Below are 112,289 nucleotides of genomic sequence, written 5' to 3' on the forward strand. Positions count from 1 at the left end.
GCAGCGGCGCCCTGACCAGCCTGGGTATGTGCTTCGAGCAGTGGATGTAAGCCTCTTCGACCTCGACCTCGACCCACATCTGGGGGCGGCGGCCGGGCAGCGGATCGACCGGCAGCCCAGGCCGGCTCCGGCGCATCGCCTCATCGGGGACCAGGCGGGCCCGGCCGTTGACGTGCAAGCCGATGCGATCCTCGGAGAAGTCGATCATCAGGAGGCCGACGTGCGGATTCTCCCGGATGTTGCCGAGCGAGGCCATGACGCCGTTCCCCCGGTACTCCGGGTAGGCGAGGGTCGTGTCATCGAGAACCTGGAGAAAGCCGGGCGGCCCGGCGCGGAACGTGCTGTCGCACTCGCCCCGAGTGTCCGACGTGGCGAGAAAGAACATCTCCTGGCGGGCGACGAACTCCCTCATCCTGGAGTTGAGCCGGTCCAGTACCTGTTCGTCGTAGAAGCGATCAGCGCGGCTGGTGGTACCCAACTCGCCCTGGATCTGGTGCTCTCCGTGGCTTCCGGGCCGGTCCGCCCGCGGATCCTGGTGCAACGGTCCTCCTGACAGGCGAACGAACGCCTGTGTCCGAGCCCTGCACCGGTGGTCCCTCGGCGCAGGTGTCTCTGCCGATCCCCTCGGAGGCCGAATAGTGCTCACCGGCCACGCACATGAGGGTAGAGCAGGCGCTTGCACGCTCCGGCGTGCACCCGGTGTTCGCGTGCTCAAGCGGCCGGTGTTCCAGGATCCCGCCCGCGTCACCGGGTGGGTCGCCTTCGCCGGTCACCTCACTTCCGCAGGTGCTCATCCGTGGCGCCGATACGCGCCGCCACGCCCCGGACGGTCGGATGCCGGTACAGGTCCCGCAGTCGCAGGGACGGCAGACCGCGGGCACGCAGGGCAGCGCCGATGCGGACGGCGGACAGGGAATTGCCGCCGAGTTCGAAGAAGTCGTCGTCGGGGCCGACGGACACGCCCAGCACGTCGCTCCAGATCGCCATCAGGCTTTCCGTGAGGTCGTCGGCGGCGCCGGCGCGCGGGGCTTCGCCCCGGCCCGACGAGCGCGGGGCGGCGGGCGCGGGGAGCTTCGCCGCGTCGAGCTTGCCGTTGGCCGTCAGTGGGAGGGCGTCCAGTGCGGTGACGGTGGCGGGGAGCATGTACGCGGGCAGGATCCCGGCGGCCCGGTCACGCACCCCGGCGGGGTCGTCGCCGCCGGAGAGGGTCACGTACGCGTCGATCCGGGCCGTGGCGGCGTCCGCCGGGTCGTCGCGGCGCACCAGGACGGCCGCGGAGCGCACGGCGGGGTCCTCCAGCAGGACGGAGCGGATCTCGTCGAGCTCGATCCGGAAGCCGCGGATCTTCACCTGGCTGTCCATCCGGCAGGTGATCGAGCCGCCCGTCGGGGCGCAGGCGCCCGAGGTCGCCGCTGCGGTACATCGGGCCGTCGAGTACGGGTCGGGGACGAACCGGCGGCCGGTCAGCTCCTCCTGATCCAGGTAGCCCAGCGCCACGCCGGCGCCGCCGACGCATACCTCGCCCACCGCTCCGGGCGGCAGCAGCCGTCCCGCCGGGTCCACCACGTACAGGTGCCAGCCGGGCAGGGCCCGCCCGACGGAGCGGGTGCCGGAGAGCGCCAGTCTCCGGGTGAGGGTCTGCTCGGTGACATGCACGGTGGTCTCCGTGATCCCGAACATGTTCACCACCCGGCAGGACCGCTCGGGGTGCAGGTCGAACCAGGGCAGCAGCATCCGCGTGTCCAGCGGCTCACCCCCGAAGACCACGAGGCGGACGGACACCTCGGCGTGGTCGACGTCCAGCAGCTGGGCGAAGGCGGACGGCGTCTGGCTGAGCACGGTGACCTACTCGGCGACGAGCAGATCACGGAATTGGTCCGGTTCCCGGGAGACGAAGTACGGCACCACGACCAACCGGCCGCCGGTCAGCAGACAGCCCCAGATCTCCCACACCGAGAAGTCCGGCGTCGGGGCGGAAGGCGAGCATCACCTGGAACAGCGGGTGCCGGGCCGGCGAGCGGGGCGGGTTGAGGGTCTCCATCAGGTACTCGAACGGGCCGTTCGACCTCCTCGTGGACGCCCTCAGCCCACAGCGCACCCTCGCCCGCCATCCGCTGTTTCGGGTGATGCCGTGTGCGACGGCGGCACGGCGGCCGGCTTCCTCCGACGGGTGATCGACGGCCTCGACTCCCCCGGCCCGCTGGGAAAACGAGCGGAGTGAGGACTCACTCATTGACGGAGTGAGTCCTCACTCCGTAGTCTGCGGGTCATGACGGCACCCAAGGAGAACCAGACCACCCGCCGCCGCGCCCCCAGCATGTCGCCGGAGCAGCGCCGCGAAATGATCATCCAGACCGCCATCCCGCTGATCGCCGAGTACGGGGCCGCGGTGACGACCGCGAAGATCGCCCGCGCGGCGGGCATCGGCGAGGGGACGATCTTCCGTGTCTTCGCCGACAAGGACGAGCTGCTGCAGGCCTGCGTGGCCGAGGCGCTCTCCCCCGAGCACGCGGTACGCGAACTCGACGCGATCGACGTGTCTCAGCCGTTGCCCGAGCGGCTCACGGAGGCCGCCGACGCGCTGCAGGCGCACTTGGCCAGGATGGGCGCGGTCATGGGCTCACTGGGGCATCGCGGCGGCAAGCACCCCGGCGCGGTGCGCGGCGCGGGCCGCGCCGAGTCGACGGCTCGCATCCGCGCGGCCCTCGTGGAGCTTCTGGAGCCCGACCAGGCCGCCCTGCGCCGGCCGCCGGAGCAGATCGCGGCCCTCTTCTTCGGGTTGCTCTTCGTGCAGCCGCGCACCGAGGACGAGCCCGACCTGACCCCCCAGGAGCTGGTGGAGGTGTTCCTGCACGGGGCGCTGGCAGGCGGGGCCGAGTGAGTACGCGGAGAAGGCGTTCGGGAGGGAGGGGGCAACGGCCGTGGCCGTACTGCCCCGTCGGCCTTGTCCGGCTGGTCGCGGACCCACACCGAGCAGGCCGCCGCACTCGCCTTCGAACCGTGCGCTGATCGCACAGACGCTGTTCGACGATGACGTGGATCACATCGACTGGACCTCAACCCCGCTTGAGGAAGCAGGCTGTCGGGCATCGCACAGGGCGCGCCGCGCAAAGGCAGCCCGATGATCCGCAGGAGAACTCCGATGGCCACGTTGCTTCACATCGACACCTCCCTCAACGGCGAGAACTCCCACTCCCGCGCGGTGACCGCCGCTTCCGGCGCGTGTGGGAGGACGAGAACCCGCAGGGCTCGGTGATCTACCGTGATCTCGACGCCGATCCGATCCCCCATCTACGTGCCGCCGCTTACTACGCCGGTTACACCGCCCCCGGCGACCAGTCCCCGGAAGAACGAGCCGCCTTCGCGCTGCGCGGCGAACTGATCGAAGAAGCCGAGACGGCGGACGCGATCCTCCTGAGCGCACCGATGTACAACTACTCGATCCCCTCCACGCTCAAGGCCTGGATCGACCACGTGTTCGCCGTGGGCCGCACCTCCATGACCGAACATCCCTCACTCGCGGGCAAGCCGGCGATCGTCGTGACCAGCCGCGGAGGCTCCTATCAGGAGGGAACCCCGCAGCACGGCAATGACTACGTGCAGAGCTATCTGCGGCAGGCCCTCGGCACCGGTCTCGGTCTGGAGGTCACTTTCATCGTCCCCGAACTGGCCCCGAGCGTTCCGGCCATGGCCGATCTCATCCCCCTCTTCGAGACGTCCCGCAGTGCTTCCCTCGCGGCGGCCGAATCCCATGCCAAGGCACTGGCCATGCGTCCGGCCGCATAGCCGTGGACAGCCGAGCGGGCACGGTCTAAAGGGTCGGCGGGCCTGCCTCGATGCGCCGGAGCACGGGCGGGAGCCGGTCCAGGTCCGGGCCGGTCTGGATCTGCCGCTCGTCCCACCAGGTGGCGCCGGCATCGCGCAGCGGAGCGATCACGTCCCTGGCCTTGGCCGCGCCGGGGGGCGTGGCGCCGCCGAGCACGAACTCGAAGGGGCGCTCGTCGCCGGCCGGCCGGTGCTCGCGTATGTAGCCCACCAGGGCCCGGACTTCGGACACATCGGGTACGCGACCGTGCCGGGCCGTTTCGAAGAGCGGTACGGCGCCGTCCCAACGGGCGGCTCGCCGCATGGGCGGGCGCCGAGGCCAGAATCCGCCGATCCACACCGGCGGACCGGGCTGCTGCACCGTGGCCGGGAGCAGCGTCACGTCCCGGACCTCGTAATGCGGGCCTCGGTGGCTCACCGGCCCGCCGGTCCAGAAACGTCTCAACAGCTCCAGCCCCTCGTCCAGTCGCCCGGCCAGCAGATTCGGCTCCGCGGTGTCGCCGAAGCTGCGGTATTCGTCGTCGATCGGACCGCCCAGTCCTGCGGCGAAGGTCACCCGGCCGCCGCTGAGCTGGTCCAACGTGGCCACCTGACGGGCGAGTTGCTGCGGACGGTAGCGAGGGACGGGCGTCAGCAGGGTGCCGAGCCGGATCCGCGAGGTCGCCAGGGCGGCTGCGGTCAGAAGCATCCAGGGGTCGGCGAACGGGCGCCCCTGGTGGTATCGATGCAGTACGTGATCCCAGACGAAGAGCCCGTCCCAGCCGGCCTGCTCGGCGGCGGCCGCGACGGTGGCGACGTTGCGCGGGTCCGCGAAGTCGCCGAAGTTGGGGATGTTGACGGAGAAGCGCATCCCAGCAGGATGTGCGCCGGACGGCGGGCGGTCCATCGGTTTTGCCGACTGGGGTTGCCCCCGTCGGGGCTGGGCCCAGGAAGCGGGGAATCGTGGACGAGACGTTCGACGCCGTTGGAGAAGAACTGTGTTGTGCCGCGACCATCCGGCTGGGCGGAGCCGTGCAGGTGCCGACCGAGCGATCCGGCCTGTTCGACCGTTACAGCGTGATCATGGCCGGAATCCGGAGCATCGCGGGGTTTCTTGACGGCCAACAGCTCGACGACGATCTCGTCGCCTCTGCGTTTGCCGAGAGCTGGGACCTGGACGCCAGATACCCGGCACCGCTCGTGGGCCATGCCTTCGTCAAAGACTGGACGTCGCTGGTCTTCGGCACGGTCGTGCTGACCCGGCCGAAGCAGCAGAACATCACGGCAGCGCAGACGCTGGACTTCGCATCGCGGGCGGCGGCAGCTTGGCCGTCCGCGTCACTCCCGCCCGGCCGACAGGGCGTACGCCTTCTGGCCGGCCTCGGCGGAGGTGGTGGGGCGGTGACGGAGGACCAGCGGCAACAGGGCTGCGGCCGCGCAGGCCGCACCCAGGGCCAGCCAGACGGGGTCGTAGCTGCCGAACGTGTCGCGGGCGACGCCTCCGAGGAAGGAGGCCGACGCGGCGCCGACCTGGTGTGCTGCGCTGGTCCAGCCGAAGACGATGGCGCTGTCCTCTCCGTAGAAGGTGCGGCACAGGGCGATGACCGGTGGCACGGTCGCCAGGTCGAGCAGGCCGAAGGCGACCACGAAGACCAGCATGGGCGCGCTGACCGTGGCGGTCAGCGTCAGTGGCAGGCTGACCATGAGCAGCCCCCGCAGCAGGAAGTAGACGGCGAGCAGCCGACGGGCGTCCATGCGGTCGGTGAGCCATCCCGAGGCGATCGTGCCGACCACGTTGAAGATGCCGATGAGCGCCAGCAGCGTCGAGGCGGTGGTGACAGGCATGCCGTGGTCGTGGGCCGCCGGGGTGAAGTGGGTCCACATGATGCCGTTGGTGGATGCGCCGCAGATGGCGAATGTGCCGGCGAGCAGCCAGAAAGGGACACTCCGGGCGGCGCGGTTCAGCACGGTCAGGGTGCGACGGGCGGCGCCGGGTACGGGCTCGGGCCGCGGGATGAAGGTGTCACTGCCGTAGGGGCGCCGTCCCAGGTCGGCGGGGTGGTCACGCAGGACGAGGTAGACCAGCGGGCTGATCACGACGGCCGCGAGCGCGAGGGTGACGAGGGCGGGCCGCCAGTCGTAGCGGGCGATGGTCCATGACAGGGCAGGCAGAAAGACCATCTGACCCAGGACGCTGCCGGAGGAGAGGATGCCCGTCACCAGGCCGCGACGGGTGGTGAACCAGCGGTTGGTGACGGTGGTGCCGAGGGTCATCGACAGTGACCCGGTGCCCAGGCCGACGAGAAGGCCCCAGAAGAGGGTGAACTGCCAGGCGGCGTTCATCACGGTGGTGAGCACCGCTCCCGCGGCCACGGTCCCGAGCGCGGCGACGACGACTCGGCGGATGCCGAACCGGTCCATCAGGGCGGCTGCGTAGGGGGCCATGAGTCCGTAGAGGATCATGTTGACGGAGGCGGCCAGGCCGATGGAGCCCCGGGACCAGTGGAACTCCTGCCGCAGCGGGTCCTGCAGAAGCCCCGGCATGGTGGAGAAGGCGCCGGCGACGATGATCGCCACCCCGGCGACGGCGGCTACCCACCAGGCGCGGCGCCCGGAATCCTTGGTGTGATGGCCGGTTGTCTCATACATGCCCTCATCGTCGAGCGCGACGGACACCCGAAACCACTGGCCGTTTGGACACGTAGTGAAAGAATCTGGTCATGATAGTCAGTGATGAAGGGGTGCACAGGGTCGTCGTCCTGGTTCGTTCCGGGCTGCTGCCCATGGAACTCGGGATCGTGCACCGGCTGTTCGGTACTGCGGTGGACGCCACCGGCCGGCCCCTGTACTCGGTGGTGACCTGCGCGGCGGAGCCGGGTGAGATCTCCACGGAGGCCGACTTCACCGTCAACGTGCCGCTGGGACCGCGTGCGTTGCGCCAGGCGGACACGGTCATCGTGCCTGCCGCCGTCGAGGACTACCGTCCCCAGCGGCGGGGGCTGCTGAGTCCGCCGGTACGAGCAGCCCTTGAGGAAGTGCCGGAAACAGCGCGTCTGGCTTCCATCTGCACCGGGTCGTTCGTGCTGGCCGCGGCCGGTTTCCTCGCCGGTCGCCGGGCGACGACACATTGGAAGTCCTGCCCGGAACTCGCAGCCCTGTACCCCGAGATCGAGGTGGACCCCGACGTGCTGTACACCGACGACCGCCGCGTTCTGACCTCCGCGGGAGTCGCTGCCGGGATCGATCTGTGCCTGCACATGATCCGCAGCGACCACGGCGCCGACATCGCCAACACCGTCGCCCGGGGCACGGTGGTCCCTCCGCACCGCGAAGGCGGCCAGGCCCAGTACATCGACCGTCCCGTGCCGGAATCCGACGACAGCTCCATCGCCAGGGTCCGTGCCTGGGCTCTGGAGCACCTCGGTGAGCCCATCGCCCTCGAGGATCTGGCAGGGCGGGCGGCGACGAGCGTACGCACGTTGTCGCGCAGGTTCCGTAAGGAGACCGGGGTGCCTCCGATGCAGTGGCTCGGTCAGCAGCGCCTGCAGTACGCCCGCAGGCTGCTGGAACGTACGGACGAGCCCGTGGACCGCATCGCGGCCGAGGCCGGTTTCGGGACGGGCACCGCGATGCGCCAGCACTTCCGGGAAGCGCTGGGCGTGTCACCGCGTGCGTACCGCAACACCTTCCGCGGAGGGAGTTGAGGGCACGCGCGGTGCCCCATCATCTGGGCTGCCCGCGTCGCGACGATGCTCAGCCCTCCTCGTGCCAGGGGAAGCCATCGGGGTGCGCGGCGGCACGGGTCCGGACCCGCTCATCGTCATGTCCGCGGATCCGGTCCAGGAACGGGAAGTCCTCCGGCTGCACGGCCAGCTTGGCGACAGGAGTCACCGGTACGGGACTTGCCCATTGGGCCGGCTGCACCGAAACCTCACCGACCTGTATCCGTGGCTGCAACTCGAAGGTGTCGACGGGCAGCAGGTAGACGGTCCCGGGACGCCAGGGCAGCTCCTTCAGCGCCTGCGCGGTGATGGAGAAGTAGTAGTGCGGCTCGCCGAGCCGTTCGTCGCCGTCGGCGAGGCGGACGCAGCCGTTGATCAACGACATCGGGTGGCGGTCCCGGTCCAGGATCGCGTAGTACATCGGCCAGAGTCCGTCGCCTGCGGCGAAGACCGCGCGCCGGTTGCCGAACTCGCTGCTGTCGTCCGGCTGCCGGGGTTCGAAGCGGCCGATCGCCGGGTCGCCCGAGCCGTGCAACAGCAGCGTGCCGCGGTCTGCGGCATGGCAGAGGAACTGCCACTTCGGCGCCTCGAGCCGGTAGTCGATGGGCTTGTCGGCGCCGTTCGCGAGCGCTTGCTGCAGCAGTCGGTCGAAGGATGCCGCCGTTGCGCGGTCCGGGGGCGGAGCGGGACGCGTCATCCAGTACGCAGGCAGGCTCATCGGAGCAACCTATCCAGTGCGCTCCTCAGGGCACCACGCATCCGGCCGGATGCGCCCCCCGGTGCCGGGGAGGGCGCATCCGCCGGGGCAACAGCCGGTCGGTCAGGACAGGATCTCGACGTAGCCGTCGCTTCCGTGCACCCGGATCCGCTGCCCGTCCCGGATCAGCCGGGTGGCCTGGTCCACGCCCACGACAGCCGGCAAGCCGTACTCGCGTGCGATCACCGCACCATGGGTCATGAGGCCGCCCACCTCTGTCACCAGGCCCGCGATCCCGACGAACAGGGGCGACCAACTGGGGTCCGTGAAGGCCGTGACCAGAATGTCGCCCGCCTCGAGATCGGCGTGCGCCATGTCGAGAATGACACGGGCCCGCCCCTCGACGGTCCCTCCGGAAACCGGCAGGCCGATCAGGGCGCCGGCCGGCACGTCGTCGCGCCGGTACGCCCCGTTGACGGTTTCGCCATCCGATGTGAGGACCCGGGGCGGTGTGAGCGCTTGGTACGTCCGGAACGCCTCCTTGCGCTGCCTGATGAGCTCGTCGTCCACGTGCTGCGAGCAGACGACGTCCTGGAGCTCCTGGAACGTGAGGTAGAAGATGTCCTCCGTGTCGGCGAGCACCTGGGCCCGCACGAGACGGTCGGCTTCTTCCAGCAGGGCCTGCTTGTAGACGAAGTACCTGCTGACGATGTTGTACTTCGGGTACTCGCGGTACCCGATGAAGGTGCGGACCCGGTCGATCATCCGCTTGGTCTCGTCGGCTTTGGCCTCCCCGTCGGGCAGGGCCCGCAGGCGTGACAGTACGTCCTGTTCCTTCTTCCACGCCTCCTGCCGGCCCTGCTCGAAGCGCCGTCGGGCGGCGCCCGGTTCGAAGTTCCTGACGTTGTCGAGGATCGCCGGCACGAGCGTGCCGGGGCGCTCTCGCCAGCGGGGCCTCGTGATGTCGATCTCTCCGGCGCAGCGCATGCCGTACCGGTCGAGGTAGGCCTCGACGGCGTCGCGCACTTCGGTGCCGCCCGGGAGTTTCGGCAACTCGTCCAGGAAGCCGTCGTCGGCGTTCTGCAGGAACTCCACGACCTGCGTATGGGGGCGGATCGCGTCCGCCACGTCGAGCAGCGCCAGTCCCATCTCGGACGTGATGTTGCCGGGGGCGGACAACGTCAGGGTGTCTGCCGCGTTCTTCTCCCCCAGCCACTCCCGCAGCTTGTCGTTGAGCCACCAGGTGGCCTCCATGCCCGCCATGATGGCCTGCATGCTCAGCGGATCGGCGAGCACGCGCTTGTGCTCCTCGAAGGCATCCCACAGGAAGTCGAACAGGGCCGGCCCCGTCTTCGTGCCGATGTCGCGCCGCAGGGCGGCGATGGACGCCTGGCTGCGCTCGATCAGTCCGGTGACGACGGCCGGATCGGTCTCGATCGGGGTGGGTGCGCCGCCACCGGCCCGCGGTCCGCCGGGGGCCGCGTTCGGGTCCGGGTCCGGGAGTGTGGGGACGAAGTCTTCGCGCTCGAGGACGGTTTCCAGCGCGTCCCTGGTCAGGGGATCGCCCCTTCCCACGAGGTCCAGGAGGCCTGCGCGGCTCGCGGGCGAGGACAGGGTACGGGTCGCGTCGACGAACAGCCGGCCGCCGGCGTCGGTCATCCGGGCCATGGCCGTCAGCTTCCACACGGAGAGGCCCAGGGGCTTCATGGGGTCGGTCATCATCTGCTGATGGCCGACGGAGACGTAGACGTGGTTGTCCTGATCGTCGGTCTCGGGGACGGGGAAGAGCGTCGTGATCGGCCGGCTCTGCACCACATGGAAACCGTCGTCGACGAGACACCATTCGATGTCCTGCGGGCGGCCGAAGTGCTCCTCGATGCGCCGCCCGAGCTGCACGAGCCGCACGACCTGCCCATCGGTCAGCGCGGGCTGCCGCTGCCGCTGCGCGTCGACCGTCACCTGCCGCGTGCCGCCGTCCGGCAGGGCGTGAACGGCTCGCTGTTTGGCGGCGATCGTCCTCTCGACGACATCGCCGTTGCGCACCTTGTAGACGTCCGGGTTCACCAGACCGGAGACCAGGGCCTCGCCGAGGCCGAAGCCCGCGTCCACGGTGGCGACCTTCCGGTTGCCCGTGACGGGGTCGGCCGTGAACAGGACGCCGGACGCATGCGGGAAGACCATCCGCTGCACGACCACGGCCATGTCGACCAAGCGGTGGTCGAGGTCGTTACGCTGACGGTAGGTCACGGCCCGCTCGGTGAAGAGCGATGCCCAGCACCGCCTGACGTGCTGGAGGACCGCCGTCGGCCCCACGACGTTGAGGTACGTGTCCTGCTGGCCGGCGAAGGAGGCCGTCGGCAGGTCCTCCGCCGTCGCGCTGGATCGGACGGCGCAGGCGGTTTGCTCACCGAGACGGGCGGCCGCCCGGGTGATCGCTTCCGCGAGATCGTCCGGGACGGCGATCTCCTCGATGGTCCGGCGGATCTGCGCGCTGAGCGTGCCGATCGCCTCCCGGTCGTCCGGGTTCGAGCGCGACAGCTTGTCGAGCAGGCCCTCGACCGACGGTGATTCCGCCATGATCCGCCGGAAGGCGTCCGTCGTCACGCAGAAGCCGCCCGGCACATTGATGCCCTCGATCCGCGCAAGCGCGCCCAAGTGGGCGCCTTTGCCGCCGACGACCGCGCGGTGCGTCTCGTCGACGTCGTGGAGATCCAGCACGTACCGCTCGGTCATCGCGACACCCCCTGCTCTGCCGAACCCCTGGTCGAGCACGTCCCAATCTCCGACACACACACCTCATGTCCCCGTTTCCGCAGGTAGTGACTTCGGTCGACGATTCTGCGACAGAACCGGGGCCTTGCCGCAAGCCCCCCGGTGCGCTATAACTTGGGAGAGGCAAGGAGAGATCTCCTTGCCTTCGTGCTTTTCCGGGCCCGCTGGAATTCGTCCGTCTCCGTCGAAAGCGGCTGTCACGCTGCGACGTCGACCTTCTCCCGCACGAGAGGGACCTGGACCGAGCCGTCGGGCACCTGCCGGTCGGCCGGCGTCGGCGTCTGACCCTGGCGCTGCTGGTGGCCCGCCCGCCTCACCTGCTGGTGCTCGACGAACCCACTCGCCGACTGCATTTGGAACCGGATCATGAGTGAGGTGCGAGGACCCGGGCGCCGAGCCGTGATGACGGTCACTCTTGGCCGACCCGACACCGCCTGAAGCGGTGACGCCTCCTGCCTTGCCGAGGTGTCACTACCGGGAGGCGACCACGCCGGAGTGAGCCCGGACCTACAGACCCAAGTCGAGCGCGAGGCACGCGTAGTACCTCCACGAGCCCTCGGGGTCGTAGGCGTTCACCCCGCCACGCGGCGCGGCCTCGACCTCTTCGGCCATGTCGGCGACGCGGATGCGCTCGGGGAGCTTGCCGTACCGCGCCTGCCGTGTGGCTGCGGCGCCGTCCCTGGTCGGTTCCCTGTCCATGACCGGTCTCCCCTCCGGAATCACACTGTCACCTTGGACGAACACCAGCATGCACTCCCACTCGTCACCGGTCAAGCAGGTGACGAATTGCTCCATGAATGCGTGCGCCATGAACGACGCGTGGCCGGAAAGGGCAACGCCCTTTCCGGCCACGCCGACGTGCAGGATCAACCGCGCCTGGGCAAACGCCAGTTCGGGCGCGGGAAGTGACAGGTGTACCCCTCCGGATAACGCTGGAGGTAGTCTTGGTGCTCCGGCTCGGCCTCCCAGAACGCACCGGCCGGCACGACCTCGGTCACCACCGGGCCCGGCCACAGGCCGGACGCCTCGACATCGGCGATGGTGTCCAGCGCGACGCGCTGCTGCTCGTCGTCGAGGTAGAAGATGGCGGACCGGTAGCTCTCACCGATGTCGTTGCCCTGCCGGTTCCGGGTGGTCGGGTCGTGGATCTGGAAGAAGTACTCCAGGATCGCGCGGTAGTCGGTGGCGGTCGGGTCGAAGACGATCTCGATCGACTCCGCATGCCTTCCGTGGTCACGGTAGGTGGCGTGGGGCTTGTCGTTGTCGCCGCTGTAACCGACCCGGGTACGGATCACTCCGGGAAGCGACCGGATCAGCTCCTGCATGCCCCAGAAGCAACCACCCGCCAGCAGCGCCCTCTCCTCGACATCACTCATGGCGCATCACCTTTCTTGCCCGTATTCGTCCATACTCGCCTGCAGTCACCATTTTGGCAGGTGACGACCCGAGCTGTCACCGCCATGCACCGCCAGGTCGAGAACGTCACCGCTCTCAGCCGCACCCGGCCGACTGACTTCGTCGGCGGCGCACAGGCCGGAAACCGGCGGATGGCCGAGAATCTCAGGACGAGCACGGGAGGGAAAGCGGTCCGGTCGATCCGATATGCGCCAATGTCATCTTCTCGCACCGGGAAAGCAACCCACGACGTCCGGCCCGCACCGCCACCCCGGCAAGCACCGACTGCCTGGGACAACGCGACCTCCATCACGCCTTCATATTTTCCACACGACTCCGTCACGTAACGAACACTTCCGGCCGCGTGACGAGCCGCGCCCTCCCGAGGGGGCAGACGGTGCGCCCGGCCCCTGCCTAGCCTCCCAGGCCATGCGATCACCCCTGATGAGACGTTTCGGCCTCGGCGCCGTCCTCGCCCTCGCCCTCGCCGTGTTCGGCCTGGCCCCCAGCGCGAGCGCGGCGGCAGCGCCGGCGGAGCTGACCTTCACCACCGACAGCACGACCACCACGCCCGGCGGCTCGGTCAAGCTGTCGATGACCCTCACCAACAACAACACCCAGGACGTCTGGTTCGTGTACCAGACGATCGAGCCGACGTGGCTGACCACGCAGCGCCCCGACCTCAAGTACAGCTTCTCCGGGTGCAGCCTCACCACCGCGAGCGGCCCCGCCGCCTGCTCCGGCACCGGCCCTGCCAACCTCGGCGGCAACTACGGCGCCACCATTCCGCCCGGCCAGAGCCGCACGGTCACCCTGACCCTGGACGTCGCCGCCGACTCCGGCTGCAACGGCAACATCGGCTTCTACTCGTACTTCTACACCGAGTTCAGCGACTCCACCAACGTCAGCGGCGGGCCGGTCTACACGCCCGTGACCCGAGTCCTCTGCGCCTGACGTTCCGTCCGGGAGCCGGCGGCCGTGACCTGAAAGTTTCGCTGTCCAGGTATCGGCGCCGGTCTGGACCACTGGCACTCCGACCGGCGGGTCCCACAGGCCCGCCGGTGCGCCGTACAGGGCCCGGACCAGCATGCCGGGCTCTCGCGCCCGCCGGGTCCGGACTCACCCGGCAGCACGGAACGGACCGTTTCGCTTTCGGAACCGCGCCGTCGGACACCTGCGCTTTTCCGTCATGTTCCGCAACATGACCGCGAAATCTCCACACAGACATCACTATGTGACGCGAACGGATGCGTGACGAACTGGCTTCTGAGGGGGACGCCGGCGGCGCGCAAGGGGGTGTCCGCTCCACAGGAGCCGTGCTCACCCCTGCCCGGGGAGGGGACCTCACCGCATGAAGCGGACCTTTCGCACCACCGTACTCACGGTGAGTGCGCTCATCGCCGCACTGGGCCTGCCGGCCGGCGCGGCGCACGCCGACACCACGCCCCGCATCGATCTGCGGGTGCTGGTGGTGAGCGACGGCGGCCCGTCGACCGACGCGATAGCCGCCGAACTGGCGGCGGCCGGAACGCCGTACACCCGGATCGACCTCACCCAGGCCGGCCGGGCCGTGATCGACCCCGATTTCCTCGCGGACACCGTCGACGGCAGGCCGCGCGCCAAGTTCCAGGCCGTGGTGCTGCCCAACGACAACCCGTTCCCGGCCGGCTCCGCCGAGATGGCGGCGCTCGCGGCGTACGAGCGGACGTACGGCGTTCCCCAGGTCGACGCCTACACCTACGCGCGTCCGGAAGCCGGTCTGCAGTACCCGGTTCTCGGGGGTTACTCCGGCAGCATGGACGGCAAGCGGGCGGAGGTGACGGCCGCCGGCAAGGCCGGCCCCTTCGGCTACCTCGACGGGGCGGTGCCCTTCGAGGACAACGACCCGGCCATCGGCGAGAGTTACGCCTACCTGTCCAAGCCCGTGGCGGGGGCCGACTTCACCCCGCTCGTCGAGGCGACGATTCCCGGGCGGACGGCCAAGGGCACACTGGTGGGTGAGTACCGGCACGACGGGCGGCGCGAGCTGGTCGTCACCTTCGTCTACAACCAGTACCAGCAGCAGTTCAGGCTTCTGGCCCGCGGCATCGTGGAGTGGATGACCGGCGGGGTGCACCTAGGCGCCTCACGGAACTACTTCTCCGTCCACGTGGACGACGTGTTCGCCGCCGACGACCGCTGGAACAGCCAGCTCAACTGCACCCCCGGCGACGTCGACTGCCAGGACCCCGACGCGACGCCCGACCCGATCCGGATGACGCCCGCCGACGTCGACCGCGCCGTCGACTGGCAGAAGGACGAGAACTTCACCCTCGACTTCGCCTACAACGGCGCCGGCAGCGCCGACCATCGCGAGGACAACAACGGTGCCGACCCGCTCGCCGACCGGCTGATCGCACGGCGGGGTGAGTTCCGCTGGATCAACCACACCTACTCGCACCCCTTCCTCGGCTGTGTGCAGGACACCACGGTGGTGCCGTGGAAGTGCGCGACCAATGCCGACGGCAGCACCCGGTGGATGAGCCGCAACGACATCTCCGACGAGATCGCCGGCAACCGGGTCTGGGGCGAGAGAGCCGGACTTCCGCTGGTGCACGACGAGTTGGTCACCGGCGAACACTCGGGCATGAAGGTGCTGCCGCAGCAGCCACAGGACAACCCCAACCTGGCGCTCGCCCTTGACGACAACGACATCGCCTGGCTCGGCTCCGACAACTCCCGTGAGCCCGACCAGCGTCAGGTCGGTCCGGCCACGACCGTGCCCCGCTATCCGATGAACGTCTTCTACAACGCCGGCCGGGCGGCCGAGCAGGTCGACGAGTACAACTGGATCTACACCAGCCGCGCCCAGGGCGGCAGCGGCATTTGCGAGGACAACCCGGCCACCACCACCTGTCTGCCGGCGCCGCTGAACCCGGCCACCGGTTACGCCGACCACATCGTCCCGCTGGAGACCCGGATCGCCCTCGGGCACGTCCTGGCCAACGACCCCAAGCCCCACTTCATCCACCAGTCGAACCTTGCCGAGGACCGCATCGCCTACCCGGTGCTCAACGGCGTCCTGGACGGCTACGAGGCACTGTTCGCCGAGAACACGCCCGTGGTGAACCCGCGGATGAAGGACATCGGCGTCGAGCTCCGGCGCCGGGCCGACTGGCAGGGCGCACTCCGGGCAGGGGAGATCACCGCCTACCGCATCGGTACCACGGTGACCGTCGACGCGCCGAACGGGCTGGCGGTCACCGCGACCCTGCCCACCGGCACGACGCTGTCGGGGACCGCGTTCGGCGAGGCGTACGCCGGGGCCGTTTCCGGATGGACGCCCGCCACGGGTACACCGCTCGCCCTCACTCTGCCGGCGTCCGCCGCGGCTCCGGCCACCGGCAACGCGGCAAAGCCCGCCCCGGCCACCGGCACCGCACCGCGAACCCGTGTCCCCGCGGGCGTCACCGACCCCGTGGGTCACACCACAGACGGCTGAACGGCGCATCCACCCCAGACCGACCGAAGGTCCTGGCCGCTCCGCGGCGGCCGGGACCGGCCCGAACCACCCCACTCCTCGGCCGTGGAGCACATCGATGCCCGTTCCCCAGGGCGCGCGACCTACCGGAGCGACGCGCGTCACCCTGCTCACCGAAGGCACCTATCCGCACAGCCACGGAGGCGTCAGCGTCTGGTGCGACCAGCTCGTCCAGGGCATGCCCGACCTCGCCTTCGACGTCATCGCCGTCACCGGCACCGGACGTGAGCCGGTCGTATGGGACCTGCCCGCACACGTCTCCCATGTGCTGTCCGTCCCCATGTGGGGCGCACCGCCCGAGGGCCGCCCGCCCCGGGGCAGGTCCCGCAACCGACTCGCCGCCGCCTACGAGCGGTTCCTGACCGCGCTGCTCGATCCGCGCGCCGAGGAGGGGTTCGCGCCCGCCCTCTACGTGCTGGCACGGGCCGCGTCGGACGGGACGCTGAGCCCCTTCCTGCGCGGAGATGGGGCGATCGCGATCCTCACCGCGCTGTGGGCCCGTCCCGGTCTCGCCGTACGCGAGGCACAGCCCACCCTGCACGACGCACTCACCGCGACCGCCCTGCTGGAGCACGCCCTGCGCCCGCTGGCCGCCCCGGCTCCCGAGACGGGGGTCGCACACGCGGTCAGCGGCGGCGTCGCCGTCCTGCCCGGACTCGCCGCCCTCGAACGCCACGGCGTCCCGCTGCTGCTGACCGAACACGGGGTCTACCTCCGGGAGCGCTACCTCGGCTACCGCACCGCGCCCTACCGCTGGCCGGTGAAGGCCGTGATCCTCGGGTTCTTCCGGCTGCTCGCCCACGAGAGCTACCGCCGGGCCGCCCTGATCACGCCCGGCAACCGCTACAACCGGCTGTGGGAGGAGGAGGGCGGCGCCGACCCGGAGTCGATCCGCACGGTCTACAACGGCGTCGATCCCGCCGCGTTCCCGGCGGCCGGGCCCGAGCCGGACGTCCCCACCCTCAGCTGGGCGGGCCGCGTCGACCCCATCAAGGACCTGGAGACTCTCATCCGGGCCTTCGCCCTGGTCCGTGCCGAACTCCCGCAGGCGCGACTGCGGTTGTTCGGCGGGACGCCTCGGGGCGGAGAGGCCTACCGCGAACGCTGCGAAGCTCTGGCCGCCGAACTGGGACACGCCGACGCCGTCACCTTCGAAGGCCGCGTCGACGACATCAAGGACGCCTACGCCGCCGGGAACGTCGTGATGCTCTCCAGCATCAGCGAAGGCTTCCCCTTCACCCTGATCGAGGCCATGTCCTGCGGCCGGGCGACCGTCTCCACCGACGTGGGCGGGGTACGCGAAGCCGTCGGGGACACCGGCCTCGTGGTGCCTCCGCGCGATCCGCAGGCGATGGCGACGGCAGCGCTGGAGCTGCTGGGCGACGCCGGGCGGCGCAGGGCCATGGGTGAGGCGGCCCGGCTGCGGGTCATCGAGCAGTTCACCCTCCGGCAGACCATTGACACGTTTCGGTCCGTCTATCTGGAACTGGCCCACCCCGAACAGGAGCCGACGGCCATGACCACCAAGGTCAGGATCTCCGCCCCCGCCGTCCACGGCACCGGAAGCCTCGCCCTGTGAGCGGGCCGATATCCCTCGAACCCGGAGGCTCCGAACAGGACACGCTGGCCATCCGGCTGGCCGGCACCCGCCCGCCCCGCCGCCGGCCACGCTGGGCACTGGACGACGCCACGCTCGCCATCCGGCTCCCCCGCAGCGGGCCCGACGAGCAGGCGGTCAGTGAGCTCGCCGCCGAGCTCGCCGACCGCATAGGGCCCGCCGTCCATCCCTACGAGGTCGCCGCGCTGCTGGAGGCGGAGGGACTGTCCGCCTCCCTGATCAACGAACGCTACGGTCACCCGAATCTGTTCTCCCTCGCCTCCGCCCTCTACGAGCGGGTGCCCCGCACGTTCCCCGAACCCGCCCCGGCGGCCGACCCCTGGCGCCCCGACACCGTGCGCTGTCTGCTGCGGGGCGTGCTGTTCGCCCTGCCGGGGCTCGCCTACCTGCTGGCCGCACCCCTGTGGGACGCCGGCGGGTACGCCCCCGCCCTCATCGTGGCCGGACTCGTGTCCTGGGCATGGGGCCAGGCACTCGGGCACCGCGCGCACCTGCGGATGACGGCCGGACTCCGGGAGGCCGGCCGAACCCTCCTGGCAGGCGCGCCCGTGGGGGCGGCCGTGGCCACGGCGGTCGCCGCGCTGCCCGCCGGCGGCGGACCGGTGACCCTGGTGGCCGCCGCGCAGTCAGCGTATCTGGCGGCCGCCGGTGTCCTGCTGGTGCTGGGCCGGGAACGGCTGCTGCTGGGCGCGCTCAGCCCGCTGCTCGCCGGTGCGGCCGCCCTGCCGTGGTGGGAGCCCGGCCCCGTACTCCGGGCCGGGCTGCCCCTGCTGGCGCTGCTCGCCACCCTCGCCGTCACCGGGTGGGTCCTGCGGGGCGCCCTCGCCGTCCCGGCCGCCGTCGGCGCGACCCGGCCGCGTCTGCTGTGGTCACTGCCGTACGGCCTGTTCGGCCTGGCCGCCGGGGTGCTGGTGCTGCTGGAGGGGCGGGAGGAGCCGTACGCGGTGATCGTACTGACGCTGAGCATGGGGCCGGCGGAGTGGCTGCTGTACCGCTACCGGGGGCTGTCGGTCGCCGCGCTGCGCGCCACCGCCACACCCACCGGGTTCCTGCTGCGTTCGGCCGGCATCCTCGGCCTCTGCCTGCTCGTGTATCTCGCGCCGCTGCTGCCCGCGGCCCTGCTCACGGGGGCCGATCCGGTCGCCCTGCTGCTGCTCGCGGCCGTCCTGTGGACGGCACTGCTGCTCCAGGCGTTCGGGGCGGCCTGGCCGTCGGCCGGCATCTGCCTGGCGGCGGCCGGTGGTGCGGGAGCGGTCGTTCTGTTCCATCTGCCACCGGGCGCCACCCTGGCCCTGCCGCTCGGCTGCGGCGCCGCCGCCCTGTGCCTGTCGGCGTGCGCACTGTGGCTGCTCGGCCGGCCCGCACCGCACGCCTGAGTCCTGCGTCCCACTTCCCGCCTCACATCCCACCCATCCGAAGGGACACCGCAGTTGACCTCCGCACCGCTCGCCGCCGTCACCGGAGCCGAGGGCTTCATCGGCTCGCACCTCACCGAGGCGCTGGTCGCCTCCGGACACCGGGTCCGGGCCATGGCCCAGTACAACTCCTTCTCCTCCTACGGCTGGCTGGAGACCCTGCACCCGGACGTCCTGGACCAGGTGGAGATCGTCCTCGGGGACGTCCGCGACCCCGGCTCCGTCCGCGGCCTCCTCGAGGGCGCCGGCACCGCCTACCACCTGGCCGCCCTGATCGCGATCCCGTACTCCTACCAGGCCCCGCACAGCTACGTGGACACCAACGTCACCGGCACCCTCAACGTGCTGGAGGCCGTGCGCGCCCTCGGCACGCCCCGGCTGGTGCACACCTCCACCAGCGAGACGTACGGCACCGCGCAAACCGTGCCCATCACCGAGGACCATCCCATCAACACCCAGTCGCCGTACGCCGCTTCGAAGGCGGGCGGGGACCGGCTGGCCGACAGCTACCACGCCAGTTTCGACACCCCGGTCGTCACGCTGCGGCCCTTCAACACCTTCGGGCCGCGCCAGTCGATGCGCGCGGTCATCCCCACCGTCATCGGGCAGGTCGCGGCGGGAGAACGCACGATCACCCTGGGCGATCTGCGCCCCACCCGGGACTTCACCTTCGTCAAGGACACCGCGCAGGCCTTCCTCGCCGTCGGCACCGCGCCCGCCGAGCGGGTCGTGGGCCGTACCTTCAACGCCGGAACCGGCGGGGAGATCTCGGTCGGCGACCTGGTCGCGCTGATCGGCAAGGTGATGGACACCGCCCTCGACGTCCGCGAGGACACCGCCCGCATCCGCCCCGCCAACTCCGAGGTGATGCGGCTGGTCGCGGACGCGAGCCGGCTCGGGGCGGCGACCGGCTGGCAGCCCGCGCACTCCCTGGAGGAAGGCCTCGCGTCCACCGTGGAGTTCTTCCGCGACCCGGCCAACCTCGCCCGGTACAAGACCGGCATCTACAACATCTGACACCGCACAGCGGATCTCGTCCGTCACGTCTGGCACGTCCACGAAGCGTTCACGAAGGAGGAGCCCCATGCACGCAGTGATCCTGGCGGGAGGCAAGGGCGTCCGGCTGCGGCCCTACACCACCGCACTGCCCAAGCCGCTCGTGCCCATCGGCGACCAGCACGCCATCCTGGAGATCGTGCTGCGCCAGCTGTCCACGGCCGGCTTCACCAGCTGCACCATCGCCATCGGCCACCTCGGCCAGATCATCCGCGCCTACGTCGGCGACGGCTCCCAGTGGGGCCTGACCGTCGACTACGCCACCGAGGACAGCCCGCTGGGCACCATGGGACCGCTGCTCAACCTGCGCCACCGGCTGCCCGAGACGTTCCTGGTGATGAACGGCGACGTCCTCACCGACCTCGATTACGCCGACGTCCTGCGCCGGCACCGCGCGTCCGGGGCCCCGCTGACCATCGCCACGTACGCTCGCAAGGTGCACATCGACTTCGGGGTGCTGACCACCGACTCCAGCAAGGTCGTCGCGTTCACCGAGAAGCCGAGCATGGACTACCGCGTCTCCATGGGCGTCTACGGCCTGTCCCGCAGCACCCTGGACGGCTACACGGCCGGACTCCCCCTGGGCTTCGACGAGTTGGTGCTCGACCTGCTCAAGACCGACAACCAGCCGCACGCCTACGACTTCGACGGGTACTGGCTGGACATCGGACGCCCGGACGACTACGACCGGGCCAACGCCGAGTTCACCACCCGCAAGTCGCTGCTGCTCAAGGGAGCCTGAGCACGTCATGCGCATTCTCGTCCTGGGCTTCACCGGCTATCTCGGCGCTCATGTCGTCGAGCGGCTGCGCGCCCTGCCGGGCGCGCTGGTGATCGGCGGTGGCCGGTCGGCGGGCGCCGACTTCGACGTCGATCTCGCCCGTGTCCGTCCGGAGCGGCTGGCCAAGACCCTCGCGTCGGCCGCGCCCGACACCGTCGTCAACTGCGCGGGCGCGACCGGCGGTGACGCCGTCACCCTCGCCGAGGTCAACGCCCGCGGTCCCGCGGTGCTGTGTGCCGCCCTGCGCGAGGCGGCGCCCGCGGCCCGCGTGGTACATCTCGGCTCGGCCGCCGAGTACGGTCCGGGCACGCCCGACGTCCCGGTGACGGAGTCGGCGCCCACCCGCCCGGTCGGTCCGTACGGTGCGACCAAGCTCGCGGGCACGGCCGCGGTGACCGCTTCGGGCCTGGACGCCGTGGTGCTGCGGGTGGGCAATCCGGTGGGGCCCGGAGCTCCGCCCACCGGACTGCCCGGGCGGATCGCCGCACTGCTGCGCGAGGCGGGCTCCGGTCCGGAGGCGGTGCTGCGGCTCGGCGATCTGTCCGCCCACCGCGACTTCGTCGACGTACGCGATGTGGCGCGGGCGGTGGTGCTCGCCGCCACGGCGCCGGGCCCCTTGCCGCCCGTGCTGAACATCGGCGGGGGTGGTGCCGTCCCGGTGCGCGACCTGGTCCGGCGTCTGGCCGGGCTGGCCGGCTTCCGGGGCCGTATCGAAGAGGGCGCGGCAAGCACGGCGGGTTCGGGCCGCTCGGCGCAGGTGTCGTGGCAGTGCAGCGACATCACCGCGGCCGAGCAGGCCCTCGGCTGGCGTCCGGCGCACTCCCTCGGCGACGCGCTGACCGCGCTGTGGGAAGGCGGCCGCACGCCGTGAGTCTGCTGATTCCGCTGTACGTCCATCCGTCCGAGGACCCGGGAGCCTGGCACCGCCTGATCACCGCCGCGGCCCACACCTACGGTGTCGTACTCAATCCGGCGAGCGGGCCGGGCGACGTGCCAGACCCGGCGTTCACCGCGGCGGCGGGTGCGCTGCGCGCCGCGGGGGCGCGGCTGCTGGGCTACGTCGACACCGACTACGGGGTGCGCGAGCCCGCGGACGTCGCCGAGGACGTGCGCCGGCACCGGGAGTGGTACGCGGCGGACGGCTGTTTCCTGGACCGGGTGACGGCGACCGCGGACGGGCTGCCCGCCTGCCGCAGACTGGTGCGGGCGGTGCGCAGGCTGGGTGCGGGGACGGTCGTCCTCAACCCCGGGGTCCATCCGGCGCCGGGGTACGCCCGTCTCGCCGACCTGACCGTCACCTTCGAGGGCCACTGGTCGACGTACGTCTCGGCCTTCAGCCGGCCGGCGTGGACCGCGCGGCACCCACCCGAGCGGCTGTGCCACCTCGTCTACGGCGTGCCCGAGGCCCTCGTTCCCCTCGCCGTGCGCACCGCGCACGAGCGCGGAGCGGCGGTCTGCGGTCCGGTGACCGGCGAACCGCCCAACCCCTGGAACCGGTTGACACCCGCGCTCACCGGGGCGGGGCGATGAGCAGACCGGCGGTGTGGTGCGCGGCTCTGCTGACCGCGGTGGCGGCCGCGGCGCTGACGAGCTGTTCCGCAAGCGCCGAGCGGCCCGCCGACGGGCACGGGACGCCGTCACCCGCTCGGGCCGTGTGGAAGCCCCGTCCGGGCCTCGCCTGGCAGTGGCAGCTCGACGGCAAGGTGGACGCGTCGGCTGATGTGCCGGTCTACGACATCGACGGCTTCGAGAACTCCGCAGCGGACGTGGCCCGGCTGCACCGCGCGGGAAGGAAGGTCATCTGTTATGTCAACGTCGGCGCGTGGGAGGACTTCCGGCCGGACCGGGGCGCTTTCCCGCGCTCGGTGCTCGGCAAGCCCAACGGGTGGTCGGGCGAGCGGTGGCTGGACATCCGGCGGCTGACCGTTCTGCGACCGATCATGGAACGCCGTTTCGACATGTGCCGAGACAAGGGCTTCGACGCGGTGGAACCCGATCTGGTGGAGGGCTACGGAAATGACACCGGTTTTCCGCTGACCGCACGCGACCAGCTCAGGTACAACAAGATGATCGCGGCCATCGCTCATGAGCGGGGGCTGTCGGTGGGGCTGAAGAACGACCTCCCTCAAATTCCGCAGCTGGTGGGCGATTTCGACTTCGCGGTCAACGAGGAGTGCGCGCAGTACGACGAGTGCGGCGAACTCTCCCCGTTCATCGCGGCGGGCAAGGCGGTGTTCCATGTGGAGTACGCGGAGCCGCGGAGCGCCTTCTGTGCCGAGTCCCGCCGACTGGGGTTTTCGTCGATGCGGAAGAAGCCGGAACTCGGGGTGTGGCGGAGCTCCTGCTGAGCGTGTTGCATGATCAGAGCATGTCGAATCCCGCAGCATTCCGTGATCAGTCGAACTGGTCCGGCGGTTACTACGAACTGGCCATCGAGGTCGGATCGACCGCTGACGCCGACATACAGGCGCTTTTGAGCGCTGTGTGGTCGGCGGCGGATGTGCGGGGCTCGTTCGCGTTCACCGATCGTGAGCCCGAGGAGCAGGAGCCGGTGCCGTGCACGGTTGCCTCCCTCACGGAGTACGGCCACCTTCACGGAAGGGTCCGCCTGCCCACGGGCCAACTGGTCGTGTGCGGTTGCGTCGCGATCCGCGGGGGTGACGACAGCAGCGACTGGCTGGACTTCTACATCCCCGACGGCGCACTGGACAACGCGGGGATCGCCCACTGGGACGGCCGGCCGTTCTTCAGGTCTGCGGTCATGGACGACTGGCTCGCGGCCATCGGGACGGGGGTCTTCGCTCGGGTGCCGTTCAGCCTCGGCGTGATCGGCTGGGAGGTCTCCGGATGCACCGATGCGGCAACACTGGCGGGCAGGCTGCCGAAGGAGCGCTCGATCGGATACCTGCTTCCGCGCGAGGGAGGCCTGCAGTACGGGGCGGCCAACGGCTGAGCAAAGCCTGACGGCTCCTCCCTCGTGAGAGAGAGGAGCCGTCGGAATGTGTTCAGAGGCGTTCGCCCTTTACGGGGTCAGGCGTGCCGATGCGAGTGCCGGTTGCCGGTGACGACGCGGTAGAGGGCGAGCAGGATGAGGGAGCCGACGATCGCGGCGATCCATGTGGAGAGTTCGAAGAACCCGTCGATGGAGTCCACTCCGAAGATGACCTTGCCGAGCCAGCCGCCGAGCAGACCGCCGACGATACCGATGAGCATCGTGACGATGATGCCACCGGGGTCCTTGCCCGGCATCAGAGCCTTGGCGATAGCGCCGGCGAGCAGCCCGATGATGATCCAAGCAATGATGCCCATGGTGCGTCTCCGCTTCGTCGTATAAGGATTCTGTTAAGTCATCGGGTACGCCGATCCCGCGTGGCCAAACCTCTCCTTCCGATAACGGCTCTCCCGGCCCTCGTGCGAGGCGAGTTGCCGGGCGGCTCGGCGAGAGCGGGAAGGATCGAAGGCGGCCACTTCGCGAACGGCGTCGACGAGCACGGTGAGTTGGGCGGCGTCGCGGCCCCGGTGAGCTCAGGTGAGGGCGGCGACCAGCAGGGCGAAGGCGGCGACGATGACGGCGACGCGGACGTAGTGGAAGCGGTCCCAGCGGTTCATCTGCTCCTTCCAGTCGGCGGGCCGGTTGTCAGGGGTCCACGTCTTGCCCTGATTGTTGATCGGGACGAGCAGCAGAAGCGACATGATCACGCTGAGGATCAGCAGCGCGCCGGCGGCGACGACGAGGCCGGCGCCCTGGTGGTGCCATCCGGCGACGGCCCAGATGCCGACGAGGACGAGTGAACCGATGTACCAGACCGGCATCACGGCGCCGAGCATCCGGCCCCCGTGGGCGCGGCCGAGTTGGCCGCTGTCCTCCGGGAGGGCGTCGAGGATCCGGTTGATGACGAAGGCGACGGAGAACTCCACCCCCACCATCAGGCCGACGGCCACGGTGGTGAAGACCTCGAGTGCGTTGAGCATGATGACCCCTCCTGGCATCTAGCATTGCTAGCTGATGAGGCAACGCTAGACCTACTGTCGCTCGATTGTCTAGCGATGCTAGGATTCGGACCATGTCCGTACAGGAACGCAAGCAGCGCGAACGGGCGGAGCGCGAGCGCCTCATCGTGGCGACAGCCCGCGAACTGGCCGAGCAGCAGGGATGGGACGCGGTAACCACCCGTCGGCTCGCCGAGCGCATCGAATACAGCCAGCCCGTCCTCTACAGCCACTTCCGCGGCAAACGCGAGATCATCGGCGCCGTCGCCCTCGAGGGCGCCGCCGAGATGGCCGCGGCGATGCGTGCCGCGGCCCTCGGAGCGAACAGCCCGCGCGAGCGGGTCGCCGCTCTCGCCCGCGCCTACCTCGACTTCGCCACACACAACCCGGCCGTCTACGACGCCCTGTTCCAACTAGACGGTGGCCTGGCCTTCGCGCAGGAGGACACCCCGGAGCCGTTGAAGGACGCCTTCGCCGCGCTGCTGGAGAGCCTGGGCGAGGTCGCCGGGGACGGCGTGGACCCGGGACTCTTCACCGAAGTGTTCTGGGCGTCCCTGCACGGCATGGCGACCCTGACCCGGGCGGGACGGCTGCCGCCGGAGATCATCGAGCCGAGGGTGGAGCTGCTGGTGGACCGGCTCGCCGTGCTCTGACACACCACCCCGGACGCGGTTGCGGCCACGGGGCTCGACGCTCGGGACGCCTCGTCGTAGGGGTCCAGGGCCGCTGTTCCGTACCCTGACGGCATGCGCATGCGTCCCACCCTGAGCTGGACCCCTGCGGAGGACCTGCCGCCGGGCAGCACGGATCCCGAGCCGGTCGTCGAAGCGCTGCGCAGCGGCGGGGTGCTGGTGCTCAGCGGCGCGGGCATCTCCACGGAGTCGGGCATCCCCGACTACCGGGGCGAGGGAGGGAGCCTGAGCCGGCACACTCCGATGACCTACCAGGACTTCACCGCGGCCGCCCAGGCCCGGCGCCGGTACTGGGCACGCAGCCACCTCGGCTGGCGGACCTTCGGCCGGGCTCGCCCCAATGCCGGGCACCGGGCCGTCGCGGCCTTCGGACGGCGCGGCCTCCTCTCAGGGGTCGTCACCCAGAATGTGGACGGCCTCCACCAGGCCGCCGGCAGCGAGGACGTCGTGGAACTGCACGGGTCCCTGGCCCGGGTCGTCTGTCTCTCCTGCGGCGCCCACAGCCAGCGCCGCGAACTCGCCGTGCGGCTCGAGGAGGCCAACCCGGGGTTCGAGCCCGTGGCCGCCGGAATCAACCCCGACGGGGACGCCGACCTCACGGACGACCAGGTCGCGGGCTTCCGCGTGGTTCCCTGCGCGGCATGCGGTGGCATCCTCAAACCGGACGTCGTGTTCTTCGGCGAAGCCGTTCCGCCGCAGCGGGTCGAGCACTGCCGCGAGTTGGTCCGTGCGGCGACCTCGCTGCTGGTCCTGGGCTCCTCCCTGACCGTGATGTCCGGACTCCGCTTCGTCCGCCAGGCGGCCCGGTCCGGGAAGCCGGTACTGATCGTCAACCGGGATCAGACCCGCGGCGACCAGCACGCCCTCACCAGGGTCTCACTCCCTTTGGGCTCGGCTCTGAGCTCCGTCTCGCTGCGGCTGGGCATCCCCGTCGACTGAGTGGAGACCGTGGGGGGCGCCCCCGTGACCGGGCTTGATCGCACGTGCTGCGGCGTCAGCCGAGCCGGCGCCGGAGGGCCGCGGCCAGGGCCGGCCCGCTGCCGCCGCCCTGCCTGAGGCGTCCTCCTACGCCGTCGGAGTGCGGGAACCACCCGTTCGGCTGCGGGCCGGCTCCACGAGAAGCGTCTCCTTCTCCCACGCCTGTCGCAGGGCGTCCTCGGCGGAGGCGCCCCGGGACCAGGCCGCCTCGTACTCCTCCGGTTCCAGTGATGCGCGGACCCGCCTCTCGGCGGCGCGGTGCGCCTCGTGGAACGGGCGCAGGCCGGTCAACGCCACGCCCGTGTCCCGACGCATGCGGTGGGCGGCGACCAGGAGCCACGCCGCCCGGGCGCAGTCGCCGGTGGCCGCCACCGCCCAGGCCCGCGAGCCTCAGTGCGAGCCCGACGACGTGCTCCATCATGTGCTCGGAGTTGTCCAGGACGAGCAGGAGACGGCAGTCCCGCAGATGGCTGACCATGGCGTCCACGGCAGGGCGCGCCGACTGGTCGCGCAGTCCGAGCACCTCCGACACGGTCCGGTCGAGGAGGTCCGCGTCGCTCAGTGGAGCGAGGTCGGCGAGCCGGATCCCGTCGGCGAAGGACGGGGCCGCCTCGGTGGCGACCCGCAGGGCAAGCCGCGTCTTGCCGACCCCGCCCACACCGGTGAGGGTGACGAGCCGGGCCGTCCCCAGCAGGCGCCGCGCATCGGCCACTTGTGTCTCGCGCCTACGAACGACGTCATCTCCACCGGCAGATCGACGTCCCTGGACGGTGAGGCCGTCGGCACCGCCCTTGCCTCGATCAGGTCCGGGGTGGCTGTCAGCAGCCGCCGGTGGACCCGCCGCAGCCCGGCCCCGGGCGCGACGCCCAGCTCGTCGGCGAGCAACGCGGTGACGTCGCGGTAGCTCTCCAGCGCCTCCCCCTGCCGTGCGCAGTGGAAGAGCGCCAGCATCCGCTGGGCCCAGAAGTTCTCGCGCAGCGGGTACTCCTGGATGAGGCCCCGCAGTTCCGGCAGTACGTCGGCGGCCCTGCCGAGGGCCAGGTCGGCGTCGATCCGCAACTCCAGTGCGTCCAGGCGCTGTTCGTCGAGTGCCGTGCCGCCACGACGCCCTGGAGAAGGTGCGCGGACAGGTCGGACAGCGGGTCCCCCCGCCACAGCCGAGGGCCTCTCCCAGCAGAGGTGCCGCGCGTGCCGCCACACTCTCTTCGAGAGCCGTGCGGCCCTGCCGGACCAGGGCGGTTAAACGGTGCAGGTCCAGGGCATCCGGCGCGGTCTCGATCACGTAGCCGTGGGGGCGGGTGAGCACGGCTGCACCGCCCGCCGGGCAACCCAGGGCTCGGCGCAGACGCAGGACGTAGGACGAGAACGGCACCCCGGTCGTCACAGCGCCCCACGAGCTGGTCCGGCTCGCGCTTCCCCGAAGGACGTACGGCCTCAGCCACCTGAACCATGTCGGTGACGTCCTGGCTGCCACGGTCGAGGACAAGGAGCGGATCCCGGGCTACCGCCTGATCGAACAGCCCGCGCTTCTGCGCCACTTCCGCTGCAAGCTGGAGCCCGTCCCGTCGTGAGCGCGGAAGCTCGCCTTCCCCTTCGACGGTGTGCGCCGTGTCACACCCTTCAAAAGCCGCCTAAGTTGTCTCCATCACAGCGGAAATGTCCAAATAGCGTCCATGCTCGAACCGGACGTCGACTCCCGAAGTGGGGCGCATCCACATCCTCTTGGGCACGCAGTCCAAAGTGACCCATGACACAGCACGCGTGACATTCTCCCCCTCGGAAGGTGCCCCATCATGGCCGCATACCTCTGCCCGCCAGCCGTGATTCACGGCGAGCACGCCGTGAAGACCAGCGAGATCGTGGCGGAGGTGAGCGACCGGCACCGGGGTGCGGCGTGGGCGCCGCGGATCGACGGCATCGCCGCCAGTACGGGCATCGAGACCCGCGGCTGGATGCTGCCGCTGGAAACCGCCGTCGCGTCCGGCAAGGGCAGTGGTCTGCACGCCGTCGGCATCGAAGCGGCCCAAGAGGCGCTCGCACGCGACGGGTTCGCACAGCAGGACGTGGACCGCGTGATCTCCGCCCTCGAGTCCATACCCGCCCCGCAGACCGTCCAGGAGCGCACGGAGCCCGCCTGGGAGGCCGTGCAGTCCTACGGGGAGCGTGCGGCGCGCGGGGCCCTGCAGACAGCCGGGCTGGATGCCGCGGACGTCGACTGCCTGATCACCAGTCACTCCACCACCCCGGCGCTGCCGGGCCTGGACGTCGCCCTGGCCAACAGGCTGTCGCTGCGCAGCGACGCGATGCTGCTGCCGGCCACACAGTGGGCGTGCATCGCGGGGACACGCTCCCTGGCACTGGCGGCGGAGCTGGTCGCCGCGGACCCCGACCGGGTGGTGCTGGTCGTCGTCTCGGAGGCGCTGAGCACGACCTACCAGCCCGGGGACGACACGCTCGAGTCCTTGATCGTCCGGCTGCTGTTCGCGGACACGGCGGTCGCCGCGGTGGTCACGGGCCGCCGGCGGCCCGAGTCGGTGCTGCGGCTGGACGCGGCCTGGCACCACACGCTGCCCGGCACCCAGGATCTGCACCGTCTGGAGACCCGCGCGGACGGCACCCACTTCGTGATGGACCGGCGTGGGCCGCGTGCCGTACAGGAGACGGTCACCGCGATGTGGGAGTGGCTGCGCACCCGGTACCAGGACGACCCCGACTCCTGGCACCCCGACGTACTGCTCGCGCACCCCGGAGGGACCCGCGTGCTGGAGTACATGGAGCAGACGATGCCCGACGGGTGGCCGTCGGGGCTGCTGGACTACAGCCGGGAGAGCTACACCAGCGGCAACCGCGGAGGCGCGGCGGTGTTCGACATCCTGCGGCGGGCCCATGACGCGGGCCGGCTGAAGGAGGGGCACCGCGCCGTTCTGTACGCGGCGGCACCGGGACTCACCGCGACCGCCCTGGAAGGGCAGTGGCTGTAGGGCACCGGCGGGGGCCGTCCCCTCCGGCGGCGGCCCGGGCGCACGCCCGTCGTGCCCTCGCCGCACTCCCCCGGACCGGCCGCGTCACCTCGCGACTTCCGCCCAGACGACCTTCCCGGTGTCCGTCCACCGCACCCCCCACCGGGTGGTCAGCCGGTGCACGATGCTCAGGCCGCGGCCACCGTTGTCGAGCAGGTCGCCGCGCCTCAGGCGTGGCCTGCCGTTGCCGGTGTCACCCACCTCGCACAGCAGGCCGTGCCCGGACCTGATCAGCCGTACCGTCACCGGTCCGGTGGCGAAGCGCACCGCGTTCGTGACCAGCTCGCTGACCAGCAGCAGCGTCTTGTCCCTGGTGTCGTCCCTGGTACCCCACTGCCTCAGCAGCGCGGCGACCCGCTCGCGGGCGTGGGCGGGGGCATCGCTGCGGGCGGGCAGCCGCCAGGTCGCCGTGTCCCCTTTGCGGTAGCCGATCATCCGTGCGAGCAGCAGGGTCACGTCGTCGCGCTGGGGCGCGGGCGCCAGTGCGGAGACGACGTCCCGTGCCGTCTGCTGCAGGGTGTCCCAGGGGTGGACCGTGGAGACGACGTCCGCCAGCCGGTCGATGCCCTCGTCGATCGAGAGGGCGGGGTCCTCCACCAGCCCGTCGGTGTACAGGGCGAGCACGGAGCCCGGAGGTACGCCGAAGGTGTAGACGTCGAACGGCTCTCGCAGCGCGAACTCGGCGCCCAGGCCGGGGTGAGGGCGGATCGAGAGCGCCCCGGCACGTCCGTCCGGGGAGACCAGGATCGGGGGGAGATGGCCGGCGCTGGACAGCGTCACATGGTGGCCCACCGGGTCGTACAGAGCGATGCAGCAGGTCGAACCCAGGGCGCTGTAGCCGGCCGCCAGCCCGGACTCCGCGTCGTCCAGCAGGGTCACGGTCTCGTCCAGGTGCTCCAGTACCTGGTCGGGCGCGAGCCCCGCGGACAGCAGCGCGCGGGCCTCCATGCTGAGCTGCCCCATGGTCGCGGCGGCTCCCAGACCGTGCCCGACCACGTCACCGACCACCAGCGCGGTCCGGCCGTCGGGCAGCGGGAAACTGTTCACCCAGTCGCCGCCGACGCCGGCGCTGTCGGGAGTGGCGGGCTGGTAGACGCTGGCGATCTCGATGGTGTCGCCGCCGGACCGGGGCAGGAGCCGGCGCTGCAGGGCCAGAACCTGTGTGTGTTCACGCTGGTGCTGGCGGGCCAGGTCCACGTGGTGGGCGGTCCTGGCCACCAGTTCCTGCAGGTCGAACAGCTCGCTGTCGCGGAAGGGGCAGTCCGCCCGCCGCCACACCTCCGCCACGCCCAGGACGACGGGCGGCGCGCCGTCCAGGACCAGGGGGATGCACACCACGCCCGCCGACCGGCCGCCGGGCACCAGGGCACGAACCACGCGGGGGCTGCCGAAGACCCGCTCGACCGCCTGGCGGTCGGGGATGACGACGGTCTGCGGGGCGTCGTCCCGCAGGACCGCCTGCGCCAGCAGACGGCTCGCGTCGCCGGGGAGATCGTCGCCCGGTGTCATGTAACCCTCGGGCCACACCCGGTCCGGGACCAGGGCCGCCCGCCGGAGGTGGATACGCCCCTGGGCCTTTCCGGTGACTCCCTCGCCCGTCCACACGGCGAAGTCGAGGTCGACGGCAGCGACGTCTCCCCAGGCCAGCAGGGACTCCGCCAGCGACTGGGCGGTCTCTCCGATGTCCAGTGACGTGCCGATCGCGGTCTCGGCGGCGTAGAGGTGCAGCCGCCTGGCCATGGCGATCAGGGAGACGGTCAGGCCCTCTTCCGGCGACGCGGCGGGCAGGATGCTCATCGACACGACCAGCTCGGATCCGTCGCGCCGCCGCAGCCGCTGAATGCGGGCGACGTGCGCCTCACCGCTCTCCAGGACCTGTCGCAACCTGCGTGTGACCGTCGGGACGTCGCCCGGCGGCAGGAGATCGACGAACGGATTCCCGGCACCTGCCTCCAGACCCGCGAACACCGGGGCATCGAGGTTGCAGCGGGTGATGAGCAGATCCGTGTCCAGGTTGACCGCGCCGAGAATCTGCTCCTGCTGTCCGGCCGCCGGAGGGTCGGGAACCCGCTGACGGGCGGCACGCTCGCCCCGCGCGTCGGCCGCTGACGCTCCACCTTGCGGGATGTAGCGGCCGAGAGCGCTGCTGACCAGCTCGAACGCCGAGGAGGACGAGGGCGACGGTGTGGAGTCCATGCGGCTCTCTCAGCAATCCCCAGCGCGGTTGCCGGGGTTTTGTCCGGACCCGTGCGGTGGGGCCCCGAGTCCCTGACCGCACACCTCATTGAATAACACCGGGGGCCGCTTCGCACACACCAGCGATTGTTCGAGTACCCGGGCGCGGGGCGACGGGGGCCCGTCCCGTACTCAGAGCGAGGTCAGCGGCTGCGCATGAGCGATGAGCAGCGCGACATCGTCGTGGTCGGCGGGATGACGCAGTTCCCGGAGCAACCGGTCGCAGGTCTCCTCCGCGGAGCGGCACGGCGGGGACAGCAGACGCAGGAGCTCGTCCAGGCGCTCGTCGATGGGGTCGTCCCGGGTCTCGACCAGTCCGTCGGTGTACAGGACGAGTTGATCACCGGGGTTCATGGCGACGGCGGAGGTCTCGAAAGGGCCGCTGCCGACTCCCAACGGGGTGCCGCTGGGCAGGTCGAGCAGTTCGGGCGGTCGGCCGGCCCGCACCAGAACCGGAGGCAGATGCCCTGCGCAGGCCACCTGCAGGCGACCGGCGTGCGGATCGTGGACGGCGTACACGCACGTGGCGATATAGGGGTCCAGGCCCTGGGTGATCCTGTCGAGATGGGTGAGGATGCGGCTCGGGGCCAGGTCGAGGTCGGCGAGGGTCGAGGTCGCGGTACGCAGCCGGCCCATGGCGGTGGCGGCCGGGATCCCGCTGCCCATGACGTCGCCCACGGCCAGAGCGGTTCGGTCGCCGCTGAGCGGGATGATGTCGTACCAGTCGCCGCCGACCTCGCTGAAGGCCTGCGCGGGCCGGTACCGGGCGGCGATCTCCAGGCCGGGGCGGCGCGGCGAGGGCCGGGGCAGCAGGCTGCGCTGCAGGGTTTCGGCCGCGCTGCGGATGTGCTGGTGCAGGACGGCGTTGTCGATGCTCAGCGCGGCGGACGAGGCCAGCTCGCAGGCGAGGGTGAGATCGTCCTCGTCGAAGGGCTGCGGGTTGCGCGCACGGGCCAGGCCCATCACGCCGATGATCTGTCCGCGGGCGATGAGGGGGACGGCCATGTCGGTGTGGACACCGGCCTCGGCGAGCAGTCCGGCGGCTGCGTCGTCGGCTGCGATACGGCTGAGCTCGCCGCTGTCGAGGTGGGTGATCAGCAGCGGTTTGCGGGTGCGCAGACAGTGGGCCGCGGGATGGTCGGCGTGGTAGGTGGTGAGGTGACCGGGCGCGATGATCGCCTCGGAGGCCCCGGTGGGGTAGGCGGTCTTCACCGCCAGCGCCCGGAACAGCGCCGGGCGCTCTCCGTGGTCCGGGCGGCCCGTCCGCAGGACGGAGTCCAGGATGTCCACCGCGATCATGTCGGCCAGGTCGGGCACCAGGACGTCCGCCAGTTCCTGGGCGGTCCGCTCCACCTCCAGGGTGGTCCCGATGCGCGCCGAGCCGTCGGCCATCAGGCGCAGGCGCTGCTGGGCCCGGTCGGCCTGCCTGGCGGCCTCGTACCGGTCGGTGACGTCCACCACCACATTGGCGATCCCCAGGACGTGCCCGCTCTGGTCCTCGAGCCGGTAGAGCGACACGGCCCAGGCGTGGTCGTGGTCCGGGTCGGCCCGGGTCCGGCCGACCACCTGCTCGTCCACCATGGGCCGGCCTGTCTGCAGGACCTCCCGCATCTGGTTCTCCGCGGTCATGAAGGGCGCGCCGGGCAGGATCTCCCTGAAGTGGCGGCCCAGGTGGTCGGCCTCGGGGACGCCGTGCATCGAGGCCAGGGCGCCGTTGACCGCCACGTACCGCAACTCGGTGTCCAGGACGGACACTCCGATCGGCGCCTGGGTGACCAGTTGGCTGGAGAGAGCCACCTTGCGCTCCACCTGCCGCACCGTGGCCCGGTCGGTGGCCAGCCCGAGCGCGTAGTGGTCGCCGAGATTGTCCGTCAGCCGCATGTTGCGGAACTCGACCGTCCGGGTACTGCCGTCCTTGAGCCGGACGGGGAACGGTCCGGCCCAGCTCCGGCCGGTCGCCATCACCTCGGCGAACAGCCCCATCCCCGCTTCGCGGTGTTCGGGACGGAGCAGCAGGGCGGCCGCGGACTGCCCGACCGCTTCGTCACCGGTGTAGCCGAACAGCTCCTCGGCCTGCGGGCTCCACATGTCGATCCGACCGTCGGCCTCCACCAGTACCGCGGCGACACCCAACAGGTCGATCAGACCGCTCGGGTCGGATGCCGGATCCTGCGGATCACCCGCCTGCTCCGGAGGCTGGTTCGCTCGGCTCATCACGTTCGCCCCTCAGGCCTGTCGACCCCACCGGCGCACCCGTCTGCCCGAGCAGCCGCTCACGGCGGCCGGTCGCAGGTCGGCAGCCGTTCACGATCCGGGTCCGGCTCGCAGGTCGGTCCTTACCCGTCCAGCCTTCCACAGGTCTCGGCTTCGACCGAGGAGATCATGGTCCGCCAGGGTCAGTCTCGTCACGCCGGTCCGGCCAGTGAGGTCCGATGCCCCGGTACGGCGCAGCCGCCCTGGTGCCCCCGTCGGCGTCAGGGTGGGCGGCGCCCGGCAGCCCGTCGTGCGGGGTGGGGAGCTGCCGCCCCAGGCGTGCGAGCGGGGACAGGGCCATGACCACGGGCGACAGCGTCATGCCCGCGGCGGTCACCAGCAGGCCGGTACGCAGCCCCCACTCCCCCGCGAGGAACCCGCCGGCCAGGGACCCGATCGGAGTGAGCCCCATGCCCGCACACGTGATCGTCGCCGCCGCGCGGCCCTGCATACCGTCGGGGGTGACGGCCTGCCGGACGGCCATGAGGGTGACGTTCACCAGCTGGCCCCCCGCCCCGAACACGAACCCGGTGGCGAGGAGCACGGGAACGGTGACGGCAGAGGAGCGGTCCAGCGCGGGCACGCACAGGAACACTCCGTCGCCGAGGGCCGCCGCACACATGACCACCCTGCCGTGACCGAACCGGCCCGGCAGGCGGGCGGCCAGCAGGGCGCCCAGGAGCGCGCCGGGCCCCGCCGCCGCGAGCGCCAGCCCCACGACGGTGCCCGACAGGTGCAGTTCCCGGGGCAGGAACAGGAGGTAGACGGTCATCATGGCCGCTAAGGAGAACTGGAACGTCGCCGAGGCGAGGCATACCGCTCGAAGGAGGGTGTCGCCGAGGACGAAGCGCAGGCCCTCATGGATCCGCCGCCGGACCCGGGCAGGCTTCTCCTGGCGCGCCGGCATCGATTCGGCTCGGCGGATGCGCCGGATCGACAGGAACGACGACACGAAGAACAGCGCGCCGGAGGCGGCGGCAAGGGGGGCCGACAGCAGGGACACCAGCGCGCCGCCGAGTGCGGGGCCGCCGATCTGCGCCGCCGACCGGCTGCCCTCGAGCGCGCTGTTGCCCCGCACCAGCTGGTCGCGTTCCACCAGTCGCACGAGAGACGCCTGATACGCCACGTCGAAGACCACGGACAGGGCCCCGACGGCGAACGTGAGCGCGAACAGGCCCGGCATGCCGAACCCGCCGACGAGACCGGCCAGGGCGACCGCACCCAGAGCCAGGGCCCGTCCGGCGTCCGAGAGCACCATCGTCGTGCGGGTACGCCATCTGTCGACCCACGCGCCGACGAACAGCGAGAGCAGCAGGACCGGTGCCTGGCCCACCGCGCGAAGGACGCCCAGATGCCCGGCACCGGCGTCGAACGTCAGGACGGCAAGGAGCGGCAAGATCACCAGCGTTGCGTGTTCGCCGACTTGGGACGCCGTCTGACCCCACCAGAGTCTGCGGAAGTCGTGGTCCCGCCACAGACCGGACGGAACAGGTGCGTTGGAACCGGATGGAGCCGACGGCATGGGAATCCCTCGTGTTGCCGACAACGAGGCCCGCCACCGGGCACGGAATAAGCGCCTCGGCGGTTCGGGCGGGAGAAGGCTCGCTGTGCCGCAACATCACGGGCAGCACGCGATGACAGGCCGTCACACGGCCTACGACGTCAACGCGCGCTCGGGTAACCGACCATGTCTCAGCTCCTCGTGAGTGACCAGCCGCGCCCGAACCCTAACCCGCACGAGGCCGGTGCGGAAGGCGGCGACCTGCGTCGTAGGGGGCAGGTTCGGCCGTAGCAGCCCGCCCGTAGCCATCGGTCGCGGTCGTCATCGGCGGGGACGGTACCGGTGGCGTGTCCCGCCAGGGCTCGCGTGTCCCGGCCGTGGCCCGGTGCCCGCCGTCGGGGCTGATCACACTGGGCGCGTGTCCGATGCGTCCGCGGTCCTCGCCGCGGATGCCCGGCGGGTGGCCGTCATGACCGTGCTCACCGTGCCGGCGGGTGCTGAGGCGCCCCCGGGCAGCACTGCGCGGGATGACGGCGAAGCAACGGCCGGCCAGGACGCGCCGGCCGGCCACCGTGGGCGGAATCTTCACCGGCGCGGTGTGCACGGTGTTGCTGGTGCCGCCGGGCACGGGGCGAGCGCTGCTCGTCACCACGGCGGCGGTGCTGTTCCTCGCGGTGGCGGGCACGGTCGCACCGCCCGGTGGGACGGAGCCGGGCAGGGCCGGTTGATCGGGGCGGACGAAGCCGTCGGCGTGGCACGGGTCGAGCGAGGTCCGTGATTCGCGCTCGCACTGCCGCGTCGGCAGGATGGAGGCCATGACCGAGATCCGCACACCCCGTCTCCTGCTGCGCCGATGGCTCGACGACGACCTCGTCCCCCTGTCCGAGATCCATGCCGATCCGGTGGTGATGCAACGCATCGGCGACGGCTCACCGCGCTCCCTGGAACAGACCGCCGAGGACATCGAGGCCTGGGAGGAGGAGTGGGACGAGGAAGGCTTCGGGGTGTTCGCCGTCGAGCTTCTGGGATCCGGTGAGCTGGCGGGTGCCGTCGGCCTGTCCGTGGCTGACGCGCCGGCCGAGATCGCCGGACAGGTGTCGATCGGCTGGCGGCTCGGGCGGGTGTTCTGGGGGCAGGGCTACGCCTCGGAGGCGGCGCACGCCACCCTGGAGTTCGCCGTGCAGGACCGCGGCCTCGACCGGGTGGTGGCCGTCTGCCGCACGGACGACAGAGCTTCCGCGAACGTCCTCGACAAGCTCGGCATGCAGACGGAGGGAGCCGCCGGGCATCCGGACCACGACCACGACCTCTCGGTGTACGGCATCGACCTGACGCAGTACCAGGGCTAGAGCCCGCGACCGGCTCGCCCGGGCCGGGACGTCGGGACGACCGGGCACACGGGTTCCGGGCACCAGGAGCACGGCACCGACCGCGGCTGAGCCGAGGCCGTCAGCGGCCTGCCACCGCCGCGTCGAGCAGGGGGCCCAGCTCCCGGGCCACGGTCGTCAGAGCTTTGACGTCCTGCTCGGCGCGGGCGAGGAGGATCGCCCCCTCGAGGCTGCTGATCATGAGCGTGGACAGCGCGCCGGCCCGTTCGGCGGGCACGCCCATCCCGGTGAGGGCGGCGGCGACCGCGCCGGTCCACGTCGCGAACGCCGCGGATGCGGCCGTCCGCGTGGAGGGGACCGACTCCGCGCAGTCCACCGTGGCGGCCGCCACCGGGCATCCGCCGGCGAAGCCCGCCGTCTCGTACTCGTCGGTCCACTGACGCACCATCTCGGCGAAGAGCCCGCTCGGCGTCGGCTGGGGCAGCGCGGCCAGGAAACGGGCGACACGGCCTGCCGCGTATCCGCCTGCCCACTCCACCGCCTCGTCGACCAGCTGCGTCTTGCCGCCGGGGAAGTAGTGCTGGAGGGATCCGCGCGGTGCTGCGGCGTCGACGGCGACCTCGCGCATACCGGTGGACTGGACCCCGTTGCGGCGAATGAGCTGGGCCGCGCTGAAGACCATCCGCTCGCGCGGCCCCCGTTCGGCCTTCGCCATCGCCGGCCTCCGTCCGTTCGCTCGTGCCTGCTTCCCGGTCACCAGCGCTCCTGCCTGTTTCCCGGGGCGCCAGTCTATGACCGCGGTCATAACCGCAGCTACTATGACCGCTCATAGTCGAGGGTGAGGGTGGCGGCCCGACCCCGCACGGCCCGGGAAGGCGGTACGTCATGTACGTCGGTTTCATCGGTCTGGGGGTCATGGGGCAGCCCATGGCATTGAACCTCGCCCGGGCCGGGACACGGCTGGTGGTCTGGAACCGCACTCCCGGGCGATGCGACGTGCTGCGCGCCGCCGGCGCCGAGGTGGCGGCGAGCCCTGCCGAGGTCTTCGACCGGGCGGCGGCCGTGTTCCTCATGCTGGCCGACGAGGAGGCCGTGGACGCGGTGCTGGGACGTGGCACACCGGCCTTCGCCCGGCGCGTCACCGGTCGTGCCGTCGTCCACATGGGCACGACCTCGGCCGCGTACTCACACGGCCTCCAGGAAGAGATCCGGGCCGCGGGCGGGCGTTACGTCGAGGCCCCGGTCTCCGGCAGCCGTGTCCCCGCCGAGCGGGGCGAACTGGTGGGGATGCTGGCGGGCGACGACGACGTCCTGGCGACCGTACGGCCCCTGCTCGCACCGATGTGCCGTGAGACGTTCGCATGCGGAGCCGTCCCGGGCGCGCTGCTGCTGAAGTTCTCGGTGAACCTGTTCCTGATCACCCTGGTCACGGGTCTTGCCGAGGCATTTCACTTCGCCGAGCGGCATGGGCTCGACCAGCATCTCCTCCGGGACGTCCTGGACGCCGGTCCGATGGCCAGTGCCGTCTCCCGGGGCAAGGCTCCGAAGCTGCTGGAGCGTGACTTCTCAGTCCAGGCGGCCGCCGCGGACGTCCTGAAGAACAACCGCCTGATCGCCGAGGCCGCCCGCACGGCGGAGCTGACGTCCCCGCTCCTCGACGTGTGTCACGCCCTCTTCGCCGAGACCGTCCGGCAGGGCCATGGTGGCGAGGACATGGTGGCAGTCCTGCGCGCCCTCGAGGCCCGGACCGCACAAGGGCGACGCCGCTGAGCCGACCTCGATTCAGGTCCGCATCCCGAACAGGAAGCGCGTCACACGTGTCCGGCGCACCAGCAGTTCGTAGGCGGCCAGGGTCAGGGCGAGGGACGTCACCACCAGCACCACGTACTCGACCGCGATCGGCGCGGCCCAACCCACGACGAAGTAGGCGACGGCGACGACGATCGGCTGGTGGAGAACGTAGAGCGGCAGTACGGCGGCGGCGAGGTAGCCGTAGACGCGTTGACGCGGGGTCGGGTCCGATGACGCCGTCGGACCCTGTGGCAGCCGCCGTCCGGGGCGGTCGAGAAGGCCCGGGACGGCGACGACCAGGCACCACCCGGCCGCCCCGAACAGCGCGCGCGAAACGACGGCCGACGGGCTCGACTCAGTGAAGGGGTCGTCCGCTGTGGTGAAGCCGGGGGCCGCCGAGATGAACAGCAGTACGCCGAGGCAGGCCGCCGCACGTGCCTCACGCCGCATGGCGGTGCGCAAACGGGGGTCGGCGGCCAGCAGGAAACCGGCGGCGAAGAAGAGCAGGTACGACCAACGGTGCCAGCCCGCGTAGTCCTCCTCCATGCCGACGAAGGCACACAGAGCGGCGAACAGGAGGGCCGGCAACAGCAGGACGCCTCGCCGGCGCAGCGTCGCGGCCACCACGCGGTCCAACGCGCGTCGGGCAGGCTCATGTGGCAGCCGGCGAGGGAGGGGGGCCAGCATGAGGGAGAACGTCAGCAGGAGCACGACGAACCACAGGTGGCCGGTCTCGAAGTACCGCCCTTGCAGCAGGAAGGGGAACTCGTCGAGTTCCACGTGCACGTCGAAGAAGTGGGGCAGGAAGTCCAGGTAGGAATCCCTGTAGGCCGGGTCGGACGAGCGTTGTCGCAGCCACTGCGGCAGCGGGTTCAGGACGACGGTTGCGACGAGCAGGGGAACGCCCAGCCGCAGCAGGCGCTCTGCGACGAAGACCCCCTGGCCGCGGCGCTGAAGCGAGTGCCAGGCCCCCAGGCCGGAGATCAGGAACAGCAGCGGCATCGCCCAGACCACCCCGAACCCGGCGATGACGGTGACGACTTCCGTGGTCTCGGAGTTCGTGACGTAGAAGTCGCCCTCGGTCGCGAACACCAGTGCCGAGTGGAAGAAGATCAGTCCGATCACCACCAGCATGCGTATCGCGTCCAGTTCCGGCCGTCGCTGCGATGAACCGGACGGTGATTCCCCAGGCGCCGCCATGCCGCGTCCTCCCCCGACTCGCACGCATGCGTGACACCCATGGTGGCGGGGAGGGGCGTCGAGGACCATACCCGCACACGCGAGTCGTTCCAGAGTCTGACGTCAGGCGTGGGACAGCGCGAAGGAGACCAGGAAGCCGCTGACCGTGACCAGCCCGATCGCCAGCTGCGCCTCCTGGAACGCCTCGGGGATCATGGTGTCTGCGATCATGGCCAGGATCGCACCGGCGGCCACGGCCGTCACCCCCGCGATCACCGTGGACGAGAAGCCGCCCAGGACGGCGTACCCGAGGACGGCAGACACGGTGCTCGCGACCGCGATGGCGCCCCACACGGCGAAGACGTATCCCTTGCCGCGTCCGGCCTTCTTCATTCCGGCCGAGCTGGACAGACCTTCCGGGATGTTGCTGATGAACACGGCCGCGACGGTCACGAGGCTGACTGCCCCACCGTTGAGCAGGCTGACGCCGATCACCGCCGACTCGGGCACTCCGTCGAGCAACGCGCCCAGCGCCAACGCCAGGCCGGAGCCGCCCTGTTGTTGCTCGGAGGGCTGCGTCTGGTTGGTGTGATGGCCCGACCGCTTGCGGTGGCGAGCGCCTCGGCCGGCCAGCCAGAGATTGCCTCCCGTGTAGGCCGCCGCTCCGGCCAGTGTCCCCACGGCCGCCGGGCCCAGCCCGCCCTGTTCGTAGGCCTCACCGACCAGTTCGAAGGAGACGGCCGAGAGCAGCACGCCGGCACCGAAGGCCATCACCAGCGCGATGACCTTCTGCGACACGCGCATCCCGTAGCCGATCGCCGCTCCCAGCAGGAGAGCACTTCCTGCCAGCAGCCCCCAACCACCTGCCTGGATCACCTCGGACATGCCGCGCGTGTACCCACGAGAGGGTGATCGGCACCTCGTGACCGAGCCGATCCCCCGGTCGAGCAGGAACACATCCCCGGAACGGGTCAGCCGGAACCGCCGAGCACCCGGCACGGCAGCGCCCGCTCACCGGCCCCGCGACCTCCGTCTCCGTCCGCCTCCACCCGGTACAGGCGGGCCTGCGGTGTCGTACCGACCGCTTCCTCAAGACGCCCGTCCACGAACAGGGCCCCCACCCCGTCCTCGACCGCCCACCCGGAAGGCAACATCCCGGCCGCCACGGCCTCCCGGTAGGACGTGCGCCGACCTGGTTCGCTGTCGTAGTGCGGGCACACCGACCCCCGCAGGAGGCCCAGTCCGTCCCGCAGGAACGTCAGCGGGCCGAAGGAGTCGGTGTGCGAGCCTTCGGCCCAGCAGTTGGCGCCGGCACTGATTCCGCACAGCAGCGTCCCGTGGTCGTAGGCGTCACGCAGGATCCGGTCGACTCCGTGCGCGCGCCACACCGCCAGCAGGTTCGCGGTGTTGCCACCGCCAACGTAGACGACGTCCTGGCTGAGCAGAAACGCCCGCAGAGCCTCGTCGTCCAGCTCTCGCCGGAACAGCGGCAGGACGGAGGGCTCGCAGTCGCGCGACTCGAAGACGCGCAAGAACTGATCGATGTATGCGGGCGCGTCGCCGCTGGCCGTGGGGACGAAGCACACCTTGGGGCGGTCGCCCCTCGCGTGGTCGAGCAGCCAGTCGTCCAGCAGACCGTCCTCGTCGGTCGAAAATCCTCCCCCGAGGAGAGCCACCCGACGAACTGCCGCGACCACCACCCGTGCCTCCCGAAGCATGCGTGCTGCGAAACGAGTTACGCGCACCGTGCCGTAGGGCGAGGGCCGTCGGCAACCGGATTGCCGTCCGGCATGCTCCGGATCTCTTCCGCCGTTCGAGGGGTTCGAGACCACGTGTGGTGGTCACAGCGATGAGTTCTGCGCGCGCGCCGGGCCCATGGGTGCAACGGTCGCCGCAACACACCCGGAGAAAGAGATCACCGGTTCCTGCTCACCCCGGTCAACCGCTCGCAAGGAGATCGCCATGGCCGCCACCTACACCTTCGACGTCTTCTCCAGCCTCGACGGCTACGGCGCCGCAGGCGCCGACTGGACCGGCTACTGGGGCAAGCAGGGGCCCGAGCTGCTCGACCACCGCCTCGCCCAGTACAGCGAGGAACAGCGGATGGTCTACGGGGCCAACACGTACCGCGCCTTCGTGCGGATGCTGGCCTCGAGCACCGCGGGGTCCGACGTGCGAGACCCCTGGGTGACGAAGATGAGGAACCTGCCGACGACGGTGGTGTCGAGGACGCTCGAAGGCCCCCTCGACTGGCCGGACGCGAGCGTCGCGAACGGTGACGCCGTCCACGTCGTCGCCCGGCTGAAGGAGGAGTCCGATGTGCCGCTGCGTTCGCACGGCAGCCTGTCGCTGAACCGGGCACTGATGGCCGCCGGCCTGGTCGACCGCCTTCAGGTGACGCTCTTCCCCGTCATCACCGGTCGGACCGGGCTGGACCCCGTCTTCCGGGATGCGGCGGACTTCGACCTGGAGCTGGTCGAGCACCGCACGCTCGACGGTCACATCCAAGAGCTCGTCTACCGCCCGACGCTGCATCGGCCCCTCGCCGGGCGGTAGCCGGACGGCCGGCCTCAGGCGCTGGCGTGGCGACGCCACGCCGTCCTGCGCGGAGCTGCGTGGTGTACGGGCTCGTCCGTCTGGTCGTCCTGCCGGCGCCTCAGCCACAGGGACGTCATGGCCAGCAACGAGGCGAACACCACCAGGAGCACCACCGACACCCACATCTGCCTGCTTCCCGGGTCGGCCCATCCCACCGATACGGCCGAAGCGGCCCACAGAACCGCTCCCCCGGCGTAGAAGGTGCGCATCCGGCGCAGCTGCCGCAGGGCTCGTACGGACTCAGCGTGATCAATTTCCGAAGCCATGCCCACGCAGGTACCCCGATCCGCGCCGCCTATCAGCCGGGACCCTGCGCCTTACAGTCCGGCCGCCTGGATCAGCGAGGCCCGTTCGTCCTCGCCCAAGTCAAGGCGGGCCAGCAGTTCGTCGTCGGCCAGGAGACGCCGCACCCATGCCGCGTCGGCAACGAATGCCGCGCGGCACAGGGCCCGTTCGGGGTGGTCCTCCTCGGGGCCGCTGAACGCGAGGCTCCTCGGGTTGTCCGGATCGGTCGGCGCGGACAGGACGGCGGCCACGAGCAGGAGCCCGAACAGCTCGTCGCGGCGCGGAGTCGATGGATCGGCGGCCAGTCGCAGCAGGTACGGGACGACCGCCGGCATCGTGGCACTGATGGACATCGGTCCTGACATCACCAGCCAGTCCAGTGCTCGTTCGGCCATCTCGGCCGCATCCGGATCGAGCAGCCCGCGCAGGACGACCGGGACGTCGACCGGGCAGCCGGGAATGGACGACCACTCCACGTCCTCGCACCCCTGCAGTGCCGGATGCGGAGCGGCCTCTCGCGTCAGATGCGAGTGGGCCGCCATCAGAGCCGCTGTCGCGCTCACCGCCGCGGCCTCGTGATCCACCGTGCACACCGGCATACCTCCCACGATCATCCATGTTCACAGCGAATGCGCCGACGTCATTCTGTCTGGCCGGGATGAGTGCTCGCCCAGTGATGTTCGAGGAGGTACGGCTCATCCAGGCGAGCGTCGTCGGCGCGGTCGCGCACGTCGTTCAGGAGCCAGCTCAGCAGCTCCGTGGAGGCGTCGTACTCGTCGTAGAAGCCCACGTGCAGGTCGGTGATCTCGTACTCGGTCAGCACCTCGTCGATGAAGTCGGCCAGCTGTGTGTCCGCGGCCGCGGTGCGGGTGGCGGTCCATATGTCGAGCCAGGGACGCAGGGTGCCCGTGGCCCCGGTGATGAGGCTGAGGGCGTCCCTGACGGAGACGGGGCTCGGGCCGGTGTGCAGGGTGGCTCGCCACCAGGCGGACCAGACCTCGTGAAGTGCCTGCGCCAAGGGCGCGTCCCAGGTGGTCCAGTCCGCTTCACGCAGGCGTGAGGCGATGAGGTTCTCGTCGACGTGGAGCCGGCCGGTGACGGCGGCGCGGATGATGCGTGGGGTGAGGCGGCGGTAGAGACGCGGGAAGTCGTCCCAGTGGCTGGGGACCTCTGCTGCGACAGCGGGCACCAGATCGTCGGATATCAGGTCGAGCGGTCCGGACAGTTCGGCCAGATCCTGCGCCCCGTAGCAGTACGTGCACCCGGAGACGGGGAAGGGCTCTTCCGCGGCGAAGACGCGATCAAGGGTGTCGAGCGCCGTCATGAGCTGCTGCTGGTGGGACATGGCAACCTGCCGGGGACTCCGACCGGGCGACCGGCGAAGGTCGCAGAGTATCAGTCCCCGGGGCGCACCGGCGGCGCCGATGACGTGCGGTCGTGGTCAATCCTCGGAGCGCCGACGTGCGAGATGGACGGTGATGTCGGCGATCATCTCGAGCCGGTCCGGAAGAATCCGCATGATCCGGCTGAAGGCCTGCTCCCGCTCCGGGGCCGGCAGGACGAGATAGGCCGAGATGGTGGAGAGGTGCCCGATGTAGTCGCGGGCGCTCATCGTCAAGCGCCGTTCGAGCGTGGACTGCCGAGTGTCGGTGAACCACTGGGAGCGCTGCAGCTCGGTACCCGGCCACTGCATCTCCTGTTCCGGAGGGGTGCCGTCGGGCGAGGGTATCTCGTCGCTCTGCAGGAACGGTGCTCTCGCCGCGCGTACGGCTTCCTCCACGGCCGGGTCGGCCAACCGGAACGGGCCGCCGAACGAGGCGAACACACCACCCGGCTCCAGTAGCGCGGCGATGCGTGACCACCGGCCCTCCGGGTTCGTCCAGTGCAGCGCTGCGGCCGCGTAGACCAGCCCGTACCGCTCGCCCGGACGCAGGTCCTCGAACGCGGCCTGCATCGTCCCTACAGTGGCCGGTACGTGCTTGCGCAGCTCGGCGAGCATCGCCCCGTCGGGCTCCGTCGCGGTGACCACGACCCCCTGCCGAGCGAAGAGCCGGGTTGCCTTGCCGGTCCCGGCGCCGATCTCGAGGGCGGTCCGGACCGGATGCCCCGCGTACCCCGTCACCCTGTCGAACAGCTCCACGGGATACTCCGGCCTGAACCGTTCATATGCTTCCGCCACCACTCCGAAGCTCAACGCGCGATCAGGCATGCCGGGCATCCTGACATGGGCGCACCGCCGGTGGTGGTCTTTTGCGCAACCCGGACCAAGGCCGGTGCCTCCCTCAGGAGGGCTGGGTGTGGTGGTCCAGCAGGCGGGTGAGCAGCTGCACGAAGTGCTCGCGTTCGGCCGGACTCAGCGGTGCGAGGAGTTCGTCGTGGAGGTCGTCCAGGACCTGGTCGAGCCGCCGTAGGTGGCGGCGGCCGCGCGCGGAGATCGTGATGACGTTGCGGCGCCGGTCGCCGGGATCCGGCGACCGCTCGACGAGGTCCCGCTCGGCCAGTTCGTTCAGAACTCCCACCATGTCGCTGCGGTAGATGCCGGAGCGCCCGCTCAGCTCCGCCTGACTGGCCGGCCCGTACTCCTGCAGTGAGGCGAGCACGGCGTAGTGCCACTTGCGGGCGTCGGCCCGGGCCAGCCCGTCGGTGATCAGCCGGTCCGACCGCACGGTCAGCTGGGACAGCAGCCGGCTCGCCCGCCGACGCAGCCTGTCGGGCGTCTTCCGCGCGCCGTCATCGGGTTCGCCCACCGTCTCGCCTCTGGTCATGGGCCGACCCTACCGTTGCGTTAGTCCGACTAACGATATAGGTTCGCTCGCGCCTGAACCGTTGCAGCGACTAACACTGACTGAGTGAGACGACCGAGAAAGGCAGACCTTGCCCATCAAGGCACTCCGCATACCCACCGCCGACGGCTCCGCCGATGCCTTCGCCGCCTACCCCGACGGGGGCGGGCGGCACCCGGGGGTGCTGATGTACATGGACGGATTCGGCATCCGGCCCGTGCTGCGGGAGATGGCCCGCGAACTCGCCGGGCATGGGTATTACGTCCTCGTCCCGAACGTCTTCCACCGGCACGGCCCGGCACCGGTGATCGAGCTGCCCGAACACATCGGAGAGGACGTGCGACCGGCGCTCATCGGGCGGCTGATGCCGCTGATCGAGGCCCACACCGACGCACGTGTCCTGAGCGACGCCGACGCCTACCTCAGGTTTCTCACCAGTCGGCCCGAGGTGGCGGCGGGGCCCGTCGCGGTGACCGGGTACTGCTTCGGGGGCCTTCTGGCGATGCGCACCGCCGCGGCGCACCCCGGCCAGGTGGCCGCCGTCGCCGGCTTTCACGGTCCCGTGGCGGGTGAGGGGCCTGACGGTCTGCACCGCCTGCTGTCCAGGATCACCGCAGAGGTTCACCTCGGCCACGCCGAATCCGACCTGACGCCCGAGGCTCTCGGCGAGCTCAACCAGGCGCTGGACGCCGCAGGCGTCGACCACACCTCCGAGATCTATCCCGGCACCGTCCACGGCTTCACCATGTCGGACACCGACGCCTTCGACCCCGCCGCGTCGCAGCGCCACTGGGACCGCCTGCTCCCACTCCTCGGCCGGAGCCTGGCAAAGAGCTGACACTTACGGCTTGTCGGCCCGCCGTGGTCGGGAGAGGTCACGGAGCGTCCCCCCGGTAGTGGAAGCGGCACGTCACTCCGGGGCCCGGTGCGCACGGCGTGCCCGGGCCGGGGTCGTACAGCGCGCGACCGCCGGGGAACTGCCCGAGTTCGGTGGGCAGGGCGGCCCCCGTGCCGATCTCGTCCGGCGTCCAACCCGTGACGTCCAGCAGCAGCCCGTCCAGCGGCCCTCCGATGAGCTGGGCGTAGGTCCGCCCGGAGCGCGGGCCCGGGTCGGGGTCGTCGTGGTCGTGGCCGTAGACCCGGCCGCGCAGCAGTTGCTCGTCGCCGTTCATCCGTTCAGCCTCTCAGCCACCACTGACAACGCGGACCGTGGAGCCACCGCGTGCCACCGGTCGAATATGCGGGGGCGTCTCGTACACCGGGGCCATGATGAGCGTATGACCGATCGTGACGCATTCCTGGAGTGGGTCGAGACCGCCCTGTACGAGGCGGAGCTCGCACTGCACAACGGCGATCCGGCTCCCCGTCGCGCGCTCTGGTCGCGCCACGAGCCGGTGAGTGTCCTGGGGGCGTGGCGCAACGCCCACGGGCAGGAGGAGCTGGACAGCCTCTTCACGACCCTCGGGAGGAGCTTTTCCGACTGCACGTCGTACGTGTTCGAGTTGCAGGCGTACGACGTCTCGGGAGACATGGCCTACACGGCCGGCCTCGAGCACACCTCCGCGTCCGTCGACGGAGAACCACGCACCTACACGCTGCGGGCCACCCAGGTGTACCGCCGTGAAGAGGGCGAGTGGAGGGTGGCCCACCGTCATGGCGACACGGTGACCGACTGAGCTTGCGCGCGGAGGCTTTCCCACGCGACCGTCGGCGAACCGGGCGGCGCGGCGCCCCTCACACATCCGCCGGGCGGGTGAAAACGTAGGCGCGCGCGCTCGACCTTCGCCACGTGCGGCGAGAACGAGGCGTACCACCGTTCGCGGCCGCGCGCACGGACCAGTGCGTGCTCTGCGTGGTCCCGCCAGGCCGGGCGCAGGATTGACTTCACGGGCGCAGGTGCTCGATCGTGACGCCGTGCCGTTCGGCCAACCGCTGGGCGATCAACGAGCGGTGGCATGCCTCCGGGTCGCGCTCGACACAGAACAGCGCCGCTGTTCCGCTGACCGGCAGCGCCGACACGATCGGTGTGAGGTCGGCGCGGTCGAGGATCTCGGTGGTGTAACGGCGGACGTACTCGGCGGCAAGCTCGTGGCGCGAGCGCTTGCCTACCCCTTGGCGGTCGTCCTCGGCGTACTGGAGCCTGCGGAGTTCGGTGGTCGGGGCGAGCTCGGGGTGGTGCTCGTAGGCGATCCGGACCTGGGTGAGGGCCGCCTGAAGCCGGAGTGAGTTCGCCCAGGCGTACTCGGGTCCGCGCACACCGCGGCGCTGCCGGACGTCGAGCAGAAGGCGAACGTCGGCGTGCCGCAGCCGTTGCAGGAAGGACCCGCCGTCGAAGCCGTAGACGCCGATCGTCATCATGGTGAGCATCGGACATCACCCGTCATCCATCTGCCTGCCGCTCGTGCGGGTCGTCCGCACGAGCAGCCGAGGCGGCGAGGCCGCGTCACGCGACGGCGGTCCCCTCGAGTTCGACCATCTGGCCGGGGACGGCCAACCGTGTCACTCCGAGCAGCGTGGTGGTCGGTGCCACTCCGGCGGCGCCCAGCCGCGACGCCAGTACGCCGTAGCGCGGGAGCAGCAGATCGACGTCGGTGGTGTAGACGTTGAGCCGGACGAGGTTCGCGAGGCACATGCCGGCCTCGCCGAGCACGGCCTCCACGTTGTCGAGGCTCAGCGCCAGCTGTGCGGCCATGTCACCGTCATGGCGGGGTTTGCCGTCGCCGCTCATCGCGGTCTGTCCGGAGCAGTAGAGGGTCCGGGTGTGACCTGAGACGATCTCGCCCTGGTTGAACCCCATCGCCTGCGACCACGTCACCGGGTTGATCGCTGTTCGTTCCACTGCCACATCAGCTCCGTTCGAGTCACCGGGATCGCATACGTCCATCGGGGCGGCGGCCGCCCCCCGCGACCTGGTACTGACAAGCCTGCCGACGAATCACGACACCCTCGGTCATGTATTCGATACGGTTCTCGAATGCGTGCTGATCGGCTCGTCTCGCTGGTGCTGCTGCTGCGTCAGCGCGGTCGGTTGACCGCCGGGGCGCTGGCCCGCGAGTTGGAGGTGTCCACCCGTACCGTGCTGCGCGACATCGAGGCGCTGTCCGCGGCCGGTGTCCCTGTCTACGCCGAACGCGGACGGCGCGGCGGGTTCGCCCTGCTGCCCGGTTTCCGGACGGAGCTCACCGGGCTGAACCACGACGAGGCCCTTGCCCTGCTGACCGCCGGATCGGGGCGCGGCGAGCAGGCCTTCGGCCTCGGCCCGGCGCTCGCTTCGGCACTGCGCAAAGTGGCTGACGCGCTGCCCGAGAGCCATCGGGCCACCGCGAACGACTCCGCCCGGCGCCTTCTCGTCGAGCCGGAGACCGACCTGCTCTCCCGTCGGACGATCCCGGAGGACGTGCCCGGCAGGACGATGACCGAGATCCGGCGCGCGGTGCTCGCCGGACACAGACTGCGCATCCACTACGCGGCCACGGACCGGACACCGCAGTGGCGCACGGTGGATCCGATCGGCCTGGTCACCGTACGCGACCGGGATTATCTGCTGGCCACGCGATCCGGTGCGGACCGCACCTACCGGTTGTCGCGGGTGCTGGCCGCCGAAGAACTGCCCGAACCGGCACAGCGACCGGGTCAGGTCGACCTGGACCGGGTCTGGCGGGAACGCTGCGCACGGTTTCTGTCCACTGATCACATCGCCGTGCGGGTGCGGTTGGCCCCGGAGCGGCGAGAGGAACTGCTGAGCAGTGCGGTGGCCGTGCGCGCCGCAGAACGCGGTGCCGACGGCTGGCTGCGGCTGGAGCTGGCGTTCGAGGATCTACGACACGCCGAGTGGGCGCTGTGGCAGCTCGGCACGGACGCGGAAGCCCTGGCCCCGCCGGCTTTGCGCGCCTCCCTGCGCGACCGGGCCGCCGCGATGTCGGCCCACTACACGGCCCTCTCCTGACAGTTGGCAACTTCTCCTTCAACCCCGCCGCCAGCCTCCGCGTCCAGCAGACGGTCAAGGACTCGCCCTCCATCGCACGGCGGCCGGAACAGTCCCGGACCCCCGCGATGCTGATGATCGCCGAGTGTTCCTCGCAGGTCCGCCGGTGGGCGACCGAGATCCTCGCCCACGATCCCGCCGTCAAGCGGACCCAGTACATGCCCGGCGTCGGACACCACATGTGGAACGGCCTGGACGGCAACGACGACCGTGCCGCAGCCGTCGTCACCTCGTTCCTCCAGGACAAGCCGGCGCCCTTGCCGAACCGTCCCACTCGCGACGAGATCGCCGCCTTCCTCCGCGGTCACAAGTAGGCAGCGGCTGCCGCCGTGGCCGCCGTGGGGCTGCGGCTCTGCGTGTCAGAGCGAGCTGCGCCGATGACGCGCCGGCGGGATGCCCACCGAGTCCGCGGCTCCGAGGCGAGTTCGCCGGCATCGGTACGCACCAGCCGCATCCAAGTTCCTGTCAGGCCGGACCCACCGGGACAGGTTCGTGCCGTCCCCGTTCTCCTGCCGCGAATGCCGATGCCCCCATGAAGATGGTGATCTTGGGAAGACGGTGGGGGTGATCTTGCTGTCGGCCCCGTGAAGGGGCTGCTCTGAGGGGGGATGTCGTGACAACGCCGGTGCGTCGTACGCCGTTTGCGAAGCGGCGCCGCTATGGGTTCGACCTTCGGTCGACGGCCCTGTTCTTCGTGTTTCTCGCCGTGCTCGTGAGCGTCCTGGGGCTCGCCGCCCGGGTAGCGGCGAACGCCGTCGAACGGCGTCCCGCCTGGATGTTCGTGCTGGCCGCGATAGCTGTCGCGAGCTGCCTGGGCCTGCGCCGCCGCTGGCGCCTGGCGGGAGTGGCACGCCGGACCGCGGCAGCGCTCGACGAAGCGGCCAGGGAAGCGGCCGAGGTACTGGAAGCTCCCGCGGTCCCCACTCAGCGGGCATCCGCCCCCGCCACCGCCGACACCGTCGCCGTGGCTGTCGCCGTCGACTACGACGTCCTGACGCCGGAGGAGTTCGAGGAGGCGATCGCCGGACTCTGCGAACGCGACGGCTGCACCGAGGTCGAAGTCGTGGGAGGAGCGGGGGATTTGGGCGCCGATGTCCTGGCCGTGACACCCGACGGCCGCCGGGTCGTCGTCCAGTGCAAGCACTACGGCGAGTCGCACCGGGTCGGATCCCAGGATCTGCAGCGCTTCGGCGGCACATGCTTCACCGTGCACGAGGCCGATGTCGCCGTACTGGTCTGCACGAGCGACTTCACGGCACCGGCGGTGGAGTACGCCGAGCAGTGCGGGATCGTGTGCGTGAACCGGGAGACCCTGGAGGCGTGGACGGACGGCACCGGCCCGCGGCCCTGGGAGGCCGCCCTGGAGTGCGCTTGATCGGGCCAGAGACGGGTGGGGCAGAGTGGTGTGGTGACACCTGCGCCGGCCCCTGGTTTCTGAACCGGGACGAGGCCACGCCGTGGGCCGATGCCGTGTCGCCTCCCTTGATCGAGCACTACGGCCGCTGGGCAGCGGGCTGGCGCCGGCCGCACGACGAAGGGGACTTCGACGGCGGGCCGGTCGGGCACTGATGCTGCCCGCGCGACCCGGTCACCACCACCCGCGAGGAGACGCTCACCCGGGTGGTCGCGGCGTTGTGTGAATGGGGTGCGTGGCTCGAAGGTCTCGCCGGATGGACCGAGGCGTACGGGCACCGCCATCATGTACTCACCCGGGTCCTCGACCGTGGGGACGTAGCACCCGATGTCGCCGAGGAGCTCGCCGACATCGGCGCACGGTTCAAACGCTGGACCGGCCTGACCGCACGGGGGTCGACGATGTCGCGAACCGGCTCGCGCAGTCCCTACGCCGGCTGGCCTCGCCCGGTCCTCCGAGCCGCTGCCGGACCAACGCAACCTGCGACTGCACAGCTACAACCTCCCCCACACGTGCCGCGTCATAGCCACCGACAAGGTCGCCTACCTCACCTTCTAAGAGCGCCTCGGCGACCGTCTCGGACACCTCCTTCTCCTCGGTTCACCCACCTGACCGGCTGCAGCGTCATGGGTTCTCTCGTTACTACACAGCGCGCCCGATGAGTTTGTGGCTCCCGGCCGGTCAAAGCTCGTGACACCCCAGGAAAGGACATCGCCATGTCGGAACTTCTCGTCGACTTCATCACCTCCCTCGACGGCTATGCATCGGGCGAGGGATGGCCCGGGTTCTGGGGCCTGGAGGGCCCGGAGTACCTCGCATGGCTCGGCGAGCAGCCCAAGGCCACCTACCTGATGGGAGCGAACACCTACCGCCTGATGTCGGGCTTCGCCGCAGGCGAGGTCCCGAGTGGCCAAGACGACTTCAGGCCCGAAGAAGAGGCGTCCGTCGACGAGCTCACGCAAGCGTCCAAGGTGGTGTTCTCCTCCTCGCTCGAGGAGCCACTGGCGTGGGCCAACTCCAGGCTCGTCCGCGACGACGCCGTCGAGGCGGTCCGCGCCATGAAGTCGAGTGGCTCGGGGCTCCTCAGCACGATCGGCAGCCTCAGCCTGTGCCGGTCGCTCCTGCGAGCCGGACTCGTCGACCGCTTCCGAGTCGTGATGTTCCCGGTGATCACCGGGGCCACGGGCCAAGAACGCATCTACGACGGCTATCCGGACGTCGCCCTCGAGATGATCGAGCACCGCACCTTCGACGGCCGCACCCAGTTGGTCGAGTACAGGCCCCGCGTGCTCGAGCACCCCCCGCTCGGCGTCCTTGCGTGACGCCGCCCCGTCCGCCGGTCCGGACGGCCGCCACTCCGGCGCCGACGGGCGCGGAGCATGACCTGGGAGGCGCACGGCAACGTAAGGACACCTGGGCCGTCGTCGCTGTCGGCGAGAGTTGCTGCGCGCAGAACAGGCACGGAGCCGTGGCGTCTCCGTCCGCGTCGGCCCGGTTATCGGTGTTGGTGGTCTCGGAGGCGGGGGGATGGGGGCCGGCCGGGCGCGTTCGGTGAGAGACGGCGGGGTGCGCCAGTGGGCAGAGGACTGCGCCATGCGCCCGGCCCGGGCCCATGGTCCGCTCGCCGCCCTGGAACTGCTGCGGGCCGACGCCGCGCGCGGTGCCCGTATCGACTTCGCACTGCTGCAGCGCCGGCAGCAGCACGTCCTGGACGCACCGCAGCTCCCGTCGTTGCGTTCCCCGCCGGCCTTCGCGAAGGGCGGCCGGGAACGCTACGGCATCACCTCCGGCATCCAGGGCCGACTGGATGCCTGCCTGTCCGAGAGCAGCTCTCGCCTCGTCCATAGACCTTCACATCACCGAGACCCGGCGCGCCGTCTCACTCGATTGAGCGACTTGCAACCCGGCGGTAATCCGGGCCCGGCGGGGTATTGGCATGTCGTTCAACACCGTGTGGAGAAGGAGCCGAGGATGACCGACGACGCCTATCTGTTTCTGCTTGACGACGCGTCCGCGCAGCTCGGCGTGTCGCCGGCCGCCGTCGGTGAACTCGCGTGCATGGAAACTCCCGCCGTCCGCGCCTGGCTGGATGCCCAGGGAAGCACGCCGACGTCGCCCGGCCTGCGCCTGCTGCCGCCGGAGGAGACGGCGGCCGTGCCCGAGGGAGCGGAACGGCTGCCCGTCCCGCTGAGCGAGGAGGAGCTGAGCCGCCTGCGCCACCAGATGGTCCCGGAGCCGCTGGCCCGGGTCGAGCAGGAGCTGCTCGCCTACCGTGACTGCGCCGACGGGCGGGACGGGCTGATCGGTAAGGCACTCGCCGCCGGTGTCGCGCCGCACCGCATCGTCGAGTTGACCGGGGTGGACCCCGCGACCGTGACCGCCGCCGCGAGGTGACGACACCGCGGGCCACCCGTCCGCCCGCTCCTGCGATCGGCCCCGCCGGGCGAGAACCATCCGGCGGGGCCGATCAGTGTGACCTCACGCGGCGTCACCCGGCGCCGCGTGGCACTACCCGGCACCGCATGGCACCACCCGACATCGCATGGCCGCACCCGGCACTGCATGACGCCGGCTGACACCGTATGGCACCGCGTGGCACCACTGACGCCACCTCGCACTCTCCCTGACCAGCATCAGCACGATGACGCCACAGAAGGCTTGCACATGGCGCCATAGTGGTGCCACTATGACGCCATGGACCTCACCCCGTACGTCGAGAACCTGCGCCGTGAACTCGCGGTGGCCGCCGAAGCGGGTGGCGACGAAGCTCGTGAGCTGGCCGACAGACTCACCGCCCCTCTGGAGTCGGCGACCCGGCTGACCCTGCTCAACGTGCTCTCCGCCGCGACGGACGAGATCACCCGCGAACTCGCCCCCGGCTCGGTCGACGTACGGCTGCGCGGGCTCGACCCCGACTTCGTGGTGGCGCTGCCGCCGACCCACGACAGTGCGCCCGAGGAGCCGGCCGCGCCGGTCGAACCGCCCACGACGACCACCGCCCCGGCCGACGGCGACGAGGGCGGCACCGCCCGTGTCAACCTGCGCCTGCCGGCCCACCTCAAGGCCCGTGCCGAGGAGGCAGCGAGCCGTGAGGGCCTCTCGGTCAACGCATGGCTGGTACGAGCCGTGGCAGCCGCGGTCGACGGCGGCACCCGGCCGCGCACGACGGAGAAGACCAAGACCCTCGGACAGAGCTTCACGGGCTGGGTGCGCTAGCCGCGTCCAGCCCGTTTCACGTCACCCACACCACGTCCCACCAGCGGGGACGCTCTGAAGACCCAAGAGGACGGGACAGCCATGCCTTCTTTCGACACTCCCGAAGCGGTCTCGGTCACGGCACGCGTGGAGGCCGGTTCCATCCAATTCACCGCGGGCGACCGTCTCGACACCGTGGTGGAGGTGCAGCCCCGGAACCCCCAACGGGAACCGGACGTGCGGACCGCCGACCAGACCGAAGTCACCTACGTGGGCGGCGTCCTGACCGTCTGGACACCCAAGGCCAATCTGTTCGGTCTCGGCCGCACCGGCGTCGTCGACGTGACCGTCGAACTCCCCACCGGCTCACACGTCGACATGACCGGCGCCTGGGTCCAGGTGCTCGGCGAGGGCCGGCTCGGCGAGGTCTGCGTGAAGACCTCGGTCGGCGACATCCGCCTCGACGCCACCGGCCCGGTGAAACTGACCGCGTCACACGGCTCGATCACCGTGGACCGGGTGGCGGGCACGGCCGAGATCACCAGCAGCACGGGCAATGTGCGCGTGGGCACCATCGACGGTCCCGCCGTCCTGAAGAACTCCAACGGCACCACGACCGTCGGTGCCGTGACCGGCGAGCTGCGACTGAGCGGCACCAACGGCGGGATCGACATCGCGCGCGCCGAGGCGTCGGTCACCGGAACCGCGACCAACGGCTACCTGCGCTTCGGCGAAGTCACCGGCGGAGAGGTGCAGCTGGAGACCTCCAACGGTGTCATCGAAGTGGGGATCCCCGAGGGCACGGCCGCCTGGCTCGACGTCAGCTCCCAGCGCGGACAGGTACGCAACGCGCTCGCCACGTCCAAGGCCCCTGAGCACACCGAGAACACCGTCAAGGTCCGCGCCCGGACCAACTGGGGCAACATCGACATCCGTCGCGCCAAGGCCTGATCGTCACTTCCCCGGCCGGCCCGCCCCCCTCTCATCCCGCTTCCGCCTTCTCAAGGAGGGCTCCATGCCTTCATCTGTCATGTCCACGCCCAAACACGGTCACCCGTCCCCCGTCGCCGTCTCCGCCGTCGGTCTGCGCAAGTCATACGGCGACAAGACCGTCCTCGACGGCATCGATCTGCGCATACCGGCCGGATCGGTGTTCGCACTGCTCGGGCCGAACGGCGCCGGCAAGACCACCGCCGTCAAGATCCTCTCCACCCTCATCACCGCCGACGGCGGGCAGGCCCGGGTCGCCGGCCACGACCTCGCCACCGACCCCCAGGCCGTACGCGCCGCGATCGGAGTCACCGGCCAGTTCTCCGCAGTCGACGGCCTGATCACCGGCGAGGAGAACATGCTCCTCATGGCGGACCTGCACCACCTGCCCCGCCGCGAGGGACGCCGCGTCGCCGCCGAACTATTGGAACGCTTCGACCTCACCGCCGCCGCGAAGAGGCCCGCCTCCACCTACTCCGGCGGCATGAAACGCCGCCTCGACATCGCCATGACCCTGGTCGGCGACCCGCACATCATCTTCCTCGACGAACCCACCACCGGCCTCGACCCGCGCTCCCGGCACAACATGTGGCAGATCATCAGGGAACTCGTCTCCGGCGGCGTCACCGTCTTCCTCACCACCCAGTACCTCGAGGAGGCCGACCAGCTCGCCGACCGGATCGCCGTCCTCAACGACGGCAGGATCGCCGCAGAGGGCACAGCCGAGGAGCTGAAGCGGCTCATCCCCGGCGGACACATCCGGCTCCGCTTCACCGACCCGGCCGTGTACCGGTCGGCCGCCTCCGCTCTGCGCGAGGTCACCCGGGACGACGAAGCCCTCGCGCTGCACATCCCCAGCGGCGGCAGCCAGCGCGAACTACGCGCCATCCTCGACTGGCTCGACGCAGCCGGCGTCGAGGCCGACGAACTCACCGTCCACACGCCCGACCTCGACGACGTCTTCTTCGCCCTCACCGGTCCGGCCGGCGCTCCCGACCAGCCCAAGGAGAACGCCCGATGAGTTCCCTCGGCCTCGCCCTGCGCGACTCCTCCACCATGCTGCGCCGCAACCTGCTCCACATCAGGCGCTACCCCTCCCTCACCCTCAACCTCCTGCTCACCCCGATCATGCTGCTGCTGCTCTTCGCCTACATCTTCGGTGACACCATGAGCGCCGGCATCAGCGGTAGCGGTGGTGCCGGCCGGTCCGAGTACCTCGCGTATCTCGTCCCGGGCATCCTGATGCTGACCATCGGCGGCACCACGATCGGCAGTGCGGTGTCCGTCGCCATGGACATGAACGAGGGCATCACCGCCCGCTTCCGCACCATGGCGATCCACCGAGGGTCCGTACTGATCGGGCATGTCGTCGGCAGCGTGCTGCAGTGCGTGGCGAGTGCCGTGCTCGTCGGGGCCGTCGCCGTGGCGATCGGGTTCCGGTCCACGGACGCCACCGTGCAGGAGTGGATCCTGGCGGTGGGGCTGCTGACGCTGGTCTCCCTGGCGCTCACCTGGATCGCCGTCGGCATGGGCCTGGTCAGCCCGAACGCCGAGGCGGCCGGCAACAACGCGATGCCGCTGATGGTCCTGCCGCTGCTGTCCAGCGCCTTCGTCCCGGTCGACGCGATGCCGGGCTGGTTCCAGCCGATCGCCCGGTACCAGCCGTTCACGCCTGCCATCGAGACCCTGCGCGGCCTGCTGCTGGGCACCGGGATCGGCCACAACGGATGGCTGGCGGTGGTCTGGTGCGTGGGGCTGGCCGTGCTCGGCTACCTCTGGTCCACGTCTCTCTTCCATCGCGACCCGAAGTAGCCACGGCGAGCCCCACTGCCAGGGCGGACCGGATCAGCGGCTGCGGGTGAAGACCTTGTTCCGGGTGGAGTCGCCGGCACACAGCTTCTTCTCGTCGGCCGTCATCGTGCGGGACTTGACCACGACCGCGCTGTGCTTGCCGTCCGTGCCGTTCGGGGCCGGGCCGGTGACGGTGTCGGGCACGAACCAGTAGTAGTGGTCCCACTTGGGGTCGTCGTAGTGGCTCTGCCACGTGCCGGATATCTGCTGCATCACCTGGGCACGGGAGATCCAGCCCACTTCTCCCGGCTTCACGGTCACGGTGAAGGAACTCGTCTCCGTGTGCGAGCTCTGCCAGGTGTAGCCGTAGGTCGCGGTCACGCTTGCCGTGATGATGCCTTCGATGCCGCCGCCCACCGTGACCGAGCCTCCCACCGAATGGGAGGAGCCCACGGTGTCGGCCCAGGACATCGACTGGGAGGCGGGTGACGCGGTGCAGTTGAAGAGCAGTTCGGAGACCTGGCGGGGCTCACCGAGATAGGCCTTGCCGAGGTGTGGGGAATTGAAGCTGCACTTGCCTTCCCCGGAGGCGCAGTCGGCCATGATCTGCTCCGCGGTGGGCTGTTCCCCGGCCGCGGCGGGCGGGGCCGTCGTGATCACCCCGAGCGCGGTCGCCGCCAACGCGAGCGCGCGGCTGCCGTACCGCAGGGTGTGGTGCATCGTCATCGTCGTTGCCTCTCGATGGTACGTGGGGGGAAAGTGGCCGCAATTGCCCTCGTTCCTGCCGGGTCTGCAGTCACCTGTGATGCCAATGAGGCTCACGTAACCGACAGTTCGGCTACACCAAGAGACGGCAAAGTTGTAATTGATTTCTTAACTGACGAATAGCCAACTTCGCCCCGCAGAGGCGATGTTGAAGCCGCCCCGGGCGGGGCTCATCCTGAAATGCCGCTGGTGCCGCGATCGGTTCGCGGCACCAACGGCGCGGACAGACAGGTCAGTTGAGGGGGTCGAGCGTGAGATAGGCCTGGCGGGGGTTTCCGTCGTGGACGAGTGATTCATGGTGGCCGACGTCGTCGAAGGCGAAGGCGTAGGCCTTTCCGTCCGCCATCTGGGCGTGGATCTTGCGCGCGTACTGGTTGGTGACGCTGTCCTTGTAGAAGTCGGTGGCGCCGGCATCGGGCTGGTTGGGATTGACCAGCAGGGTGGAGCGATTGAATCCGGCACACAGTGTGCGTGAGATCGGGCCTCGCACCTGGTCGTTCGGGGCGTCGAGCCGCCCGTGGCAGCCGAAGACGGAGGAGGCGTCCGGCTTCTGGAAGCTGGTGACGACCGCGCCGGCGCTGTTGGTGAAGTTCATGACACCACCGGAGACCCGGCCGTAGTACTTGGTGCCGGGTCGGTCGGCGAACGGGGTGACGGTGAGGGTCGAGGTGGAGTACCTCTGCCAGACGCGGTTGATGTAGTCGTCCATGACGGTGGCCGGCAGCGCGCCGGTCTCCAGGCCGTACAGCGGCGACAGGGCGCGCAGTACGGTGCCGTCCGGACGGGTCTGGATCAGGTTGGCCCAGCCCCCCGGCTGCCCCCTGAGGGCGTTGAAGAAGCCGTTGTACCCGCCGGCCTTGAGCCGTCCTGTGCTCACGGTGCTGCCGTCGGCTCGCTGCACTCCCACCGCGTAGGGAGCGGAGAACATGTCGACCTGTGTGCTGTTGATCCACAGGCCCGAGTCGTTGAGCGTGTACTCCGACCAGTTGAACAGGATGTTCCGGTTGGGGTCGGCCGGGTTCTGCACGGCGGGCTGGACCAGGCCTCCGGTGGTCAGCTTGAAGACCAGCTTCTGGCCGTAGGAGAAGTACACGCGGCCGGAGAACTTCGGCAGGCGGATCGTGGTCGACTGCCCGGCTGCCGGGCCCGGGATCGAGGCGTCGGGGGCGGGAGTCGGCGGGTTGCCGCCGGCCGGCCAGGAGTGGAAGGTGCCGCCCGCGTCGGCCCAGCCCTGGCGCCCGGTCGAGAGTTGCGTGCCGAGGTTGTAGATGTACAACTGCTCGCCGCGGTCCGAGTTGTTGGTGATCTTGAGTGGGATCGTCGCCGGGACGGCGGCATGAGCCGCCGCGCCCGTTCCGGTCGCCAGCAGGGAGCCGGCGAGGACCGTGGCCAGGCACAGCCCCGCGGCCGTGGCCCGGCGCCTGAGAGTTCGCAACACGCTCTGCCTCCGTTCGACATTCGACCATCCTTGAGAGCGCTCTCAGAGTTGCGCTTTGGTCCGTACCTGTCAATACATCGGGAATGCCCGGTCAGCTCGGGTGTGCGTCCCGCAGGGATCCGCGCAGGCAGGAGACGACGACCACGAAGGGCCAGACCGACTGAAGGGTCGTCACGGCGCGCTCGGCCACGCCGGCCGCGCCCTGGAGGTGCAGCTCGATCAGGAACCAGGCCGCGCCGGCCGCCATGACGGCGGTCGCCCCCAGGGAGGGAAAAGGGCGCAGGGCCCACGGCATGGCGGCCTGGGCCCGGGCGGCCAGCACGGGCCATGCCGCCAGGACCGCGAAGCCCACGGCGGCCACCGAACCGTGGCTCAGCGAACCGCCGCTGCTCGGCGTCGGGAACACGGCCACCGCCAGCGCCGACACGCCGCCGGCCGCCAGGGCCACCCGCCCCGCCGTCGCGGCCGGGCGCAGACCCCAGGCCGTCAGCAGGTGGCAGAACCCCAGGGCGACGAACGCCGCCGTCATCACCCAGGACCCCGAGTTCCCGGGAGCCGCCAGCACGCTGATCGTCTGGGCGGCCGGATCGTACGGGGGCTCTTGCAACGATGCCGCCATCAGCCAGCCCATGATCAGGAAGACCGGGGCGCACCCCGACGACACCAGCGCCCATGGAGGAACAGATCGCATCAGGACACCGTAAGCCGGATATCCGTGCCCTCCGGGTTGCGTCCGGCGGGCCGTCTCACGTGGCGTAGTCGCACAGCCCCCTCCGCCCCGGAAGCGCACGATGGAGTCGTGCGGCCGGGCGTCGAAAGGTGATCGGGCATGGAGCTCACTCTCGTGGTGCTGATCATCATCGTGGGTCTGACGTTCGACTTCACCAACGGCTTCCACGACGCCGCGAACGCGATCGCCACCTCGATCTCCACCAGGGCCCTGACGCCCCGCGTGGCGCTGGCCATGGCCGCGGTCATGAACTTCTGCGGCGCCTTCCTGGGAACCGGGGTCGCCCAGACCGTCGGCAGCGGCATCATCGGGGCGCCCAAGGCGACCTCCGGGCTGCTGCTCGTCCTGTGCGCGCTCCTGGGCGCCATCGGATGGAACGTCTTCACCTGGTGGCGCGGGCTGCCCACCTCCTCCTCGCACGCCCTGATCGGCGGGCTGGTCGGTGCCGCGCTCGCCGCGTCCGCCACGGTTCACTGGTCGGGCATCCTGGACAAGGTCGTCCTGCCGATGCTGCTGTCCCCACTGGTCGGCGTGGTGCTGGGGTACCTCCTGCACACGGGCATCCTGTGGGTGTTCCGGCGCTCGGCGCCCCGGCGCACGATGCGGCGCTTCCGTGCGGCGCAGACCGTCTCCGCCGCCGCCATGGGTCTGGGGCACGGGTTGCAGGACGCGCAGAAGACCATGGGGGTCATCGTGCTGGCGCTGGTCACGGCCGGCTGGCAGGACGACTTCTCGGTTCCGGTGTGGGTGATCGCCGCCGTGGCGATCGCCATGGCGGTCGGCACGTACACCGGCGGGCGTCGCATCATCACCACCCTCGGGCGGCGCATCGTGCACCTCGATCCGCCGCGCGGGTTCGCCGCCGAGACCGCTGCCGCGGCCGTCCTCTACACGACCGCGTTCCTGGTGAAGGCGCCGATCTCCACCACCCAGACGATCACCGCGGCCATTCTCGGCGCCGGTGCCACGCGGCGCTTCTCCGCCGTACGCTGGCAGGTGGCCCGTTCGATCGGTACCGCCTGGATCCTCACCTTCCCCGGTGCGGGACTCCCGGCAGCGGCGCTCTATCTGCTCCTGCACGCCGCCACCGGTCTGTGATCACAGCGGGAGGCCGTCCATGACCGCTCTTCCCGGACGCCGATGGTCCGCGGAGTCCCCTGCAGGGGCCCCGGACGGCCTTCCCCTGCCCGGGCGCTTCGCCCATCTGCACCCGGACGACGGTGCCTGTCTGATGGAGGCCGCGGCCCTGCTGGCCTCCGCCCGTTTCACCGACAGCCCGGCCGGGACGCATCCGGCGCTCGCGGCCCTGGCCCGGGTGGTCAACGACAGTGTCGGCGACGGCGCCCGGCACGCCCTGTGGCCGCTGGCCGCCGACCTCGCGGACGCGCACCCCTCGGGTCGCGACTACGCACCGCTGCTGGTCGGCACGGTCGTGGACGCGGCGCGCCTGGTGCGCCCCTCGTCGCGGCCTCTGGCGCGGTACGGCCGTGCGTGCCGCCGGAGGGCGGAGAGACTCGCCCACGCGTCGACGGGAGGCGCGGCGGCCCGGATCGCCGATCTGCTGTGGTGGCAGGGCCCGGGGCGCCGGCACCTGGAGCACGCTCTCCGGGTGCTGTGCGCCGCCCCGGACGCCGAGCAGCGGTTGTCCGGACTGTTGCTGCAGGCCGTGGCGCAGGCACGGGAGTACCCGGACGGCCGGGCTGCGGGCAGGGAGGTTCCCTGCACTCGTCAGGGCGCGTAGCCGGAACGGAGTCGAGGGCCGGCGCCGGGAGCCCTGAAGTCGTCGTGGAGGCGTTCGCCTGCGTATCATCCTATGGACGTAATTCGGGTGATTTGCCTTCGCGGGTCGTCACCTACCGTGGCCATCCTCGCCGGAGTGAACCATGTCCCGCACCGGCACGACGGACGACGGCGACGAGCTGCTGACCAGGCTCGGGGCCCTGACGGCTCAGGCGCGTGCGCAGGCCGAGATGCAGAGGTCCCGGGTCGAGCTGGCGATCGCGCTGCAGCGCGGCATGCTGCCGCGGGACCTGCCCCTGGCCCGCCGGCTGCACCTGGCCGTGCGGTACGCGCCCGCGTACCGGGGCCTCAACGTGGGCGGCGACTGGTACGACGCCTTCACCCTGGGCGACGGCCGGATCGGTCTGTCCATCGGCGACGTCCAGGGCCACAACATCGAGGCCGCGGCCTTCATGGGGCAGGTGCGGGCCGGACTGCGGGCATTGGCGTCGGTCACCGGTGATCCGGGTGAGGTGCTGGCCCGGACCAACGATCTGCTGCTGTCCCTGGGCACCGACCTCTTCGCCACCTGCACGTTCATGCGGCTCGATCCGTGTGCCGGGGTGCTGGAGAGCGCCCGGGCCGGGCATCTGCCCTGCGTCTGGGCCACGGCGGACGGGAAGTCCGGTCTCACCGAGGACGAGGGTGGGCCGCCCCTCGGGGTGCAGGCCGGGACCCGCTACCCGGTGACCCGGTACGAGCTGACGACGGGCGGCGTGTTCGTCCTGCTCACGGACGGTGTCGTGGAGGGGCCGTCCATGCGGCTGGAGGAGGGCCTCGACCAGGTGACGAGGCTCGCGGGCATCGCGGCCGTGGCGGCCATGGACGTGGACGCGCTCGCGGCCGCCGTGATCAAGGGTGCCGAGCGCGTCGGGCACGACGACGACGCCGCCGTCCTGGTCGTCGGTCTCGACGGACCGGACGCTCAGCCATAGGGCGGCACGACGGCCGCTCCCGCCTCGCCGAGGCGTCGGCCCCGGTGTCTCATGGCTGCTGTGGTGGGCAGTCAGGATCTGCGTACGCCGGCCGTCGTCGCTCTGCAGACGCTGGCCGTCGCCGCCTGCTACTACGCGTCCGCGCAGTTGGGGCTGCTGCGCGAACTGGTCGTCGAGGGCGCGGTGGTCACGCCCATCTGGCCTCCCACCGGCGTCGCGGTCGCCTGCCTGCTGATCCTCGGACTGCGGTGCTGGGCCGGGATCGCCCTGGGCGCCTTCTTCGTCATCCTGTCCCTCACCTCCCTGACGCCCTCGGCTCTCTGCGTCCTGGCGGGCAACACGACCGCCCCCGTGGCCGGGTACCTGCTGCTGCGGCGGGCCGGTTTCCGCACCGACCTCGCACGGCTGCGGGACGGTCTCGCCCTGGTCTTCCTGGGCGCCTTCACCGCCATGCTGATCAGCTCGACCACCGGCGCCGGCATCCTGATCGCCACCGACCGGATCGAGTGGCCCGGCTTCTGGGCGGTCTGGCTGGCCTGGTGGGTCGGCGACGCGATGGGCGTCCTCATCGTCACGCCGGTGCTGCTCCTGCTGTCCCGGGTGCGCTTCCCGCTGCGCCTGTCGCGCTGGAAGGAGGCCGTGGGGCTGGCCGTCATCGCGTGTTGCCTCGTGCCGGTGGCCGCCCACAGCTCGATCAGTCTGCTGTTCCTCGTCTATCCCCTGCTCATCTGGGCGGCCCTGCGGTTCCAGCTGGCGGGCAGCCTGCTGTGTGCTCTCTTCGCCTCGGTCATGACGACGGTGGCGGCGACCGACCGGGTCGGACCGTTCGAACGGCTCAGCCGGGTCGAGGTGATGATGAAGCTGCAGGCCTTCAACGGAGCGATGGCCCTCACGGCCCTGATCCTCTCGGCGGTGATCACCGAGCAGATCTACACACGGCGTTCCGTGGAGCGCGCCTGCCAGGAGCTGGTCGAGGTCCTGGAGCACCTCGCCGCGGGCGAGACGGCGGACAGCCGGGCGCCCATGGAGGACGGCGGGCTCGGGCGGCCGAAGGAGTGAGCGCCGACCCGCCGGCCCCGAGGACCTAGGCTGGGCGTCATGACCCAGGTCGAGGTGCTGCAGTTGCTGGTCTCGCCCGCGCACCGGCTGGCCGGGCGGCCGTCCGACGGGCCCTCCCCCGGCCCGTCCGACGAACGTGTCACCCGGGTGGAGGTACGGCGTGAGCTGGGGCTGGTCGGCGACCGCTACTACGCCCGGCCCGCCCACCGGAACGCGGCGGTGACCATCATGGCCTCCGAGAGCCTCCCGGTCGGCGCCGATCTGCGGCACACGCGGCGGAACATCCTGCTCAGCGGCGTCGACATCGACTCCTGCGTCGGTGCGACGATCTCACTCGACTGCGGCACCGGGCCGGTGATGTTCGCCGTGAAGCGTCCCGCGCGGCCCTGCGCCTGGATGGACGTCACCATCGGCCCGGGCGCGCAGCGCGCTCTGCGGGGCCGGGGCGGTGTGCGGTGCACGCCGCTGAGCGACGGGGTGCTCACGCTCGGCCCGGCCACGTTCCAGGTCGTGGCCGGGGCCGACGCGGGGTCCTGAAGCGGCCTGGGGCGGTCAGCCGCCCGACGGCGGCGTGCGGATGGCAGCGATGTCGAGCTGCAGGCGCACCTTCTCGCTCACCATCGCGCCGCCCTCGGCCAGCCTGCTGTTGTAGGTCAGGCCCCAGTCCGAGCGGTTGATCGTGGTGGTGCCGTCGAAGCCGACCCGGTCGTAGCCGAAGGGGTCGGTGACCTTTCCGATGTACGTCATGTCGAGCACCACCGGGCGGGAGACGCCTTTGATGGTCAGCTCGCCGGACATGCTGAACAGGTCGGCGCCCGTCTGCTCCACCGCCGTGCTGGTGAAGCGCATACGCGGAAAGGTCGCGGCATCGAGGAAGTCACGGCCGACCAGATGCGCATCCCGCTGTTCCACGCCGGTGTCGACGCTGGAGGTGAACAGAGTGATGTCGGCCCGTGACCGTGCGGGGTCGTGCGCGTCGAAGTAGAGGCGACTTTCGTACTCCAGGAAACAACCGCGCACGGTGGTCACCATGGCATGCCGGACGGAGAAGCCGATCCTGCTGTGCGCGGGGTCGACGACCCATTCACCGGACAGATTCGCCAGGTGAGGGTCCGGCAGCACGGCAGTGGAGGATGCCGGTGCGCCGGTGGAGCGCTGTGGGGGGAGCGGTGCCTGCCGGCGGGACGGCACAACGCGGCTGAACAGGTTCATGATTCATCTAGGTACTTGAGTTTGGTTATAGCCGCAAGTCCCCTTCCGTTTTGCGGCTGTTGAGAACGAGACCCTGCCCCCTTTTGCCGCCGCTTTGCACAAAATCCACACACGGCTGTCGCGGGGTATCACCGAAACGACCATCCGAAACTCCAGGAATTTTCATTTCGGGCATTTCGGCGAATCGGTCTTACGTCGCCTCTATCGCCAGGTCGTTGTCGACGGTGTAGTAAGGGCGAAGAGTGGAGCCGTCCGCCTCGATCGACGGGTAGACGTACACGTGCTTGCGGTCCGCCACGTCGTCGAGCAGCCGGCCGATCCTGACGGGCCGTGCCTCGGCGCCGGGACGGACGAAGACGTCCCAGATCCGGGCCGCTCCCCCGCCGTCGCCTGTCAGGTCCCCGGGACCGGTGGTGAAGGAGAAGCCCCTGCCGTCGTCGTCGATCCGGGGGGCGAGGGTGCGCACGGTGTCCGTGCCACGCAGGCGCAGACGCACGCTGGCGTCCTCGTGGAGCTCGGCACCGTGCAGGCGGGCCGTGACCGTCATGGCCCGGTCCGAGAGGTCGATGCCGCGGGCCTCCGCGTGGGCGGTGCGCCGCCATGCCCGGAGGGCGAGGAAGCCGTCCTTCGTGGCGTACGGGATCCGGACCGCGACCGGCGAGGGGCGGTCGCGCAGGTGGCCGTCGACGAGGGTGCGCAGGTCCCGCAGACCGGGGCGCAGCCGTCGGCGCTCGGCATCCGGCTCCGGCAGCAGGTACACGTCCCAGCGGCCCTCGTCGAGGACCGGGCGCGGTTCCAGTTCGGCGTGCCGGTGGCCGTCGGCCCCGTCGGTCTCCAGGTCGAGGAGGTGGACGGTCGTCTCGGGCAGGCCCTTCTTGGGCCGCAGCCGCAGGAGCAGCCGGGGATGTGCAGCGGGGATCGGCGGGAGCCGGAAGGTGATCCGGCCGTCGGTGTCGATCGTGCAGTCCGCCCGCGGGGCGGTGTCGAGCTGCGGGCTCGTCTGCTGGTCTTCCGGGGTGCTCATCGGCGTCCCTTCCGTATCGAGCGCAGCACGCCGGTGGCTGCGGCGTGGGCGGCGTCGCGGGCCGCGTGGCCCCGGCCGGCCAGCGGGCTGTGGGTGCGGTGGCCCGGCAGGGTGGCCGCGCGGCCGGTGCTCCTGGCCGCGGCGGCCCTCTCCAGGAGGCGTTCGGCCTGGGCGACGACGGGGCAGGGGGCGAAGCGGCGCGCGTTGTCCAGGGCGGCTCGGCTCATGCGGCGACGCCGCTCGTCGTCACCGACGAGTTCCAGCAGGGCCGAGGCGAGCGCGTCACGGTCCCCGACCGGTACGAGCCGGCCGTCGGTGCCGTCCTCGATGATCTCGCCGGGGCCGTAGGGGCAGTCGGTGCTGACGACGGGCAGCCCGCAGCGCATCGCCTCGACGATGGTCATGCCGAACGGCTCGAAGTTGGACGCGGCCGCGCCGATCGACCCCTTGGCCCACTCGGCCTCCATGGGGGTGGCGGCCCCCATCAGGAACACGTTGTTCCACAAGCCGAGCCGCTCGATGAGCCGGCGCAGGTTGGCCTGCTCCTCGCCCTTGCCGTAGATGCGCAGCTGCCAGTCCGGGTACGCCGCGGCGACCCGGGCGAACGCCTCGATGAGGAGGTCGTAGCGCTTGACCGGCACCAGGCGACCCGCGGCGATCACCACCTTGGCGGTGCTGTCCGCGGGAGGCAGGCCGGGGTCGGGGACGCTGTTGGGGAGGGCCTCGACATGGACGCCGGGCAGCCACATCTTGCGCCGGTAGGCGGCGGCGTCCGCTTCCGTGACGGTGGTGATCACGTCGAGGCGGCGGTAGGCGCGGCGCAGGGCGGTACGCAGCCGCGGCGAGTGGTTGTCGAGCGTGAGGTGCTCCTGGCCGACACGCAGGACGTGCTGCGGGGCCTGGCGGGCGATGTGCACGTTGAGGCCCGGGCGGGTGCCGATGACGACGTCGGCGTCGAGCCCTTCCAGACACTCGCCGATGCGCCGGTCGGTCAGCTCGCTGTACTGGTGGTGACGGTACTCGGCGGGCGGGAACACCTTCGCCGGTCTCCGGTGCAGCGGGTCGTCCGCCTCCTTCCGCAGGTCCACCAGCGCCCGCAGCCGCACCCGTGGGTCCAGGACGAGGTTGGGGCGTTCCCTGTGCCGTAAGGCGGAGACGATCTCCACGTCGTGCCGCTCGGCCAGGGCCCCGGCCAGATTGAACGTGGTGGTGATCGTGCCTCCTATTCCGTAGGCGTTGTGGATCAGGAAAGAGATCTTCATGGTGGCCTAGACCGTGTCAACGCCCCGTTCGTTGTTCGTCGTTACCACTCTGTGGCCGTGCCCGGCCGACGGACCGGATGAGCCGATTCCGGAATGATCTCGGACATAAGTGGTCTGGGCCATACCGTTTCGCCCCCGATGTGTGGATAGCTTGATGTGTTTTTGCCCGCGCATCGTCGCGTCCTCGGGTGCACCCTCGTATCGATCTTCAGGAGACCCATGCGCCCCCGCACAGCCTTCGTCCCGCGCATCACCTCCCTCCCGCCCGTCGCCCTGGCCGGCGGCGCGCTGGCCATGGGGGTCGGCGGTCTGTACATCGCCGGGCTGCTCCTCACGGGCGGCCAGATCGACTCCGGCACGACCGTGCGCGGAGTGGACATCGGGGGGCTGAGCCGCTCGGAGGCGGTGGCGAAGCTGGAACGTGAGCTGGGTCCGGCAGGCGCCCGGGAGCTGTTCGTGAAGGTCGGCGACCGCACCGGCAGCCTCGATCCGGAGGATGCGGGCCTCTCCTACGACGTCCGGGAGACCGTCGACCGGGCGGCGCGCACCGGCGCCGATCCGTTCAGCGTGTTCGGCGGGTTCTTCCGCTCGGGCGGGGACATCGAACCGGTCGTGCACCTCGACGAGGGCAAGGCCCGCACGGCCCTCGGGCAACTGGCGAAAGCACTCGACCAGAAGGTCAGGGACGGTGCCGTGACCTTCGACGACGGGCGCGTGAAGACCGTCGCGCCGCGGACGGGGTACACCCTGGACGTGAACGCCGCCGTCGGGCCCCTGCGCGACTCCTTCCTGCGTGGCGACACCGGCACGGCCACTCCCCTGCCCACCCGTGAGAACCGGCCGAAGGTCACCGCCGACGAGGTGCGGCGGGCGGTGGACACCTTCGCGTCACCGGCCATGTCGGGTCCGGTCACGCTCACCGCGGCCGGCAAGCGGTTCACCGTCGGGCAGGACGCGCTGGGCGCGCACCTGACCATGCGCCCGGACGGCAGCGGCAGACTCGTACCGGAACTCGACGCGAAGGGCCTGCGCGCCGAGCCCGCCGTGGCCGGACCGCTGGACGCCATCACCACCACCGCCGAGAACGCCAAGCTGCGGCCCGAGGGCGACAAGGCCGTGGTGGTCCGGGACGCCACGGTGGGCCGGTCGGTCGGCGACAAGGCGCTGGGGAAGGCCGTACTCCCCCTGCTCACCCGATCGGGCGCCGACCGCAGGGGCGAGGTGGAGGTACACCGAACCCAGCCGGAGGTGACCCGCGAGAACGCCGCGCGACTGGGACTGACGGAGAGGATGTCCTCCTTCACCGTCCACTTCGAGCGGGCCGAGTACCGCACGAAGAACATAGGCCGGGCCGTGGAGCTCATCAACGGCTCCGTCGTCGAGCCGGACGAGACCTGGAGCTTCAACCGGACCGTCGGTGAGCGCACCAAGGCCAACGGCTTCATGGACGGCATCATCATCCTCGACGACAAGTTCACCAAGGCGTCCGGCGGCGGGGTCTCCTCCGTGGCGACGACCGTGTACAACGCGCTGTTCTTCGCCGGGGTCAAGCCCGTGGAGCACGGCGCGCACTCGTTCTACATCGAGCGCTACCCGGAGGGCCGCGAGGCGACGGTCGCCTGGGGGAGCCTGGACCTGCGGTTCACCAACGACTCCGGCAAGGCCGTCTACATCCAGGCCGAGTCCACCGACACCTCTGTCACCGTCTCCTTCCTCGGCACCCGCAAGTACGACGAGATCAAGTCCGTCACGGGCCCGCGCACCAACGTGACGCAGCCGGAGAAGAAGGTGAGCGACGACAAGGAGTGCGTGCCGCAGACACCCCTCGAAGGGTTCGACGTCACCGTGGAGCGGGTCTTCTACGACGACGGCCGGGAAGTGAAGCGGGAGCCGTACCGCACGCACTACACGCCGCGTGACGAGATCGTCTGCGAGTGATCCACTCCCCGGTCTTCCGGCTCCACAACTCTCCCTCCCGAACCAGGCGTTGACCCGGCCCAGGCGGGCCAGCACAATAAGCGCCCACTGGTTGAGAGCGCTCTCAAGGGAGATCCATGACTGGCAGACAAGGCCCGGCGCTCAGCCGGCGTTCGCTCATCGGTGCCGGACTCGGCATCAGTGCCGCAGGGCTCACCGCCGCCGCCCCGGGGCAGGCCTTCGCGGCCGGCTCCACCAGGTCCCGCCCGGCAACGGTCCGGGGGCACGCCTTTCTCGCCGCCGCCATGGACGCCTACCCCGACCACGGCGACCTCCGACTGACGCAGAGCTACACCGACCAGGCCGGACTGTTCAGCACCGCGTTCACCTACGACAACGCCCTCGCGCTCCTGGCCCACCTCGCGGCCCGGACCCCGGCCGGACTGACCAGGGCCGAGGCGCTGGGCGACGCCCTGCTCCACGCCCAGACTCACGACCCGGCGTACGACGACGGCAGGCTCCGGCAGGCCTACAACGTCGGGCCGTACACCTTCTACGACGGCTCGCTCCAGCCCGACGGCTTCGTACGGGCCGACGGCACCGCCAATGTCGGGACGCAGTTCGGTTTCACCGGGACGGCCGTGGGCGACATGGCCTGGGCGGGCATCGCGCTCGGCGCCCTGGCCCGCCGCACCGGGGCGCGCCGCTTCCTCGAGGGTGCCGTGCGGATCGGCGAGTGGATCGAACGGACCGGCCGCACCGACGAGCCCCTCGGCGGCTACAAGTTCGGGGTGGACGGGGCGAATCAGAAGCTGCCGTTCACCTCGACCGAGCACAACACCGACCTGGTCTGCCTCTTCGGCCGCCTCGCCCGGCTGACCGGCGACCGGGTGTGGCTGGAGCGGCGCGGGCGGGCCGAGGCGTTCGTGCGCCGGATGTGGGAGCCGTCCGGGGGTTTCTTCTACACCGGCACGAACGACGGTGTGACGGTCAACAAGTCCCCGGTCCCGGAGGACACGCAGACCTGGACGCACCTCGCGCTGGGCTCCCGACGCTACTCCCGTTCCCTGGACTGGGCCGCGGCCGAGCTGGCCGTCCTGGACCACTCCGGGCGCCCGAACAGCACGGTGCCCGCGGGGCAGTCGTACGAGGGGGTCACCTTCAGTTCGGCGAGTCTCCTCGCGAACGAGGACGCCCCGATCGCCGACGGCCAGCCGAGGCCCGACCGCAACGGCGTGTGGTTCGAGGGGACGGCGCATCTCGCGCTCGCCCTGCGCGATCGCGGGGCCCGTGGTGACGAGGCAGGTGCCCGGCGTCTGCTCGCCTCGATCGAGCGGGCGCAGGATCTCCTCGGCGACGGCCAGACCATCGGGGGCAAGGCCCTGCCCGAGCGCAGTGGAGTCGTGTCCGCCAGCAGTCCGCTGGACACGGGCTTCGGCTTCGGTTACTACCCGTACCGGCACACCGGGGCGACGGCCTGGTACCTGATGGCCGCGGCCCGGTTCAATCCGCTCCAGGTGTGACGGAACGGCCCGGTCCGCTCTCGTGTGCGGCGGACCGGGCCGGCTGTCCCTCAGGCGAGGCGGTGGACCGCCTGGGTCGTGAGCTCGTAGCGGGCGCCGACGATCGCCAGCTCGCCGGTGCCGATCCTGGCGGCGAGTTCGGGTTCCGCGGCCAGCCGGGAGCGCACGAGCCGGACGTTGGCGCTCACGGTCACGTCGATCCGGGCGTCCCCTTCCTGGCCGTGGTCTATGGCGGGGCTTATCTGGTCGACGAGGTACTGCATGTGGGCGGGCAGTCGCTCTCCCGACTGCTCCGCCGACACGGCGGCACGTACCGCGCCGCACGACTGGTGGCCGAGGACGACGACCAGCGGTATGCCGAGTTCCAGGACGCCGTAGGCAACGCTGCCGAGCACGGCCTCGTCGAGAACCTCGCCGGCGGTGCGCACGGTCATCAGGTCGCCCAGACCCTGGTCGAAGACCAGTTCCGGGGGCACTCGCGAGTCGATGCAGCCGAGCACGACCGCGAAGGGGTGCTGGGCGGTGGCCAACGTCCGCCGGATGGCCGGGTTCTCGTGCGGGTGGCGTTCCCGGAAGGCCCGCCAGCGGCGGTTGCCCGCGGCCAGTTCCCGCAGGGCCTCGTCCGGGGTGCCGGGTCGGGGCTCCGCGGGGCCGGAGCCGGCGGGCGCGGCGGTGGCCGGGCGCGCGGCACCGAGACCCGCGCCCAGGGCCGCGGCCCCGGTCAGCGCGGTGCGCAGCAGGGTCCGGCGGACGGTTCCGCCGGTGGAGGGCCGTGAACCGGCGAAGGGGTGCGGTTCAGGGCCGGCGCCTCTGTGGGAGGTGGCATGTGAGTTCACGGGCCAGAACGTATGCCCGAATGCCCGGCCGGCCGCCGTCCTTGCCGTTTCATGGTGAGAGTTGGGTAAGTGATGTTCTTACCTTGAAGAGTTTTTGACGGTCCCTCAGGCAACCGGCAGGACGCCCGGGCCTGCCGGCCCGGGCGTCCTGTCATGCGGGGGTGATCAGACCAGGTCGAACCGGTCCAGGTTCATGACCTTGACCCAGGCCGCGACGAAGTCGTTGACGAACTTCTCCTTCGCGTCGTCGCTCGCGTAGACCTCGGCCAGCGCGCGCAGCTCGGAGTTCGAGCCGAAGACCAGGTCGGCGCGGGAGCCGGCCCACTTGACCTCGCCCGTGGCGGCGTCGCGGCCCTCGAACGTGGTCTGGTCCTCGGTCGTCGACTTCCACTCGATGCCCAGGTCGAGCAGGTTGACGAAGAAGTCGTTGGTCAGCGAGCCGGGCGTCTTGGTGAGGGCGCCGAGCTGGGACTGCTGGTAGTTGGCGCCCAGCACCCGCAGACCTCCGACCAGGACGGTCATCTCGGGGGCGCTCAGGGTGAGCAGGTTGGCGCGGTCGAGCAGCAGGAACTCGGCCGGCAGGCGGTTGCCCTTGCCGTGGTAGTTGCGGAACCCGTCGGCGGTCGGCTCGAGCGCCTCGAACGACTCGGCGTCGGTGTGCTCCTCCGTCGCGTCCACACGGCCCGCGGCGAAGGGAACCTCCACCTGGTAGCCGGCTTCCTTGGCGGCCTTCTCGACCGCGGCGGTGCCGCCGAGGACGATCAGGTCGGCCAGGGAGACCTTCTTGGCGCCGGCGCCGGAGTTGAACTCCTGCTGGACGCCCTCGAGGACCCGCAGGACCTGCGCCAGCTCGTCGGGCTCGTTGACCTCCCAGCCGCGCTGCGGCTCCAGGCGGATGCGGCCGCCGTTGGCGCCGCCGCGCTTGTCGCTGCCGCGGAAGGTGGAGGCCGAGGCCCAGGCGGTGGAGACCAGCTGCGAGACGGACAGGCCCGACTCGAGGAGCTTGGTCTTGAGGGTGGCGACGTCACCGTCGTCGATGGTCTCGCCCTCGGCCTCCGGCAGCGGGTCCTGCCACAGCAGGGTCTCCGCCGGGACCTCGGGGCCGAGGTACAGCGACTTCGGGCCCATGTCACGGTGGGTCAGCTTGAACCAGGCGCGGGCGAAGGCGTCCGCGAACTCCTGCGGGTTCTCGTAGAACCGGCGGGAGATGGGCTCGTAGATCGGGTCGAAGCGCAGCGACAGGTCCGTGGTGAGCATCTTCGGACGGTGCTTCTTCGAGGAGTCGTGCGCGTCCGGGACGATCTCCGGGGCGTCCTTGGCCACCCACTGGTTGGCGCCGGCGGGGCTCTGCTCGAGCTCGTACTCGAACTCGAAGAGGTTCTTGAAGAAGCCGTTGCTCCACTGGGTCGGCGTGGTGGTCCAGGTGACCTCCAGGCCGGAGGTGATGGTGTCGCCGCCCTTGCCCGTGCCGTAGGTGCTGCGCCAGCCCAGACCCTGCTCCTCCATGGAGGCGGCCTCGGGGTCGGCGCCGACGTTGTCGGCCGGGCCGGCGCCGTGGGTCTTGCCGAAGGTGTGGCCGCCGGCGATCAGGGCGACGGTCTCCTCGTCGTTCATCGCCATGCGGCGGAACGTCTCGCGGATGTCGCGGGCCGCGGCGATCGGGTCCGGGTTGCCGTTGGGGCCCTCGGGGTTGACGTAGATGAGGCCCATCTGGACGGCGCCGAGCGGGTTCTCCAGCTCGCGGTCGCCGGTGTAGCGCTTGTCGTCGAGCCAGGTGGTCTCGGGACCCCAGTAGACGTCCTCCTCGGCCTCCCAGACGTCGGCGCGGCCACCGGCGAAGCCGAAGGTCTCGAAGCCCATCTGCTCCAGGGCCACGTTGCCGGTGAGGATCAGGAGGTCGGCCCAGGAGATGGACTGGCCGTACTTCTTCTTGACCGGCCACAGCAGACGGCGGGCCTTGTCGAGGTTGCCGTTGTCCGGCCAGCTGTTGAGCGGGGCGAAGCGCTGCTGGCCGGCGCCGGCGCCGCCGCGGCCGTCGCTGATGCGGTACGTACCGGCGCTGTGCCAGGCCATACGGACCATCAGCGGGCCGTAGTTGCCGAAGTCGGCGGGCCACCAGTCCTGCGAGGTGGTCAGGACCTCGGCGATGTCCTGCTTGACGGCGTCGAGGTCGAGGTTCCTGAAGGCCTCGGCGTAGTCGAAGTCCCCGCCGAGGGGGTTGGCGACCTCGGGGTTCTTGGCGAGGATCTTCAGGTTGAGCCGCTCGGGCCACCACTGGCGGTTGCCACCGCCCTGGGTCGGGTGCAGGGCGCGGCCGTGCGCCACGGGGCAGCCGCCTCCCGTCTCCTCCGACTTCGAGTCGGTGACGATCGCGTCGTGGTTCTCAGTCATGGAAATCCTTCCGGACGGGGTGGATCACAGTGCTCGGGTGGAGCGCGGTGCTCGGTGGATCACGGTGCTCGGGTGGATCACGTGCTCAGGAACTGCGGGCGGTGGAGCAGGCGGGGCACAGGCCCCAGTAGATGACCTCGGCCTCGTCGACGGCGAAGCCCCGGTCGTCGGACGCGGTCAGGCAGGGGGCGTGGCCGACCGCGCAGTCGACGTCGGCGACGGCTCCGCACGAGCGGCACACGAGGTGGTGGTGGTTGTCACCGACCCGCCCCTCGTAGAGCGCGGGGCTGCCGGGTGGGTCGAGGCGGCGTATGAGCCCTGCCGCGGTGAGGGCGTGCAGCCCCTCGTAGACGGCTTGGACGGAGATGTGGCCCACGCGGCCGCGCACCTCGGAGGCGATCGCCTCGGCGCCGAGGTGGTCACCGTCCCGCACGGCCTCGAGCAGCGCGACACGGGCGGCCGTCACCCTCAGGCCGACACCTCGCAGCTCCTCGGCGGTGGTCGGGTTCCCGGTTGCGGTCATGGGATCAACCTAGCCACACAAACACGATTGATTCAAGAAAACGAACGGTTCAATTTTGGTGTCGGGAGTGTGAGCCTTTGTGGGACGGCTTACTTGAGGTGTGTGAGCTCAGTCACAGCCACATGATGACGCTCTGCCGAGCGTCAGGTGCCGCGCACCGCCGTGCCGGTGTGCGGGTCATGCGTCCGGCGAGGTCAGGCGTTCGAGCTGGGCGGCGGCCGTCGCGGCCTTGCGGCCGGCCTCGCGGGCCCGGCGGTCGGCGGTGCGCGCCTCGTCCCGGGCGGCCCGTTCGGCGAAGCGGGCCTGCTGGTGCTCGTTCCTGGCGCGTTCCAGTTCCCCGGTGAGTTCCTCAACGCGTCGTTGCAAGCCGTCGACCCGCTCTTTCGCCTCCGCCGCCGTCCGGCTCGCCGCCTCCGCCTCGTCCTGCAGCTCCCGCAGCGCGCGTTCGGCGGCTTCGGCGTCCTTGCGGGCCCGCTCCAGTCGGCGCCGTTGCTGCTCGCTCGCCCTTCCGCTCGGGCGGGAGGGCTCGGGCCCGGATGCGGGAGCGGGGCGCTGCGGCCCGGCGCCCTCTGCGACGGCCGGGAAGCCGACCGCCGCGCTCAGCGGCTTGGCCAGGCGGCCGCCGGCCCAGGCCCGGGCGGCCTCGGCGTCGGCCAGCACGGCGTGCAGGGTGTTCTCGACCTCACGTTGCACGCTCTCGCCGATCGGATGCCCGGCCTTCTTCGCGAGCTGCCGCGCCTGCACGGACAGGGCCCGGATGAGCGCGTGCTGCCTGCGGCTCAGCTCGCGCAGTTGTGCGCCGTCCAGGTCCTGATGTGCCTGCCGCAGCCCTTCTCCCAGGCGCAGCAGGGGTTCCACCTCTTCGGGGCTGCTGCGGACCAGGAGATTGCTGACCCAGGCGGCGAGGCTGGGCTTGCGCAAGCCGCGGATCCGCTCGGCGAGTTCCCGGTCGCCCGCGGTGCGGGCGGCGGCCATGGCGGAGGAGCGGGCCGCGGTGAACTCCTCCGGGCGCAGGGCGTACAGCTCGTCGGCCACCGAGTCGTAGTCCATGGGCACCCCTTTTCGCACAGTAAGCCCGCTGATGATCCGTTTTCGATCGTCTCAGGAGCGGCCCCGCGAGGCGCGCGGAGCTACGGCCGAACGCCATCGGAGGCACCCCGTTCACGCCCCGGAAAGCCGACGGTTTAACATATGAGCGCCGCCTAGCTCGAAAGATGGACTTGTGACTGTCAACGACGACTCGTTCACCAACTGGAAGATCCGCGAGGAGATCGCGGAGTCGATGATCCCGATCATCGGGAAGCTGCACCGCGAGCGGGACGTGACCGTCCTGCTGCACAGCCGCTCCCTGGTGAACAAGTCGGTGGTGAGCATCCTCAAGACTCACCGTTTCGCCCGGCAGATCGCCGGCGTGGAGCTGTCGGTCACCGACACCCTGCCGTTCCTGCAGACCCTCACCACGCTCGACCTCGGTCCCTCCCAGATCGACATCGGCCTGCTCGCCGAGGCCTACCAGGCCGACGACCGGGGCCTGTCGATCGCGGAGTTCACCGCCGAGGCCGTCGCAGGTGCCACGGGTGCCCACAAGATCGAGCGCCGCGAGGGCCGGGACGTCGTCCTGTACGGCTTCGGCCGTATCGGCCGGCTCGTGGCCCGGCTGCTCATCGAGAAGTCCGGCTCGGGCAACGGTCTGCGGCTGCGGGCCATCGTGGTGCGCGGGGGCGGCGAGCAGGACATCGTCAAGCGCGCCTCGCTGCTGCGCCGCGACTCGATCCACGGCCAGTTCCAGGGCACGATCACCGTCGACGAGGCGAACAGCACGATCGTCGCCAACGGCAACGCGATCAAGGTGATCTACGCGAACGACCCGTCCGAGGTCGACTACACGGCGTACGGCATCAAGGACGCCATCCTCATCGACAACACCGGCAAGTGGCGTGACCGCAAGGGCCTGTCGGAGCACCTGCGCCCCGGTATCGACAAGGTCGTGCTGACCGCGCCCGGCAAGGGCGACGTCCCCAACATCGTGCACGGCGTCAACCACGACACGATCAAGCCGGACGAGCAGATCCTGTCCTGCGCGTCCTGCACCACGAACGCGATCGTGCCGCCGCTGAAGGCGATGGACGACGAGTTCGGGGTCCTGCGCGGCCACGTCGAGACGGTTCACTCGTTCACCAACGACCAGAACCTGCTGGACAACTACCACAAGGCCGACCGCCGGGGCCGGTCCGCGCCGCTGAACATGGTCATCACCGAGACCGGTGCCGCCTCCGCGGTCGCCAAGGCGCTCCCCGACCTCAAGGCGCCGATCACCGGCAGCTCGATCCGTGTCCCGGTCCCGGACGTCTCGATCGCGATCCTCAGCCTGCGGCTCGGGCGTGAGACCACCCGCGAGGAGGTCCTCGACCACCTCCGCGACGTCTCCCTGACCTCGCCGCTCAAGCGCCAGATCGACTTCACCACGGCTCCCGACGCGGTCTCCAGCGACTTCATCGGCTCGCGCCACGCCTCGATCGTCGACGCCGGTGCCACCAAGGTGGACGGCGACAACGCGATCCTCTACCTGTGGTACGACAACGAGTTCGGCTACTCGTGCCAGGTCATCCGTGTCGTGCAGCACGTGTCAGGCGTGGAGTACCCGACGTACCCGGCTCCGGCGGTCTGATCCGTCTGATCCCGGAAGACGAAAGCGCGGGGCGTGCGGGCCCCGCGCTTTCGTGTGTCCTTCATCTGTCAGCGGCGGGTCAGCTCGATCGTGTACTCCCGCGATCGTGTGCCGTCCTCGCTGGTCACGGAGACGATGTGGGCCTTCCTGCCCCCGGCGGCGTCCGTCCGCACCGTCACCTTCGCATAGGGGTCACGCGGTGTGGCGGTGATCCGGGCCCGGTCCGGGCGGTCGACGGCCACCCGGTAGCTCGTCCGGTCCGGGTCGAAGCCGGCCAGGGGCGCACCGTTCACCTCGACCGACGCGGCGGCCGCGTCCGCGGAAGCGCCCGGCGCCTTGGCAAAGACCTCGATCTCGCCGAGGGTGATGTAGCCGCCCGGCCGGGCCGTCATCACGACCCGCACCCCCTTCGCCGGGCCGGTCGCCCGCACCGGAACCTCGGCCACGGCCGTTCCCTCGGCGCCGACGGCGACCTGGTCGCTCGCGTCGGACCAGGTGCCGTCGGAACCTCGCACCTGCACCTTGAGGGACTCCGCGAAGCCGGCGCCGGTGCCGCCGTCTCGGTGGAAGTGGGTCACGACCCGGGTCAGATCGTGTGCCTCAGGCAGGGTGAAGGTGATCGTGTCGGATGGGTTCTTCGTGCCGGACCTCCAGTTCGACCAGGCCTTCTCGGACGTGGTGCCGTTGCGCAGGCCCTCGGCGGAGTAGCCGCTCTCGGTGTAGGTCGCGGCGACCGTCACGCCTTCGTCGCGCGCTGCGTTGGTCTCCTCGGGCGCGCTGACCTGGACGCGTACGGTCGCCGCTGCCGTGTCCCCGCCGGGGATCCGGGCGGTGCCGCGCAGGCTCACCACCCCGGTCTCGTCGAACGCGCCCTCGGGCACGGGGTCCCACGTGACCGGAAGGTCGGCGGTTCCGCCGTGCCGTCCCACGGCGATGACCGTGGCGGGCAGGTCGGGCCGTCCGCCGGTGTACGTCTTGGCGCGCGCCGGCTGGGTGGTGGCGACGGTGTCCACGGTGACGACCGCCTCGGCGCGGACGGTCCGTCCGAGGGCATCGGTGGCCCGGCCCTTCACGCGTACCGTCCCGGGTTCGCGCCAGCGCGAATCGGAGGGCGGCGTCCACTCGACGGGGAGCGTGCCGCGGGCGCCGTCGCGGAACACGGGTGTCACGGTCCCGGGCAGTTCGGGGGTGCGCCCGGGGACGGTGAAGGCCTTGGCCGGCTCCGTGCGGAGCACCGTCTCGTCGGTCACGCCCCAGCGCTGGTTGGTGTTGGAGGTCGGGAGGTGGGCCGAGACCCGGGCGCCGTCGGCCGTCGACTGGCCGACGACATCGAGAAGTCGGCCCGTCGCGGCGTTCACGAAGGTCCAGCTGCCGTCTCCGGTGGTCGACATGATCCAGCGTGCGGCCGGTGTGTCCCCGTCTTCGAGTACGGCCTCGTCGTCGCGCACGGCGAGGTGCCTGCCGTCCGCGGCGTTGACGAGGGCGTAGCGGTCCCGGTTGCCGTTGCCGCGCGTCAGCCGCTCGACGGACCAGAGTTGGGACCTGGCGGCCGGGTCGGCCGTGCGCACCACGACGCCGTCGCCCTCGGCGGACGGTGCCAGGGACTTGCCGCTCTGGGTGCCCTGGAGGCGGTAGACGTGACCGGGCTGGATCAGCGCGGCGTCCTTCGCGGTGCCGGACACGCCGTCGACCAGGAGGGTGGTCACCGACTTGGCGGGGACCGTGACGGTGGCGGAGTCGTCCTCGACCTTCACGGGTGTCCCGCGGACGAGGGCGCCGTCGTCGCTGGTCACCACGGGCGTCACGGTGGCACCGCGGGCGACCCCCCGGAACTTCGTCAGATCGAGGGTCACCGCACGCGGGGTCGTGCCGTTGTTGACGTGCACCACCGTCGCTCCGCGGCCGGACTTGCGTACGGCGGCGACGCTGGAGGGGTCGTCCACCTTGACGAAGTGGTCGCCGGGGCGGATGTGATGGGTGAAGTTGCGCAGTGTGTGGAACTTCGTGTTGGCCTTGATCGGGCAGGTCTCCAAGGTGTCCTCGGAGGTGCAGTTGAACGGTATGTGGATGCTGCCCCAGTTCTTGCCGGCCTGCGCCTGGGGGATGGAGTCCTCGACCGGCTGCCACAACACCCAGGCGGACGGCTCCAGTTCACGGATGTCCTCGACGACCCGGGTGGCGATGCCGAGACCGGGTTCCATGCCGGTGAAGTCGGTGCCGGTCCCCCAGGTGCCCTCGACCTCGCTCATCCAGAACGGCTTGCCGGCGGCCTTGGCGCTGTCGCGGGCGCTGGTGCGCATGCCGGTGCCGTAGGTGTGCACGTTGAGCTGGTCTACGGCGGCCCGGGCGGAGCTGTCGTAGGCGTTCCAGTTGCGGACGAAGGTGCTGGGGTTGGTCTCGTCCATCGCGGAGATCGTGGCGCGGGTTCTCGCCTTGTCCAGGGCGCGTTGCACGGCCAGGACAACCTTCTGCTGGAGTTCCGGACCGGCATGCGCGCCTTCCTGGCGTCCGCCGGTGGGCTGTCCGTCGGCGCCGATCTGGGTGCCCCAGTAGGTGGTGTTGGGCTCGTTGAGCGGGGCGATGGTATCGAACGCGATGCGGTGCTTCTTCTCCAGCCGGTCGGTCACCTTGACCAGGTAGGTGGCGAAGTCGTCGACGCGGTCCGCCCGTATCTGGTCGGTGCCCGCGTCGAAGCCACCCGATACGTAGCCGCTCACGGTCTGGAACCAGGGCGGCGAGTTGCTGAACGCCTCCCAGCGGGTCACCTTGTTCTTGACCCGGTCCACCCACCAGCGCTGGCCCGCGTCGGCGGACCAGTCCCAGTGCCCGGGGTCGTCCGGGTTCCACCAGTCGGTGTCCTCCCTGGTAGTGCCCTCGGGAGCCTTCCAGAAGCCGTCCATCGTCGCGCCGGTCTTCATGTAGTCCTTGCGGACGTCGGGGGCGTTGCCGCCGCCGATGTTGTAACGCGCGATGTTGAGGCGGAGTCCGTCCTCGCCGAACAGCATGTCGGCGAGCTTCTGCCGGATGGGTTCCGGGTAGCGGCCGGTGATGTTGGCGAACCAGACGAGGCTCGTCCCCCACCCTTCGAACTCCTGCTGCCGGTAGGACGGGTCGATCCGTACCGTGACCGCGCTCGCCGGCGGATCCGCGGCAGCAGCGGTGGCAGGAGGCACGGCGACGAGGCTCGCGCCGAGGGCTAAGGGGACGGTGATCGCCAGTGCCGTCCGGGCGAGGCGATGTCTGCTGGACATGGATTCCCTTCGGGAGCAAACAGAACCGCACAGAGTCGATCGAGCTTCCCGAATGTTTTAGGACGGCAATCAACACGTCAAGAGGCGGGGCGAGTTGGGAGCCGTCATGCTGCCGTGCCCGCGCGCGACAAGAAACGCCGCCCGTGGCATCGGTGCGGAAAAGCTGGGAATCGTGCCGCTGCCGAGCCGTCCGCGCCGGTGACCGTGCCCGGGGACGAGGAGCGGGCGGGGTGTGCCGCTGCGCAGGGTGCGTGCGGCTGGGACCAACGAGAGGAGCGAAGGTGTGAGCGTGCGGTCCGTCGATCAGGACGGGGCGTACCGGCATGCTCGTGTGCCGCGTCCCCGCCACGGGGACGCGGCACACGATGTGACCTCAGTGCTTGAAGACGTCCTTGGTCTTCTCCTTGGCCTGCCGGGCGTCACCCTTCGACTGCTCCGCCTTGCCCTCGGCCGTCAGCCGCTCGTTGCCCACCGCACGGCCGATCGTCTCCTTGGCCTTGCCCTTGGCCTGCTCGGCCTTGGCCTTGCCCTTCTGCTCTCCAGCCACGGTTCGTTCACTCCATGTCGTGTCCGACTACGGGGTCACCGCACCGAGTGACCCGGAAAGCGGCAGCTCAAACGTGGCACGCGGTCGTCGGACCCGTGAGAACCTTGCCGTGATCATGATCAAAAATGGCAGCACCCGTCGGCCTCCCGGGGACCGGGGGCGGTGTCGAGGCGGCAGAAGCAGGACGCCTGGACGGGAACGTCCGCCAGCGCGGTCGCGAGCTTGAGCTGGTGGGCCACGAGGGCCGCCTCGCCGGTCTTGCCACTGCGCAGCAGGCACTCGTGGAAGCCGTGCAGGGCCCACACGTTGTTCGGGTGCTGGAGAGGGCGGGGCAGGGTGTCGTCGAGGCCGAGGTCGGCACGGTAGACGGCCTCCGCCTCCGCCACGCGGCCCTGCTCCAGCAGCAGCGCGCCGTAGGCGTGACGGGTGGGCTGCATCCAGCCCCAGGGCTCGTCGTAGGGCAGGTTGTCGTCCAGCTGGATGGAGCGCTCCAGGGCTGCGAAGGCGAGGTCGTATTCGCCCTTGCGGTAGGCGAGTTCGCCGTCCAGCATGGCGGAGGCGATGGCGAGGATGTCGTGGCAGGTGTTGTTGAACAGCATCCGGGTTTCGGGCACCCGGCTCACCGCCTCGCGGAAGAGTTCGCGTTCGGTCTCCGCCCGGTCGACCTCGCCGGTGGCGGAGAGGGCGACGCCCCGGGCGTAGTGCCGCATGGCGACGGTCGTCGCGTAGAGCTCCGGGTCGGCGGGGGCGGGCAGTTCGAGGATCTCGGTCCAGCGGCCGAAGCGGATCAGCACGTGGACGCGCATGGCCAGGAACGCCTCAAGCCAGTCGGCCATCGGGGGGCTCTGGACGCGGAGCAGGTCTTCGGGGATGGCGGCTTCCAGCTGGGCGGCGGTGTCGAGGGCGACCTGCGCCTGGCCGAGGAACATCGCGCCGTAGATCTTGAAGTGGTGGTTGTGCGCCCGGTAGAGGGTGTAGAAGTTCATGGCCCCGGCCTGCCGGTGGTCGGCGGCGATCGCGTCGCTGTTGGCCGAGACGACCTGGCGGTAGTCGCCGCACAGGACGTCCAGGTGTGAGGGCATGTGGAGCAGGTGCCCGGCGTCGGGCACGAGTCCGCGCAGGCGGTCGGCGACGGTGAGGGCCTGCTCGGGAGTCGGGGACATCTCCATCAGGTGGATGTACAGGTGCAGGATGCCGGGATGCCGGTAGCCGGCCTCGGTGGCGAGCGCGCCTTCCAGCACGGCCCTGGCCTCGGTGGTCCGGGCGCCTTCGGCCGGCCGGCCCGTCGCGAGGTCCCACAGCTGCCACGGCGTGAGGTTCATCGCGGCGTCGGCGTGCAGGGTGGCGATGTCCGGGTCGCCGGGCGCCAGTGCGTAGACGACGCGCATGGCGTCCGCGTAGGGCTCGTTCCACACCGAGCAGTCCTCGACGGCCTGCGACTGCGGATAGCGGGCCCGCAGTGCGCCGATGAGGGCCTGCTCGACCGGGGTGGCGCGGGCGGCCTTCTCATGGGCCCTTTCCACGGCGGTGTGTGTGCGCTCGACGGTTCGCGCCAGTTCTTCGCCGTCGAAGAATTCCCAGGGCTTGTTGTAGTTCGGGCCGAGCGCGTAGGCGATACCCCAATAGGCCATGGCGCAGTCCGGGTCGGCCTCGGCCGCCTTTTCGAAACAGGCGACGGCTTCCTCGTGGTGGAACGCGTACGTCCACATCAGGCCGCGGTCGAACCAGAGTTGGGCATCGGGAGAGGACGTGGTGACGGGACGGCGGTGCGTGCCGAGATCGTAATAGTCGCCCATGAGCTTCTCCTGGGAAAGCGGCCGGGGCCGTGAGAATAGCGGTTGCGGACACGCCCTCAGACTTTCGATAAATTCTCGTATGTCCAGATTAGCGGTTCTCCGCACGACTGCCCGCGGCCCCGGGCATGGTGGAAGGCATGACTGACTTTCCGAGTTTTCCGCCCGGCTTCGTGTTCGGAGCCGCGACCGCCTCGTACCAGATCGAGGGAGCGGTGCAGGAGGACGGACGCGGGCCGTCCATCTGGGACACCTACAGCCACACCCCGGGGCGGGTGGCGAACGGGGACACCGGTGATGTCGCCTGTGATCACTACCACCGGTACCCGGAGGATGTGGCGCTGCTGCGCGAGCTGGGCGTGGGCTCGTACCGCTTCTCGATCGCCTGGCCGCGGATCGTGCCGGACGGGTCCGGTCCGGTGAACGCCAAGGGGCTGGACTTCTACTCGCGGCTGGTCGACGAGCTCCTGGACGCGGGGATCGAGCCCGCCGCCACCCTGTACCACTGGGATCTTCCGCAGGCCCTCGAGGACAGCGGCGGCTGGCGGGTGCGGGGGACCGCCGAGCGGTTCGGTGAGTACGCGGCCATAGTCGCCGAGCACCTGGGCGACCGCGTGCCGCGCTGGATCACCCTCAACGAGCCGTGGTGCAGTGCCTTCCTCGGGTATTCCGTCGGCCGGCACGCCCCGGGCGCCCGCGAGGGCCGTGGCGCGCTGGCCGCGGCCCACCACCTGCTGGTCGGGCACGGCCTGGCCGTGCAGGCGCTCCGGGCGGCCGGAGTGCGCGAGGTGGGCATCACCCTCAACCTCGACCACCATCTGCCCGCGACCGGATCGCCCGCCGACCGGGCCGCCGTCACCCGTGCGGACACCCTGCACAACCTGGTGTGGACCGAGCCGCTTCTCGCGGGCCGCTACCCGGCGAGCGAGGAGGAGACGTGGGCCGAGCTGATCGGCGGTCAGGACGTCCGGCGGGACGGCGACCTCGAACTGGTGTCCCAGTCCCTGGACTTCCTCGGCATCAACTACTACCGGCCGATCGTCGTGGCCGACGCCCCCTACCGTGAGAGCGACCCGTCGCTACGCGTCGCGACCGACAACCGGTACGCGGAGGTGCCCATGCCCGGCGTACGGCGCACCGCCATGGGCTGGGCCGTCGCGCCCCACACGTTCACCGACCTGCTCGTGGGGCTCGGGGAGCGGTACGGCCAGGCCCTGCCGCCCCTCCTCATCACCGAGAACGGCTCCGCGGAGGACGACGAGGTGGGCCCGGACGGGGCCGTCCACGACCGGGACCGGGTCGCCTACCTGCGCGACCACCTCACCGCGCTGCGGGCAGCGATGGACACCGGGGTGGAGGTGCGCGGCTACTACGTGTGGTCGCTCCTCGACAACTTCGAATGGGGCTTCGGTTACGACAAGCGCTTCGGGATCGTCCGCGTCGACTACGCCACACAGCGGCGGACGCCAAAGGACAGCTATCACTGGTACCGGTCCATGATCGCCGCGCAGCGGCGGTGACGAGCCCGGTCAGGCGCCGGCCAGGAGCTGCGGTGCCAGGATCTTGACCATGGTGTTGGTCCAGCGCAGCTGCCGGAGCGTCTGCGGGTGACAGTCGGCGACCAGTGTCAGGAGCGGCTCGTCCCGGGTGGCCTGTGCCACCTGGGCGAGCATCTCCCAGTGGAGCGAGTTGCGCGCGGCGGCCAGGTGCAGGTCCCGCAGGTCGTTCAGCAGGAGCAGTCCGGTCTCGGGGCGCCGGCCGAGGGCTTCGGAGGCTTTCTCCCGCAGCGCGGCCAGTGCCCCGGGCGACGGGTTGCCGCGGGCCGGACAGGTCGAGGCCGTGGTCACGGCCGGCATCGGCGAGCCGGGCGGCGTGCTCGCGGGACCAGCGGGCGACGTCCAGGGCGACATGGTGGAACTCGTGGTCGGTGCGGTGCCGTGCGGCGGCGGCCAACAGGTCCTGCTCCAGGTCACGTTCGCCGTCGTGGAGGAGTCGCAGGGTGATGCCGATGCCGGTCATGAGCCGCTCCCCGACGTCTCGGTCCGTGCTCCGGTGTCGTTCGCGCGGCGGGTCACAAGGGTGACGCGGGCCGCGCCGGCCTTGAACAGGGGCTGCTTGGAGACCGGGTCCCAGTCGGTGACGGTCGTCTCGTTGGCTGCACGGCCCTGGCCGTCGTCGGGTGGCCGGTGGCCCGCCGGGGTGTCCCAGTAGCCGTAGTGGAAGGGCAGGAACACCATGCCGTCACGGATCGCGGTGGTGCGCAGCCGGGCCCGGACCGCCCCGCGCGCAGTGGTGACCTGAACGAGGTCGCCGTCGGCGAGCCCCTGGGCCGAGGCCTCGGCGGGCGAGATCTCCGCCCAGACGTCCGGCGCCGCCGCGTTCAGCTCGGGGGCGCGGGCGGTCTTCTTGCGGGTGTGGAAGTGGTACACCGTGCGCCCGGTGATCAGCTGGAGAGGGTAGTCCGCGGAGGTGTCCTCGTGGGGCGGCAGATACTCGGCGGCCTTGATGATCGCCTTGCCGTCCGGGTTGAGGGACCGGTACTCGACGGGTTCCACGCTCGCTCCGGTGACCATGTCCCTGCCGTAGCTCGGCCGTCCTCGCGGACGCGGGGCCTGGTGAGCCGGTCCGGGGAGGCGTTGGCCTGCCAGCCGTAGAGGTCCTTGGGCCCGAGGCGCCCGCGGTTCACCCGGTCCGCGGCCCGGCCGCGTACGCCCACGATGCGGCCCTCACGCACCGCGATGTCCATCGCGTCGCCGTTGGAGTGCAGCAGCGAGGCGGCCTGCACCCAGCGCTCCACGTCGTGCTCGCCGAGCCCCGCCGCGAGATGTGTGTCGGTCCGGGACGGCCAGGGGGCGCCGGGCGCGTACGGCGTGCGCGCCCCAGACGTCGGTGATCCGGTCGGCCGAGCGGTCCACGGTCCCACCTCCCACGGCTGACGACCCTGTGGTCCGCGAGTACCCGAGCGAGCAGGCGTGACACAAAGTACATGAATCACCACATAGGGCCCGCTCGGCAGAGCGGGCGTCCATCATCTTGTCGTTCGATCGGGGGGCACCTCGGCCAGTGGGCTGGCCCGCCCAACTCCCGCTCCCTAGGATGTACTTCCTGTCCAGCCAGTCCGTTGGCGCGGCACCTTGCAGGGGGAACGATGCACTCCGAGAAGCAGCTGTCCACCGAGATCGACGCGAACGTGCCGACGGCAGCGCGCATGTACGACCACTACCTGGGCGGCAAGGACAACTACGCGGCCGACCGCGCGGCGTGCGAGGAACTCGACAAGGTCGTACCGAGCACGCGCCGCCTGGCCCTGAACAACCGGCGCTTCCTCCAGCGGGTCGTGAAGACCCTCTCCGAGGAGTACGGCATCCGGCAGTACCTGGACCACGGGTCAGGCCTGCCGACGCAGGACAACGTGCATCAGGTCGCCCAGCGCATCGACCCCACGACCCATGTGGTCTACGTCGACAACGACCCGATGGTGCTGGTCCACGGACGTGCGCTGCTGGAGCAGGACGAGCGCACGACCGTGATCCACGCGGACATGCGCGAGACCGACCTGATCTTCGGCCACGCGGACACCAAGCGGCTCATCGATTTCGACGAGCCGGTGTGCGTGCTCTTCAACTCCGTGTTCCACTGCATCCCGGACAGCGACACCGACGGACCGCTCGCGGTGGCCCGCCGCGTACGGGAGCGGCTCGCGCCCGGCAGCTTCATGGTGATGTGCCAGCTGGTCAGCGAGGACCCCGAGGTCCGCGCCTTCGTCACGGACTTCATGGACAAGGCGACCCAGGGCCACTGGGGCCGCGTGCGGGAACCGAAGGACGTGGAGACGTACTTCGAGGGCCTGGAGATCCTCCAGCCCGGACTCGTGGAGGTGTCGACCTGGCGCCCGGACACCGAGGTGGCGCCTCGTCAGCTCACGCACGAGTGGATCGAGTTCGGCGGAGTCGGGCGGATCCCCCTGGAGAGGTGACCATGATGCCCGGATCGGGACGGTCACCGTCCCGATCCGGGCATCTCGCGTCAGGGGTAGCGCTGCTCCATCGTCTGCCGCAGCAGCTCCAGCGAGTCACGAGGCTTGAGTGCCTCGTCCGCGAGCCGGTCCAGCGCGATCCGGTACTCCTCGGTCTCGTCACGGTCCTCGAGGAAGTTCGCGCTCTTGATGTGCTCCAGGTAGACCACGTCGGGCAGATCGAGGCCGCCGAAGCGCAGATACGTGATCGGAATGGCCGGCGCCGAGGCGTTGGTGACGCTCAGCGGCACGATCTGAAGCGTCACGTTGGGGCGTTCGGCCATCTCCACGAGGTGCGCGAGCTGCTCCCGCATCACCTCGGCGCTGCCCAGGACGCGCAGCAGCACGGACTCGTCGATGATCGCCCACAACTGCGGGGCGTCCGCACGCGAAACCAACCGGGCGCGGTGCCTGCGCAGTTCGACGCGTCGCTCCACCTCACCGGCCGGCGCGTTCGGCAGCCCGCGCTCCACCACGGCCCTGGTGTAGGCGGGAGTCTGCAACAGACCGGGCACATACTGGATCTCGAACGTACGGATGGTGGCGGCGGCCTCCTGCAATCCGACCAACCGGTCGAACCACTCGGGCATCAGCCGCTTGTCGTACCGCTGCCACCAGCCCGGCTCACCGGCCCGCTGCAGCAGTTTGAGCAGCACCGAGACCTCGTAGTCGTCGGTGCCGTACAGCTCGAGCAGCGTGCGGACGTCGCTCTCCGTCGGCGGGCGGCGGCCCTTGCCCGACTCGATGCGGGACAACTTCGCGGCACTGAACCCGGCAGCGCGCGCCGCCTGGTCCTGGGCGAGCCCGGCGTCCTCGCGGAATCCGGCGAGCTGTACACCGACCAGCATCTTCAGCAGAGTCGGCGCCGGCTCGGGCCTGTCCAGGTAGGGTTCCAGACGGGAGATGCGATGCGACGCGGCGGACATCCTGACTCCCAGCAGACCGGCACAAGGGCGACTTACACTATCGCACTTCACCAGGTCTTCACGCATCACCCCAAGCGGCCCGGTAGAAGTGGGGAGTTGGGCTCCGCTTCTCCCTCTGGGAGCGACACCGCACGCGGGACGACACCGCCCCTCAGAGCAGGTGGTCGAACTCGCCGTCCTTCGCGCCGGCCAGGAAGGCCGCCACCTCCGCCGACGTGTAGACCAGGGCGGGGCCGTCGGGGTCACGGGAGTTGCGCACCGCGATCCCGCCGTCCACGAGGGGGGCGACTTCGACGCAGTTGCCCTCGGCGTTGCTGTGCCGGCTCTTGATCCAGCAGGCGTCCAACGAGCTTGCCTGCACTCCGTTCTGCACTGGTGGCACCGCAGTCTCCTTGCTGTTCTCGTTCCCCGCCGCGCACGGCGTGCCCGGCCGTCCCTCCGAGGCGGCCGCGTCCCTTCGACCGCACTCGTCCTGGCTTGGGGTACCCACGACGGCTGGATTTTCACGCAATTTCTCGTGCAATTGCACGCGAGCGCCTTCAGCGTGGATAATAGCTGCGGCGTCAACCCCCGGGCGGGCGCCGCGTCCTGACGTCGCATCGGGGAGATGCCGTGTCATCACCTGCGCAGCACGTGCTCCGGCCGCCGAGTGGGGCTGCGGCACACGCAGGCGCACCCGGGGCGAGTCACACCGTGTCGGCCGACCCTCACCCGGTCATGCCGTGCGGGATCCCGCCCTCGGTGCCGAAGACACTGCCCCAGTTCTCGGGTGCCCTGTCCGCCTCGGCCGCCCTGCGGGTCGAGTGCGGCCAGGAGGGGTTCGCTCGAGTCCGGTCCTTCACCCGCGACACCCTGCACGGCTGGTCACTCGACCACCGCTGCGACGACGCGACCCTCGTCATCACCGAGCTCGCCGCCAACGCCGCGACGCACGCGGCGCCGAGGACCCCCGGTGTGCCGGAGATCCGGCTCGGATTCCTCCTGGATCCCGGCCATCTGCTGGTCACCGTCTCCGACCTCGACGACCACCCGCCCGTGTTCGCACCGACCGGCGTCGTCCTGGAGGAGCACGGCCGGGGGTTGTGCATCGTCGACGCCCTGTCCGAGGAATGGGGGTGGTCCCCCGGTGCACCGGCGGGCAAGACGGTATGGGCCCGGTTGTCGACCCGGCCGGACACGCCCTGTCCACCCATCTGACACGACTGCCGCGGAAAGGCCCCTCGCCATGCGCAGCGCTTCGACGGAACACCCGAGCAGCGAGCGCCCCCAGCGCCCCGACGCCCCCACCGGGACGGCCCGGAACTCACCGCTCACGGCACTGGACCGCGTGCCGTGGGGCGACATCCAGGACTCCACCGGCTCGGCGGCGGCCATTCCCCTCCTGCTCAACGGCATCGCCGGGGGTGACGCCGACACCGCCCGCTCCGCCCTCGACGACCTGCGCAAACGGATCTGCCAGTTCGGTTTCGTCGTGGAGCAGGCGACCGCGGCCACCGTTCCGTTCCTGTGGGAGCTGGCCAAGCTGCCGCAGGTGACCTGCCGTGCCCAGATCATCCGGCTGCTCAAGAGCATCGCCGAAGCCCGGCAGTGGGAGAGCACCGCCGCCGTCTACCCGAAACTGCTGAACCATCGGGAGAACCCGGTGGTGTGGGAGCGGGCGGCCCGCCAGGCCGTGCGGGCCCGGCGCGGCGAGCTCGGCCGGCTGCTGGCGGACGAGGACCGTGAGATCGCCAGGGCCACGAACGAGCTGGCCCGCTCGCTGGGCGCCTGAAACCGTCGTACGTTGTGCGGTGGGCAGGGAGCCCCGTGCAGGTCCTCAGACGTGATGAAACGGTGAGAACCCCCTGTCACCATGGGTGATGCCTCTCGCCTCCCGGAGCCCGGCAGTGTAGACATGGCACATGGTCCGACTCTTGGGTCGATCCGGGACTCGATCGCCCCTGCGGCCCGGCGCTGCGCCGTCGGCACGGCAGCGGCGGGAGGCGGGCCCGTCGCGGTGGCAACCGGTGGCGGGGCTGCGGTCGGTGCTGGGCGGACGCAGCGTCGCCGGACAGGTGTTCCTGCTCGTCGTGGTGATCGTGCTGCTGCTGGTCGTGGCGGCCGTCGTGGCGCTGGTGCTGCAGGTGCGGCACGACACGACGCAGGAGGCACGCAACCGTTCGCTCGCCGTCGCCGAGACCTTCGCCAACGCGCCGGGCACCGTCGAGGCGCTGCAGGGCCCTGATCCCACCACCGTGCTCCAGCCACGCGCCGAAGCCGCCCGTGAGCGGTCGAAGGTCGACTTCGTCGTTGTCATGAACACCGACGGGATCCGCTACACCCACCCCAAGCCGGACCGGATCGGGAAGAAGTTCGTCGGCACGATCGCACCGGCGCTGGCCGGGAAGTCGTTCACCGAGGAGATCGACGGCACCCTCGGCCCGCTCGTCCAGGCCGTCGTACCGGTGAAGGACCAGGGCGGCCGGGTCGTGGGCCTGGTCTCGGCGGGGATCACGACCAAGAACGTGGGCGGCACCGCCGACCGCCAGCTGCCGCTCGTGCTCGCGGCCGCCGCAGCGGCTCTCGCCCTCGCGACGGCGGGTGCCGCGCTGGTGAGCCGGCGGCTGCTGCGCCAGACCCACGGGCTCGGGCCGCACGAGATGACCCGGATGTACGAACACCACGACGCCGTTCTGCACGCCGTGCGCGAGGGCGTGCTCATCGTCGACGACGGGGGCACCCTGCTGCTCGCCAACGACGAGGCGCACCGTCTGCTCGGGCTGCCCGCCGACGCCGAGGGCCGGCACGTCCTCGGTCTGGGTCTCGACCCGGGCATCGCCGACCTGTTGGCCTCGGGCCGGGTCGCCACGGACGAGGTGCACCTGGTCGGGGACCGGCTCCTGGCCCTCAACCAGCGGACCACGGACCGTGCGGGTGTCCCGCCCGGCAGCGTCGCCACCCTGCGCGACTCCACGGAGCTGCGAGCCCTGTCCGGGCGGGCCGAGACCGCGCGGGAGCGGCTCAACATGCTGTACGACGCCGGAGTGGGCATCGGGACCAGCCTGGACGTGACCCGCACCGCCGAGGAGCTCACCGAGCTGGTCGTGCCCCGGTTCGCCGACTTCGTCGCCGTGGACCTGTTCGACGCCGTACGGGGCGGCGGGCAGCCGAACGCGGCGGCCGCGCTCAGCCGGACCGCGGTGAGCGGGATCCGCAAGGACGCGCCGCTCTACCCGGCCGGGGAGCGGATCAGGTTCGTCGAGTCCTCCCCGCAGGGCCGCAGCCTCGCCACGGGCAGCCCCGTCCTGGAACCCCGGCTGGGCGAGGCCCCGGGCTGGCAGGCGCAGGATCTGGAGCGCTCCGCGCAGATTGTCGCGTACGGCATCCACTCGCTGATCACCGTGCCGCTGCGGGCCGGCACGCTGATACTCGGCGTGGTGAGCTTCTGGCGCTCCGAGAAGCAGGAGCCCTTCGACACGGACGAGCTGGCCCTGGCGGAGGAGCTGGTCGCGCGGGCCGCCGTCTCCATCGACAACGCCCGCCGCTACACCCGCGAGCACAGCATGGCGGTGACGCTCCAGCGCAGCCTGCTCCCGCGTAATCTGCCCGAGCAGGACGCCCTGGAGATCGCCTACCGCTATCTGCCGGCGCAGGCCGGTGTGGGCGGCGACTGGTTCGACGTGCTGCCGCTGTCGGGGGCCAGGGTCGCACTCGTGGTCGGGGACGTCGTCGGCCACGGGCTGCACGCCGCGGCCACGATGGGGCGGCTGCGCACCGCGGTGCACAACTTCTCCGCCCTCGACCTGCCACCCGAGGAACTCATCGCCCTGCTGGACGAGTTGGTCGGCCGGATCGACCAGGACGAGACGGAGGACGACGGCAGCGCCCCGGTCACCGGCGCGACCTGTCTGTACGCCGTCTACGACCCGGTGTCCCGGCGCTGCACCGTCGCCCGGGCCGGGCACCCGCCGCCGGCGCTGGTCCACCCCGACGGCAGTGTGGAGTTCGCCGACGTGCCCGCCGGTCCCCCGCTGGGGCTCGGTGGCCTGCCGTTCGAGACGGCGGAGCTGGAGCTGGAGGAGGGCAGCCGGCTCGTCCTCTACACCGACGGTCTGGTCGAGGACCGGGAGCGGGACATCGACGTCGGGCTGGAGATGCTGCGCGAGGCGCTCGGCCGGGCCGGGCAGTCCCCGGAGGACACCTGCCGGGTCGTGCTCGACTCGCAGCTCACAGCCCACTCCAGCGACGACGTCGCGCTGATCGTGGCCCGGACCCGGGCACTGACCGCCGACCACGTCGCGGAGTGGCCGGTCCCGGCCGACCCGGCCGCCGTGGGCGAGGTGCGGGCAGCGGTCAGCCGGCAGCTGGCCGAATGGGGCCTTCAGGAGCTGACGTTCAGCACCGAGCTGATCCTGAGCGAGCTGGTCACCAACGCGCTGCGGTACGGCGGCGGCCCGATACGCGTGCGGGTACTGCGGGACCGCAACCTGATCTGCGAGGTGTTCGACAGCAGCAGCACCTCGCCCCACCTGCGGTACGCGACCATGACGGACGAGGGCGGGCGGGGCCTGTTCCTCGTGGCACAGCTCGCGGAGCGGTGGGGGACGCGCTATCTGCCCGCTGGGAAGGTGATCTGGGCGGAGCAGCCCCTGCCATAAGGGCGACCAGGGGTTACCCATAAAGTAGCCTTATGAGCTCATAGACCGGACCCTCGTACCGGGTTAGGCATGCCTTAGTTTAAGCTTCCCGTTGAGATCGCTTGTCGCCGCTCGAAGGGAACCTGACCATGCCCCGCCCCCTGCGGGTCGCCATCGTCGGATCCGGCCCCGCCGGGATCTACGCCGCCGACGCCCTGCTCAAGTCCGAGGTGGCCGCCGAACCCGGTGTGTCCATAGACATCTTCGAGCGCATGCCGGCACCGTTCGGACTGATCCGTTACGGCGTCGCTCCCGACCACCCGCGGATCAAGGGCATCATCACCGCCCTGCACCAGGTGCTCGACAAGCCGCAGATCCGGCTCTTCGGCAACGTGGACTACGGCACCGACATCGGCCTGGACGACCTGCGCGCGTTCTACGACGGCGTGATCTTCGCTACCGGCGCGACGGCCGACCGGGCGCTCTCGCTGCCGGGCATCGACCTCGACGGCTCGTACGGCGCCGCGGACTTCGTGTCCTGGTACGACGGTCACCCGGATGTCCCGCGCACCTGGCCGCTGGAGGCGGAGAAGGTCGCCGTGCTCGGCGTCGGCAACGTCGCGCTCGACGTCGCGCGCGTGCTGGCCAAGACGGCGGACGAGCTGCTGCCGACCGAGATCCCGGCGAACGTCTACGAGGGTCTGAAGGCCAACCGGGCCAAGGAGATCCACGTGTTCGGCCGACGCGGCCCGGCGCAGGCCAAGTTCAGCCCGATGGAGCTCCGGGAGCTGGACCACTCCCCCAACATCGAGGTCATCGTCGACCCCGAGGACATCGACTACGACGAGGGCTCGATCACCACGCGGCGCGGCAACAAGCAGGCCGACATGGTGGCCAAGACCCTGGAGAACTGGGCCATCCGCGACGCCGGCGACCGGCCCCACAAGCTCTTCCTGCACTTCTTCGAGTCGCCGGTCGAGGTCCTCGGCGAGGACGGCAAGGTCGTGGGTCTGCGCACCGAGCGCACCGAGCTCGACGGCACCGGCAACGTCAAGGGCACCGGTACCTTCAACACCTGGGACGTCGGCGCGGTGTACCGCGCGGTCGGCTACCTGTCCGACAAACTCCCCAAGCTGCCCTGGGACATCGACTCCGGCACCGTCCCGGACGAGGGCGGCCGGGTCATGCAGGAGACGGGCGAGCACCTGCAGTCCACGTACGTCACCGGCTGGATCCGGCGCGGCCCCATCGGCCTCATCGGGCACACCAAGGGCGACGCCAACGAGACGGTGAAGAACCTGCTGGAGGACTACGCGGGCGGCCGTCTGCACACGCCCGCCACTCCGGCCCCCGAGGCCGTGGACGCCTTCCTGGCCGAGCGCGACATCCGCTTCACCACCTGGGACGGCTGGTACAAGCTGGACGCGGCGGAGAAGGCTCTGGGCGAGCCCGAGGGCCGCGAGCGCGTGAAGATCGTCGAGCGCGAGGACATGCTGCGAGCCAGCGGCGCCTGACCCTTCATACCCCGCAGGGCGGGTTCGGTGGTAATGCCACCGAACCCGCCCTGCTGCGTACTTGAAGCGTGTACGATCCGGATGCTTCACCGAACCATCACATCGCCTTCACCTGAAGGCCATGCAGGGGGGACGAACGTCCATGCGTATACGCCTTGTCGCCACCACGGCCGTCGCCGCCGGGGCACTCACCGCTCTCACGGCGGTTCCGGCCCAGGCCGCCGAGTACGACTCCGCGCTGAAGATCCGGGGCATCCAGTACGACGCTCCGGGCAGCGACTCGAACCGGTGCTCCGGCGGGAACACCGCCGAGGAGTACCTGACCATCAAGAACTACTCGCGCTCCACGACGGTGAACCTCAAGGGGTACGTCGTGAAGGACGCCGCGGGCAACAAGTTCACCTTCACCGCGAGCCACACCCTTCAGCCGGGTGACTACGTGAAGCTGCGCGGCGGCAACGGGGCCGACTCCGACACCAAGAACGTCGTCTACCGCGACAACTGCAACTTCATGTGGAACAACGACAAGGACACCATCTACGTGTACAAGGCGTCCGGCAGCCGGGCCGACGTGCACTCGTACACCAGGAGCGGCTCCGACGCGGACCACAACGGGTACATCACGTACCACGGCTGACCCCTCCGCCGGGCCGGCGCCAGGCCCTCTGGACTCAGAGGGCCGGCAGCCAGCGGTCCAGATAGGCGCGCAGGTCCGTCAGGTCGGTGCCGCCGGCCAGGTAACCCACGTATCCGTCGGGTCTCACGAGGGCATGGGTGAGGCCCGGCCAGGGGCTTTCCGAGCCGAGGCGATGCACGGTCAGCAGGTCGTGCCGTCGGCCCAGGTGCAGGTCCACGGGCCAGAGACGGGCGGGACCGGTGAGCAGCAGATGGTAGCCCGGCCCGACGACGCGTCGCTGGAGTCCGGCCGGGGCGTCGGGCAGGCGGTCTCCGGCGCGCGGGCCCTGTCGCGGGCGGTGTCGCCCTGTGACGGACGCGGGGCCGCGACGATAGTGGACGTCGAGTTCGGACACCGTGCGGAACAGACGGGCTCGGGCACCGGTCGCGCGCAGGAGCAGCGGAGCCACGCGCGGGGCGAGATGCCGGCGAGCCAGCCGTAGGGCCGGGTGACTGCTCGTACCGGCGGTGAAGGCACGGTCGGTGACGCGGCGGACGCCATGGCCGACCGGGGCTCGCTCCGCCTCGTACGTCTCCAGCAACTCCTCGGGCGCCGCGCCGCGGCAGACATGGGCGAGCTTCCAGCCCAGGTTGAGCGCGTCCTGGATGCCGGTGTTCATGCCCTGTCCCCCGGCCGGGCTGTGGATGTGCGCGGCGTCGCCCGCGAGGAAGAACGGGCCCTTGCGGTAGTGGGTGGCGCCGCGGTTGTGGATGCGGAAGCCGCTCATCCAGACGGGGTCGCGCAGGGTCGGTGCGTCGGGGGCCCAGGCGTCGGCGATCTGCTGGAGAAGATGCAGGCTGATCTTGTCGCCGGGAGCGTCCTGTGGGTGCATGGCGATCATCCGCCAGGTGGCCGGGGTGCCGAGCGGGAAGAAGAACAACAGCCCGGCCGCCGTCATGTACGTGTGCGCGGCGCCCGGCGCGAGTCCGTCGGCCTCCAGATCCGCGAGCAGGAACGTCTGCGGATAGGCGTACCCCTCGAAGCCGATGCCCGCCTGGGAGCGCACGGTGCTGTGTGCGCCGTCGCAGCCGACCACGTAGCGGGCGGGTACCGTTTCCTCGGTCCCGTCCCGGTGTCGCAGGCGGCAGGTGACGTACTCACCCTCGGGTTCGGCGCTCAGCAGCTCCGTGCCACGCTCGACCGTCACATCCCGGGCGTCCAGATGAGCCGTCAGGGTGGCTTCCGTCTCCGACTGCGGGAGGAAGAGCAGGAAGGGGTACGGCGTGTCGTCGCAGCCCACGTCGAACACCGGGACGCGCAGCACCCGCCGGGGCAGGTGCAGGTGCAGCCCGACCGCCGCGTTGCCCCGGTCGACGAGGTCGTCCGCCACACCGAACGCGGACAGCATCTCCAGCGTCCGGGGCTGAATCGCCGGGGCGCGTGACTCCTTGGCACGGTCCAGTGAGCGGTCCACGATCCGGAAGGGGGTTTCGCAAGCGCGCAGTTGGGTCGCGAGCGCGAGTCCGGTGGGGCCCGCGCCCACCACGAGCACGTCCAGGGGTGCCGTCATGACGTACACCGTAGACGCGGCCGGCCGGGCGCACGCCGTCCTCGTGCGGCATGCCGGGGCCCTCCGCGACGGATACGTGGCGGAGGGCTCCCGTCCGGTGGTGCCGGCTCAGACCTCCAGGTCGGCTTCGATACGGCGCAGTTGGTGGCGGGCCATCGCGAGGTTGGCCCTGCTGCCGTCGAGCACGAGGTAGAGGAAGAGTCCGCTGCCGCCGCGCCCCTTCAGGAGGCGGATGAGGTGGTACTGGGTGTTCAGGGTGATGAGGATGTCCTCGATCTCCTCCTTCAGGCCCAGGTGCTCCATGGTGCGCAGCTTGGACCGCACGACGTCGGTGTTACCCGCGGCGGCGACCTCCAGGTTGAAGTCCTTGCCGCCGCCGAGGGTGCCGAGGGCCATTCCGCTGGTGTAGTCGACGAGGGCGACGGCCGTCGCTCCGTCGATGGAGCTCAGGCATTCCTTCAGCGCGGTCTCCGTGTTGGCCATGCGATCGGTTCCTTTCCTTCGGTCTTCTGCTTCGGTGGTGTCGGAAGGTTCGGTGGGCTCAGATGCCGGTCTGCGGGCGCGGCAGGTGCGTGGGCCGCTGCGGAGTGCGTACCGGGAGTGTGCCGATGGGGCGGTCCGCCGCCGGGGGCACCGTGGCGAGGCGCTCTTCGGGCGCCGGCCGGTCGGCGTGGCGGCCGGTGCCCGGGCCCACGCGTGTGGCCAGCAGGTCGGCGATCCGTGCGCCGCTGCGCCGGCCTTCGAGGTGGAGGCGGCCGACGTTGACGCGGTCCTCGGCGAGGAGGGTGAGTACGGCGGTGGTGCCGGCGGCGTAGGTGGAGACGTAGCCACCGGAGCCCCGCACCAGCAGTTCGCGGAAGTCGCCGCGGGCGGTGGCGTCGGTCATGCGGTAGGCGACCCCGAGGGCGGCGGCGGTGAGCGCCGCGAGTCCCTCCGGTTCGGTGTCCGGCACGTCGTGGGCGAGGACGAGTCCGTCGACGGTGGCCGCGAGGGAGCCCGCCAGCCGGGGTATGCGGGTGCGGAGCCGACGCAGTTCGTCCAGGACGTCGGTCTCGACGGCCATGAGCAGTCTCCTTTCGGCACGCTGTCTTCGCGCGCGGATCACAGTGCCTCCAAGGCGTGCAGGAGCCGTCGCAGCAGTGCGGTGTCGGGCTCGTCCGGTGCGGCGGGACGAGGAGTGGGGCCCGGCTCGGCGGACACGGGGGCGGAGGCTGGGACTGGGGGCGGGGAGGGCGCGGGGGCCGGGGGGGCTACGGGAGCCACCAGTCCGGCGGCGGCGAGGCGGCGGAGTTCGACAAGGGTGTGGAAGGTGCGGCAGGCCAGGGCCGTGGCGATCTGGGCGGCGGTGCGGACGCCGTCCACCTGGGCGAGGGTCCGGCCGCGGCGGACCGGCAGGTCGGCGGCGTCCGGGCCGGGGAGGCGGGCGAGCGGCGCGCGGTCGACGGCGGGCTCGGGCCATATGCGGTGCAGCAGTTCGCGGCGGCGTCTGGACTCGCGCAGGACGGTCTCCACCGGTACGGACCGGACCGCGCCGAGCCAGTGTGCGGCTCCGGGGCGGAACCGGAGAGCCGGTCCGTCGTGGGCGAGGACGAAGTACGCCGCGTCGAAGAGGGCGCCCAGGTGGCACAGTTCCAGCGCGCCGGCGGCGAGCTGACCGCTGTCCACCAGCTGCCGTCCGACGCGGCAGCGGCGCCCGGCCCGGTCGATCGCCTCCCACCAGCCGTCCGGGGCGAGCGCACCGCTGTGGGTGAGCAGGTCGCCGAGGTCGGGTGTGACGGCGGATTCGACGTGGACGACGTGTCCGGTCGCGAGGTAGACGATCCCCGACTCGGTGGACAGGGCGCCCGTCGCCCCCTGTGCGGCGAGGGTGCTCAGCAGGGCGGAGGCCGGTTCGTCCGTGCGCGGGGCCCGGGTCGGTGTGGTCATCCGAGCACCAGCCGGTCCGTCAGCTCGGCCAGCCGGATGCGGGCCAGGGCCAGGTTCCCCTCGCTGCGGTCGAGCCATAAGTGCACGAACACGGTGCTGTCGAAGGTCGTCGTGACGAACCTGAGCAGGTGGTACGAGTCGGCGTTCGTGATGATCAGATCCTGTACGGGGGGTTCCTTGCCGGAAGGCCCGTCGGGGCCGCCGGGCGATGCACCGGTGCCGTCACCCGACGGTCCGCCGGTGAGGGCGAGAACGCCGCTCTCGGTGGCGAGGCGGGCGAGCTCGGCGGTTTCCGCAGCCGTCTCCTCCGCGTCGCCGCCGGGTGCGTCACCCACCGCGCCCAGGGCGAGACCACTGATCCAGTCGACCACCGACGCCCCTCGAGCACCTGGCAAGCGCATGGCTTCCAGCAGACTCTCGTCGATTCCGGGCACGCCGAATCCCCTCCCCCTGCACGGCCGTTCCCGCGAACGTGAGCACGACACTACGGAATGTGGTGGGCGCAGGTGAACGCTTTGGCATTTTCCAAGCGAATGTGCAGTGGAGCGGGCAGGGGTGCGACGTGATCGATCCAAAGCGAGCAGGACCTGTCCCGCCAAGCTGCGGGACTCTCGACTGGCGTCCTGACCAGCCTTGGTCCCTTTGACGAGTCATCGGAGTTGCCGGCCGACGGTCCAGCGGTACAGCCCGAGGCACGGTGGACTGCCGAGCCAGGCCGGTAGACCATGCGGTGAAGGGTGACGGAGGAGGCAGGGTGGATCAGAGGTCAGCGGCAGCTTCCCGTGCGCGGGCGAGCCGGGAACAGGCGAAGGCGACAGACGCTGTGGAGCGTGAGCGCTGGGACACGGCGCTACGACACAGCAAGAGCGCGGTGGCCGCGGCCGAAGAGGCGGTGGCGATAGCTGACCAGGACGACGACGTTGTGCTGCTGGCACAGACTCTGACCGTCCAGAGTCAGATCCATGAGTCGCTCGGCGACGGCGGTAGGGCGCTGTCCGCGGCACGAGAGGCGCTGGACGTCTACTCGAGACTCGATCGCGAGGTGAACAACCCTCAACGGGTCACCCGTCGGCTGGCGGACGACTCGGTACTGTTCCCGGCCGGCAACAGCCCGCTCAAGGACCGGTTCGCGTGGCTGTATGCCCAGACTGCGGACGCGCAGTTGGATCTGGCCAGGCTCATCGCCGAACACCAGGCCACGACCGGAGCAGCCGAGGCGCGGCGGCTGGCGCAGGTGGCGCTCGAAACCTTCCGGGAACTGGCACGGTACAGCGACCGGTACGCGGCCAAGGCCGATCAGATAGCGGGCGGGCGCCAGGCGGTGATCGAACGGCTTGCCGGTCGCGGCCCGGCCGAGGTGACGTCCCGGCCTCTCGCGGCGGAGGACCTCACCCGGCAGGCCGCACGGATCGAGGAGACAGAAAGGAAGCAGCTGCAGACTCAAGCAGCGCAGGCGGAATCGCTCGCGAACAAGGCGAGGTTCGACTACGCGGCCCACCGCCACGCCGAGGCGGTCGAGAACATGGGGAGGGCCGTCAAGACATACCGGGAAGTCGTTCCGCACAGCGTGTGGCACAAACGAGAACTGGCACGGGCCTTGTTCGACTACGCCCATCACCTCGAAGCACACGGAAGCAGGAGTCAGGCGGTGGAGGTGATGAACGAGGCCGGTCTCCTCTTCGCGCAGGTGTATGAGAACAGCGACCGTCGCTTCGCGGACGAGGTGGCGCTGTGCGCCCGCGAGTCACGCCGCCTGCGGCTGGTGCGGTTGCACCTGCGCCGCCGACGCACTTTCGTGCCACCGCTCGCGATGTGACCGAACGAGGCCCCCCGGCGTGCTCATCGACGCCGTCGGCATGGCTGATCGCCACACGCCAGTCCCCTGGCGACGGCCCGGTAGGTCCCGACCGCTTCCTCGGCCGGCACTGAGCCTCGGCCACGGTCTCCAGGACGACGCCGGCGAGGATATGGCAGTGGCAGCTGGAGCCGCGCGTCGGCTGCCACGACTTTCCTGGTCCGCGATGAAAGGTCCCGGGCACCGCCGTCGAACCTCGGGGATTGGCCCACGCAGACCGTGTCGCGCAGGTCGAGCCCCTCGCGCAACTCGACCACGCCCTGGGCGCAACAGTCAGTGAGGCACAACGGTCCCCCGACAACTCGGCCGCCTCCGAGCGGCCCGAATCGACGTGGTCGAACAGCACCACCCGGTGGTGCTCGGACAAGTCAGGCAGGGCCAGCCGCCACATGTTCTGATCGCAGCCGAAGCCATGAGCCAGCACCACCGCCCGCCCTTGCGGGCTACCGGTGACGGTGCGTTGCTCCTGCGAGCAATGTCCATGCCCGGCAGCCTCAATCAGGCGCACCGCAATGACCGCGAGCATGACCGGGGGCGTGGTGGCGACCGTCGGGGTCAGCGGTGGGTGAGCATGCCTTCGCGCAGTCGGGCGAGTGTGCGTGACAGGAGGCGGGAGACGTGCATCTGGGAGACGCCGAGGTGTTCGCCGATCTGGGCCTGAGTGAGTTCCTCGACGAACCTCATGTGGATGATCTGGCGGTCCCGCTCGCCGAGTTCGGCGATCAGCGGGGCCAGGGTATGGAAGTCCTCCACCAGTTCCAGCGCCCGGTCTTCGGCGCCGATGAAATCCTGCAGGGCGGTTTCGCCGTCCTCGCTGCCGCCGATCGCGGCGTCCAGGGAGGAGGAGTTGTAGCCATTGGCGGCCAGACGGGCCTCCCTCACCTCGTCCTCGGGCAGGCTCATCAGCTCCGACAGTTCCTTGACCGTGGGCGTGCGGCCGAGCCGGCTGCGCAGCTCCTCGGTGGCGCGAGCGAGCTGGACGCGGGCTTCCTGCAGCCGGCGCGGCACATGCACAGCCCAGGTGGTGTCGCGGAAGAACCTCTTGATCTCTCCCACGATGTAGGGGATCGCGAAGGAGGTGAACTCCACTTCGCGCGTCAGCTCGAACCGGTCGATCGCCTTGATCAGGCCGATCATGCCGACCTGGACGATGTCCTCCATCTCCTCCGCGCCGCGGCTGCGGAAACGGCCGGCCGCGTAGCGGACCAGGGACATGTTCATCTCGATCAGCGTGTTGCGGGCGTAGCTGTACTCGGGCGTGCCCTCTTCCAGGACCGCCAGCTGGTCGAAGAACAGCCTGGAGAGCTCGCGGGCGTCCTTGGGCGCCAGCCGGGAGGGATCAGCGATCTCCGGCAGCTCGCTCGTCTGCGTGTCCGCTGCCGGAATGCTCATGAGCGCCATTCTGTTCCCTCCCGGGGATCGAGCCAGCCGCTACTGTCTGCTCAAACGGCCGACGCGGCTGCGCTTACCCCTTCGTCCTGCGCTTACGCCTGCGCTTTGTGCGAATCGAGCCCGGTCTTTCGTGAGAGGCGGCTGGGCAAACGCGGCCCTCGCCCGCCCCGCTCCCCAGCGGCCCCCCAGTCCGGGGACGGAATGGGGGGTCGGCACATGAGAGCGAGTGGGCCCGCCACGTTGTCCGGTCAGCCGGGGAGGTAGAAGCGAATGGTGGTGCCGCCGGGGCCGGTGTGGACACGGACGAGGTCGGCGACCTGGTTGACGAGCAGGAGTCCACGGCCGCCGGGCTGCGTGGGATGGGGCGGGCGTCGGCCGGCCAGAGGATCGGTCAGCTGTCCGCCGTCGTGAACCTCGCAGACGATCCGGTCGCTCTCGGCCCAGATCCGCAGCGTCCCCGAGCCGGCGCCGTGGACGACGCTGTTGGTGGTCAGCTCCGCCACCGCGAGTTCCAGATCCCCCAGTTTCACGCCGGACACGCCCAGGGATCGCGCCCGGGACACGGCGAAGTCGCGGGCGTGGGGCAGTGTCCGGGCGGCGAAAGGGCAGACCGCTGCGCCGAGTGGGGCGAGCAGGGGCTCGTTGTAGCGGGCGATGATCTGCTCGGGGCTGTAGGCGGTGGATTGCTTCTCGCCGTCTGCGTCGATGACGACCGGGTGGGTCGCCAGGGCGTCGCTGAGGGCCTGCTTCTCCAGCTGCCCGGCGTCGTAGGGGCACAGGATGGTTACCGCGCGCCCGGTGAAAGCGGCGTTGATCAGCGCCTCGTGCTGGACGCACGCCGGGTACTCGGCGGCGGAACGGCTTTGCCAGATCGGCTCGCCGATGATGCGGACCCGGCGGACGCCCGGGTGGGCGTCGGCGAACTTGCGCAGCACGCTGGGGATGATGCGGCCGGGGTTGCGGCCGGCTTGGGTCATGTCTATGAAGCGGACCTCCGCCGATCGTTCACCTAGCCCCTCGCGGATCAGCTCCAGGCGATCCGGCGGGGCGGCGACGGCTGCGGGCTCACCGGCGTCCAGCCCTTCCCGCAGGAAGGGAACGGTTCCCGCGATGTACTGGTCGCTGCCGCGGTAGAAGAGCGCCGGGTGAACGAACGGCTCGTGCGAGGTGGCTGTGCCCATCACGAAGCCACCTCGATCGCGGCAAGCCCGGGCCAGAAGAGCTCAAGGATGCGGGGCAGCTGCGCGGGAGGTCGGTGCAGCACGATCCGCTGTCCTTCGGAGAGCCGCTGGGCGGTGACCGCCAGGTCCGTCACACCGGCCACGTCGACGAACCCTACGTGGGACAGATCGACATGCAGCACGTCCGTGCGGCGCTCGACCAGCTGCTTCAGCGCCTGCTGCCAAACGGTCCGTGTGTTCATGCTGATCTCTCCGATCGCCCCCAGCCCGGAACTGTCAGGCAACGGATTGATCTGCAGTACCGCGCCACGTGGTGGCGCGACGGACGGCTCGCCCGCGTCAGGTGGGACATCCACGCTCTCCCCCAGTTCCCCGGGCTCGGCCGCACGGCGGCCCTAGGCTGATCAGCCGGCACGATACCCGCCAGACGCCGAGGACGCCCAGCCCGGCCAAGAGGTGGAATGCACCCGGCAGCCTCTCACGGCCGGCGCGAACTGTGGTCCGCGCCTCTCATCCCTGCCGGTGGAGAGTCATGGGCCCCGCTCCGTCGAAGTCTTCCCGTAGTGGCGGCTCACGCCTGGAAGGGGCGAGCTCAGGGGTCGAGGCTGAGTTCGGCCCAGACCGTTTTGCCAGGGTGGCGTGGCGTGACGCCCCAGCGTAGGGCGAGTCGTTCGACGAGCTGCATGCCGAAGCCGCCGGGCTCCGTGTTCTTGGTGGCGCGTACCCGCGGCCGGCAGTTGCTGTGATCGCTGACCGCGATGCGCAGCAGCCGGCCGGTCCAGGTGAGTCGGATCAGGGGTGGACCATCGCCGTGCCGGATGGCGTTGGTGATCAGTTCCGAGACGAGCAGTTCGGCGGTCTGGATCACCGGGTGGCGGCGCAGCGGCCCGCCGAAACCCTCCACGCAGTCGCGCACCCAGTGCCGGGCGGCCGCGATGCTCGCCGTGACTGCGGGGAAGCGCGACTCGCAGGACGGAATGGTCGGTTCGCCGTTCACGAGCTTCCTCCAGCGTGGGTGGCCCTGCACCGCCGGCTGACACGGGGCGCAGCCGGTGGCAGCCGTCTGTCGGGTTACCACTGCCTGCCTGGTGAACCATCTGTGTCGGCCGGTGGAGCGTCAGATTCTATGAAGGTCGTCCGTCGAAACAGGAACAGGGTTGGTGGTGGCGGGCCGGCGGGCGCTGGCAGAATCTCATCCCGTCACAGGCGATGAGGCCACACCGGTCGCGCCGCCGTTGTGGCCTGAGGGTGAGGGAGTCGGCATGGAGCAGGTTTCGGATGTCGAGATTCCACTGGACCGTGATGTGTTCCTGCGGACATTGGTGCGTGAGCTGGCGACGTCGCTGGAGTCGGTGATCGGCCTGGAGGAGGCGTCGGGCTACGTCAGCCTGGTGGGGCAGGCCGTCGGCACGCACATCGACGAGATGTACCTCAAGGCGCTGGGAGCCGACCGGCTCACAGGTGAGCAGGTCGCCGAGGCACTCGTCGATCTCAAGCGCCGCATCAACGGTGACTTCCACGTCATCGAGCACGACGAGAAGAAGATCGTGCTGGGCAACCGGGTGTGCCCGTTCGCCGAAAAGGTGGTGGGCCGGGAGTCGATGTGCATGATGACGTCCAACGTCTTCGGCACCATCGCCGCCCGCAACCTGGGCTACGCGCGGGTAGAACTGGAGGAGACCATCGCGCGCGGCGACGCGGGCTGCCGCGTGGTGGTGCACCTGGTCCCCGACGTGGAGGCCGGGACGGCGAGTGGCCGTGAGTACTTCGGCGATGCGGCTGTGGCTCCATGACCCTTGGCCTCTTCCGGGCCATCACCAAACCGCTGCCTCACCCGGTGCTGTTGTGCGGGGCCGACGGCCGCGTACTGGCCGCCAACCCGGCGGCCGGCCGCTGTGACGACCGGCTGCGGCCGGGCACCAGCCTGTTCGACCTACGGCCCGACGACACATCGTGGCTGCGTCAGCAGCTGGCTGTCTGGCTGCGCAGTGGCAGCCCCGTGCCCGGCGCGCTGGTCCTCAAGGACGCCGACGGCCGCATGCGGCGTTTTCGCTGTCACGGGGCGCGGGCCACCTGGTGGGACGGCCCGCAGCCGACGGCACAATTGCATCTTGTCGAGGCCGGGGCGTCCGACCGGTTCGTCATGCTCAGCCAGCAGGTGGAGGCGTTGAACCGGGAGGTGGCCTTCCGCCGGGCCACCGAAGTGGACCGGGCACAGTTGCTGGCCGCCGAACAGGCCGCCCGTGCCCAGTTGCAGCACCTGTACGACCTGACCGCCGCCCTGGCCGGCGCGATCACCCTCGCCGAGGTCTCCCGCGTCGTCAGCGAGGTTGCGCCGGCCGCCCTGGAGGCCACCGTGGCGGATCTCTATCTGCACTCGGCCCGGCTGGTGCCGCCCCTGCAGCCAGAGGACCACCGTCTGCCGGCTGACGTGGGGGGCTGGACGGACCTGGACCGGCCGTCTTCCTCGGACGGCTCGCCTCCCGGTGAAGCCCCGGACGCGGTTCCCCTCGCCCTGTCGCTGGAGGCGGACGGCGTCCAGCTGGGCATGCTGATCGTCTACGGCTCACACAGCTCCACCGCTCCCGAGCATGTGACGGCCGTGACCCAGCAGATCGCCCAGGCCCTGCGCCGCGCCGGACTGCACGAGCACGAGCACCGGGTCGCCGAGCGCCTGCAGCTCAGCCTGCTGCCACAACTGCCGCACCTGCCCGGGCTGCAGACGGCCACCTGCTACGCACCAGGGAGTGACCTGCTCTCGGTCGGCGGCGACTGGTACGACGTCTACGACGTGGACGCCGATCACGTCGGCCTGAGCATCGGCGACGTCGCCGGCCACGGGCTGCATGAAGCGACCGTCATGGCACAGATCACCGCCGCCCTACGCAACATCGTGCCGCGCTGCGGCACCGACCCCGCCGCTGTCCTCGACGAACTCAACACCTTCCTGGGCCGCTACCATCCCGACCGCATGGCCACCGCCTGCTACCTGGTCTTCGACCGCCGCACCCGCGCCCTGACCTACGCCAGAGCCGGCCATCCGCCGCCACTTCTCATCCACTCCGACGGCACCAGCGCCTACCTCGACCACGCCACCTCACCACCGCTCGGACCCATCCGGAACGTCTGCTACCGACAGGCCGAGACCACCGTGACCGAGAGCGACACCCTGCTGCTGTACACCGACGGGCTGATCGAACGCCGTAGCGAAGACCTCGCCATAGGAATGCAACGGCTGACGGAGTTCGCCCGCACCACCGGCGGCCTTGACATCACCCAGCTGTGCGACCGGTTCCTGCACCACCAGCCCGAGGCGGCGTTCCCAGACGACCGGGCCCTGCTCGCCGTCCGCTTCCCCCCACCGGCCTGACCGACCCGCCACCGAGGACGACAGGCCAGCGGCAGCGGCAGCGGTTGTAGGTGTCAGGAATTCTGCCAGGGCGTCGGTGCGTTCGGTGTTGCCGGTGTAGCGCCACAGGTAGGCCTATTCGTCGAGCAGGGTACGGTGGGAGCGTTCGACCGTGCCGTTGCTCTGGAGCCCGTTGGCGCGGATCGGTTTGCGGCTCGCGCCGAGGTCGGGCCAGGGCCTGCTGCCATGTACCGCGGCTCGGCGTAAGACCGTAAGAAGTGCCCGACCGCCTTCCGTCCGGCGGCCACGAATGCAGGCGCGTCCTGGCGGGGGCGGCCGCGGCGCTGTCGGCCATGTCCGGGAGCATGCTGCTCGTCGTCCTCGGGCCGCTGGCCCCGCCGCCACGGCCGTCGACACCTGGCGACCATGGCGCTGTCACCCTCCGGACCCGCCCGGAGCGAAACGGAGACCGCATGCCTTCCGACACCGCACGCCGCCGCTGCGCCGTGGTGGGACTGGGCGCCCGCGCCCGGATGTTCACCGCGGCGCTCGCCGGTCCCTACGCGGACCGGATCGACCTGGTGGGCTTCTGCGATGTCAATCCACACCGCATGGCGGTGCACAACGAGTGGATCGGCGCCTCGGTACCCGCCTACGACGCTGAGGACTTCACCGAGATGCTGCGCCGCGAACGCGTCGATCTCGTCGTCGTCTGCACCGTGGACCGGACCCACGACCACTACATCGTCGAGGCTCTGGAGGCCGGCTGCGACGTGGTCACGGAAAAGCCTATGACGACGGACGCCGACCGCGCCCGGCGCATCCTCGACGCGCAGCGGCGCACCGGCCGCGAGGTGCGGGTCGCCTTCAACTACCGCTACAACCCGGTGCACGCCGCCGTCCGGGAGACCCTCGCGGCCGGGGAGATCGGCGAGGTCGGCTCCGTGCACTTCGAATGGCTGCTCCACCTGCGACACGGCGCCGACTACTTCCGGCGCTGGCACCGCGAGAAGGCCAACTCCGGCGGTCTGATGGTGCACAAGGCCACCCACCACTTCGACCTGGTCAACTGGTGGCTGGGCACCGAGCCCGAGACGGTGTACGCGCACGGCGGGCTGTTCTTCTACGGCGACGAGGCGGGCACACGGCGCGGCCTCGCCCGTGACTACGCGAGGGCGCACGGCTCACCGGCGGCGGCGGACGACCCGTTCGCCGTACGCATGGCCGACTCGCCTCTGCTCTCCGCGCTGTATCTGGACGCGGAGGCCGAGGACGGCTACCACCGGGATCAGAACGTCTTCGGACCCGGGGTGACCATCGAGGACGACATGGCGGTGCTGGTCCGCTACGCGACCGGCTCCACCCTCACCTACCACCTCACCGCCTATGCCCCGTGGGAGGGGTACCGGATCGCCTTCAACGGCAGCGAAGGCCGCCTCGAGCTGCTGGTGGAGGAGTCCACCTGGGCCCGGCCGCCGGTGCGGGTCCAGGGCGGGAGTGCCGTGTTGCACGGGGAGTCGGTGGGCGACACGGCGGGACGCACGGAGCTGATGCTGCGCCGGTTCTGGGAGCCGCCACGGGAACTGAAGGTACAGACCGAGGAGGGTGGCCACGGCGGCGGGGACGCACGCATGCTCGAGGACCTCTTCGGTGAGCCCGTGCCCGATCCGCTGGGCCGGGCGGCGGACGCGGTCGACGGGGCACGCTCACTGGTCACAGGCCTCGCCGCGAACCGCTCCTTCGAGTCGGGGGGCCCGGTGCGCACCAGGGACCTGCTCGACGTGTGACAGGGCCTGCCCAGCGAGTATGACGACCGTTATAGAGCCGGTGTAGGGTCGTCTTATAACGACTGTCATAGGAGGTGGCCGATGACCATCATCACCGTGAACACGCCACAGGGGCGCCTGAGCCTGGAACAGCGCCGCACGCTGGCCGGGACGCTCACGGACGCGGTGCTCGTGCCTGAGGTCGGCCGGGTTTCGCCGCCCGCGCGGGCCGGGTTCCAGGTGCTCTTCACGGAGCGGGAGCCGGACATGATGGCCATCGGCGGCCGGCTGGTGCCGGACGCGGAACTAACGGCCGACGTCATGGTGATCGACGTGGCGGTCATGGACGGGGACTGGCCTCGCGAGGTCCGGGCCGAGGTGATCGAGCGGATCCTGGCCGCCCTGGCCGATGCTTGCGGACTCGCGGAGCCGTCACCGGCCTGGTGGGTCACGTTCCGGGTGATCGAGGAGGGCAGTTGGGGTGCGCGCGGTGGCGTGCTGTCCATCCTCAGCCTGCTGGACAGCGGCGTCTTCTCGGAGGAGAAGGCCGAGCGGATCCGAGCGGCGGTCGGCGTCTGAGCCCGGGCGACGTGCACCGGGGGTGACCTGCCGCCGCGTCAGGGAAGTGCCTGCTCCGCCCAGATGACCTTGCCGTCGTTCGTGTGCCGGGCGCCCCAGCCCTGGCACGTCTGGGCCACGAGGAGCAGGCCGCGGCCGCCCTCGTCGTAGGTGCGGGCCCGCCGCATGTGCGGGGCGGTGGTGCTGCCGTCCGACACCTCGCAGATGAGGGTGCGGTCGTAGATCAGCCTCAGCTCGATGGGGGGTTCGGCGTGCCGGATGGCGTTGGTGACGAGCTCGCTGACCACCAGTTCGGTGACGAACGCGCAGTCGTCGAGGCCCCATTCGGCCAGTTGCCGGCACGCGTTCTTGCGTGCCACGGCGACCGCGGCGGTGTCGGGTGGTATGTCCCAGGCGGCCACGTGGAAGGCGTCCAGGGCTCGGGTGCGGGCCACGAGCAGGGCCACGTCGTCGGCCGGCCGTTCCGGGAGCATGGTCCGCAGCACCGCGTCACAGGTGTCCTCGAGTGAGGCGTCGGCGGTCTGGAGTGTGCGCAGCAGGGTGTCCATGCCCTCGTCGATGTCACGGGACCCCGCTTCGACGAGACCGTCGGTGTACAGCGCGAGCACGCTGCCCTCGGGCAGTTCTCGTTCGACGGCCTCGAAGGGCAGACCGCCGAGCCCCAGGGGGAGCCCCGCGGGTATGTCGAGGAACTCCGCGCGGCCGCCCGGCGTGAGCAGCACCGGGACGGGATGCCCCGCGCGTGCCAGGGAGCACCGGCGGGAGACCGGGTCGTACACGGCGTACAGGCAGGTGGCCCCGATGTCGCCGGTGCCGTCGGCGCCCGCGGCCAGGTGACTGACCAGGTCGTCCAGGTGGGTGAGCAGCTCGTCGGGAGGGAGGTCGACATCCGCCAGGGTTCTGACGGCGGTCCGCAGCCGCCCCATGGTGGCCGACGCCTGGATGCCGTGGCCGACGACGTCGCCGACGACCAGTGCGACGCGGGCGCCGGACAGCGGGATGACGTCGAACCAGTCCCCGCCCACCCCGGCCTGGGCGCTGGCGGGCAGGTAGCGGGAGGCGACGTCGAGGGCGGACTGCTCGGGCAGCCGTTGCGGCAGGAGGCTGCTCTGCAGCGTCAGGGAGGTGGCGCGCTCTCGGGTGAACCGGCGGGCGTTGTCGATGCAGAGGCCGGCTCTGTCGGTGATCTCCTGGCCGAGCAGCAGGTCGTCCTCTTCGAAGGCTTCGGGGTTGCGGTGACGGGAGAAGGTGGCCACCCCCAGGGTGAGGCCGCGTGCGCGCATGGGCACGGCCAGCACGGAGTGGAACCCGAACCGGCGCATCCGTTCCCCGCGCTCGGGGGTCTGGCGCAGCACGTGCTCCATGGCCTCGGGGGTGACGTCGTGGATCAGCGGGCGGCCGGCGGCCAGGCACTCGGCCGCCGTCGACCTGTCCGGGTAGACGGCCACGGTCCCGTTCGGAACCACGGCCTCGGGACAGCCGTCGAGAACCGACTGGTGGGCGACGCGACGCAGCCGCACGGGGCCGTGGGGGGAGCCCGTGGGCGGGTCGTCGCCGTCGTCGATCGACGGCAGCAGGTCGACGGTGACGAAGTCGGCGAGCCGCGGTACGGCGACGTCCGCGAGTTCCTGCGCGGTGCGGACCAGGTCCAGCGTGCTGCCGATGCGACGGCTCGCCTCGTTGACCAAGGCCAGCCGCTGCCGGGCCTGGTGCTGCTCGGTCATGTCGTGCGCCGAGAGCAGCACGCCCTGTGTCCGGCCGTCGCCCGCCCGGATTGGGGCGAGGGAGACGGTCCACACGCTCGGGCGTTCATGGCCGGCGAGCTGCAGGGAGACCTGGAGGTCCTGACGCTCACCGGTGTCCAGCGCTCGCCGCATGGCCTGCTCGGTGAGGTCGGCCTGCGGGTGGTGCACGATCTCCGAGACACGCAGCCCGCGCATCGCCTCCTCGGGCAGGCCGATCACCCGTTCCATGTCGGCGTTGGCCATGACCAGCCGCAGGCCGGTGTCGTACAGCGCCGTCGTGCAGGTGGACTGGGCGAAGCTCCTCCTGAGGAACGCCTCGTCGTCCGGGCTCACCTCCGGGCGGCCGGCCGCTGTGAGCAGCAGCCATTCGCTGTGGCCGCCGTCGTTGCGCCGGAGGTGGGCCAGGAGATTCACGGTCAGGGGGTGTCCCTCGCGGTGCAGGAGCGCCGCCGGGCCGTTCCACCTGGGGAGGGTGAGCAGGGAATCGAGGAGGCCGGGCGGGGGCTCGTCGGCGAGCAGCACGGACCCGGGCCGGCCGACGACTTCCGAGGTTCGGTAGCCGAGCAGCCTGTGTGCCCCTTGGCTCCACCCCGTGACGACGCCGCGCTCGTCCACGACGGCCTTCGCGGTGAGGGCATCGCCGGTCAGGCCCTCAGGCGGTGCCCCGCTGCCCTCGCCCGGGACGGACGCAGATCTCGCCATGGAGCCTCAACCCGCCTCACCCTCTAGGCATCCTTCTTACTACTTCGTTTTGATATGCCCCAAGAATGACAGATATCTCCTTCGCCAGGTTGAATGGCCAGGGAGGCTGGTGAGCAGCGTGTGCCTCACCACCGACCAGGGGCGGAGGTCGTGATCATGTCTGTCGACGGTGAGCTGAGCTGGCCGGACGCGGCCGAGTGGACCGGGAAGATCTACAGCGAGGGCTGGCAGGCCGCCGGGGGCGGCACCCGCGGGGTCGTCGAACCGGCCACCGGAGAGGCTCTGGCGGAGGTGGGCCTGGCCTCTGCGGCGGATGTCGAACGGGCGGGTGCCCGGGCCGCCCGGGCCGCGACGGAGTGGGCGGCGGCCACCGTGTCCGACCGGGTCGATGTGCTGATGCGCGCGGACCGCGCCCTACGTGAGCGCACCGGAGCGGTCCGGGAATGGATCGTCCGGGAGACGGGGGGCGTCCCGGCCAAGGGCGACTACGAGATCGCCGCCGGCCTCGCTCAACTGCGGAACGCGGTCGGGCTCGCCTCGCGGCCCCCGGGGGAGGTGCTCGTACCGCAGGTGCCCGGCGGGACGAGCCTGGCGTGGCGGGTGCCGCTGGGGGTCGTGGGGGTCATCACGACGTGGAACGCGCCGCTGCTGTTCGCGATGCGGGCGCTGGCGCCGGCGCTGGTCCTGGGCAACACCGCGCTGCTCAAGCCCGACCCCCTGACTCCGGTCTCGGGGGGTGTCCTGGTCGCGCGGCTTTTCGCGGAGGCCGGGCTGCCCGAGGGTGTGCTGCACGTCCTTCCGGGCGATGCGGCGACGGGGCGTGCGGTCGTCGCCGACCGCAATGTCGCGATGATCTCGTTCACCGGCTCCACCGAGGCGGGGCGGGAGGTGGCCCGGATCGCCGGCGAGGGGCTCAAGCGTGTGTCCCTGGAGCTGGGCGGCAAGAACTCGATCGTCGTCCTGGAGGACGCGGACGTGGAGGCGGCCGCCGTGGCCGGGGCCATGAGTTCGTTCGGCTACCAGGGTCAGGCCTGCGTCGCGGCCGGACGCCACGTCGTCCACGCCGACATCGTCGAGGCGTACACCGAGGCGCTGGTCCGGCAGGCGAAGGCGCTGCCGGTGGGAGATCCACGCGACGAGGGCGTGGCGCTCGGTCCGGTCGTCGGCGAACGGCAGGCGGCCCGGATCGCGCGGATCGTGGACGAGAGCGTGGACGCCGGAGCACGCGTACTGGCCGGGGGCACCCGCGAGGGGCTCTTCTACCCGCCCACCGTGCTGGACCGTGTCGAGCGGTCGATGCCGGCCTTCCACGAGGAGATCTTCGGGCCGGTCGCACCAGTCATCCCCTTCCGCCACGAGGACGAGGCCGTGGAGATCGCCAACGACACGGCGTACGGCCTGGCCGCCGCCGTCCACTCCCGGTCCGTGCCGCGGGCGACGGCCCTCGCTCAGCGGTTGCGCGCGGGCATGATCCACATCAACGACGTGTCCGCCAAGGACGCCGCGAACGCGCCGTTCGGCGGCATGGGGATCTCGGGCAACACCTCCCGCATCGGCGGCACCGCCAGCCTGGAAGCGTTCACGCAGTGGCGCTGGATGACGGCTCCCGGGCCGTCGTGACCCCACCCGAGGGTGGAGCGAAACATTTCGCTCTCAGCATCGAATGCTGCGAGATGTATTGACGACCCGTCAGGTACTGCTCATATCATCCAGGACGTTCGATAGGACAGCTGACGTTCGGAATACAGAACACAGGTCCCTCCCGCCCTTCATGGCAGCCCCCACCCCCAAGGCGGATTTCGAATGACATGGACAGGTCATATCCTCAGTCGTCGCGCGGCCCTGGCCACGACCGGCGGCCTGGCCGTCGGCGCCCTGCTGCCTCCCGGCCCGGCGGAAGCAGCCGCGGCCGGACCGGGCGCGACCTACCCGAACCCCTTGATCTGGCAGGACTTCGCGGACATCGACATCATCCGCGTCGACAACACCTACTACTGCTCCGCCTCGACGATGCACTACTCGCCGGGCGCCCCCGTCCTGCGCTCGTACGACCTGGTGAACTGGGAGATCGCCGGCCACGCGGTGCCCGTCCTCGA

General features: G+C 70.7%; 105 protein-coding genes and 3 pseudogenes (2 of these 108 only partly in view). 52 read left to right on the top strand and 56 right to left on the bottom strand.

Features of this window, described 5'->3' with window-relative positions; genetic code table 11:
• A protein-coding gene (locus ABTX60_RS15980) for a pyridoxamine 5'-phosphate oxidase family protein (RefSeq protein WP_352097641.1) crosses the window boundary here: on the bottom strand, positions 1-541 show its 5' portion. The gene continues 131 nt to the left of window position 1, outside the view; the window shows 541 of its 672 coding nt (coding positions 1-541); it begins with the start codon at positions 539-541; its stop codon lies off the left edge, out of view.
• A gap of 233 nt (positions 542-774) precedes the next feature.
• A pseudogene (locus ABTX60_RS15985) lies at positions 775-1,962 on the bottom strand (non-ribosomal peptide synthetase); the annotation flags it as partial.
• Positions 1,963-2,269: 307 nt separating this feature from the next.
• On the opposite strand from ABTX60_RS15985, the gene ABTX60_RS15990 reads away from it, so the two are divergent.
• Positions 2,270-2,881, top strand: coding sequence for a TetR/AcrR family transcriptional regulator (locus tag ABTX60_RS15990; RefSeq protein ID WP_352097642.1), 612 nt, complete (start codon positions 2,270-2,272; stop codon positions 2,879-2,881).
• Positions 2,882-3,222: 341 nt separating this feature from the next.
• On the top strand, positions 3,223-3,786 hold the full coding sequence (locus ABTX60_RS15995) for an FMN-dependent NADH-azoreductase (RefSeq protein WP_352097643.1): 564 nt from the start codon (positions 3,223-3,225) through the stop codon (positions 3,784-3,786).
• Between the two features lie 25 nt (positions 3,787-3,811).
• Here ABTX60_RS15995 and ABTX60_RS16000 read toward each other — a convergent pair whose 3' ends face one another.
• Together ABTX60_RS16000 and ABTX60_RS16005 are read right to left on the bottom strand one after the other, a co-directional pair.
• On the bottom strand, positions 3,812-4,675 hold the full coding sequence (locus ABTX60_RS16000; protein ID WP_352097644.1) for an LLM class flavin-dependent oxidoreductase: 864 nt from the start codon (positions 4,673-4,675) through the stop codon (positions 3,812-3,814).
• Between the two features lie 467 nt (positions 4,676-5,142).
• Positions 5,143-6,453, bottom strand: a complete 1,311-nt coding sequence (locus ABTX60_RS16005) for an MFS transporter (protein ID WP_352097645.1) — start codon at positions 6,451-6,453, stop codon at positions 5,143-5,145.
• A 71-nt stretch (positions 6,454-6,524) separates the two neighbouring features.
• Here ABTX60_RS16005 and ABTX60_RS16010 point away from each other — a divergent pair, with 71 nt between their 5' ends.
• Positions 6,525-7,508, top strand: coding sequence for a GlxA family transcriptional regulator (locus tag ABTX60_RS16010; RefSeq protein ID WP_352097646.1), 984 nt, complete (start codon positions 6,525-6,527; stop codon positions 7,506-7,508).
• A 49-nt stretch (positions 7,509-7,557) separates the two neighbouring features.
• Here the strand turns inward: ABTX60_RS16010 and ABTX60_RS16015 are convergent, their stop codons facing one another.
• The 5 genes from ABTX60_RS16015 to msrA all read right to left on the bottom strand — a co-directional run bounded on the left by ABTX60_RS16015 (position 7,558) and on the right by msrA (position 12,371).
• Complete coding sequence (locus tag ABTX60_RS16015) at positions 7,558-8,244, bottom strand: hypothetical protein (protein WP_352097647.1); 687 nt, start codon at positions 8,242-8,244, stop codon at positions 7,558-7,560.
• A 102-nt stretch (positions 8,245-8,346) separates the two neighbouring features.
• Entirely contained in the window at positions 8,347-10,956 is a 2,610-nt protein-coding gene (gene rph, locus ABTX60_RS16020; RefSeq protein ID WP_352097648.1) for a rifamycin-inactivating phosphotransferase, read from the bottom strand.
• Positions 10,957-11,192: 236 nt separating this feature from the next.
• Positions 11,193-11,348 (bottom strand): hypothetical protein, encoded by a 156-nt coding sequence (locus tag ABTX60_RS43230; RefSeq protein ID WP_502992329.1) that lies wholly within the window; start codon positions 11,346-11,348, stop codon positions 11,193-11,195.
• Positions 11,349-11,502: 154 nt separating this feature from the next.
• Positions 11,503-11,694: a hypothetical protein gene (locus ABTX60_RS16030; RefSeq protein ID WP_352097649.1), complete on the bottom strand. Its 192-nt coding sequence runs from the start codon at positions 11,692-11,694 to the stop codon at positions 11,503-11,505.
• A gap of 167 nt (positions 11,695-11,861) precedes the next feature.
• Positions 11,862-12,371, bottom strand: coding sequence for a peptide-methionine (S)-S-oxide reductase MsrA (gene msrA, locus ABTX60_RS16035; RefSeq protein ID WP_352097650.1), 510 nt, complete (start codon positions 12,369-12,371; stop codon positions 11,862-11,864).
• Between the two features lie 463 nt (positions 12,372-12,834).
• Here msrA and ABTX60_RS16040 point away from each other — a divergent pair, with 463 nt between their 5' ends.
• The 10 genes from ABTX60_RS16040 (at position 12,835) to ABTX60_RS16085 (ending at position 23,733) form a co-directional block, all read left to right on the top strand.
• Positions 12,835-13,344 (top strand): hypothetical protein, encoded by a 510-nt coding sequence (locus ABTX60_RS16040; RefSeq protein ID WP_352097651.1) that lies wholly within the window; start codon positions 12,835-12,837, stop codon positions 13,342-13,344.
• A gap of 397 nt (positions 13,345-13,741) precedes the next feature.
• Positions 13,742-15,871: a hypothetical protein gene (locus ABTX60_RS16045; RefSeq protein WP_352097652.1), complete on the top strand. Its 2,130-nt coding sequence runs from the start codon at positions 13,742-13,744 to the stop codon at positions 15,869-15,871.
• Between the two features lie 97 nt (positions 15,872-15,968).
• On the top strand, positions 15,969-17,489 hold the full coding sequence (gene pelF / locus ABTX60_RS16050) for a GT4 family glycosyltransferase PelF (protein ID WP_352097653.1): 1,521 nt from the start codon (positions 15,969-15,971) through the stop codon (positions 17,487-17,489).
• Entirely contained in the window at positions 17,486-18,904 is a 1,419-nt protein-coding gene (locus tag ABTX60_RS16055; RefSeq protein WP_352097654.1) for a hypothetical protein, read from the top strand. Before pelF ends, ABTX60_RS16055 begins: the two co-directional genes overlap by 4 nt.
• Positions 18,905-18,958: 54 nt before the next feature.
• Positions 18,959-19,960, top strand: coding sequence for a GDP-mannose 4,6-dehydratase (locus ABTX60_RS16060; RefSeq protein WP_352097655.1), 1,002 nt, complete (start codon positions 18,959-18,961; stop codon positions 19,958-19,960).
• A 67-nt stretch (positions 19,961-20,027) separates the two neighbouring features.
• Positions 20,028-20,741 carry a nucleotidyltransferase family protein gene (locus ABTX60_RS16065; protein WP_352097656.1) on the top strand — a complete coding sequence of 238 codons (714 nt, stop codon included), beginning with the start codon at positions 20,028-20,030 and terminating at the stop codon, positions 20,739-20,741.
• 7 nt (positions 20,742-20,748) lie between these two features.
• Positions 20,749-21,651, top strand: coding sequence for an NAD-dependent epimerase/dehydratase family protein (locus ABTX60_RS16070; RefSeq protein ID WP_352097657.1), 903 nt, complete (start codon positions 20,749-20,751; stop codon positions 21,649-21,651).
• Entirely contained in the window at positions 21,648-22,310 is a 663-nt protein-coding gene (locus ABTX60_RS16075; RefSeq protein WP_352097658.1) for a spherulation-specific family 4 protein, read from the top strand. Before ABTX60_RS16070 ends, ABTX60_RS16075 begins: the two co-directional genes overlap by 4 nt.
• On the top strand, positions 22,307-23,128 hold the full coding sequence (locus tag ABTX60_RS16080; protein WP_352097659.1) for an endo alpha-1,4 polygalactosaminidase: 822 nt from the start codon (positions 22,307-22,309) through the stop codon (positions 23,126-23,128). Before ABTX60_RS16075 ends, ABTX60_RS16080 begins: the two co-directional genes overlap by 4 nt.
• The gene (locus ABTX60_RS16085) at positions 23,110-23,733 is read left to right on the top strand and encodes a hypothetical protein (protein ID WP_352097660.1); all 624 of its coding nucleotides are present in this window, start codon (positions 23,110-23,112) and stop codon (positions 23,731-23,733) included. The genes ABTX60_RS16080 and ABTX60_RS16085 overlap by 19 nt, the downstream gene beginning before the upstream one ends.
• A 77-nt stretch (positions 23,734-23,810) precedes the next feature.
• Here the strand turns inward: ABTX60_RS16085 and ABTX60_RS16090 are convergent, their stop codons facing one another.
• Together ABTX60_RS16090 and ABTX60_RS16095 are read right to left on the bottom strand one after the other, a co-directional pair.
• The gene (locus tag ABTX60_RS16090) at positions 23,811-24,089 is read right to left on the bottom strand and encodes a GlsB/YeaQ/YmgE family stress response membrane protein (RefSeq protein WP_344456246.1); all 279 of its coding nucleotides are present in this window, start codon (positions 24,087-24,089) and stop codon (positions 23,811-23,813) included.
• A 216-nt stretch (positions 24,090-24,305) separates the two neighbouring features.
• Complete coding sequence (locus ABTX60_RS16095) at positions 24,306-24,752, bottom strand: anthrone oxygenase family protein (RefSeq protein WP_352097661.1); 447 nt, start codon at positions 24,750-24,752, stop codon at positions 24,306-24,308.
• Between the two features lie 92 nt (positions 24,753-24,844).
• Between ABTX60_RS16095 and ABTX60_RS16100 the strand changes: the two genes are divergently transcribed.
• Entirely contained in the window at positions 24,845-25,423 is a 579-nt protein-coding gene (locus tag ABTX60_RS16100; RefSeq protein ID WP_352097662.1) for a TetR/AcrR family transcriptional regulator, read from the top strand.
• 93 nt (positions 25,424-25,516) lie between these two features.
• Positions 25,517-26,401: an NAD-dependent protein deacetylase gene (locus ABTX60_RS16105; RefSeq protein ID WP_352097663.1), complete on the top strand. Its 885-nt coding sequence runs from the start codon at positions 25,517-25,519 to the stop codon at positions 26,399-26,401.
• Positions 26,402-26,527: 126 nt separating this feature from the next.
• Here ABTX60_RS16105 and ABTX60_RS16110 read toward each other — a convergent pair whose 3' ends face one another.
• Together ABTX60_RS16110 and ABTX60_RS16115 are read right to left on the bottom strand one after the other, a co-directional pair.
• Positions 26,528-26,812: a hypothetical protein gene (locus tag ABTX60_RS16110; protein WP_352097664.1), complete on the bottom strand. Its 285-nt coding sequence runs from the start codon at positions 26,810-26,812 to the stop codon at positions 26,528-26,530.
• Positions 26,813-26,998: 186 nt separating this feature from the next.
• Positions 26,999-27,640, bottom strand: a complete 642-nt coding sequence (locus ABTX60_RS16115) for an AfsR/SARP family transcriptional regulator (RefSeq protein ID WP_352097665.1) — start codon at positions 27,638-27,640, stop codon at positions 26,999-27,001.
• A gap of 593 nt (positions 27,641-28,233) precedes the next feature.
• Here ABTX60_RS16115 and ABTX60_RS16120 point away from each other — a divergent pair.
• On the top strand, positions 28,234-29,421 hold the full coding sequence (locus ABTX60_RS16120; RefSeq protein ID WP_352097666.1) for a beta-ketoacyl-[acyl-carrier-protein] synthase family protein: 1,188 nt from the start codon (positions 28,234-28,236) through the stop codon (positions 29,419-29,421).
• Between the two features lie 84 nt (positions 29,422-29,505).
• Here ABTX60_RS16120 and ABTX60_RS16125 read toward each other — a convergent pair whose 3' ends face one another.
• The 4 genes from ABTX60_RS16125 to ABTX60_RS16140 all read right to left on the bottom strand — a co-directional run bounded on the left by ABTX60_RS16125 (position 29,506) and on the right by ABTX60_RS16140 (position 36,266).
• Positions 29,506-31,656, bottom strand: coding sequence for a SpoIIE family protein phosphatase (locus ABTX60_RS16125; RefSeq protein ID WP_352097667.1), 2,151 nt, complete (start codon positions 31,654-31,656; stop codon positions 29,506-29,508).
• 171 nt (positions 31,657-31,827) lie between these two features.
• The gene (locus ABTX60_RS16130; RefSeq protein ID WP_352097668.1) at positions 31,828-33,909 is read right to left on the bottom strand and encodes a SpoIIE family protein phosphatase; all 2,082 of its coding nucleotides are present in this window, start codon (positions 33,907-33,909) and stop codon (positions 31,828-31,830) included.
• Between the two features lie 166 nt (positions 33,910-34,075).
• A complete protein-coding gene (locus ABTX60_RS16135) occupies positions 34,076-35,470 on the bottom strand; it encodes an MFS transporter (protein ID WP_352097669.1) in 1,395 nt (464 codons plus the stop codon).
• A 205-nt stretch (positions 35,471-35,675) separates the two neighbouring features.
• Positions 35,676-36,266 carry a hypothetical protein gene (locus ABTX60_RS16140; protein WP_352097670.1) on the bottom strand — a complete coding sequence of 197 codons (591 nt, stop codon included), beginning with the start codon at positions 36,264-36,266 and terminating at the stop codon, positions 35,676-35,678.
• Here ABTX60_RS16140 and ABTX60_RS16145 point away from each other — a divergent pair.
• Entirely contained in the window at positions 36,265-36,798 is a 534-nt protein-coding gene (locus ABTX60_RS16145) for a GNAT family N-acetyltransferase (protein WP_352097671.1), read from the top strand. The two genes, ABTX60_RS16140 and ABTX60_RS16145, sit on opposite strands and share 2 nt — an antisense overlap.
• A gap of 100 nt (positions 36,799-36,898) precedes the next feature.
• Here the strand turns inward: ABTX60_RS16145 and ABTX60_RS16150 are convergent, their stop codons facing one another.
• Positions 36,899-37,492, bottom strand: a complete 594-nt coding sequence (locus ABTX60_RS16150; RefSeq protein WP_352097672.1) for a TetR/AcrR family transcriptional regulator — start codon at positions 37,490-37,492, stop codon at positions 36,899-36,901.
• A gap of 170 nt (positions 37,493-37,662) precedes the next feature.
• On the opposite strand from ABTX60_RS16150, the gene ABTX60_RS16155 reads away from it, so the two are divergent.
• Entirely contained in the window at positions 37,663-38,547 is an 885-nt protein-coding gene (locus ABTX60_RS16155; RefSeq protein ID WP_352097673.1) for an NAD(P)-dependent oxidoreductase, read from the top strand.
• A gap of 12 nt (positions 38,548-38,559) precedes the next feature.
• On the opposite strand, the gene ABTX60_RS16160 is transcribed toward ABTX60_RS16155, so the two are convergent.
• The 3 genes from ABTX60_RS16160 to ABTX60_RS16170 form a co-directional block, all read right to left on the bottom strand.
• Positions 38,560-39,768, bottom strand: coding sequence for an acyltransferase family protein (locus ABTX60_RS16160; RefSeq protein ID WP_352097674.1), 1,209 nt, complete (start codon positions 39,766-39,768; stop codon positions 38,560-38,562).
• A gap of 102 nt (positions 39,769-39,870) precedes the next feature.
• A complete protein-coding gene (locus ABTX60_RS16165) occupies positions 39,871-40,632 on the bottom strand; it encodes a ZIP family metal transporter (protein WP_352097675.1) in 762 nt (253 codons plus the stop codon).
• A gap of 86 nt (positions 40,633-40,718) precedes the next feature.
• The gene (locus tag ABTX60_RS16170) at positions 40,719-41,465 is read right to left on the bottom strand and encodes a Type 1 glutamine amidotransferase-like domain-containing protein (protein ID WP_352097676.1); all 747 of its coding nucleotides are present in this window, start codon (positions 41,463-41,465) and stop codon (positions 40,719-40,721) included.
• Positions 41,466-41,709: 244 nt separating this feature from the next.
• Between ABTX60_RS16170 and ABTX60_RS16175 the strand changes: the two genes are divergently transcribed.
• Positions 41,710-42,303, top strand: a complete 594-nt coding sequence (locus ABTX60_RS16175; RefSeq protein WP_352097677.1) for a dihydrofolate reductase family protein — start codon at positions 41,710-41,712, stop codon at positions 42,301-42,303.
• Positions 42,304-42,317: 14 nt separating this feature from the next.
• Here the strand turns inward: ABTX60_RS16175 and ABTX60_RS16180 are convergent, their stop codons facing one another.
• The 5 genes from ABTX60_RS16180 to ABTX60_RS16200 form a co-directional block, all read right to left on the bottom strand.
• Positions 42,318-42,611: a hypothetical protein gene (locus tag ABTX60_RS16180; protein WP_352097678.1), complete on the bottom strand. Its 294-nt coding sequence runs from the start codon at positions 42,609-42,611 to the stop codon at positions 42,318-42,320.
• Between the two features lie 51 nt (positions 42,612-42,662).
• A complete protein-coding gene (locus ABTX60_RS16185) occupies positions 42,663-43,229 on the bottom strand; it encodes a hypothetical protein (RefSeq protein WP_352097679.1) in 567 nt (188 codons plus the stop codon).
• Between the two features lie 41 nt (positions 43,230-43,270).
• The gene (locus ABTX60_RS16190) at positions 43,271-43,975 is read right to left on the bottom strand and encodes a hypothetical protein (RefSeq protein WP_352097680.1); all 705 of its coding nucleotides are present in this window, start codon (positions 43,973-43,975) and stop codon (positions 43,271-43,273) included.
• Between the two features lie 96 nt (positions 43,976-44,071).
• The gene (locus ABTX60_RS16195) at positions 44,072-44,848 is read right to left on the bottom strand and encodes a class I SAM-dependent methyltransferase (RefSeq protein WP_352097681.1); all 777 of its coding nucleotides are present in this window, start codon (positions 44,846-44,848) and stop codon (positions 44,072-44,074) included.
• A gap of 64 nt (positions 44,849-44,912) precedes the next feature.
• The gene (locus ABTX60_RS16200; RefSeq protein WP_352097682.1) at positions 44,913-45,395 is read right to left on the bottom strand and encodes a MarR family winged helix-turn-helix transcriptional regulator; all 483 of its coding nucleotides are present in this window, start codon (positions 45,393-45,395) and stop codon (positions 44,913-44,915) included.
• Positions 45,396-45,504: 109 nt separating this feature from the next.
• Here ABTX60_RS16200 and ABTX60_RS16205 point away from each other — a divergent pair, with 109 nt between their 5' ends.
• Complete coding sequence (locus ABTX60_RS16205; RefSeq protein ID WP_352097683.1) at positions 45,505-46,251, top strand: dienelactone hydrolase family protein; 747 nt, start codon at positions 45,505-45,507, stop codon at positions 46,249-46,251.
• Positions 46,252-46,288: 37 nt separating this feature from the next.
• Here the strand turns inward: ABTX60_RS16205 and ABTX60_RS16210 are convergent, their stop codons facing one another.
• Positions 46,289-46,585 (bottom strand): hypothetical protein, encoded by a 297-nt coding sequence (locus ABTX60_RS16210; protein WP_352097684.1) that lies wholly within the window; start codon positions 46,583-46,585, stop codon positions 46,289-46,291.
• Between the two features lie 105 nt (positions 46,586-46,690).
• Here ABTX60_RS16210 and ABTX60_RS16215 point away from each other — a divergent pair, with 105 nt between their 5' ends.
• Positions 46,691-47,089, top strand: a complete 399-nt coding sequence (locus ABTX60_RS16215; RefSeq protein WP_352097685.1) for a nuclear transport factor 2 family protein — start codon at positions 46,691-46,693, stop codon at positions 47,087-47,089.
• A 208-nt stretch (positions 47,090-47,297) separates the two neighbouring features.
• Here the strand turns inward: ABTX60_RS16215 and ABTX60_RS16220 are convergent, their stop codons facing one another.
• Positions 47,298-47,780 carry a DUF488 family protein, N3 subclade gene (locus ABTX60_RS16220; RefSeq protein WP_352097686.1) on the bottom strand — a complete coding sequence of 161 codons (483 nt, stop codon included), beginning with the start codon at positions 47,778-47,780 and terminating at the stop codon, positions 47,298-47,300.
• A 76-nt stretch (positions 47,781-47,856) separates the two neighbouring features.
• A complete protein-coding gene (locus tag ABTX60_RS16225) occupies positions 47,857-48,252 on the bottom strand; it encodes a RidA family protein (RefSeq protein ID WP_352097687.1) in 396 nt (131 codons plus the stop codon).
• A gap of 135 nt (positions 48,253-48,387) precedes the next feature.
• Between ABTX60_RS16225 and ABTX60_RS16230 the strand changes: the two genes are divergently transcribed.
• The 9 genes from ABTX60_RS16230 (at position 48,388) to ABTX60_RS16270 (ending at position 56,809) form a co-directional block, all read left to right on the top strand.
• Complete coding sequence (locus tag ABTX60_RS16230) at positions 48,388-49,359, top strand: helix-turn-helix transcriptional regulator (protein WP_352097688.1); 972 nt, start codon at positions 48,388-48,390, stop codon at positions 49,357-49,359.
• A gap of 107 nt (positions 49,360-49,466) precedes the next feature.
• A complete protein-coding gene (locus tag ABTX60_RS16235; protein WP_352097689.1) occupies positions 49,467-49,712 on the top strand; it encodes a hypothetical protein in 246 nt (81 codons plus the stop codon).
• A gap of 299 nt (positions 49,713-50,011) precedes the next feature.
• Positions 50,012-50,773: a restriction endonuclease gene (locus tag ABTX60_RS16240; RefSeq protein WP_352097690.1), complete on the top strand. Its 762-nt coding sequence runs from the start codon at positions 50,012-50,014 to the stop codon at positions 50,771-50,773.
• Positions 50,774-51,528: 755 nt separating this feature from the next.
• Complete coding sequence (locus ABTX60_RS16245) at positions 51,529-52,134, top strand: dihydrofolate reductase family protein (protein ID WP_352097691.1); 606 nt, start codon at positions 51,529-51,531, stop codon at positions 52,132-52,134.
• Positions 52,135-52,783: 649 nt separating this feature from the next.
• Positions 52,784-53,206: a DUF6003 family protein gene (locus tag ABTX60_RS16250; RefSeq protein WP_352097859.1), complete on the top strand. Its 423-nt coding sequence runs from the start codon at positions 52,784-52,786 to the stop codon at positions 53,204-53,206.
• Positions 53,207-53,506: 300 nt separating this feature from the next.
• A complete protein-coding gene (locus tag ABTX60_RS16255; protein WP_352097692.1) occupies positions 53,507-54,028 on the top strand; it encodes a hypothetical protein in 522 nt (173 codons plus the stop codon).
• An 81-nt stretch (positions 54,029-54,109) separates the two neighbouring features.
• Positions 54,110-54,958 carry a DUF4097 family beta strand repeat-containing protein gene (locus tag ABTX60_RS16260; RefSeq protein ID WP_352097693.1) on the top strand — a complete coding sequence of 283 codons (849 nt, stop codon included), beginning with the start codon at positions 54,110-54,112 and terminating at the stop codon, positions 54,956-54,958.
• A gap of 64 nt (positions 54,959-55,022) precedes the next feature.
• Complete coding sequence (locus ABTX60_RS16265; protein WP_352097694.1) at positions 55,023-56,018, top strand: ATP-binding cassette domain-containing protein; 996 nt, start codon at positions 55,023-55,025, stop codon at positions 56,016-56,018.
• Complete coding sequence (locus ABTX60_RS16270) at positions 56,015-56,809, top strand: ABC transporter permease (RefSeq protein ID WP_352097695.1); 795 nt, start codon at positions 56,015-56,017, stop codon at positions 56,807-56,809. The genes ABTX60_RS16265 and ABTX60_RS16270 overlap by 4 nt, the downstream gene beginning before the upstream one ends.
• A 33-nt stretch (positions 56,810-56,842) precedes the next feature.
• On the opposite strand, the gene ABTX60_RS16275 is transcribed toward ABTX60_RS16270, so the two are convergent.
• The 3 genes from ABTX60_RS16275 to ABTX60_RS16285 all read right to left on the bottom strand — a co-directional run bounded on the left by ABTX60_RS16275 (position 56,843) and on the right by ABTX60_RS16285 (position 59,682).
• Positions 56,843-57,514: a hypothetical protein gene (locus tag ABTX60_RS16275; protein ID WP_352097696.1), complete on the bottom strand. Its 672-nt coding sequence runs from the start codon at positions 57,512-57,514 to the stop codon at positions 56,843-56,845.
• A gap of 271 nt (positions 57,515-57,785) precedes the next feature.
• Positions 57,786-58,991: a glycoside hydrolase family 64 protein gene (locus tag ABTX60_RS16280; RefSeq protein ID WP_352097697.1), complete on the bottom strand. Its 1,206-nt coding sequence runs from the start codon at positions 58,989-58,991 to the stop codon at positions 57,786-57,788.
• A 91-nt stretch (positions 58,992-59,082) separates the two neighbouring features.
• Complete coding sequence (locus tag ABTX60_RS16285; protein WP_352097698.1) at positions 59,083-59,682, bottom strand: DUF998 domain-containing protein; 600 nt, start codon at positions 59,680-59,682, stop codon at positions 59,083-59,085.
• Between the two features lie 138 nt (positions 59,683-59,820).
• Between ABTX60_RS16285 and ABTX60_RS16290 the strand changes: the two genes are divergently transcribed.
• The 5 genes from ABTX60_RS16290 (at position 59,821) to ABTX60_RS16310 (ending at position 64,031) form a co-directional block, all read left to right on the top strand.
• Positions 59,821-60,819, top strand: a complete 999-nt coding sequence (locus tag ABTX60_RS16290; RefSeq protein WP_352097699.1) for an inorganic phosphate transporter — start codon at positions 59,821-59,823, stop codon at positions 60,817-60,819.
• Between the two features lie 19 nt (positions 60,820-60,838).
• Positions 60,839-61,462: a hypothetical protein gene (locus tag ABTX60_RS16295; RefSeq protein WP_352097700.1), complete on the top strand. Its 624-nt coding sequence runs from the start codon at positions 60,839-60,841 to the stop codon at positions 61,460-61,462.
• Positions 61,463-61,604: 142 nt separating this feature from the next.
• Positions 61,605-62,435 (top strand): PP2C family protein-serine/threonine phosphatase, encoded by an 831-nt coding sequence (locus tag ABTX60_RS16300; RefSeq protein ID WP_352097701.1) that lies wholly within the window; start codon positions 61,605-61,607, stop codon positions 62,433-62,435.
• A 51-nt stretch (positions 62,436-62,486) separates the two neighbouring features.
• Entirely contained in the window at positions 62,487-63,494 is a 1,008-nt protein-coding gene (locus ABTX60_RS16305) for an MASE1 domain-containing protein (protein WP_352097702.1), read from the top strand.
• A 39-nt stretch (positions 63,495-63,533) separates the two neighbouring features.
• A complete protein-coding gene (locus ABTX60_RS16310; RefSeq protein ID WP_352097703.1) occupies positions 63,534-64,031 on the top strand; it encodes a molybdenum cofactor biosysynthesis protein in 498 nt (165 codons plus the stop codon).
• Positions 64,032-64,046: 15 nt separating this feature from the next.
• Here the strand turns inward: ABTX60_RS16310 and ABTX60_RS16315 are convergent, their stop codons facing one another.
• The 3 genes from ABTX60_RS16315 to ABTX60_RS16325 form a co-directional block, all read right to left on the bottom strand.
• Positions 64,047-64,706: a YceI family protein gene (locus ABTX60_RS16315; RefSeq protein WP_352097704.1), complete on the bottom strand. Its 660-nt coding sequence runs from the start codon at positions 64,704-64,706 to the stop codon at positions 64,047-64,049.
• Between the two features lie 190 nt (positions 64,707-64,896).
• Positions 64,897-65,730, bottom strand: a complete 834-nt coding sequence (locus ABTX60_RS16320) for a transferase (protein ID WP_352097705.1) — start codon at positions 65,728-65,730, stop codon at positions 64,897-64,899.
• A complete protein-coding gene (locus ABTX60_RS16325; RefSeq protein ID WP_352097706.1) occupies positions 65,727-66,992 on the bottom strand; it encodes a glycosyltransferase family 4 protein in 1,266 nt (421 codons plus the stop codon). Before ABTX60_RS16325 ends, ABTX60_RS16320 begins: the two co-directional genes overlap by 4 nt.
• A gap of 219 nt (positions 66,993-67,211) precedes the next feature.
• Here ABTX60_RS16325 and ABTX60_RS16330 point away from each other — a divergent pair, with 219 nt between their 5' ends.
• Positions 67,212-68,930 carry a VanW family protein gene (locus ABTX60_RS16330; protein WP_352097707.1) on the top strand — a complete coding sequence of 573 codons (1,719 nt, stop codon included), beginning with the start codon at positions 67,212-67,214 and terminating at the stop codon, positions 68,928-68,930.
• A 116-nt stretch (positions 68,931-69,046) separates the two neighbouring features.
• The gene (locus ABTX60_RS16335) at positions 69,047-70,432 is read left to right on the top strand and encodes a Tat pathway signal sequence domain protein (RefSeq protein WP_352097708.1); all 1,386 of its coding nucleotides are present in this window, start codon (positions 69,047-69,049) and stop codon (positions 70,430-70,432) included.
• Between the two features lie 50 nt (positions 70,433-70,482).
• Here the strand turns inward: ABTX60_RS16335 and ABTX60_RS16340 are convergent, their stop codons facing one another.
• The 4 genes from ABTX60_RS16340 to ABTX60_RS16355 all read right to left on the bottom strand — a co-directional run bounded on the left by ABTX60_RS16340 (position 70,483) and on the right by ABTX60_RS16355 (position 75,232).
• On the bottom strand, positions 70,483-71,268 hold the full coding sequence (locus tag ABTX60_RS16340; RefSeq protein WP_352097709.1) for a carbonic anhydrase: 786 nt from the start codon (positions 71,266-71,268) through the stop codon (positions 70,483-70,485).
• A gap of 165 nt (positions 71,269-71,433) precedes the next feature.
• A complete protein-coding gene (katG, locus tag ABTX60_RS16345; RefSeq protein ID WP_352097710.1) occupies positions 71,434-73,659 on the bottom strand; it encodes a catalase/peroxidase HPI in 2,226 nt (741 codons plus the stop codon).
• Between the two features lie 85 nt (positions 73,660-73,744).
• Positions 73,745-74,182, bottom strand: coding sequence for a Fur family transcriptional regulator (locus tag ABTX60_RS16350; RefSeq protein ID WP_352097711.1), 438 nt, complete (start codon positions 74,180-74,182; stop codon positions 73,745-73,747).
• A 177-nt stretch (positions 74,183-74,359) separates the two neighbouring features.
• Positions 74,360-75,232, bottom strand: coding sequence for a hypothetical protein (locus ABTX60_RS16355; RefSeq protein WP_352097712.1), 873 nt, complete (start codon positions 75,230-75,232; stop codon positions 74,360-74,362).
• A 172-nt stretch (positions 75,233-75,404) separates the two neighbouring features.
• On the opposite strand from ABTX60_RS16355, the gene ABTX60_RS16360 reads away from it, so the two are divergent.
• The gene (locus ABTX60_RS16360) at positions 75,405-76,850 is read left to right on the top strand and encodes a glyceraldehyde-3-phosphate dehydrogenase (protein WP_352097713.1); all 1,446 of its coding nucleotides are present in this window, start codon (positions 75,405-75,407) and stop codon (positions 76,848-76,850) included.
• A 68-nt stretch (positions 76,851-76,918) separates the two neighbouring features.
• Here ABTX60_RS16360 and ABTX60_RS16365 read toward each other — a convergent pair whose 3' ends face one another.
• From ABTX60_RS16365 to ABTX60_RS16375, 3 genes are all read right to left on the bottom strand, one after another.
• The gene (locus tag ABTX60_RS16365) at positions 76,919-80,101 is read right to left on the bottom strand and encodes a glycoside hydrolase (protein ID WP_352097714.1); all 3,183 of its coding nucleotides are present in this window, start codon (positions 80,099-80,101) and stop codon (positions 76,919-76,921) included.
• A gap of 373 nt (positions 80,102-80,474) precedes the next feature.
• Entirely contained in the window at positions 80,475-80,648 is a 174-nt protein-coding gene (locus tag ABTX60_RS16370) for a CsbD family protein (protein ID WP_104782404.1), read from the bottom strand.
• 119 nt (positions 80,649-80,767) lie between these two features.
• Entirely contained in the window at positions 80,768-82,444 is a 1,677-nt protein-coding gene (locus ABTX60_RS16375; protein WP_352097715.1) for a tetratricopeptide repeat protein, read from the bottom strand.
• A gap of 137 nt (positions 82,445-82,581) precedes the next feature.
• Here ABTX60_RS16375 and ABTX60_RS16380 point away from each other — a divergent pair, with 137 nt between their 5' ends.
• Entirely contained in the window at positions 82,582-83,961 is a 1,380-nt protein-coding gene (locus ABTX60_RS16380; RefSeq protein ID WP_352097716.1) for a GH1 family beta-glucosidase, read from the top strand.
• Positions 83,962-83,970: 9 nt separating this feature from the next.
• On the opposite strand, the pseudogene ABTX60_RS16385 reads toward ABTX60_RS16380, so the two are convergent.
• A pseudogene (locus ABTX60_RS16385) lies at positions 83,971-84,460 on the bottom strand (hypothetical protein).
• Positions 84,457-85,029: pseudogene (locus ABTX60_RS16390) on the bottom strand (molybdopterin oxidoreductase family protein); the annotation flags it as partial. The pseudogenes ABTX60_RS16385 and ABTX60_RS16390, both read right to left, overlap by 4 nt.
• Positions 85,030-85,589: 560 nt before the next feature.
• Between ABTX60_RS16390 and ABTX60_RS16395 the strand changes: the two are divergent.
• Entirely contained in the window at positions 85,590-86,417 is an 828-nt protein-coding gene (locus ABTX60_RS16395) for an SAM-dependent methyltransferase (RefSeq protein WP_352097717.1), read from the top strand.
• Between the two features lie 50 nt (positions 86,418-86,467).
• Here ABTX60_RS16395 and ABTX60_RS16400 read toward each other — a convergent pair whose 3' ends face one another.
• Together ABTX60_RS16400 and ABTX60_RS16405 are read right to left on the bottom strand one after the other, a co-directional pair.
• Positions 86,468-87,382, bottom strand: a complete 915-nt coding sequence (locus ABTX60_RS16400; protein ID WP_352097718.1) for a helix-turn-helix domain-containing protein — start codon at positions 87,380-87,382, stop codon at positions 86,468-86,470.
• A gap of 151 nt (positions 87,383-87,533) precedes the next feature.
• Positions 87,534-87,764, bottom strand: a complete 231-nt coding sequence (locus ABTX60_RS16405) for a DUF397 domain-containing protein (RefSeq protein ID WP_053668903.1) — start codon at positions 87,762-87,764, stop codon at positions 87,534-87,536.
• 206 nt (positions 87,765-87,970) lie between these two features.
• Here ABTX60_RS16405 and ABTX60_RS16410 point away from each other — a divergent pair, with 206 nt between their 5' ends.
• The 5 genes from ABTX60_RS16410 to ABTX60_RS16430 all read left to right on the top strand — a co-directional run bounded on the left by ABTX60_RS16410 (position 87,971) and on the right by ABTX60_RS16430 (position 94,149).
• A complete protein-coding gene (locus ABTX60_RS16410) occupies positions 87,971-88,579 on the top strand; it encodes an ATP-binding protein (protein WP_352097860.1) in 609 nt (202 codons plus the stop codon).
• 28 nt (positions 88,580-88,607) lie between these two features.
• Positions 88,608-89,153 carry a hypothetical protein gene (locus tag ABTX60_RS16415; RefSeq protein WP_352097719.1) on the top strand — a complete coding sequence of 182 codons (546 nt, stop codon included), beginning with the start codon at positions 88,608-88,610 and terminating at the stop codon, positions 89,151-89,153.
• A 130-nt stretch (positions 89,154-89,283) separates the two neighbouring features.
• Entirely contained in the window at positions 89,284-92,019 is a 2,736-nt protein-coding gene (locus ABTX60_RS16420) for a SpoIIE family protein phosphatase (protein ID WP_352097720.1), read from the top strand.
• A gap of 128 nt (positions 92,020-92,147) precedes the next feature.
• Positions 92,148-93,512 (top strand): FAD-dependent oxidoreductase, encoded by a 1,365-nt coding sequence (locus ABTX60_RS16425; RefSeq protein WP_352097721.1) that lies wholly within the window; start codon positions 92,148-92,150, stop codon positions 93,510-93,512.
• Positions 93,513-93,654: 142 nt separating this feature from the next.
• Positions 93,655-94,149, top strand: a complete 495-nt coding sequence (locus ABTX60_RS16430; RefSeq protein WP_352097722.1) for a lamin tail domain-containing protein — start codon at positions 93,655-93,657, stop codon at positions 94,147-94,149.
• Positions 94,150-94,183: 34 nt separating this feature from the next.
• Here ABTX60_RS16430 and ABTX60_RS16435 read toward each other — a convergent pair whose 3' ends face one another.
• The 5 genes from ABTX60_RS16435 to ABTX60_RS16455 all read right to left on the bottom strand — a co-directional run bounded on the left by ABTX60_RS16435 (position 94,184) and on the right by ABTX60_RS16455 (position 98,058).
• Positions 94,184-95,698, bottom strand: a complete 1,515-nt coding sequence (locus tag ABTX60_RS16435) for an FAD-dependent monooxygenase (protein ID WP_352097723.1) — start codon at positions 95,696-95,698, stop codon at positions 94,184-94,186.
• Between the two features lie 108 nt (positions 95,699-95,806).
• Complete coding sequence (locus ABTX60_RS16440; RefSeq protein ID WP_031136637.1) at positions 95,807-96,181, bottom strand: roadblock/LC7 domain-containing protein; 375 nt, start codon at positions 96,179-96,181, stop codon at positions 95,807-95,809.
• Positions 96,182-96,239: 58 nt separating this feature from the next.
• The gene (locus ABTX60_RS16445; protein ID WP_352097724.1) at positions 96,240-96,761 is read right to left on the bottom strand and encodes a roadblock/LC7 domain-containing protein; all 522 of its coding nucleotides are present in this window, start codon (positions 96,759-96,761) and stop codon (positions 96,240-96,242) included.
• A 38-nt stretch (positions 96,762-96,799) separates the two neighbouring features.
• Positions 96,800-97,624 (bottom strand): hypothetical protein, encoded by an 825-nt coding sequence (locus ABTX60_RS16450; protein WP_352097725.1) that lies wholly within the window; start codon positions 97,622-97,624, stop codon positions 96,800-96,802.
• A complete protein-coding gene (locus ABTX60_RS16455) occupies positions 97,621-98,058 on the bottom strand; it encodes a hypothetical protein (protein ID WP_352097726.1) in 438 nt (145 codons plus the stop codon). The genes ABTX60_RS16450 and ABTX60_RS16455 overlap by 4 nt, the downstream gene beginning before the upstream one ends.
• A 389-nt stretch (positions 98,059-98,447) precedes the next feature.
• Between ABTX60_RS16455 and ABTX60_RS16460 the strand changes: the two genes are divergently transcribed.
• Positions 98,448-99,440, top strand: a complete 993-nt coding sequence (locus ABTX60_RS16460; RefSeq protein WP_352097727.1) for a hypothetical protein — start codon at positions 98,448-98,450, stop codon at positions 99,438-99,440.
• A 594-nt stretch (positions 99,441-100,034) separates the two neighbouring features.
• Here ABTX60_RS16460 and ABTX60_RS16470 read toward each other — a convergent pair.
• The 4 genes from ABTX60_RS16470 to ABTX60_RS16485 all read right to left on the bottom strand — a co-directional run bounded on the left by ABTX60_RS16470 (position 100,035) and on the right by ABTX60_RS16485 (position 103,049).
• On the bottom strand, positions 100,035-100,880 hold the full coding sequence (locus ABTX60_RS16470) for an RNA polymerase sigma factor SigF (protein ID WP_352097728.1): 846 nt from the start codon (positions 100,878-100,880) through the stop codon (positions 100,035-100,037).
• Positions 100,881-101,119: 239 nt separating this feature from the next.
• Positions 101,120-102,052, bottom strand: coding sequence for an anti-sigma factor RsbA family regulatory protein (locus ABTX60_RS16475; protein WP_352097729.1), 933 nt, complete (start codon positions 102,050-102,052; stop codon positions 101,120-101,122).
• The gene (locus ABTX60_RS16480; protein WP_502992330.1) at positions 102,052-102,408 is read right to left on the bottom strand and encodes an STAS domain-containing protein; all 357 of its coding nucleotides are present in this window, start codon (positions 102,406-102,408) and stop codon (positions 102,052-102,054) included. The genes ABTX60_RS16475 and ABTX60_RS16480 overlap by 1 nt, the downstream gene beginning before the upstream one ends.
• 236 nt (positions 102,409-102,644) lie before the next feature.
• On the bottom strand, positions 102,645-103,049 hold the full coding sequence (locus ABTX60_RS16485; protein ID WP_352097731.1) for an ATP-binding protein: 405 nt from the start codon (positions 103,047-103,049) through the stop codon (positions 102,645-102,647).
• A gap of 265 nt (positions 103,050-103,314) precedes the next feature.
• Here ABTX60_RS16485 and ABTX60_RS16490 point away from each other — a divergent pair, with 265 nt between their 5' ends.
• The 4 genes from ABTX60_RS16490 (at position 103,315) to ABTX60_RS16505 (ending at position 107,746) form a co-directional block, all read left to right on the top strand.
• Positions 103,315-103,845: a methanogen output domain 1-containing protein gene (locus ABTX60_RS16490; protein ID WP_352097732.1), complete on the top strand. Its 531-nt coding sequence runs from the start codon at positions 103,315-103,317 to the stop codon at positions 103,843-103,845.
• The gene (locus ABTX60_RS16495) at positions 103,842-105,422 is read left to right on the top strand and encodes a SpoIIE family protein phosphatase (RefSeq protein ID WP_352097733.1); all 1,581 of its coding nucleotides are present in this window, start codon (positions 103,842-103,844) and stop codon (positions 105,420-105,422) included. Before ABTX60_RS16490 ends, ABTX60_RS16495 begins: the two co-directional genes overlap by 4 nt.
• Positions 105,423-105,874: 452 nt before the next feature.
• Positions 105,875-107,188, top strand: coding sequence for a Gfo/Idh/MocA family protein (locus ABTX60_RS16500; protein WP_352097734.1), 1,314 nt, complete (start codon positions 105,875-105,877; stop codon positions 107,186-107,188).
• A gap of 81 nt (positions 107,189-107,269) precedes the next feature.
• Complete coding sequence (locus tag ABTX60_RS16505) at positions 107,270-107,746, top strand: tautomerase family protein (protein WP_352097735.1); 477 nt, start codon at positions 107,270-107,272, stop codon at positions 107,744-107,746.
• 38 nt (positions 107,747-107,784) lie between these two features.
• Here the strand turns inward: ABTX60_RS16505 and ABTX60_RS16510 are convergent, their stop codons facing one another.
• Positions 107,785-110,193 carry a SpoIIE family protein phosphatase gene (locus tag ABTX60_RS16510; RefSeq protein ID WP_352097736.1) on the bottom strand — a complete coding sequence of 803 codons (2,409 nt, stop codon included), beginning with the start codon at positions 110,191-110,193 and terminating at the stop codon, positions 107,785-107,787.
• 156 nt (positions 110,194-110,349) lie between these two features.
• On the opposite strand from ABTX60_RS16510, the gene ABTX60_RS16515 reads away from it, so the two are divergent.
• The gene (locus ABTX60_RS16515) at positions 110,350-111,813 is read left to right on the top strand and encodes an aldehyde dehydrogenase family protein (protein WP_352097737.1); all 1,464 of its coding nucleotides are present in this window, start codon (positions 110,350-110,352) and stop codon (positions 111,811-111,813) included.
• A gap of 183 nt (positions 111,814-111,996) precedes the next feature.
• Positions 111,997-112,289, top strand: partial view of a glycoside hydrolase family 43 protein gene (locus ABTX60_RS16520; RefSeq protein WP_352097738.1) — the 5' portion only. The gene runs 1,324 nt beyond the window's last position; the window shows 293 of its 1,617 coding nt (coding positions 1-293); the start codon lies at positions 111,997-111,999; its stop codon lies off the right edge, out of view.

Origin of the sequence: Streptomyces sp. NPDC126510 (assembly GCF_040302345.1) — a bacterium.
Taxonomy (GTDB): domain Bacteria; phylum Actinomycetota; class Actinomycetes; order Streptomycetales; family Streptomycetaceae; genus Streptomyces.

Bases quoted from the DNA above. Each gene is read 5' to 3' on its own strand.
- ABTX60_RS15990 (WP_352097642.1), top strand. From the start codon at position 2,270: ATGACGGCACCCAAGGAGAACCAGACCACCCGCCGCCGCGCCCCCAGC.
- ABTX60_RS16000 (WP_352097644.1), bottom strand. From the start codon at position 4,675: ATGCGCTTCTCCGTCAACATCCCCAACTTCGGCGACTTCGCGGACCCG.
- ABTX60_RS16005 (WP_352097645.1), bottom strand. From the start codon at position 6,453: ATGTATGAGACAACCGGCCATCACACCAAGGATTCCGGGCGCCGCGCC.
- ABTX60_RS16010 (WP_352097646.1), top strand. From the start codon at position 6,525: ATGATAGTCAGTGATGAAGGGGTGCACAGGGTCGTCGTCCTGGTTCGT.
- ABTX60_RS16015 (WP_352097647.1), bottom strand. From the start codon at position 8,244: ATGAGCCTGCCTGCGTACTGGATGACGCGTCCCGCTCCGCCCCCGGAC.
- rph (WP_352097648.1), bottom strand. From the start codon at position 10,956: ATGACCGAGCGGTACGTGCTGGATCTCCACGACGTCGACGAGACGCAC.
- ABTX60_RS43230 (WP_502992329.1), bottom strand. From the start codon at position 11,348: ATGCAGTCGGCGAGTGGGTTCGTCGAGCACCAGCAGGTGAGGCGGGCG.
- ABTX60_RS16030 (WP_352097649.1), bottom strand. From the start codon at position 11,694: ATGGACAGGGAACCGACCAGGGACGGCGCCGCAGCCACACGGCAGGCG.
- msrA (WP_352097650.1), bottom strand. From the start codon at position 12,371: ATGAGTGATGTCGAGGAGAGGGCGCTGCTGGCGGGTGGTTGCTTCTGG.
- ABTX60_RS16040 (WP_352097651.1), top strand. From the start codon at position 12,835: ATGAGACGTTTCGGCCTCGGCGCCGTCCTCGCCCTCGCCCTCGCCGTG.
- ABTX60_RS16045 (WP_352097652.1), top strand. From the start codon at position 13,742: ATGAAGCGGACCTTTCGCACCACCGTACTCACGGTGAGTGCGCTCATC.
- pelF (WP_352097653.1), top strand. From the start codon at position 15,969: ATGCCCGTTCCCCAGGGCGCGCGACCTACCGGAGCGACGCGCGTCACC.
- ABTX60_RS16065 (WP_352097656.1), top strand. From the start codon at position 20,028: ATGCACGCAGTGATCCTGGCGGGAGGCAAGGGCGTCCGGCTGCGGCCC.
- ABTX60_RS16070 (WP_352097657.1), top strand. From the start codon at position 20,749: ATGCGCATTCTCGTCCTGGGCTTCACCGGCTATCTCGGCGCTCATGTC.
- ABTX60_RS16080 (WP_352097659.1), top strand. From the start codon at position 22,307: ATGAGCAGACCGGCGGTGTGGTGCGCGGCTCTGCTGACCGCGGTGGCG.
- ABTX60_RS16090 (WP_344456246.1), bottom strand. From the start codon at position 24,089: ATGGGCATCATTGCTTGGATCATCATCGGGCTGCTCGCCGGCGCTATC.
- ABTX60_RS16095 (WP_352097661.1), bottom strand. From the start codon at position 24,752: ATGCTCAACGCACTCGAGGTCTTCACCACCGTGGCCGTCGGCCTGATG.
- ABTX60_RS16100 (WP_352097662.1), top strand. From the start codon at position 24,845: ATGTCCGTACAGGAACGCAAGCAGCGCGAACGGGCGGAGCGCGAGCGC.
- ABTX60_RS16105 (WP_352097663.1), top strand. From the start codon at position 25,517: ATGCGCATGCGTCCCACCCTGAGCTGGACCCCTGCGGAGGACCTGCCG.
- ABTX60_RS16120 (WP_352097666.1), top strand. From the start codon at position 28,234: ATGGCCGCATACCTCTGCCCGCCAGCCGTGATTCACGGCGAGCACGCC.
- ABTX60_RS16125 (WP_352097667.1), bottom strand. From the start codon at position 31,656: ATGGACTCCACACCGTCGCCCTCGTCCTCCTCGGCGTTCGAGCTGGTC.
- ABTX60_RS16130 (WP_352097668.1), bottom strand. From the start codon at position 33,909: ATGAGCCGAGCGAACCAGCCTCCGGAGCAGGCGGGTGATCCGCAGGAT.
- ABTX60_RS16135 (WP_352097669.1), bottom strand. From the start codon at position 35,470: ATGCCGTCGGCTCCATCCGGTTCCAACGCACCTGTTCCGTCCGGTCTG.
- ABTX60_RS16145 (WP_352097671.1), top strand. From the start codon at position 36,265: ATGACCGAGATCCGCACACCCCGTCTCCTGCTGCGCCGATGGCTCGAC.
- ABTX60_RS16140 (WP_352097670.1), bottom strand. From the start codon at position 36,266: ATGGCCTCCATCCTGCCGACGCGGCAGTGCGAGCGCGAATCACGGACC.
- ABTX60_RS16150 (WP_352097672.1), bottom strand. From the start codon at position 37,492: ATGGCGAAGGCCGAACGGGGGCCGCGCGAGCGGATGGTCTTCAGCGCG.
- ABTX60_RS16155 (WP_352097673.1), top strand. From the start codon at position 37,663: ATGTACGTCGGTTTCATCGGTCTGGGGGTCATGGGGCAGCCCATGGCA.
- ABTX60_RS16160 (WP_352097674.1), bottom strand. From the start codon at position 39,768: ATGGCGGCGCCTGGGGAATCACCGTCCGGTTCATCGCAGCGACGGCCG.
- ABTX60_RS16165 (WP_352097675.1), bottom strand. From the start codon at position 40,632: ATGTCCGAGGTGATCCAGGCAGGTGGTTGGGGGCTGCTGGCAGGAAGT.
- ABTX60_RS16170 (WP_352097676.1), bottom strand. From the start codon at position 41,465: ATGCTTCGGGAGGCACGGGTGGTGGTCGCGGCAGTTCGTCGGGTGGCT.
- ABTX60_RS16175 (WP_352097677.1), top strand. From the start codon at position 41,710: ATGGCCGCCACCTACACCTTCGACGTCTTCTCCAGCCTCGACGGCTAC.
- ABTX60_RS16180 (WP_352097678.1), bottom strand. From the start codon at position 42,611: ATGGCTTCGGAAATTGATCACGCTGAGTCCGTACGAGCCCTGCGGCAG.
- ABTX60_RS16185 (WP_352097679.1), bottom strand. From the start codon at position 43,229: ATGCCGGTGTGCACGGTGGATCACGAGGCCGCGGCGGTGAGCGCGACA.
- ABTX60_RS16190 (WP_352097680.1), bottom strand. From the start codon at position 43,975: ATGTCCCACCAGCAGCAGCTCATGACGGCGCTCGACACCCTTGATCGC.
- ABTX60_RS16195 (WP_352097681.1), bottom strand. From the start codon at position 44,848: ATGCCCGGCATGCCTGATCGCGCGTTGAGCTTCGGAGTGGTGGCGGAA.
- ABTX60_RS16200 (WP_352097682.1), bottom strand. From the start codon at position 45,395: ATGACCAGAGGCGAGACGGTGGGCGAACCCGATGACGGCGCGCGGAAG.
- ABTX60_RS16210 (WP_352097684.1), bottom strand. From the start codon at position 46,585: ATGAACGGCGACGAGCAACTGCTGCGCGGCCGGGTCTACGGCCACGAC.
- ABTX60_RS16215 (WP_352097685.1), top strand. From the start codon at position 46,691: ATGACCGATCGTGACGCATTCCTGGAGTGGGTCGAGACCGCCCTGTAC.
- ABTX60_RS16220 (WP_352097686.1), bottom strand. From the start codon at position 47,780: ATGCTCACCATGATGACGATCGGCGTCTACGGCTTCGACGGCGGGTCC.
- ABTX60_RS16230 (WP_352097688.1), top strand. From the start codon at position 48,388: ATGCGTGCTGATCGGCTCGTCTCGCTGGTGCTGCTGCTGCGTCAGCGC.
- ABTX60_RS16235 (WP_352097689.1), top strand. From the start codon at position 49,467: ATGCTGATGATCGCCGAGTGTTCCTCGCAGGTCCGCCGGTGGGCGACC.
- ABTX60_RS16245 (WP_352097691.1), top strand. From the start codon at position 51,529: ATGTCGGAACTTCTCGTCGACTTCATCACCTCCCTCGACGGCTATGCA.
- ABTX60_RS16250 (WP_352097859.1), top strand. From the start codon at position 52,784: ATGACCGACGACGCCTATCTGTTTCTGCTTGACGACGCGTCCGCGCAG.
- ABTX60_RS16255 (WP_352097692.1), top strand. From the start codon at position 53,507: ATGGACCTCACCCCGTACGTCGAGAACCTGCGCCGTGAACTCGCGGTG.
- ABTX60_RS16260 (WP_352097693.1), top strand. From the start codon at position 54,110: ATGCCTTCTTTCGACACTCCCGAAGCGGTCTCGGTCACGGCACGCGTG.
- ABTX60_RS16265 (WP_352097694.1), top strand. From the start codon at position 55,023: ATGCCTTCATCTGTCATGTCCACGCCCAAACACGGTCACCCGTCCCCC.
- ABTX60_RS16270 (WP_352097695.1), top strand. From the start codon at position 56,015: ATGAGTTCCCTCGGCCTCGCCCTGCGCGACTCCTCCACCATGCTGCGC.
- ABTX60_RS16275 (WP_352097696.1), bottom strand. From the start codon at position 57,514: ATGACGATGCACCACACCCTGCGGTACGGCAGCCGCGCGCTCGCGTTG.
- ABTX60_RS16285 (WP_352097698.1), bottom strand. From the start codon at position 59,682: ATGCGATCTGTTCCTCCATGGGCGCTGGTGTCGTCGGGGTGCGCCCCG.
- ABTX60_RS16290 (WP_352097699.1), top strand. From the start codon at position 59,821: ATGGAGCTCACTCTCGTGGTGCTGATCATCATCGTGGGTCTGACGTTC.
- ABTX60_RS16295 (WP_352097700.1), top strand. From the start codon at position 60,839: ATGACCGCTCTTCCCGGACGCCGATGGTCCGCGGAGTCCCCTGCAGGG.
- ABTX60_RS16300 (WP_352097701.1), top strand. From the start codon at position 61,605: ATGTCCCGCACCGGCACGACGGACGACGGCGACGAGCTGCTGACCAGG.
- ABTX60_RS16305 (WP_352097702.1), top strand. From the start codon at position 62,487: ATGGCTGCTGTGGTGGGCAGTCAGGATCTGCGTACGCCGGCCGTCGTC.
- ABTX60_RS16310 (WP_352097703.1), top strand. From the start codon at position 63,534: ATGACCCAGGTCGAGGTGCTGCAGTTGCTGGTCTCGCCCGCGCACCGG.
- ABTX60_RS16315 (WP_352097704.1), bottom strand. From the start codon at position 64,706: ATGAACCTGTTCAGCCGCGTTGTGCCGTCCCGCCGGCAGGCACCGCTC.
- ABTX60_RS16320 (WP_352097705.1), bottom strand. From the start codon at position 65,730: ATGAGCACCCCGGAAGACCAGCAGACGAGCCCGCAGCTCGACACCGCC.
- ABTX60_RS16325 (WP_352097706.1), bottom strand. From the start codon at position 66,992: ATGAAGATCTCTTTCCTGATCCACAACGCCTACGGAATAGGAGGCACG.
- ABTX60_RS16330 (WP_352097707.1), top strand. From the start codon at position 67,212: ATGCGCCCCCGCACAGCCTTCGTCCCGCGCATCACCTCCCTCCCGCCC.
- ABTX60_RS16335 (WP_352097708.1), top strand. From the start codon at position 69,047: ATGACTGGCAGACAAGGCCCGGCGCTCAGCCGGCGTTCGCTCATCGGT.
- katG (WP_352097710.1), bottom strand. From the start codon at position 73,659: ATGACTGAGAACCACGACGCGATCGTCACCGACTCGAAGTCGGAGGAG.
- ABTX60_RS16350 (WP_352097711.1), bottom strand. From the start codon at position 74,182: ATGACCGCAACCGGGAACCCGACCACCGCCGAGGAGCTGCGAGGTGTC.
- ABTX60_RS16355 (WP_352097712.1), bottom strand. From the start codon at position 75,232: ATGGACTACGACTCGGTGGCCGACGAGCTGTACGCCCTGCGCCCGGAG.
- ABTX60_RS16365 (WP_352097714.1), bottom strand. From the start codon at position 80,101: ATGTCCAGCAGACATCGCCTCGCCCGGACGGCACTGGCGATCACCGTC.
- ABTX60_RS16375 (WP_352097715.1), bottom strand. From the start codon at position 82,444: ATGGGCGACTATTACGATCTCGGCACGCACCGCCGTCCCGTCACCACG.
- ABTX60_RS16380 (WP_352097716.1), top strand. From the start codon at position 82,582: ATGACTGACTTTCCGAGTTTTCCGCCCGGCTTCGTGTTCGGAGCCGCG.
- ABTX60_RS16395 (WP_352097717.1), top strand. From the start codon at position 85,590: ATGCACTCCGAGAAGCAGCTGTCCACCGAGATCGACGCGAACGTGCCG.
- ABTX60_RS16400 (WP_352097718.1), bottom strand. From the start codon at position 87,382: ATGTCCGCCGCGTCGCATCGCATCTCCCGTCTGGAACCCTACCTGGAC.
- ABTX60_RS16415 (WP_352097719.1), top strand. From the start codon at position 88,608: ATGCGCAGCGCTTCGACGGAACACCCGAGCAGCGAGCGCCCCCAGCGC.
- ABTX60_RS16420 (WP_352097720.1), top strand. From the start codon at position 89,284: ATGGTCCGACTCTTGGGTCGATCCGGGACTCGATCGCCCCTGCGGCCC.
- ABTX60_RS16425 (WP_352097721.1), top strand. From the start codon at position 92,148: ATGCCCCGCCCCCTGCGGGTCGCCATCGTCGGATCCGGCCCCGCCGGG.
- ABTX60_RS16430 (WP_352097722.1), top strand. From the start codon at position 93,655: ATGCGTATACGCCTTGTCGCCACCACGGCCGTCGCCGCCGGGGCACTC.
- ABTX60_RS16435 (WP_352097723.1), bottom strand. From the start codon at position 95,698: ATGACGGCACCCCTGGACGTGCTCGTGGTGGGCGCGGGCCCCACCGGA.
- ABTX60_RS16440 (WP_031136637.1), bottom strand. From the start codon at position 96,181: ATGGCCAACACGGAGACCGCGCTGAAGGAATGCCTGAGCTCCATCGAC.
- ABTX60_RS16445 (WP_352097724.1), bottom strand. From the start codon at position 96,761: ATGGCCGTCGAGACCGACGTCCTGGACGAACTGCGTCGGCTCCGCACC.
- ABTX60_RS16450 (WP_352097725.1), bottom strand. From the start codon at position 97,624: ATGACCACACCGACCCGGGCCCCGCGCACGGACGAACCGGCCTCCGCC.
- ABTX60_RS16470 (WP_352097728.1), bottom strand. From the start codon at position 100,880: ATGGCGCTCATGAGCATTCCGGCAGCGGACACGCAGACGAGCGAGCTG.
- ABTX60_RS16475 (WP_352097729.1), bottom strand. From the start codon at position 102,052: ATGGGCACAGCCACCTCGCACGAGCCGTTCGTTCACCCGGCGCTCTTC.
- ABTX60_RS16490 (WP_352097732.1), top strand. From the start codon at position 103,315: ATGGAGCAGGTTTCGGATGTCGAGATTCCACTGGACCGTGATGTGTTC.
- ABTX60_RS16495 (WP_352097733.1), top strand. From the start codon at position 103,842: ATGACCCTTGGCCTCTTCCGGGCCATCACCAAACCGCTGCCTCACCCG.
- ABTX60_RS16500 (WP_352097734.1), top strand. From the start codon at position 105,875: ATGCCTTCCGACACCGCACGCCGCCGCTGCGCCGTGGTGGGACTGGGC.
- ABTX60_RS16505 (WP_352097735.1), top strand. From the start codon at position 107,270: ATGACCATCATCACCGTGAACACGCCACAGGGGCGCCTGAGCCTGGAA.
- ABTX60_RS16510 (WP_352097736.1), bottom strand. From the start codon at position 110,193: ATGGCGAGATCTGCGTCCGTCCCGGGCGAGGGCAGCGGGGCACCGCCT.
- ABTX60_RS16515 (WP_352097737.1), top strand. From the start codon at position 110,350: ATGTCTGTCGACGGTGAGCTGAGCTGGCCGGACGCGGCCGAGTGGACC.